The sequence below is a fragment of the Hymenobacter setariae genome (genome assembly GCF_007713685.1).
GTDB lineage: Bacteria > Bacteroidota > Bacteroidia > Cytophagales > Hymenobacteraceae > Hymenobacter > Hymenobacter setariae.
Map to the genome: position 1 here is coordinate 286660 of NZ_VMRJ01000006.1, position 115343 is coordinate 402002.

Annotated in this window: 87 protein-coding genes, 1 tRNA gene and 1 pseudogene (1 of these 89 running past the window's edge); 42 read left to right on the forward strand and 47 right to left on the reverse strand. The window is 56.9% G+C overall.

Annotation, left to right across the window (positions count from 1 at the left end; all coding sequences use genetic code 11):
* Nucleotides 1-1434 (reverse strand): right-handed parallel beta-helix repeat-containing protein (locus tag FNT36_RS25710; protein WP_233636145.1); only part of this gene is annotated, 1434 nt, incomplete at its 3' end.
* Nucleotides 1435-1968: 534 nt separating this feature from the next.
* On the opposite strand from FNT36_RS25710, the gene FNT36_RS21930 reads away from it, so the two are divergent.
* Entirely contained in the window at nucleotides 1969-2835 is an 867-nt protein-coding gene (locus FNT36_RS21930) for a polysaccharide deacetylase family protein (protein ID WP_233636146.1), read from the forward strand.
* 54 nt (nucleotides 2836-2889) lie between these two features.
* A complete protein-coding gene (locus FNT36_RS21935; RefSeq protein ID WP_144852178.1) occupies nucleotides 2890-4059 on the forward strand; it encodes a glycosyltransferase family 4 protein in 1170 nt (389 codons plus the stop codon).
* Nucleotides 4060-4106: 47 nt separating this feature from the next.
* Here the strand turns inward: FNT36_RS21935 and FNT36_RS21940 are convergent, their stop codons facing one another.
* From FNT36_RS21940 to FNT36_RS21990, 11 genes are all read right to left on the reverse strand, one after another.
* Nucleotides 4107-5294 carry a glycosyltransferase family 4 protein gene (locus FNT36_RS21940; protein WP_144852181.1) on the reverse strand — a complete coding sequence of 396 codons (1188 nt, stop codon included), beginning with the start codon at nucleotides 5292-5294 and terminating at the stop codon, nucleotides 4107-4109.
* 9 nt (nucleotides 5295-5303) lie between these two features.
* Entirely contained in the window at nucleotides 5304-6503 is a 1200-nt protein-coding gene (locus FNT36_RS21945; protein ID WP_144852184.1) for a right-handed parallel beta-helix repeat-containing protein, read from the reverse strand.
* A gap of 3 nt (nucleotides 6504-6506) precedes the next feature.
* Nucleotides 6507-7346, reverse strand: a complete 840-nt coding sequence (locus tag FNT36_RS21950; protein WP_144852187.1) for a glycosyltransferase family 2 protein — start codon at nucleotides 7344-7346, stop codon at nucleotides 6507-6509.
* Nucleotides 7347-7378: 32 nt separating this feature from the next.
* Nucleotides 7379-8668: a glycosyltransferase family 4 protein gene (locus tag FNT36_RS21955; RefSeq protein ID WP_144852190.1), complete on the reverse strand. Its 1290-nt coding sequence runs from the start codon at nucleotides 8666-8668 to the stop codon at nucleotides 7379-7381.
* A complete protein-coding gene (locus FNT36_RS21960; RefSeq protein ID WP_144852193.1) occupies nucleotides 8665-9948 on the reverse strand; it encodes a glycosyltransferase family 4 protein in 1284 nt (427 codons plus the stop codon). Before FNT36_RS21960 ends, FNT36_RS21955 begins: the two co-directional genes overlap by 4 nt.
* Complete coding sequence (locus FNT36_RS21965; protein ID WP_233636147.1) at nucleotides 9945-10967, reverse strand: nucleotide-diphospho-sugar transferase; 1023 nt, start codon at nucleotides 10965-10967, stop codon at nucleotides 9945-9947. Before FNT36_RS21965 ends, FNT36_RS21960 begins: the two co-directional genes overlap by 4 nt.
* A 69-nt stretch (nucleotides 10968-11036) precedes the next feature.
* Nucleotides 11037-12326 (reverse strand): O-antigen ligase family protein, encoded by a 1290-nt coding sequence (locus FNT36_RS21970; RefSeq protein WP_144852196.1) that lies wholly within the window; start codon nucleotides 12324-12326, stop codon nucleotides 11037-11039.
* 65 nt (nucleotides 12327-12391) lie between these two features.
* Nucleotides 12392-13606 carry a glycosyltransferase family 4 protein gene (locus FNT36_RS21975; RefSeq protein WP_144852199.1) on the reverse strand — a complete coding sequence of 405 codons (1215 nt, stop codon included), beginning with the start codon at nucleotides 13604-13606 and terminating at the stop codon, nucleotides 12392-12394.
* Nucleotides 13603-15183, reverse strand: coding sequence for a lipopolysaccharide biosynthesis protein (locus FNT36_RS21980; protein ID WP_144852202.1), 1581 nt, complete (start codon nucleotides 15181-15183; stop codon nucleotides 13603-13605). Before FNT36_RS21980 ends, FNT36_RS21975 begins: the two co-directional genes overlap by 4 nt.
* Nucleotides 15184-15215: 32 nt before the next feature.
* Nucleotides 15216-17603 carry a polysaccharide biosynthesis tyrosine autokinase gene (locus FNT36_RS21985; RefSeq protein WP_144852205.1) on the reverse strand — a complete coding sequence of 796 codons (2388 nt, stop codon included), beginning with the start codon at nucleotides 17601-17603 and terminating at the stop codon, nucleotides 15216-15218.
* Nucleotides 17604-17663: 60 nt separating this feature from the next.
* Nucleotides 17664-18446 carry a polysaccharide biosynthesis/export family protein gene (locus tag FNT36_RS21990; RefSeq protein ID WP_233636148.1) on the reverse strand — a complete coding sequence of 261 codons (783 nt, stop codon included), beginning with the start codon at nucleotides 18444-18446 and terminating at the stop codon, nucleotides 17664-17666.
* A gap of 510 nt (nucleotides 18447-18956) precedes the next feature.
* On the opposite strand from FNT36_RS21990, the gene FNT36_RS21995 reads away from it, so the two are divergent.
* The 3 genes from FNT36_RS21995 to FNT36_RS22005 all read left to right on the forward strand — a co-directional run bounded on the left by FNT36_RS21995 (nucleotide 18957) and on the right by FNT36_RS22005 (nucleotide 22632).
* Nucleotides 18957-19373, forward strand: coding sequence for a hypothetical protein (locus FNT36_RS21995; protein WP_144852208.1), 417 nt, complete (start codon nucleotides 18957-18959; stop codon nucleotides 19371-19373).
* Between the two features lie 267 nt (nucleotides 19374-19640).
* Nucleotides 19641-20861, forward strand: a complete 1221-nt coding sequence (locus FNT36_RS22000; RefSeq protein ID WP_144852210.1) for an OmpA family protein — start codon at nucleotides 19641-19643, stop codon at nucleotides 20859-20861.
* A 154-nt stretch (nucleotides 20862-21015) separates the two neighbouring features.
* Nucleotides 21016-22632, forward strand: coding sequence for a hypothetical protein (locus tag FNT36_RS22005; protein WP_144852213.1), 1617 nt, complete (start codon nucleotides 21016-21018; stop codon nucleotides 22630-22632).
* 200 nt (nucleotides 22633-22832) lie between these two features.
* Here the strand turns inward: FNT36_RS22005 and FNT36_RS22010 are convergent, their stop codons facing one another.
* The 5 genes from FNT36_RS22010 to FNT36_RS22030 all read right to left on the reverse strand — a co-directional run bounded on the left by FNT36_RS22010 (nucleotide 22833) and on the right by FNT36_RS22030 (nucleotide 32703).
* Complete coding sequence (locus FNT36_RS22010) at nucleotides 22833-23045, reverse strand: hypothetical protein (protein ID WP_144852216.1); 213 nt, start codon at nucleotides 23043-23045, stop codon at nucleotides 22833-22835.
* A 266-nt stretch (nucleotides 23046-23311) separates the two neighbouring features.
* A complete protein-coding gene (locus FNT36_RS22015) occupies nucleotides 23312-25681 on the reverse strand; it encodes a PAS domain-containing sensor histidine kinase (RefSeq protein WP_144852219.1) in 2370 nt (789 codons plus the stop codon).
* Between the two features lie 184 nt (nucleotides 25682-25865).
* Nucleotides 25866-26774: a glycosyltransferase family 2 protein gene (locus FNT36_RS22020; protein WP_144852222.1), complete on the reverse strand. Its 909-nt coding sequence runs from the start codon at nucleotides 26772-26774 to the stop codon at nucleotides 25866-25868.
* Between the two features lie 2 nt (nucleotides 26775-26776).
* Nucleotides 26777-28150: a flippase gene (locus FNT36_RS22025; protein WP_233636149.1), complete on the reverse strand. Its 1374-nt coding sequence runs from the start codon at nucleotides 28148-28150 to the stop codon at nucleotides 26777-26779.
* Nucleotides 28151-28581: 431 nt separating this feature from the next.
* A complete protein-coding gene (locus FNT36_RS22030) occupies nucleotides 28582-32703 on the reverse strand; it encodes a DUF7948 domain-containing protein (protein ID WP_144852225.1) in 4122 nt (1373 codons plus the stop codon).
* Nucleotides 32704-32859: 156 nt separating this feature from the next.
* On the opposite strand from FNT36_RS22030, the gene FNT36_RS22035 reads away from it, so the two are divergent.
* From FNT36_RS22035 to FNT36_RS22045, 3 genes are all read left to right on the forward strand, one after another.
* On the forward strand, nucleotides 32860-34023 hold the full coding sequence (locus FNT36_RS22035; RefSeq protein ID WP_233636150.1) for an endonuclease/exonuclease/phosphatase family protein: 1164 nt from the start codon (nucleotides 32860-32862) through the stop codon (nucleotides 34021-34023).
* A gap of 153 nt (nucleotides 34024-34176) precedes the next feature.
* Nucleotides 34177-35709, forward strand: a complete 1533-nt coding sequence (cysS, locus tag FNT36_RS22040) for a cysteine--tRNA ligase (RefSeq protein WP_144852231.1) — start codon at nucleotides 34177-34179, stop codon at nucleotides 35707-35709.
* A 52-nt stretch (nucleotides 35710-35761) separates the two neighbouring features.
* Nucleotides 35762-36790 (forward strand): M28 family peptidase, encoded by a 1029-nt coding sequence (locus tag FNT36_RS22045; RefSeq protein WP_233636151.1) that lies wholly within the window; start codon nucleotides 35762-35764, stop codon nucleotides 36788-36790.
* A 79-nt stretch (nucleotides 36791-36869) separates the two neighbouring features.
* Here the strand turns inward: FNT36_RS22045 and FNT36_RS22050 are convergent, their stop codons facing one another.
* Entirely contained in the window at nucleotides 36870-37457 is a 588-nt protein-coding gene (locus FNT36_RS22050) for a DinB family protein (protein ID WP_144852234.1), read from the reverse strand.
* Nucleotides 37458-37556: 99 nt separating this feature from the next.
* Here FNT36_RS22050 and FNT36_RS22055 point away from each other — a divergent pair, with 99 nt between their 5' ends.
* Nucleotides 37557-38555, forward strand: coding sequence for a hypothetical protein (locus FNT36_RS22055; protein WP_144852237.1), 999 nt, complete (start codon nucleotides 37557-37559; stop codon nucleotides 38553-38555).
* A 175-nt stretch (nucleotides 38556-38730) separates the two neighbouring features.
* On the opposite strand, the gene FNT36_RS22060 is transcribed toward FNT36_RS22055, so the two are convergent.
* Nucleotides 38731-40035, reverse strand: coding sequence for a hypothetical protein (locus FNT36_RS22060; RefSeq protein ID WP_144852240.1), 1305 nt, complete (start codon nucleotides 40033-40035; stop codon nucleotides 38731-38733).
* Nucleotides 40036-40207: 172 nt separating this feature from the next.
* On the opposite strand from FNT36_RS22060, the gene FNT36_RS22065 reads away from it, so the two are divergent.
* The 3 genes from FNT36_RS22065 to FNT36_RS22075 all read left to right on the forward strand — a co-directional run bounded on the left by FNT36_RS22065 (nucleotide 40208) and on the right by FNT36_RS22075 (nucleotide 43740).
* Complete coding sequence (locus FNT36_RS22065) at nucleotides 40208-41866, forward strand: amidase (protein ID WP_144852243.1); 1659 nt, start codon at nucleotides 40208-40210, stop codon at nucleotides 41864-41866.
* An 89-nt stretch (nucleotides 41867-41955) separates the two neighbouring features.
* Nucleotides 41956-42897, forward strand: coding sequence for a helix-turn-helix transcriptional regulator (locus tag FNT36_RS22070; RefSeq protein WP_144852246.1), 942 nt, complete (start codon nucleotides 41956-41958; stop codon nucleotides 42895-42897).
* 90 nt (nucleotides 42898-42987) lie between these two features.
* Nucleotides 42988-43740, forward strand: a complete 753-nt coding sequence (locus FNT36_RS22075; RefSeq protein ID WP_144852249.1) for an SDR family oxidoreductase — start codon at nucleotides 42988-42990, stop codon at nucleotides 43738-43740.
* Nucleotides 43741-43826: 86 nt separating this feature from the next.
* On the opposite strand, the gene FNT36_RS22080 is transcribed toward FNT36_RS22075, so the two are convergent.
* Nucleotides 43827-45236, reverse strand: coding sequence for an FAD-binding oxidoreductase (locus FNT36_RS22080; RefSeq protein WP_144852252.1), 1410 nt, complete (start codon nucleotides 45234-45236; stop codon nucleotides 43827-43829).
* A gap of 105 nt (nucleotides 45237-45341) precedes the next feature.
* Here FNT36_RS22080 and FNT36_RS22085 point away from each other — a divergent pair, with 105 nt between their 5' ends.
* The 17 genes from FNT36_RS22085 to FNT36_RS22165 all read left to right on the forward strand — a co-directional run bounded on the left by FNT36_RS22085 (nucleotide 45342) and on the right by FNT36_RS22165 (nucleotide 71491).
* The gene (locus FNT36_RS22085) at nucleotides 45342-46007 is read left to right on the forward strand and encodes a C40 family peptidase (protein WP_233636152.1); all 666 of its coding nucleotides are present in this window, start codon (nucleotides 45342-45344) and stop codon (nucleotides 46005-46007) included.
* Between the two features lie 135 nt (nucleotides 46008-46142).
* On the forward strand, nucleotides 46143-49736 hold the full coding sequence (locus FNT36_RS22090; protein ID WP_144852255.1) for a TonB-dependent receptor: 3594 nt from the start codon (nucleotides 46143-46145) through the stop codon (nucleotides 49734-49736).
* Between the two features lie 299 nt (nucleotides 49737-50035).
* Nucleotides 50036-53503: a TonB-dependent receptor gene (locus FNT36_RS22095; RefSeq protein WP_144852258.1), complete on the forward strand. Its 3468-nt coding sequence runs from the start codon at nucleotides 50036-50038 to the stop codon at nucleotides 53501-53503.
* Nucleotides 53504-53665: 162 nt separating this feature from the next.
* Nucleotides 53666-53739: transfer RNA gene (locus FNT36_RS22100), tRNA-Ala, on the forward strand.
* 108 nt (nucleotides 53740-53847) lie between these two features.
* The gene (locus FNT36_RS22105) at nucleotides 53848-54789 is read left to right on the forward strand and encodes a hypothetical protein (RefSeq protein WP_144852262.1); all 942 of its coding nucleotides are present in this window, start codon (nucleotides 53848-53850) and stop codon (nucleotides 54787-54789) included.
* A 102-nt stretch (nucleotides 54790-54891) separates the two neighbouring features.
* The gene (locus FNT36_RS22110) at nucleotides 54892-55233 is read left to right on the forward strand and encodes a MerR family transcriptional regulator (protein ID WP_144852265.1); all 342 of its coding nucleotides are present in this window, start codon (nucleotides 54892-54894) and stop codon (nucleotides 55231-55233) included.
* A complete protein-coding gene (locus FNT36_RS22115; protein ID WP_144852268.1) occupies nucleotides 55226-55666 on the forward strand; it encodes a hypothetical protein in 441 nt (146 codons plus the stop codon). Before FNT36_RS22110 ends, FNT36_RS22115 begins: the two co-directional genes overlap by 8 nt.
* Entirely contained in the window at nucleotides 55656-56855 is a 1200-nt protein-coding gene (locus FNT36_RS22120) for a virulence-associated E family protein (RefSeq protein WP_233636153.1), read from the forward strand. Before FNT36_RS22115 ends, FNT36_RS22120 begins: the two co-directional genes overlap by 11 nt.
* 207 nt (nucleotides 56856-57062) lie before the next feature.
* Nucleotides 57063-57776, forward strand: a complete 714-nt coding sequence (locus tag FNT36_RS22125) for a hypothetical protein (RefSeq protein ID WP_144852274.1) — start codon at nucleotides 57063-57065, stop codon at nucleotides 57774-57776.
* A gap of 254 nt (nucleotides 57777-58030) precedes the next feature.
* Nucleotides 58031-59704, forward strand: a complete 1674-nt coding sequence (locus FNT36_RS22130; RefSeq protein ID WP_144852277.1) for a class I SAM-dependent DNA methyltransferase — start codon at nucleotides 58031-58033, stop codon at nucleotides 59702-59704.
* On the forward strand, nucleotides 59697-61073 hold the full coding sequence (locus FNT36_RS22135; RefSeq protein ID WP_144852280.1) for a restriction endonuclease subunit S: 1377 nt from the start codon (nucleotides 59697-59699) through the stop codon (nucleotides 61071-61073). Before FNT36_RS22130 ends, FNT36_RS22135 begins: the two co-directional genes overlap by 8 nt.
* A 6-nt stretch (nucleotides 61074-61079) precedes the next feature.
* The gene (locus FNT36_RS22140) at nucleotides 61080-62135 is read left to right on the forward strand and encodes an SIR2 family NAD-dependent protein deacylase (protein WP_144852283.1); all 1056 of its coding nucleotides are present in this window, start codon (nucleotides 61080-61082) and stop codon (nucleotides 62133-62135) included.
* A gap of 9 nt (nucleotides 62136-62144) precedes the next feature.
* Nucleotides 62145-65384: a type I restriction endonuclease subunit R gene (locus FNT36_RS22145; protein ID WP_144852286.1), complete on the forward strand. Its 3240-nt coding sequence runs from the start codon at nucleotides 62145-62147 to the stop codon at nucleotides 65382-65384.
* 59 nt (nucleotides 65385-65443) lie between these two features.
* Nucleotides 65444-67291, forward strand: coding sequence for a hypothetical protein (locus tag FNT36_RS22150; RefSeq protein WP_144852289.1), 1848 nt, complete (start codon nucleotides 65444-65446; stop codon nucleotides 67289-67291).
* Entirely contained in the window at nucleotides 67272-68288 is a 1017-nt protein-coding gene (locus FNT36_RS22155; RefSeq protein WP_144852291.1) for a hypothetical protein, read from the forward strand. The genes FNT36_RS22150 and FNT36_RS22155 overlap by 20 nt, the downstream gene beginning before the upstream one ends.
* 81 nt (nucleotides 68289-68369) lie before the next feature.
* Nucleotides 68370-70256, forward strand: coding sequence for an McrB family protein (locus FNT36_RS22160; protein WP_144852294.1), 1887 nt, complete (start codon nucleotides 68370-68372; stop codon nucleotides 70254-70256).
* A complete protein-coding gene (locus FNT36_RS22165; protein WP_144852297.1) occupies nucleotides 70214-71491 on the forward strand; it encodes an McrC family protein in 1278 nt (425 codons plus the stop codon). The genes FNT36_RS22160 and FNT36_RS22165 overlap by 43 nt, the downstream gene beginning before the upstream one ends.
* A gap of 14 nt (nucleotides 71492-71505) precedes the next feature.
* Here the strand turns inward: FNT36_RS22165 and FNT36_RS22170 are convergent, their stop codons facing one another.
* Together FNT36_RS22170 and FNT36_RS22175 are read right to left on the reverse strand one after the other, a co-directional pair.
* Nucleotides 71506-72723 (reverse strand): site-specific integrase, encoded by a 1218-nt coding sequence (locus FNT36_RS22170; RefSeq protein ID WP_144852300.1) that lies wholly within the window; start codon nucleotides 72721-72723, stop codon nucleotides 71506-71508.
* A 252-nt stretch (nucleotides 72724-72975) separates the two neighbouring features.
* Nucleotides 72976-73434, reverse strand: a complete 459-nt coding sequence (locus FNT36_RS22175; RefSeq protein WP_144852303.1) for a Fur family transcriptional regulator — start codon at nucleotides 73432-73434, stop codon at nucleotides 72976-72978.
* A gap of 123 nt (nucleotides 73435-73557) precedes the next feature.
* On the opposite strand from FNT36_RS22175, the gene FNT36_RS22180 reads away from it, so the two are divergent.
* Complete coding sequence (locus tag FNT36_RS22180) at nucleotides 73558-75201, forward strand: ArnT family glycosyltransferase (RefSeq protein ID WP_144852306.1); 1644 nt, start codon at nucleotides 73558-73560, stop codon at nucleotides 75199-75201.
* A 16-nt stretch (nucleotides 75202-75217) separates the two neighbouring features.
* Nucleotides 75218-76165: a lysylphosphatidylglycerol synthase transmembrane domain-containing protein gene (locus FNT36_RS22185; protein ID WP_144852309.1), complete on the forward strand. Its 948-nt coding sequence runs from the start codon at nucleotides 75218-75220 to the stop codon at nucleotides 76163-76165.
* Between the two features lie 34 nt (nucleotides 76166-76199).
* Here the strand turns inward: FNT36_RS22185 and FNT36_RS22190 are convergent, their stop codons facing one another.
* Both FNT36_RS22190 and FNT36_RS22195 read right to left on the reverse strand, forming a co-directional pair.
* Nucleotides 76200-77003, reverse strand: coding sequence for a carbohydrate deacetylase (locus FNT36_RS22190; RefSeq protein WP_144852312.1), 804 nt, complete (start codon nucleotides 77001-77003; stop codon nucleotides 76200-76202).
* A 48-nt stretch (nucleotides 77004-77051) separates the two neighbouring features.
* Entirely contained in the window at nucleotides 77052-78047 is a 996-nt protein-coding gene (locus FNT36_RS22195; RefSeq protein ID WP_144852315.1) for a glycosyltransferase family 2 protein, read from the reverse strand.
* A 243-nt stretch (nucleotides 78048-78290) separates the two neighbouring features.
* On the opposite strand from FNT36_RS22195, the gene mrdA reads away from it, so the two are divergent.
* Nucleotides 78291-80132: a penicillin-binding protein 2 gene (gene mrdA, locus FNT36_RS22200; protein WP_144852319.1), complete on the forward strand. Its 1842-nt coding sequence runs from the start codon at nucleotides 78291-78293 to the stop codon at nucleotides 80130-80132.
* Between the two features lie 110 nt (nucleotides 80133-80242).
* Here the strand turns inward: mrdA and FNT36_RS22205 are convergent, their stop codons facing one another.
* Nucleotides 80243-81868: a RagB/SusD family nutrient uptake outer membrane protein gene (locus FNT36_RS22205; RefSeq protein ID WP_144852323.1), complete on the reverse strand. Its 1626-nt coding sequence runs from the start codon at nucleotides 81866-81868 to the stop codon at nucleotides 80243-80245.
* Nucleotides 81869-81880: 12 nt separating this feature from the next.
* Nucleotides 81881-84970, reverse strand: a complete 3090-nt coding sequence (locus tag FNT36_RS22210) for a SusC/RagA family TonB-linked outer membrane protein (RefSeq protein WP_317129628.1) — start codon at nucleotides 84968-84970, stop codon at nucleotides 81881-81883.
* 566 nt (nucleotides 84971-85536) lie between these two features.
* Between FNT36_RS22210 and rodA the strand changes: the two genes are divergently transcribed.
* The 4 genes from rodA to FNT36_RS22230 all read left to right on the forward strand — a co-directional run bounded on the left by rodA (nucleotide 85537) and on the right by FNT36_RS22230 (nucleotide 89125).
* Nucleotides 85537-86847 carry a rod shape-determining protein RodA gene (gene rodA / locus FNT36_RS22215; protein ID WP_144852329.1) on the forward strand — a complete coding sequence of 437 codons (1311 nt, stop codon included), beginning with the start codon at nucleotides 85537-85539 and terminating at the stop codon, nucleotides 86845-86847.
* A 206-nt stretch (nucleotides 86848-87053) separates the two neighbouring features.
* Nucleotides 87054-87779: a dioxygenase family protein gene (locus FNT36_RS22220; protein WP_144852332.1), complete on the forward strand. Its 726-nt coding sequence runs from the start codon at nucleotides 87054-87056 to the stop codon at nucleotides 87777-87779.
* Between the two features lie 96 nt (nucleotides 87780-87875).
* A complete protein-coding gene (locus FNT36_RS22225) occupies nucleotides 87876-88406 on the forward strand; it encodes a hypothetical protein (protein ID WP_144852335.1) in 531 nt (176 codons plus the stop codon).
* A complete protein-coding gene (locus tag FNT36_RS22230) occupies nucleotides 88403-89125 on the forward strand; it encodes a pirin family protein (protein WP_144852338.1) in 723 nt (240 codons plus the stop codon). Before FNT36_RS22225 ends, FNT36_RS22230 begins: the two co-directional genes overlap by 4 nt.
* Nucleotides 89126-89132: 7 nt before the next feature.
* On the opposite strand, the gene FNT36_RS22235 is transcribed toward FNT36_RS22230, so the two are convergent.
* Both FNT36_RS22235 and FNT36_RS22240 read right to left on the reverse strand, forming a co-directional pair.
* Nucleotides 89133-90188, reverse strand: a complete 1056-nt coding sequence (locus FNT36_RS22235; protein ID WP_144852341.1) for a hypothetical protein — start codon at nucleotides 90186-90188, stop codon at nucleotides 89133-89135.
* Between the two features lie 3 nt (nucleotides 90189-90191).
* Nucleotides 90192-91388 carry a hypothetical protein gene (locus FNT36_RS22240; RefSeq protein ID WP_144852345.1) on the reverse strand — a complete coding sequence of 399 codons (1197 nt, stop codon included), beginning with the start codon at nucleotides 91386-91388 and terminating at the stop codon, nucleotides 90192-90194.
* Between the two features lie 47 nt (nucleotides 91389-91435).
* Here FNT36_RS22240 and FNT36_RS22245 point away from each other — a divergent pair, with 47 nt between their 5' ends.
* The 4 genes from FNT36_RS22245 (at nucleotide 91436) to recO (ending at nucleotide 95917) form a co-directional block, all read left to right on the forward strand.
* Nucleotides 91436-91759 carry a 2Fe-2S iron-sulfur cluster-binding protein gene (locus tag FNT36_RS22245; protein ID WP_144852348.1) on the forward strand — a complete coding sequence of 108 codons (324 nt, stop codon included), beginning with the start codon at nucleotides 91436-91438 and terminating at the stop codon, nucleotides 91757-91759.
* Nucleotides 91760-91930: 171 nt separating this feature from the next.
* Nucleotides 91931-92560: a thymidine kinase gene (locus FNT36_RS22250; protein ID WP_233636155.1), complete on the forward strand. Its 630-nt coding sequence runs from the start codon at nucleotides 91931-91933 to the stop codon at nucleotides 92558-92560.
* A 115-nt stretch (nucleotides 92561-92675) separates the two neighbouring features.
* Entirely contained in the window at nucleotides 92676-95045 is a 2370-nt protein-coding gene (porZ, locus tag FNT36_RS22255) for a type IX secretion system anionic LPS delivery protein PorZ (protein ID WP_144852351.1), read from the forward strand.
* Nucleotides 95046-95194: 149 nt separating this feature from the next.
* Nucleotides 95195-95917: a DNA repair protein RecO gene (recO, locus tag FNT36_RS22260; RefSeq protein ID WP_144852353.1), complete on the forward strand. Its 723-nt coding sequence runs from the start codon at nucleotides 95195-95197 to the stop codon at nucleotides 95915-95917.
* Between the two features lie 108 nt (nucleotides 95918-96025).
* On the opposite strand, the gene FNT36_RS22265 is transcribed toward recO, so the two are convergent.
* The 3 genes from FNT36_RS22265 to FNT36_RS22275 form a co-directional block, all read right to left on the reverse strand.
* Nucleotides 96026-97102: an FKBP-type peptidyl-prolyl cis-trans isomerase gene (locus FNT36_RS22265; protein ID WP_233636156.1), complete on the reverse strand. Its 1077-nt coding sequence runs from the start codon at nucleotides 97100-97102 to the stop codon at nucleotides 96026-96028.
* A 151-nt stretch (nucleotides 97103-97253) separates the two neighbouring features.
* Complete coding sequence (locus FNT36_RS22270; RefSeq protein ID WP_144852356.1) at nucleotides 97254-98288, reverse strand: FKBP-type peptidyl-prolyl cis-trans isomerase; 1035 nt, start codon at nucleotides 98286-98288, stop codon at nucleotides 97254-97256.
* A gap of 45 nt (nucleotides 98289-98333) precedes the next feature.
* The gene (locus FNT36_RS22275) at nucleotides 98334-99389 is read right to left on the reverse strand and encodes a DHH family phosphoesterase (protein ID WP_144852358.1); all 1056 of its coding nucleotides are present in this window, start codon (nucleotides 99387-99389) and stop codon (nucleotides 98334-98336) included.
* 189 nt (nucleotides 99390-99578) lie between these two features.
* On the opposite strand from FNT36_RS22275, the gene FNT36_RS22280 reads away from it, so the two are divergent.
* On the forward strand, nucleotides 99579-99986 hold the full coding sequence (locus FNT36_RS22280) for a nucleoside-diphosphate kinase (RefSeq protein WP_144852360.1): 408 nt from the start codon (nucleotides 99579-99581) through the stop codon (nucleotides 99984-99986).
* 115 nt (nucleotides 99987-100101) lie between these two features.
* Here FNT36_RS22280 and FNT36_RS22285 read toward each other — a convergent pair whose 3' ends face one another.
* The 6 genes from FNT36_RS22285 to FNT36_RS22310 all read right to left on the reverse strand — a co-directional run bounded on the left by FNT36_RS22285 (nucleotide 100102) and on the right by FNT36_RS22310 (nucleotide 104935).
* Complete coding sequence (locus FNT36_RS22285; RefSeq protein WP_144852362.1) at nucleotides 100102-101214, reverse strand: AAA family ATPase; 1113 nt, start codon at nucleotides 101212-101214, stop codon at nucleotides 100102-100104.
* A 23-nt stretch (nucleotides 101215-101237) separates the two neighbouring features.
* Entirely contained in the window at nucleotides 101238-102512 is a 1275-nt protein-coding gene (locus FNT36_RS22290; RefSeq protein ID WP_144852364.1) for a nucleoside permease, read from the reverse strand.
* A 192-nt stretch (nucleotides 102513-102704) separates the two neighbouring features.
* Nucleotides 102705-103310: a superoxide dismutase gene (locus tag FNT36_RS22295; RefSeq protein ID WP_144852366.1), complete on the reverse strand. Its 606-nt coding sequence runs from the start codon at nucleotides 103308-103310 to the stop codon at nucleotides 102705-102707.
* Nucleotides 103311-103397: 87 nt separating this feature from the next.
* Complete coding sequence (locus FNT36_RS22300) at nucleotides 103398-103835, reverse strand: nucleoside deaminase (RefSeq protein WP_394348955.1); 438 nt, start codon at nucleotides 103833-103835, stop codon at nucleotides 103398-103400.
* Nucleotides 103835-104380 (reverse strand): hypothetical protein, encoded by a 546-nt coding sequence (locus tag FNT36_RS22305; protein WP_144852368.1) that lies wholly within the window; start codon nucleotides 104378-104380, stop codon nucleotides 103835-103837. The genes FNT36_RS22300 and FNT36_RS22305 overlap by 1 nt, the downstream gene beginning before the upstream one ends.
* A gap of 117 nt (nucleotides 104381-104497) precedes the next feature.
* Nucleotides 104498-104935 carry a T9SS type A sorting domain-containing protein gene (locus FNT36_RS22310; protein WP_144852370.1) on the reverse strand — a complete coding sequence of 146 codons (438 nt, stop codon included), beginning with the start codon at nucleotides 104933-104935 and terminating at the stop codon, nucleotides 104498-104500.
* A 212-nt stretch (nucleotides 104936-105147) separates the two neighbouring features.
* On the opposite strand from FNT36_RS22310, the gene aspS reads away from it, so the two are divergent.
* A complete protein-coding gene (gene aspS, locus FNT36_RS22315) occupies nucleotides 105148-106911 on the forward strand; it encodes an aspartate--tRNA ligase (RefSeq protein WP_144852372.1) in 1764 nt (587 codons plus the stop codon).
* 73 nt (nucleotides 106912-106984) lie between these two features.
* Here aspS and FNT36_RS22320 read toward each other — a convergent pair whose 3' ends face one another.
* From FNT36_RS22320 to FNT36_RS22365, 10 genes and pseudogenes are all read right to left on the reverse strand, one after another.
* On the reverse strand, nucleotides 106985-107491 hold the full coding sequence (locus tag FNT36_RS22320) for an NADH-quinone oxidoreductase subunit J family protein (protein WP_144852374.1): 507 nt from the start codon (nucleotides 107489-107491) through the stop codon (nucleotides 106985-106987).
* A gap of 122 nt (nucleotides 107492-107613) precedes the next feature.
* Nucleotides 107614-108198: a NuoI/complex I 23 kDa subunit family protein gene (locus FNT36_RS22325; RefSeq protein ID WP_144852376.1), complete on the reverse strand. Its 585-nt coding sequence runs from the start codon at nucleotides 108196-108198 to the stop codon at nucleotides 107614-107616.
* Between the two features lie 44 nt (nucleotides 108199-108242).
* On the reverse strand, nucleotides 108243-109340 hold the full coding sequence (gene nuoH / locus FNT36_RS22330) for an NADH-quinone oxidoreductase subunit NuoH (RefSeq protein WP_144852378.1): 1098 nt from the start codon (nucleotides 109338-109340) through the stop codon (nucleotides 108243-108245).
* Nucleotides 109341-109358: 18 nt separating this feature from the next.
* Nucleotides 109359-110384: a 2Fe-2S iron-sulfur cluster-binding protein gene (locus FNT36_RS22335; protein ID WP_144852380.1), complete on the reverse strand. Its 1026-nt coding sequence runs from the start codon at nucleotides 110382-110384 to the stop codon at nucleotides 109359-109361.
* A gap of 144 nt (nucleotides 110385-110528) precedes the next feature.
* Nucleotides 110529-111866: an NADH-quinone oxidoreductase subunit NuoF gene (gene nuoF / locus FNT36_RS22340; protein ID WP_144852382.1), complete on the reverse strand. Its 1338-nt coding sequence runs from the start codon at nucleotides 111864-111866 to the stop codon at nucleotides 110529-110531.
* A gap of 19 nt (nucleotides 111867-111885) precedes the next feature.
* A complete protein-coding gene (locus FNT36_RS22345; RefSeq protein WP_144852384.1) occupies nucleotides 111886-112458 on the reverse strand; it encodes an NADH-quinone oxidoreductase subunit NuoE family protein in 573 nt (190 codons plus the stop codon).
* Between the two features lie 23 nt (nucleotides 112459-112481).
* Entirely contained in the window at nucleotides 112482-113744 is a 1263-nt protein-coding gene (gene nuoD, locus FNT36_RS22350) for an NADH dehydrogenase (quinone) subunit D (RefSeq protein ID WP_144852386.1), read from the reverse strand.
* A 121-nt stretch (nucleotides 113745-113865) separates the two neighbouring features.
* Nucleotides 113866-114435, reverse strand: a complete 570-nt coding sequence (locus tag FNT36_RS22355) for an NADH-quinone oxidoreductase subunit C (protein ID WP_144852389.1) — start codon at nucleotides 114433-114435, stop codon at nucleotides 113866-113868.
* Nucleotides 114436-114528: 93 nt separating this feature from the next.
* A complete protein-coding gene (locus FNT36_RS22360; RefSeq protein WP_144852391.1) occupies nucleotides 114529-115086 on the reverse strand; it encodes an NADH-quinone oxidoreductase subunit B in 558 nt (185 codons plus the stop codon).
* 95 nt (nucleotides 115087-115181) lie between these two features.
* A pseudogene (locus FNT36_RS22365) lies at nucleotides 115182-115343 on the reverse strand (NADH-quinone oxidoreductase subunit A); its annotated part runs 216 nt beyond the window's last position; the annotation flags it as partial.

The window sequence follows — 115343 nt, forward strand, 5'->3', positions numbered from 1 at the left end:
GCTGCTCTTGACCCAGGCGCTGAGCGAGTAGGTGCCGTTGGCCAGGCCTGTCACGGTCTGGTAGGTGTAGACCTCGTAGGCGCCGGAGTTGCGCCAGTGCGTGCCGTGGTAGGTGCCGGAGTGGGCCCCGCCGTAGGCCTCGGTGTAGTCCACGCTGGTGGGGCTGCCGTTGCCCACCGACGTGAGCCAGCCCGTGGGCGCGTCCACCTCGGCCCCGTCTTGCTCGAAGCTCGGGTTTACTATCTGCCCTTTACCAGTGGCCGGTACCGTAACGACTGGCGGTGCCGGCGTGGTAGCGCTTATGGGGCCCACCGTCACGCCCGCCTGCTGCAGCTTGGTTTGCCACAGGGTTGCTTCGGCATCTTCCGTAGCCGTCGTGATAGGGTTAGGCAAGTGGATAGTACCTGTGCAAGGAGCGCAGGCACCCGGGCTCAGGTCTAGGCGGTCGGTATAAGGAAAGTTAGAGTTCCAGCTTACGTAGCCTATCGTATTATTCTGTATACGATTGTTGAAGTAAACGCTGGAAGGCTGGTTGTAGTAGTTGAAGACCCCTAGGGCGGCCCAGCCAGCATTGAGGCGCTGGCCATTGGGCAGGTAGCCGCTGGTTACAAGCCGGTTGTCGTGGTAATAGATGTCGTGGCCAGCAGCAATGTTCATGGCTGCGTTGGCCGTGCCTACAAACTGGTTGTGGTCGGCCTCGATATAGCCAGCTGCTTCGGCTAGGGTGCTAGCGTCGCCATCGGTAGTGAGGCCGGTGCCCGTAAACTTATTGGCAGTAGCTGGAAAGGGGTAGGCGCCGCGCACAAAGTTGTCGTGTATGCGGATGGCGCTCTGGCTCGTGCCTGACGAGTTGTAGAGGTTGATATTATCCTCTACCAGACTCTCGTTGGCGGTGTTGATTACCTCATTATACGATATGTCAACCCCCGGTATGTGCGTTACCGTATTCAGAATTAGGAAGCTGCTGCGAGTGCTGCCCCCGTTGCGCCAGCGGCCATCAATGTTGCGTACCCGGTTGTAGCGTACCGTTAGGGTTTGGCCGGGCTGGCCCGAGCCGCTCCAGCGGTTTACTACGATACCACTGGTTTGGGTAAAGGCATTGTGCTCGATGGTTAGCTGCTTGGCCCGGTACGTATCGAGAAAGCGGCCAGGGGCTTGGTCATTGACGGTAGGCGTTAGGCCCTGCCCAATGCAGTTGCGCACGGTTAGGTCGGCGCCTTCGCCTGCTTCAATCAAATTTCCTGCACCCGAAAAAGTACAACCTTCCAAAATGACGGGCTCGGAAGTGGCGATGCGCACGCAGGGCGTTCCAGAAGACAAGCTCTGATAGTTGCCCGTATACGTGCCCCCTTTAGTGATAACGATGGGCGCCGCGTAGCTCACGGCTTGGGCGTGGCTGAGGGTGGGCAGCCCTCCAGCTAGTAGCGTAAGCAAACTGGCCGATAGCAAAGACTTGCGTGTAGAATACAGTCGAGCTAATCCGGCGGGCTTAATAGCCATTGATGTCATAGAGCGATGCGGAGTTAATTAAAAATATTATAAAAGCAGAAAGTCTAATATGGCAAATATAATCACAGCTTTCAATTCGTAACCTATTGACTAAGTATGTAGTATAAATTAAAAATGGACGTTGGAGCTAAAGCCTTGTAAAATTCCATGATTGTTAAGTTGGAATATTACAAAATTCGGCCGTTTTATATATTCAGCTTTTTTTATAATTAAGGGTTGGTTTAACCGGCAAATAGTGCCTGAAAGCGACAGGTAACTATTCAAAAAGTATAACTTGATAACACATTGCATAACTGCCACATTTACTGTAATTTTGCTATTATTAGGGCTTTGCCCGTTAGCGAGTAGAATGGCCAGCTTATGCCCAGTATTTGGAGGCGCTTTTTCAATCAAATAGACCAACAGCTTGCCCTTGCCCACGCGGCGCTGGTACCCGAGCGGCCCGCAGTGTTAATTTTTATGTTTCACGTCCTTTTTGAGGACGAAGCCGCCATGACGCGGCAGTTGGTCGACCCGCAGCAGCACATTACCACCCAGATTTTTGCGGAGTTTATCGCTTACTATCAAACACACGGCTACACATTTGTGACGCCGGCCGAGGTGCTGCGCGGCCTAAACCCAGCAGGCCGCTTCGTACTCATTACTTTCGACGATGGGTACTACAATAACCACTTGGCCTTGCCGATTTTACGCCGCTTTGGGGTGCCTGCCACGTTCTTTATCTCCACGCATCACGTGCAGGCTAACCACGCCTTTTGGTGGGATGTAGTGTACCGCGAGCGGCTGCGGCAACCCTTGTCAGCTGCCGCTCAACAGGCCGAATATGCACTGCTGAAAGGGATGCGCCATGAGGAGGTCGATGAATATCTGCTCACGCACTTTGGGCCCGATGCACTGCGGCCGGTCAGTGACCTAGACCGGCCATTCACGCCCGACGAGCTTCAAGCCTTCGCCCGCGAGCCAGAAGTAGTGCTAGGCAACCACACTGCGCACCACGCGGTGCTCACCAACTACCAGCCTACCGCTGCCCAGCAGGAACTAGCTGAATGCCAACAGTACCTGGCTCATCTCACGGGCAGCGAGCCAGTGGCAGTGGCTTACCCAAATGGCAATTACTCGCCGGCGGTAGTAGCGGCGGCGGCCCATGTAGGCCTGCAGCTGGGCGCTACAGTAGAAGCTGGCAAAAACTACTTGCCCCTGCCACCAACCAGCAGCTTGCAACTCAAGCGGTTTCTGCTTTGGGGCGACCAGGATGTGCAAGCGCAGTGTGCCCTTTTTCGTACCGATTTCCACCTCAAGCAACTGTTGCGCCCTGCTCGAGCTTAATTTGGTGCCGTAGAGCTACTAGCAACTTTTAATTCTGCCTTTTCTGATTCAGTAGTGAGAATACTTTGGCTCGCCCCTTGGCCGCACCCACGTCAGGCCACGGCGCACCCCGTGCCTTGGGTAGGTGCCTTGGCCCAACTGCTGCGCCAGCAGCCTGGCCTCTCGCTGACCGTATTGCACTGGACCCCTAAGATTACAAGCGAGGTCGAAGAATTTGAGCGTGATGGTATTCGCTTTATTTATCTGAAAGCGCCCTCGGTACGAGTTGATATTTTGACGCTTCATCGGCGACGCGTCGCGCTAGTAAAGTCTTATTTACAGCACCACTACCAGCACTACGACCTGCTACACCTGCACGGGTCGGAGCTGCAAGCGCCAGCCATGGCGGCCGGCTTGCCAGTGCCAATGCTGCTATCGGTGCAAGGGCTGGTGTCGCAGTATCCGCCCTATGTACCTCGCTCGGAAAGATGGCTGAAAGCCCTGTGGACGCTGTCTGGCTACTACGAGCGGCGATACTTGCCTGCCGTGCAGCATTTTGTGTGTCGCACGCACTGGGACCAGGCCTTGATGCGGCAGCTTAGTCCCGGCTGCACTGTTCACCATAATTGGGAAGTTATTCGCCCCGCCTTCTTCCGGCCAATAAGCCCCCTAGCCGCCAGCCGCTTACAGGTAGTTTTCCTAGGTGGTATGCAGGTAATGAAAGGCTTCCGTGAGGTGCTGGCCGCGGTAGACCTCTTGCGGCAGCAAGTAGACGTCACGCTTGTTATCGCGGGCCAGGCTAGTGCCGAGCTAGTGCGGGTGGCGGTGCAAGCGGCCGGTTTGCGCCACCTAGGCCCGGCCGCTATCGAGTGCAGAGGGCAGTTATCTGCCGAAGAGCTAGCGCAGCTATTCAGCGAGTCGCTGTGTCTACTGCACCCATCTTACGTCGACAACAGCCCCAATAGCGTGTGCGAAGCGCAAGTGGCAGGCCTACCCGTGGTGGCCTCTAACGTAGGCGGTGTGCGCTCGCTCATCGAAGACGAGGTAACGGGCCTGCTCTGCACCCTGGCACCCGCCAGTATTGCTCAGCAAGCACTACGCCTGCACCAGGACCCAGCCCTGCGACAACGCCTCGCTACCCAAGCCGCTGCTGTGGCCCGCCAGCGCCACGACCCCGCCGTAATAGTAGCGCGTACCCTGGCCATTTACGAGGAGGTGGTAGCCGATTTCTGTGCTCGTAGCTAAGTTGACGCCTCTAGGTAGTTTGCTGTTAATTAGATTACAAAAAGACCTTATTTCTTAGCCAAGCACTGCTCATAGAGGGCCAGGTACTGGTCGGCTATCGTGGCCAGCGGAAACCGCTCGGCCACGATAGCTACTGCCCGCGCCGATAGCTGCGCATATAGTGCCGGGTCGGACAGCAGCCGGTTGACGGCGCCCGCAATGGCTTCTACGCTAGTGACATCAACCAGCAAGCCGCCGTCGGCCACTACCCACGGTACGGCGCCGCTGGCTTGGCCTGCCACCACGGGTACACCATAGGCCATGGCCTCTACGAGCACCATGCCAAATGATTCTTCGAGCGAAGTGTGTAGCACCAAGGTGCTGGCAGCTATCTTTTTCAGCACTTCGTCGTGGGGCGTGGGACCCAGGAAGACAACGTTCTGTATACGGTGCTCGCGGCAAAAGGCAGCGGCCTCCTCATCGGGCACAAAGGCGGTGCCCATGGCCCACAGCACCGCGGCCGGGTGCTGCTGCTGCACCGCTTTGAAAGCCAATAAGGCATTTTTACTGTTTTTGCGGTCGTCCCAGCCGTTCACCACCACACTGATAACAGGTTGGCTTAGTGGCGCCTTTACCAAGCTGGCGCGCTCCGGAATGACTACGGGGTTGGCTACTACTGCCACCTTGGCCTTGGTCCAAGGCTGCACCGAATCAGCCATGTAGGGCGATACGGCTGTGAACCAATGCCCCTTGCGAAACACGTAGCGCGCCATCAGTAGGTGAAACAGCCGGTTGAGCGTGCGCACGTACCGATAAATAACCAGCGCATTATCGTGCACCGTCACGATGGTTTGTGGGTCGTAGGCCAGGCCCGCTAGGGCAAATTCGTAGGTCCAGTGGGCGTGCACCACCTCGGGGCGGTAGCGCCGGAGTTGGGCCAGCATGCGGCGGCGTTCATACCAAAAGAAGTCGGCTGTGCGACCTAGGCGCCGGCCATTGAGCCGAAAGGTGCGGCTGCGGGCCGGCACTACCACGTAGGTTAGCTGGGGGCTTTCGTGCACGAAGGGTGGGTCATCATCGCCCATCTGGTCGTCGAGAGTGATGGCTACCACGCGGTGCCCACGGCGCAAATACTCCTTTATGAGGTTGCTAATCAGCGGTGCCCCTTCGCGCCCCCTAGGGTAGGGGCCAGCGTGCCGCTCGGCCAGGGGTAGCAAATCATTCGTGGCAATGGGGGCTACTACTCCAATATACATGCGTGCTACTTACGGCCGAGCCGTTTTTTTGAGGGGCAAAGGTCCGACGACGACGTCCTTTTGCCTAAGTTTTTGTTGCCAGCTCTGCCATTCCCGCGCTTCCGTGCCCGGCGTGATGGGACCTGGTAGGTGCACTGTGCACGTGCATGGCGCGCAGGCACCATCACTTAGGTCCTGGCGGTCGGGGCCGGGCGCGTGGCCGCCCCAGCTTACGTAGCCCACCGTATTTTGCTCTACTCGGTGGTTAAAAAATACGCTCGGCGGCTGGTGGTAGTAGTTAAATACCCCTAGGGCGGCGTGGCCCGCCCGAAAGCGCTGCCCGCCCGGTAAGGTGCCACTCGTCACGGCCCGGTTATGGTGGTAATAGATGTCGTGGCCGGCGGCTAGGTTCATGGCTGCATTACCGGTGGCCACAAACTGATTGTGGTCGGCCTCGATAAATGCGGCAGCTTCTTCCGCCGTCTTGGCATCGCCATCCGAGGTCAGGCCAGTGCCCGTAAACTTGTCGGCCGTGGCCGGAAAGGGGTAGGCGCCCTGCACAAAATTGTTGTGCACGTGCAGCGGACTCTGGGCCGTGCCTGACGAGTTGTAAAGATTGATGTTGTCCTCTACCAAGCTTTGGTCGGGCGCATTAATGACCTCATTGAACGCGATATCGACCCTAGGAAGGTGCTGCACTGTGTTTAGTATCAAGAAGCTGCTGCGCGTGCTGCCCTTGCCATCGCGCCAGCGCCCATCGATGTTGCGCACCCGGTTGTAGCGTACGACAAGGGTGGGGCCAGTGGGGCTGCTACCGCTCCAGCGATTGACCACAATGCCGCTGGTTTGGGTGAGGGCATTGTGCTCGACCACTAGGCGGCTGGGCCGGTACACGTCGAGAAAGCGGCCGGGCGCCAGTTGGTCGGCAGTGGGCGGTAGGCCCTGGCCGCGGCAGTTGCGCACCGTCAGGTCGGCGCCCTCGCCAGCTTCAATCAAATTGCCCGGCCCAGTAAGGGTGCAGCCTTCGAGCACTACGGGCTCGGTGGTGGCTACGCGCACGCAGGCCACACCCGAGAAAGCGCTACGATACGTGCCCGAGTAAGTACCGCCGTGTGTGATAACCAAGGCCGCCTCGCCACCTAGGTGGTGGTGGGTGCAGGCCGCCAGCCCATGCGCGGCGCTGGCCCACGCCAGCCAAAGCCAGCCCGTAATGCGCGTGGTGGCCGTCATCAGCTAGTGTAGAAAATAGCCTACTAGCCGCCGGGCGTACCCGTTCAGCAGGAAGTAGGGTAGGTACGGCTTGGGGCAGTTCTTGAGGGCAAAATGGGTGAAGTTCACCATATTGCCGCCGCCTCGAATACTGAATAGGTGCTGAAAATAACCCTTTAGGCTGCGCTGCTTGCGCGTGAGGGTCTGGCCGCTTTCCTCGGGGTACGTGCTCAGCTTGGCGTCGTAGTTGCAATATACCGGAAAGCCCGCCCGGCGCGCCACGCTGGTGTAGTCGAAATCGGCGAGGTAGTGTGGCAGGCGCTTTTCGTCAAACAAGCCAATCTTATCGGTAACGGCTTTGGGGATGAGTAGCCCGCGCCCCGGCAGGTAAGTGACTGGGTGCAGCCCGGTACGCTTATTAGCTGGCAGTTCCTCTAGTAGGTCGTAGCGCGTATTGGTGCGAAAATCCAGTCGCTCGCCACCGTAGATGGTTTCGCCGGTGTTTGCATCAAACTCCAGTGCGCCGAGCACGGCATTAGGGTGCTGGTCGGCGGCAAGTAGCATTTGGGCCACGAAGTCGGGCGCGGCCACTACGTCGTTGTTCAGCGTCATCACGCGGTCGGCACCTAGGGCCAGTGCCCGCCGGATGCCCGCGTTCACGCCAGCCGTCCAGAAGAGGTTGCCGTCGCCGGTCACTACTTCTACCTCAGGGTAGTCACGGGCCAGCGCGGCGGCGGTTTCGTCGGTCGAGCCATCGTCTACTACCACGGTGCGAAAGTCTTGGCTGGTTTGGCGGCGCAGCGACTCTAGGCACTCGCGGGTGTAGTGCCAGCGGTTGAAAACTGGGATAATAATGTACAGCATAACGTAAGCGAAAGTGAGCGGTAGTAGCGAGCCTAGACAGGAGTCGCAGCGGCTACTGGCTTAGCTTGGGGGGCCAGGCCGGCTAGCTCTGGGGCCAGCTCGGCAGCTTGTTGGTAGAGGCCCGCTACCAGCTTTTGCTGGGTGTATTGGGCGGCAAACACGATGCCGGCGCGGCCCATCTGAGCTAGCTCATCGGGGTGGTCGTAGAGGTGCTCCACGGCGCGCGCTAGAGCGGCCGTGGTGGCTTCGGCCGACTGCACGGGCACTTTGATGCCTGCCGCATCCGGAATAAAATCGGCTGCGCCGTGGTGGTCGAGCGTCAATATTGGCAGGCCCAGTGCCATCGACTCTAGGTACTGATTGGCGTAGGTATCGCGCAGGCTGCACAGCATAAAGAGGTCGTGCGAGAGGTAGGCCGCGCGGGTGGTGGCGTAGGGCACGCTACCGTGCCAGGTCACGCGGTCTTGCAAGCCGGCCTCGGCAATCCAACCGTGTACTAGATGCCCCGACGGCCCATCGCCCATAATATCGAGGTGAAACCGAACGCGCTTATCAACCTGCCCGAGGGCGGCCAGCGTGAGGTGCAGGCCTTTGCGCGGATAAATGCGAGCCAACCACAAAATGCGCAGCTCGCGGCCTGCCAGCGGCGCGCGCGGCTCGTAGGCAGCCGGAATAAAGCTGGCGGGCAGGGCGGCACTCATCGTCAGGGCTACTTTGTGGGCACCTAGGCGGCGGGCCAGCGCCGCGGTGTCGCTGTTAGCCGTCATCACCAGCGCGGCGTGGCGCATCGATTGCCGCACGTTAGGGTCGAAGGTGCTTAGCAGGCTGCTGATAAAGGTGCGGACGGTTTCGGTCTTAAACCAGTCGGGCAGGTAGCGGCGCAGTGCCTTGGGGGCCACCATGCCGCCCCCCAACGGACCTAGGAGGAGTGGTTTTTTGAGGCGCCACAGCCACGACGCCATTTGCAAGCTGTTATAGGTAACGTGGTGCACAGCACCAAAATCTTCCTGCGCATCGAGCTGGCGCGCGGCCCGCCACGCCCGGTACTGCCACACAATGTAGTGGAGGTACACGCCTGGCTGCCAGCGATAAGCAAACTCAGCAAACCTGGGCGCCGCCACATACACCGGGTGAATACGCCGGGCAATAGGGTCGGCGGCACGGTCGGCCAGTACTTTGGTAAGGTCGGCCTGACCGCGCGGCGTGGTCAGGCACCACACCTCGTGGCCCAGCGCCGCCGATTCCCAGAGCCAGTTAAAGCCGTTGCCCTCCTCACTACCGTGGTTGGGGTTGCAGGCATACGCAGAAAGAAGCAGCTTCATAAGCGGGAGTAACTAGCCTGCCTGGCGACTACGCCGGGCTGGCTAGGCGCCACAGTGGGCGACAGGTCAGTTAGCAATTGCTGGAGGCGTAGACTACGTAAATACCAAGTTTGGGTACAGGCGAAGGCATAGCCGACGCGGCCCATGGCCACGCGCTGCGCGGGGTTGTCGTAGCAAACCTCGACGGCGTGGGCCAGGGCGGCCACCGTTTCGGCGGGAGTGGTCACGGGAGCTTTGAGGGCCGCCGCGGTCGGAATAAAGTCGCGGGCGCCCTGGTGGTCGAGGGTGATGATGGGCAGGCCGGCGCCCATGGCCTCCAGCAGCTGCATAGCAAACGAGTCGCGCAAGCTAGCGAACATGAATACATCGTGGGTGAGGTACATCTCGCGCACTTCTAGCCAGGGCAGTGTGCCGGTCCAGGTCACGCGCCCTTCCAAGCCATAGTGCCGAATGAGGTCAGGCAACTGCGGCCCTAGGTAGCCGTCGCCCACGATGGTGAGGTGAAACGGTACCCGCGGGTTTACTTGCCCTAGGGCCTCCAGCACCAGCGGCAGCGCCTTGCGCGTCACGAGCCGCCCCAGCCACAAAATGCGTAGCACCTCGCCCTCGGCTCGCACCGGAAATTGCTCTGGTAGAAAGTTATCGGGCAAGCCGGAATCCACAAACATCTGTACTCGTTGCCCACCCAGCTGTTTTACTTTGGTGGCAGTTTCGGTATTAGTAGTAAGTACTAGTGTTGCATGCTGTAAGGATTTGCGGACGTTGGGGTCAAATGTGGTAAGGAGCCAAGCGATGGCATTGCGTAGTGTTTCGGTTTTAAACCAGTCGGGCACGTAGCGCTTAAACGCAGCCGGTGCGTGCTGCCCGCCGCCCAGCGGCCCGATAACCATGGGCCGGCCCAGCCGCCACAGCCACGACGCCATCTGGAGGCTGCCGTAGGACGCATGGTGCACCAAGTCAAAGTTTACTTGCTTGGTGAGGCGCTGGGCAGTGCGCCAGGCCAAAAACTGCCACACGATGTAGTGCAAGTACACCCCAAACTGCCAGCGGTAGAGGTAGTCAATAACCTTGGGCACCTGCACGTACTCGAAGTGCATACGTGCTTGTCCTTCGGAGCCTAGGTGGTCCACGTAGGCATCGAGCGCAGGGCGGCCGGCGGGGGTGGTGAGGCACCACACGGCGTGCCCCGTATGATGCCACTCGTGCATCCAGTTAAAACCGATACCCTCCTCGCCCCCGCGGGCGGGATTGCAAGCGTAAGCGGAAACTAAAACGTTCATGATGGTACTGCGTTAGCTAGTTTGGGCGCAGGCTGTTTTGGGCTCTGCAAACCCGAAGCTACGGGCTTCTGCCCAGCAAACAAGCGCCGCAGTATCGTAGAAACACGGCTCATCAAAAACTCGTTGAAGCGGCGGTTATCGCGCTTGCGGTCCTGGGCCACCGCGGCTGGGTGGCGCAGCGGGAAGGCAAGGTCGCGGGCGGGCACGGCGCTCATCACGTCGTCGCCGTCGTGGGTGTGCGTCGAGCCATTGCCAAAGCCGATGTTACCCACTAGGTTCACCGCGGGCACTATGTAGAGACCTTTGTGCCGGGCAATGGTGTATTCCCACTGGTAGTCCCACACGTCGGGCGGCTGGGGCAGGGCCAGCACACCGGCCATTTTACCCATGCGGTAGCGCTTTTCGAGCGGGCCCGTGAAGGTGCTGTCGAGTTCGCCCGAGGCTTTTACGCGTTCAAAATCAGTGAGGTGATAGTCGTAGAGCTGCCAGGCGCGGCGCCAGGTGGCCCAGCCCCAGCTGTTGCGCTGCGTCGAGAAGTGATACGACGGGTCATTGGGACCTAGGGGCTTGCTGGCCTCCGAGCCAAAGTTGTTGCCGCCGATGTGCATCACGCGGGCGTCGTCGCGGTAGCGGGCCAGCAGCTCGGCGCAAAACCGGAAAAAGCTCGGCGACGGCACGCAGTCGTCTTCCAGGATAATGCCCTCGGGCTCGTGCTCAAAAAACCAGTTCATGGCCGTCATCGGGGCCAATCCGCAGTTCAAATTTTCTTCTTGAAAGAGCGTAAATACTTCGCACGGCCAATCGACTTCTTGCACTACGGCGCGGGTTTCGGCGCAGCGCACGGCATCGGTGGGGTGGCCGGCACGCGGGCCATCGGCAGCCACGTAGAGCCGGGTGGGCCGGGCCTGCCGAATGGTGTCAAACACGCGCCGAGTAGTATCGGGGCGGCTAAAAATCAGGAGCAGCACCGGGGTAGTCAACGCTTCTGCAGAGGCAAGGGAAGGGGCAGCTTGGGCCATAACTAGCTTGGCTTTATAGAGATATAATTCTTGAACCTAGGGGTGGCGCAGCGCGCGGGCCACCTGGATTTACGAAGCCACTAGCGTGGCCGGTTCAGCGGCCCACTTCGGCGCCTCGTAGGCGGGTAGCGGTTCGGCTTGGGGCTCGGGCTCGGCCACGGCGGCCAGTAGTAGTCCCAGCAGCCCAAAGTGGTAGGTAGACCAGTCGTAAGACGTACCAAAAACCAGTAAGCAGCCAAAATAGGCAATCAGCAAAGCCGTATCGGCGCGCATGGGGCCGCGCTGAAAGAGGCGCTGCACTACCCTGATGATGGGAATTAGCACGACCATGAGGATACCTAGGACGCCAAAATAGAAGGCGCGGTCGAGGTAGAAATTGTGGAAGTGGTGGCCGGTGTGGTCAGGCCACATGGGTTGGTCATTGCTAGGGTCGTAGAACTGCATGGGTAGCTCAAAGCCTTCGAGCCGCCAGCCCGCGACGGGGCGGTCTTGCACATAAGGTATATATGATTCGAGCTGCTTGAGGCGCCAACTGCCGGTACCTTGCTTGTCGGCGTTGGCCATGTCCTCCACGTTGGTTTGCATGCGCGTCACCACCTCGGGGTTATTCAGCACCACCATCGTTACGCCCAGCGAACCTAGGATGGCGGGCAGGGCCACCAGCATCACCACTTTGGTGAAAGAAAACTTGGCGCCCGGCGTGCGCAATAGTAGCAGCAAGTCGAGCGGTACGGCGATGGCCGTGGCAATCCACACCGAGCGGTGCTGCAAGAAAATGATGAGCGGCAAACACACGAAGAAGCTCAACAGCATCAGGATGTTGCCGTGAGTGAGATAGCGGTTGAGGCAGTACAGCGTGACCGGCACAAATAAATAGGCCGCCGCCGAGCCGAAGCCACGCTCGTTTTCAGCAAAGGCCGACAAGCTCAAGGAATCGCGGTGGAAAACTAGCAGGTTGGCCAGCAGCACGAACACCAGCGCGCCAATCAGCTGGCTCAGCGACGGCAGCCCAAAGCGCCGGTGAAAAGCATACACCCCGAACATGATAAGCAGCACAAACAGCTTACTAAACACGTGCGGATAAGACATCCAAGAGCCTTGGTCGGCATACGATTCCAACATCAGCCCCCCGATGCAGGCTAGCACCACGTACATCCACTTGCGAATAAGGGGCTCCATGTAGCGCCCATAAAACACAATGGATGCCACCGACAGCGCAAATAGCAGGTAGGTATATAGCTTGATACCCTCCGGCTCTTGGTCGACCTGCGGCCCATAAATAAATTCCCAAAAAGCCGCATTGGTGGCCAGCACGGCCAGCAAGGGCAAAATCAGGATAAAGCGCAAGTTAATTTTCATGCGTTTGCGGGCTAACTACTGGATAACTAGCGGGAAAGGAATAGATAGAGCGAGGTAGTAAAGCGCTAGGCGTGCGCGGCCATGGGCTGCGGCTGGGGCGGGCTGAGCGGCGCCAGCCCCGCCGCCTCGCAGTAGAAGGCTAACGTATGCCGCACCATCGCGGCCACGTCGAAGCGAGTGTGGGCGTAGGCATACTGGCGCTGCTGTAAGTCGCGCAGCGCGGCCGGGTCGGCGAGCAGCGTGGCTAGCTGAGTGGCCAGCGCAGCGGGCGCCGTATTCTGGGGCACCGAGGCCTCGGGGGTAGCCGCCAGCAGCTCGGGGCTGCCCCCAGCGGCTAGGGCCACAGTGGGGCACCCCGCCGCCATGGCCTCGATAACGGCGTAAGGGCAGTTTTCGCGGGCGGCGGTGTGCACGTACACATCGGCGCCGTGCAGCAAGACTGGTATCTGGGTTTGGTAGCCGAGCAGCACTACATCGTTCTCTAGGTTCTGCGCCGCGATAAGAGTACGCAGCAGCGCCTCGTCTTCGCCTTTACCGACTAGCACTGTCACGCAGCAGGGGTGCAAATGCCGCAGTTCAGCCGCCACCGCCACGAGGTAGCGCTGGTTTTTGCGAGCTTCGAGCTGGCCAATATTGAGGATAATGGGCCGCCCTGGAAATAAGGCCCGTAGGTCGGGCGCAGTGCTTTGGGTTGACCTAGGCACAGGTGCAAAGGCCGCCATATCTACGCCATTGTGGGCTACCGCTGTGCGGGCTCCGGCCGGTAGAAACGGCAGCGTAAGCCGCAGCGCATACTCCGAGATACCTAGGAAAAACTTGGTGCGGCGCAGCAAGAAATTATACCAGCTTACTTCAAAGCGGGCGGCCCAGCTAGTAGGGGAGAGGTTGAGCTGCTTCACCACCTCTTCGCCGGGGTGGTCGTTGTAATGGCCGGTCACCACCACTGGCACCCGGTCGCTAAGGGCTAGGCGGGCGGCCCAGCCACTGCTCACGTCCTGCGCATTTACTACATCGTAGGGCTGGTTGCGGTCGATGGCGCAGAAGATTTCGGCCACGTTGCCGAGCTCGATGCCCACGCGCTCACCTAGGTGGCCGGGTAGCAGCCCCAGCGCCCGGCGCACTACCCCAATAGACCGCCGCACCCACGGGCGCAGGCTGTCCTGGGTCACCACCGTTACCTGGTGTCCCTGGGCGCGCAGTAACGCAGTCAGCCGCTCGTAGTGCACCCGCACCCCCGAGGCCGCGCCCGGCACCTGCAACGAAGTCAGCAAAATGTTCATGGTACGAGGGGTTGTTCGAAGGCGTCCCAGGCTGCTAATACGCCGGGCCGACGGTCCAAGAAGTCGGTGTAGCGCGCCAGGCTAGGCTGAACGGAGGCGGGCAAGGCCCGCATTCCACGCAGCTTGCCTAGGCCTTGCTGCAGTATAGGCCGCAGCTCGGTAGAAGGCCAGCGCAACACTACCACCCCAAGCACCACAGCGCCAGCTGCCATCAAGGCAAGCAGCGCCAGCAGTGGTGGCAGGTTTAGCGGGCGAATGGCCATAGCCACCACCAGCAGCCCGAGGCCCACTGCCGCGGCATTCAGCAGGCCGGGCTTGTAAATAGCCAGCAGCCGCAGATACGGAATGTCGATGTCGCGGTGCGTGATGCGCATGTAGAGAAAGGTGCGCACCACCTCGCCCGTGCCAATGGCCCCCGCTATGCCGGCTAGGCCGTAGCCCTTCAGCAGCCAAAACAAGCCACCTAGGAGCGCCATGAACTCAAGGTTGAGGATTATTTTCTGCTGCAGGTTGGCGCGCGCATCAGCTACTACGCCCGCAAACAGGGTGGTCATGCTGAGCGGAATAGACAGGCAGAGTACCCGCAGAATCGGCACCGAAGCTGCCCAGCGTGGCCCCAGCAACACCTGCACCAACTCGGGCGCCGCCACGGCCACGCCTGCGCACACGGGCAGCACCACGGTGGCTACGAGCGTGCTGCTAGTGAGGTACAGTGCCCGCACCCGGGGCAGGTCGTCCTGAATCTTGCTGAACGCCGGAAAAGCTACCCGCGCTAAGCTGTTGGTCAGGAAGTACATGGGCAGATACAGCAGCATGTAGGCCCGGTTATAAATGCCTAGCAGCACCGAACCCAGAAGCCGCCCAATGAGCAGCGTATCGAGGTTGCCGTTGATGAATTCGAGAAAGCCGACTACTGATACCCGGCTGCCATAGCCCAAGAGCTTAGCATAAGGCTCGCGGCGGAAGATGAACCGAAGCGAATGGCGGGCCACCGCGTAGTTCAGCGCCGCCGCAAAAAACTGCTGGGCCAAGCTGGCTACTACCAGGCTCCATACACCCGCCCCTAGCGTGGCTAGCGTGATGCCCACCCCGCCGTAGCCCAGTACGTAGGCTGCCACCTCAATCTTCGCGATGGCCTCGAAGCGCATTTCGCGGCGCAGCAGGCTAGTGGCCGTAGCGCCCAGGCCTACCAAGATGAACCCTAGGGCTTGTACCCGCACCAGGGGTATTACAGCCTTATTCTCCAGGAAAAGCACTGCCAGCGGGGCCGCCAGCCAAGCCACCGCCGCCACCGCCAAGCCGAGGCCCAGCGAGGCGGTGAAGGTGGCGCGCACGTCATCAGCGTCGATGTCGGTGCGCTGTACCAGCGCGTGGCCTAGGCCCATCTCGGCAAAGTAGCTGCCGAAGCGCAGTACCACGCCCGCCATAGCTACCAAGCCAAAAGCGGCAGGGTCGAGCAAGCGCGCCATCACGGCGGTGTAGCCGATTTGCATCACGGCCGTGAGCACAGTGGCGGCCGTAGTCCATTGCACGCCTCGCACCGCAGTGGAGGCGAGGTTTTGAGTTGTTACTGCCATAAAAATGCTAGCAAAATGGGAGCGCGCTCGCGCTACGCTCCGTATTTATAAGCATTGGCTTTATAGCGGTACTCGTAGGTGTTGGCAAAGTGCACATCGTTGATAACCATGTACAACTGCTTCACATTGTGCTCGCGGTGCATTTCGGCGATTTGCCCCACCAGCGCACGGTCGGTATAGTTCTGGCGCACCACGTAAATCTTGGCATCTAGGTACTGTAGCAGCACCAAGAACTCAGATACGTAGCCCAGCGGCGGAATATCAACCAGAATGTAGTCGTACTCTTCGCGCAGTTGCTGCATCAGCTCAGCCAAGCGCGGGCCTTCGATGAGGCGGGTAGGGTTCTGCGGAATTGGGCCGCAGCACATCACGTCGAGGCTAGCAATGCTAGTGGTGTGGCGCGCTTGGTCGAGCGTGCTGTCGCCGGCTAGGTAGGTGCTCAGGCCGTGCTCGCGGCGCGGGTCAATATCGAAATAGCTAGCTAGCGTGGGCCGCCGCATATCGCATTCCAGCACTATCACGCGGCGCCCGCTTTGGGCCAGTTCGGCGGCCAAGTTCACGGTGCAGAAGCTTTTGCCTTCGCCGGGTACCGACGAGGTCACGCCAATCACGCGCTTGTCGAGGCCAGCGGCTAAGTACTGCATGTTCACGCGCACTGCCCGGAACGCCTCCGCAATGGGGCTGCGGGGGTCGTGTAGCATGGTTTGCTTGTCTTGGCTCGTGCCGTGCGGAATAACCCCCAGCATCGGAATGTTGGTGAGGCGGGCCAGGTCTTCCTTGCTTTGCACGCGGCTATTTGTTTTCTCTTGCATCAGCACAATGCCAGCGGGCAGTACCAACCCCGCCAGCAGGGCCAGCAGGCCTACTAACAGCGGCTTAGGCGACGAAGGGCCAGTACCACTTTGTTTGGCTGCATCCACCACCTTTTTATCGGTTGTGTTAGTAGCCAAAGCAATGGCAGCTTCATTACGCTTTTCTACCAAGTAGCTGTAGTTCTTCTCGTTGAAGGTGCTAGTAGTCGTGAGGGTGCCTAGCTGCCGCTCATTTTCGGGTATGCGGCTGAGTTCACCGCGCACAGCACCTAGGCGCTGGTCGGCATCGCGCAGGGCACTGGCCGATGCATCTACTAGGCTAGTCAGGTTTTGAATGAGCAGTTCCTTAGTGGTTGCTATTTTCTCATCCACCACCCTCACAATGGGGTTGATGTCACTGGCATTCACTGTTAGTGCCGAGCGTTGGCTGTTTAGGTCAGACAGCTGCTGGATGAGGCCAGTCGTTGCTGGGTCCTCCACACCATTGCTGCTGAGGGCCACTGCATCATTGGCAGCACGGTGGGCCTTTAAGTAAGACAGCAGGTTCTGATACACGCGGCGGTTGGTCACTAGGCGTGCCCGGTCGGCGTTTAGAGCGCTTTGCTGTTGAATGCCCGCGCCCGACTGAGCATTTACATCCACAACGTTATTTGAAGCGCGAAAGGAGCTTAGGTTTTGCCCAGCTTTCGATTTAGACTCGGCTAGCTTAGCAATTTCATTATCCAAGAAAGCTACTGTTTTGCCACCTACCTGGTTTTTCTGCTTCAGGTCGTCCTGCACGTAGGTGGTCATCAGCGTGTTCAGAAACTGCGTTTCTTTGGTGGGCACCGTGCCTTGGGTCGTAAGCTCCAGAATGCGTGACTCGTGGTCGGTGGGCTTCACTTTCAGGCGCGACTGATATTCGCCCACTAAGCTGTTGATGTCATTAAGCTTAAAGAAATAGTGGCCCCCCTGGCCGTTGAGCTGGTCGGGCTCGGGACGGAAAACCAGCGTTAGCAGCGCGCTGCGCAATGTGTCGCCGGCTGCTACCACTTGGTCAAACTTCACATCTTGCACCTCGCGTATGAGGTCGCCGGTAGCAAGCTGGCGCAGCTCGCCACGCTTGGCGTCGGCGTGCACCCGAAATTTGTTATCGGCCAGCGGTTCTACGTAGATGGGCACGCCCGTGAGCTGGGGCCGGTTGGGCACGGCCACTACCCAGAAGGGCATATCGCCTGCCGCCCGCTCACGCACTTGCAGCGGCTTCACGAGGTTCAGCCACGAGTCGGGCTCCACAAAGTAGCTTACCGTAAAAGGCAACTGGGCTAGCGTGCGCCGCAGCATGTCCGACGAGGTAAGCAAGCCCACCTCATCTTCTAGCTTCAAGCCCTTAGGCTTGCTGTCAAGCAATTGTAGCAGCTCCTGAGCTTGCTTTGAGCCCGTCGACTGGTCGCCGATGAGTAACGTGGCCTTAAAATCGTAGGTAGGTGATTTCACCTTCAGGTAGGTCCAAGCCAGGGCAAGGGCTACCAGCAGCGATACCACAAACACTGGCCAGCGACGGCGCAGGTTGAAGAATAGCTCGTTCAGGTCTAATTCGGCAGAGAAAGGTGCAGGGCGTGTGTCCATACTTTATAGCAGAGTAAGTGGCGTCCCGGAAGGAGGGGCCAGTAGTAAAGAGCTGGTGTATTAGCGGTTGACGATGTAGCTAAGCAGCAACACCACCGCCGAAATGCCCGCGAATACGATACCTAGGTTAGTCGCATTGCCGCGGCTGGTGCGCGCCTTCATGGGCTCGACGTACAGCGCATCGTTGGGCAGCAGGTAGTAGTAAGGCGATTTCAGTAAGTTAGCGTCGGTCAGGTTGATGAGCACTACCTCCGAGCCTTTCGGCGTTTGGCGGATAAGCTTGATGTTCTCACGGTTGCCAAACTCGGTGAGGTCGCCCGCCATACCTAGGGCCTCAAATACCGTGGCCTGCGGGTTGTAGATGAAGTAGCGGCCCGGCGAGCGTACTTCGCCTAGCACCGTAATCTTGAAGCTCAATAGCTTCACTAGCACGTTGGCATCGCGCACATAGGCGGTTACTTTTTGCTGTAGGAAAGCTTGGGCTTCTTCCATGCTTAGGCCTTGCACCTTCACGCGACCCACGGTGGGCAGGTTGATGCTACCCGTGTCGTCTACTGCATAGCCAGTGAGGTAGAGGGTGCCGGGGTCGCTGGAGGTGATGGTCTGCGGACCGGGTACGTTAAAGATGTCGCTTAGTACGGGCTGCACACTTTGTACCCGAATGCTTAGTACATCGCCGGCCTGCAGCTTATACACGGGGCGAAGATTTTCGGTTTGAAGTGGCTTTTGCGTCGAGTAAGTGCCAGTTTGTAGATAAGGCAGCTTGCTCTGGGTAACGCAGCTGCCCAGGCCTAATAGTAACCCCCCTAGAATAAGTAAGTGCAGTCGGAAACGTGAAATCATACGGGAGCGTGTTGTGCCAAAGTGATGGAAATTAGGCTTGAGCACATTTGTAATATTCAAATACTAAATTACTACTTTATTTGTATGGAACAAAACAAGTAGGCTCTAAAGTAAAGGTGCAGGTACCAAGCTTCGGCGGCAGATACGGAACTCGGGGTGGGTAAGGTTGTGGGCCGCTACGTTGGGCAGCGCGCTAGGTTGAATAGGAAATAAGAATAAACAAAGTGCCTAGCCTGAGGCAACTCCTAGTCTTAGGTTGCCGTAAGCGGCTGCTGGCGGGCTAAGCAGCTGAGGCTATGCCGGCAGGGGGCGAGCTCCCATACCTAGCTGCACTGTTCCTAGTAACCGCATCAGTACAATTTAATTTTTATGAAACAAGCGATTGCGTTGGCTGGGCTGCTTATGGCTGGCAGTTGCAGCTCGCCGTCGGCTCCTACCACAGTTGCCCCGCCGGTCACTACCCCCGCTGCTACTCCTGCACAGCCTGCGGCCGACTCCGTGCAGCAGGCTGTGGCTAGTTATATAAAAGCTAATAGGGCGGCCTTTGTAGGCTATGAGCCCGTGCGCTGGGGGCAACCTGTAACTTACACCAAAGCAAACGAAGCTGCTATAAAAGGTGTGTTGGCCATGCAGCTTTTTGATGATGCATTAGTTCCTCGTAATAAGGCGCTTGCCGAGTATAAAGCTTCGCTGGCTCGCCACGATGCTCCAGCCAAAACGGAGGCTATAAAGGCCCGCTATGGCAAAGCCAATAAGTACAACGATTCACTGCTCGCCATTGCCAATAGCTTTATTGGTAGCAAGGACACTACGCGCTTAGGTACTCAAATTGCACATATCTATCGCACGAAGGCCAAGAGTGGCGTCATGGTGCTCGATAGCGCCACTTTTTTAGTTTATCGAACGGGTAAAGTGGAGCAAATGTAGCTAATACGGATACAGTGTAAAAATACAAAGTGATTCCTTACTTACTCATTGTGTGGTAAGTCGAGAAAACAACTCACTAGGTTATCCTAGGTAGATGGTGGTTCTCTATATCGAAAGCTTTTGCGCTGTCTTTGGTGTGTGAAGTTGACTTGCGGGTTTTGTATAATTAAAGGTTGTTAATCTATTGTACTAATTATTCACGTAACTAGTAAATATTATTTGAATTAAAAACGCCCCTTCCCCTCACTTCTGCTAATTGTTTGTCTTATGGTATCGCTACAAAAAGTACCGGATGAAATAACCAATTTCGTCTCGCGGCATAATTTGGTACGAGCCGACATACTAGCCACCGAGCAGCCAGCGCCGCTACAACAAGCCATAACACAAGTAGCTGCCTTAGCCATGCGCGGCTTTGCGGAGCTAGCAGGCCAGCCTAGCAGCCGTGAGCAGTTATGGAACGCCACCCGCGAAGCGGCAGCCGCCGGGCCAGGTGCCACTACTACAGCAACTGTAGGGGGCGACCTGCTACGGAAAGTGCTTGATGACCGCTACCACGGTACAGTAAGCACGACGGCAGCGGCAGCAGGTGTGTCGGCGGCCACGATAAGCCACTTACTCGAACTGGTGCCTGCCACTGCACTAGCCGTCATCGGCGACGCGGTAGCCGAGCAGCACTGGACGGCCAAGCAACTCGCCGACTGGCTACGGCCGCGCCAGCATGTTCCTGTAGTGCCCACGCCGGTGCCGGCCCCTACGCCTCGGCCAGTATCCGGCGTAGTGCCCAGCCCTTCTTCGTGGTTTGCAAAGCCCGCCAATGCGTTGCTAGTAGTAGTAAGCATCGTAGCCGTTGCCGAGTTTGGGTATATTCTCAATACTCGGTCGGGCGATGTAGTAGCTACTGCTCCCGTAACAACCACCAGTACCCCAGCTGCCACGCCAGTCGATGGCCCGGCCGCACCTGAAGGGCAGTACTTAGCTATCCCGGCCGTTAGTAGGTCGGCAGCTCGCCCTAAGGCAGCGGTGCCGGTAGTGCTCAAGCTCAAAAACGGAGTGCGACAAGTTATTGGGGCCAACTCGACCGAAAGCAAGCTTTACCAATTCTTGATTGACCCTAGTAAAGAAGTAGACCCCAACGACCCAACCAAAGACTGGATAGGATTTGACCGCATCTACTTCGATACCAATAAGGCGACGCTCACCAATGAGTCGCTTTGGCAGCTGTCCAACGTGGCCAGCATTCTGAAGCGCTTTCCGGACGCCAAGATTAAAATTGGCGGCTATACTGATAATTCGGGCAAACCTCTTGTCAACTTGTTGCTAAGTAAGCACCGGGCCGAGGCTGCTAAAGAAGCGCTAGTTAGCCTAGGGGTAGCTGCCGACCGCCTAACGGCTGCTGGCTACGGAACCATCGACAACATTGCCCCTAACGATACCGAAGAAGGCCGTGCTCTCAACCGCCGTGTTAGTCTGCAAGTGACCCAGAAATAATCAGTTATTACTACTGGGCTATCTTAATATTTTCTTCTTACGTCACAAAGAGCGACCCTTAGGTCGCTCTTTGTATGTGCGGATGGCTTCCGTCAGTGACTGTGCGCTTTCTCATGGCGCTCGGCCCAAATGCTTCCGCTTCTCTTTATACCATATGACCGTTCTCTCTACTCGTTGGCAAGCCAACCGGCTAAGCATTACAATCCTGATTATCCTGGCAGCGGGCCTGATAAGTTCGCTCTTCTTTAAGGAGCGGTGGCTGTGGATGGATGAAGTGAGCAGCTACGTGCTGCTCTCAGACCCTTCGCTCGGCCACGCTAACAAGGCCGTGGTGAGTGGCCTGGAGGCTAACCCGCCCCTCACCATGAATGCCTACTGGCTGTTGGGCCACGGCATCAGCATGAGCCCTATGTTTTTGCGCTCGTGCTCGGTGTTGTTTTTTGCGCTCACTGTGGCGCTGTTTTACCGCTACACCACGCGGCTCCTAGGTCGGCCGATTGCCAACTTCGTGGTGCTAACGGTCTTTGTGTGCCTCACCTATCTCAATTTTACCCTCGCCACCCAAGTGCGGAGCTACGCGCTGTTTTCGCTGCTCCACATGCTGTTTTTTCTCAACTCGCACCGCCTCGCTACCGCGCCCAAGCGCCTAGGAGTGCTGCTGACCGAAGTAGTGCTGGGTACGGCTGTGGTGTACGCCCACAATTTTGGCCTGCTTTACGTGGCCACAATGGCGGCCTTCTTCTTTGGTCTTTTGGTGTGGTCGCGTCGCCTAGAATACCTGCGCGTGCTGGGCGCGCTGGCGGCTGTGGGTGGCATCTGGTTTATAGGCTGGTTTGCCAACTTCCGCCTGCAATCGCAGATAGGCAAGCCGCACTCTTGGATTCCGCTGCCCACGTTTCAGTCGTTCTTCCACACCGTCGGCGACTTGCTGCCCACCGTGTCAGCTAGCCTTGAGGCTAAGCCCTATTTGCAGTTTTTGCCCATGCTGCGGGTGGTGGCCATTCTGGGTCTCATAGTATACCTAGGGCTGCCGCGCCTGCGCCAAGGCTACACCGACCTAGTAAAAGACCCGGCTGCGATGTTCTTTATCCAGGCCAGCTTTGTGGCTGTGGGTACTACGGTGCTCACACTGATAGCCTCGTTCACGGTAGCGTCGGTGTTCTTAAACCGCTACATGTGGCCCAACCACCTGCTGTTCGCGGCCGTGGTCATTTATGCTTACCACTACTTCTTTAGGGCAGGCACGGTGCCGGGGCGGCGCATTTGGCTGCCCGCGTATGCGGTGCTGCTGCTGCCGTTCATCTTCTACCAAAATCGCAAGGTGGTCATTTTCCCAAGTGTGATTTTGCCGCCACTAGCAGGGCTCAACCCGCAGTACCCCATGTTCTTCGAGTCGGCCGACTACTTCTTGCCGGTGTGGTACCAGCACCTACGCCCCAACAGCTACTTCCTGCTCGACTGGCCGGCGGCCCTAAAATCACCTACGCTTAGCTCCACCATCGACTACGGCATTATTGTCTCGCTGCGCGATATCTACCACGTGCCGCAGGTAGTCCGCCTCAACGAGTTCAATGCCAAGCGCTTCCCGCACTTCTACGTGATGGACCAGCATAGCCATTACCAGATTGAGGAGTTTTTGGAGGCGGGCCGTGTGCGCGTGGTGCGCACCATTCCCACCAGCATTGCCGGGCACCAAATTCTTGAATGCACGTTTGCCGAGCCGGCGATGGCGGGCGGAGCAGGCCAGCCCGCTACCGCTGGGATTTACTAGCTTAGCTGTCACTCTCGACAGAGCTAGTCTGCGCCCCCTAGACGCAGGCGCCTAGGGGGCGAACATCTGCAAGGCGGGAGCGAAAGGCTTATCGCTTGCTACGGCTTGCAAGTGGTGCTAGGTGCCGACCTAGGGGCCGGCGCTGGGCTTTGAAGTGAGTATAGGTAGTAGTTGCTGCTACGGCAACGGTGGCGGGTGCTTTAGCGAGCTAGGCCTTTCGCCGTTTGCTCATCAGCTCGGGCCTGGCTTACCTGGGTCCAGCTAAGCTCACCAGCCACGTAGCGGGCGTAAAGCTGCTGAATGTACGGGCTAGCCTTTTTGAGCACAGGTATGATGCGCTGCATCTGCTCTAGCACCCAGGCGCGCTGCTCGGGGGTTTGCGCGGCTGGGCCAAACTTTGGGTTGTGAGACATAAAGGATAGCCAATAGAGTACACTGCAAAAGTCTGAAGTGCCAGGCAACCCTAAAAGAGAATTAGTGCTGATTTATATTAATATAAACACTTAATTATACTACCCGCTACGTAGGTATTTATTCCTAGGTGGCTGCTGGCGGCAGTTAGCACCTGCTGGCGTGGCTGATAGCTATTGCCGCACGCTAGTAATTGTCTGCCAACATGTTGGGGAGAATGTTTCTATAATGCATTGATTGGACGCCTGGGGCACAGCTAGCGCCAGCATCAGGAGGATGGAGGCAGGGGCAACCGAATAAAGCACTGAGCGCCTTGGCCCGGCGCACTGGTCACGTGCACTTCGCCCCCAAGCAGGGCCACCCGGCTGCGTAGGGTGCGCAGGCCCAGCCCATCGCTAGTGCGCGTGGGGTCGAAGCCACGGCCGTTGTCTTCGACGCGCAGCACTATCCAGGAAGCCAGCACCTCTACCTCGAGCGTGGCCTCAGTGGCATGGGCGTGCTTGAGCACATTCTGGGCTAGCTCCTGGGCCAGCCGGTACACGGCCAGCTGCAGCAAACCAGATAAGGGCGGCTCTTCGCCAATGACTAGGTGGCAGTGCCAGCGCAGGGTAGGGGTATTAAGCGATTGGCCAATGCTCTGCAGGGTGGCCTCCAGGCCAAACTCCTCCAGCAGCGCCGGAGTTAGCTCGTGCGAGAGCTCACGCGTTTGCCGGATGGCCTCGCTCAGCAAGCGTGCCGCCTCCTGGCGCGGTGCCAGCTCGGGGCTGCTGGGCAGGCGGTCGAGTTGCAGCTTAGTGGCGTAAAGCAGCTGCCCGATGCCGTTGTGCAGGCTTTCGGAAATGCGGCGACGCTCTTCTTCCTGCGCCTCCTGCACAGCTTCAAATAGTGCTTGCTGCTGGCGCAGGCGCAAACGCAGATTGTCGGCCTCGAGCTGCTGCACCCGGCTGATATCGAGGTCGACGCCCAGCAGGCGCAGGGGCTGGCCCGTCTCATCGCGCACTAGTACCGCTTTGAGGCGCAGGGTGCGCACCTGGTTGCCCACCCACAGGCGCAGGGTTTCTTCAAAGTCGGCAGGGGCAGCGGCTAAGGCCTGCACTATGCGTTTGGCCACGGGCCGGTCTTCGGCTACCACGTGGTCGAGATAGATGGTGGGCCGCAGCGCGACGCCTGGCGCCAGGCAGAAGAGGCGGTACATGCCTGCCGACCACTGCAACTCGCCAGTGGCTAGCTCATACACCCAGCTGCCTAGCCCGGCCACTTGCTCCGATTGCTCTAGCAGCCGCAGGTTTTGCAGCAGCTCTTGCTCGGCGTGCTTGCGCTCGGTGATGTCGACCGTGGTAGTGGCTATGCCGTCGCGCAGCTTCACCACAGACTGATGAAACCAGCCATGAAACTGCTCGCCGGTATACTGCCGCTCTCGTTGGTCGGGCTGCCCGGTTTCAACTACTCGCTTGAACGTATCAAAAATACCAGCCTCGACCACGCCGGGGTTGCACACCAGCAAGCGCTGGCCGATGACATCGCCGTAGCTATCTTCTGAAATCTTGTTATTCAGAATCCAGATAAAATCGACTATCTCGCCCTGGGCATCGCGCACGGCCTTGAACACCTGCACCATATTGGGCGAGCTGTCGAGCGTGGCTCGCAGTAGCTCGCGGCTAGTTTGCAGCGCCTGCTCGGCTTTCTTGCGGGCGCTGATGTCCTCGGTGTGCATCACGAAGCCATCGCCCATTTTCACCAGTGTTTGGTGAAACCAGCCGTTGAACTGCTCGTGCGGGTAATAGTACTCGTGGTCGACGGGCACGCCGGTCTGGGTCACCTGCACAAACTTCTCAAACAGCCCACTGGTCACCACGCCAGGGTTTTCCGTCAGTACGCGTTTGCCCACTGGCTCGCCATACTGGTCGGTCCAGGCTTTATTGGCAAATATCCAAATGAAGTCTATGATGCGCCCGCTCTCGTCGCGCACTGCTTCGAAGGCCTGCACCACGTACAGCGTGCTGTCTAGGGTCACTTGTAGGCGCTCTTTAGCCAGCAGCAACTCTTGCGCCGCTTCGTGCTCCTTGGTTTTGTCTTCCACCACGCCCTCCAGCTTGATGGCCACCCCGGCCTCATTGCACACCACGCGGCCGTGCGACTCGATAAGGCGCCATTGCCCATCGGCCCGCAGGATGCGGCGGGTGTAGTGGTAAGGCTGCCGGTCGGCCAGCGCTTGGTCGAGGATGTGCCGCACGGCGGCCACATCCTGCGGGTTCGTGCGGGCATCGAGCCATTCTAGCGAGGGCCGGAAGGCGTGCGGCGTTTCGCCAAACAGTCGGTATAAGCCCTCCGAAAAGTGAAAGGCGCCGCTCACTAAATCCAGTTCGTAGCTGCCGATGTTGGCCACCGCTTCAGCCGCTTTTAGGCGGGCTTCGCTGGCAGCCAGCTCTTGCCGGGCCATTTGCAGCTCCTGGTTTTCAAGCAGCAAGGCTTGCTGCTGAGCGCGGGCTTCCGCCAGTGCGGCCTGGGCCTCGGCCAGCGTGGTAACAGGGGCACCCGTGTAGGCCGGGGGGGCAGTGCGGGCTAGGGGCGGGGCGTCTTTCATCGTGTCGTCTAGGCTACGGCCGGCACCGCCGCTGTTAAGTACCGCTTGCGGCATTCTGCAAGCCAGGGGCCTTACTACTGTAAGCCGGCATTAAAAATAATAGCTGCGGCAAGATTGATGCGCCCGCGCGGCTACCAACTGCCGAACCCACTATGCCAGCAACATAAAAAACCGGCCAGGCTGCGCTGTGCGCGACCCAACCGGTTTTGAATTCAAAAGGCTTAGACGTCGCCCTAGGTTACTTATGATTACGCTTGTACAGCTGCAAGGTGCGGATGGTATCGGGGCGCTTGCGGAAGTTATTGGTGAGGCTGTCCAGCGTAGCCTCGCCATAAAGCAAGAAGTTGTAGAAGCGATTGGTGCGCTTCGACATGGCTTGCTGCAAAGTGGCTTTGGTGGCCCAGCTGGCAAAAAGCACGCGCCCTAGGGTGTTGCCAAACTGGTTTTGAAGCACGCGGCGCTGGTTGCGCACGGCATAGTACTGCTTCCAGGCGGCTGGCCACGGAATACCGTCGCGGTCGAAGGAAGCGGGGTGGTAGAAAACGCTGCTAGGCACCGTCACCACCGGAAAGCCCATCTTTTGAGCCCTGGTCATGTACTCGACCTCATCGCCCCAAATGAACAACTCCTTGTCGGGAATGCCAATGACCTTCACGACATCCGTGTGTACCAGCGTGCCATTGAAGAACGAGGCCACACCATATATTAGGTCGAGGCCCGCCATGTCGCTCACCTTGCGGTATGAAACGTTGGGGCGGTCTACGAAGAACGCTAGCTCGTCGCGGCTGTTCACGCTCACCGACATCGAGTTCTTGATGCACGGCCCTAGGTTGGGCGAGTTCAGCAGGTTGGCTAGCGCGTCGGGCGCGGCCAGGCAGTCGTCGTCCATGCACCACAGCCAAGTATAGCCCGCCTTATAGGCCGTGTCGATGCCCGTGGCGAAGCCGCCCGCCCCGCCTAGGTTAGCCTGGGTGGTCACGCGCAGGTCGGGCTGGGTAGCCAGCCACTCCTCGGTGCCGTCGGTGCTTCCGTTGTTGATAACGAAGATGGTATCGAGCGAGCGGGTTTGCTCGCGTAGCGTATCGAGACACTTCTTGAGGTCGGCGAGGCGGTTGTAGGTAACTACTACAGCAGCAACAGTTTCCATGGTTATAAAGAACTTGATTTGCGATTTAATAAGGTTTGAGCACGGGCCTTGGCAAACGCCAGGCCTTCGCGCAAGTGCGAAAGCTGCATCAGGTCGATGCCGCGCCAGCGCAAGTACAGGTACATGGCGGCGGTGATGTAGAGCTCGGTGAGAACTAGCGCGTAGGCCGCGCCTAGGTGGGCATAGGGCCGAATAAGCAGCCAGTTGAGGCCTAGGCCCACTACCGAGCCCCCGGCCGTAATCCAGAAGAAAGCACGGTCGAGGCGCAGGTTGAGCATGGTATGCAGGCCCAGCAAGCTGCTCAGCCCAATCAGCAGCGGCAGCACCGACACCACCCGCAGCACCGACCCTGCTTCCTGGAACTTGGCGCCGTACAGGATATTCAGCGCCAGCGGCCCCACCAGCCACAGCCCAATGGCCACTAGCACCAGTAGGATGGCCAGCGGGAAGAAGACCTGCCGCACCATGCGCAGCCCCTGCTCGCGCCCCTGCCCGAAGGCCTGCGCCACAATGGGGAAAAAGGCCTGATTGAGCGCCAGCCCCACAAAGGAGTCAGCCATGCTTTCGAGCCGAGTGCCAGCGGCGTAGATGCCCACATTGTAAGGCAGGCTCAACAGCCCCAGAATGAAGGTGTTGGAGCTGGCATAAATGGTGATAGAGACGTTGGAGAAAAACAACGTGCGGTCTTCGCGGAAGCGCCCGCGTAGCTCGGCCCAGCTTGGCCAGCGCAGGTGCACGCCAAAGCGCCGCAAAGCCACACCTAGGGCCACCATGCTCACCAAAATTTGCGCTACGCTAATGGCTAAATTCTGGTAGATGTAGTCGTCGGCCTTGCGAATGAGCAGCAGCACCGACATCGAGAACAGCAGCTTGACGGCCAAATTGAAGATGGAGACCCGCCCTAGGTCCTCCATGGCCTGGTACAACCACAGCGGCGACAGCACCGTGCCGATGCACACCAAGTAGGTGCACACGTGCAGCCACAAGTGCGCTCGAAACTCAGGAGCACTCAGCGAAAGACTCACAAAAATGACCGTTGAAAGCCCCCATAAGAGCGTTTTGCCGGCCAGCACCTGGCTCACAATGCGGCTGGTAGCTTCCTTATCATCGCGGTTGGCCGCGATAGAGCGCACGGCGGCCATGTCGAAGCCGTAGTTAATCAGCAAGCTGAAATACGTGACGTAGGCTTGCGAAAAATTCAGCAAGCCCAGCTTGTCGGGGCCGATGATGCGCACCACGTAGGGTACCGTCAGCAGCGGTAGTAAGAAGTTGGCAATCTGAACGCTAAAGAGCGATGCCACATTAACGGCAAAGCGCTTCATGGTGGGCTTGGCCACGCCCGCCTCGTTTTTTACAATGGTAACGTCGTTGCTCACTAAGCAGCAGAAATCAGGGGTGAAATAGTAGAATAGCTGAGGTGGTGGGCGGGATTGAATATATAATTATTCATATTAAAATAATTATTAATCAAGCACATATACGGTAAGTTGTAGGGTCTGGTAACCCAATCGGTATGTTAAGTAATTGTTAACACATCCGTCCCGCGCTATATTAACGAGGAGCTTATCTCATTAGTTGGCAGCGCTAGGAAGTTGATAGCCTTAGGCTGTGCCTCATGCCAAGTAGGGCTTGGGTGGCAGCTGACGCCAGCAAATTGGCAGCTGTTTTTTAGCGGTAGCTCAGCGGTATAGACCTAGCTTACTTTAGGGTAAGCGTGGCACCGCAAGTAGGCAATGGCCAAAAAACAAAAGCGGGCGGCCCCTAGGGAGCCGCCCGCTGTGCTAGCCGTAGCCGCGCGCTAATCGCGTTATCGAATCAATTCGACCCAGCCCTTAATAGCGGGGCGGCCATCGGTAGGGGTGAGCAGGAAGTAGTATATGCCGGCTGCTTGGCCCCCGCCATCCCAGTTATTGAAGTAAGCCGGGCTTTCGTACACCTTTTGGCCCCAGCGCGTAAACACTTGCAGCTTGGGTTGGCAGCCACCTAAGCGGGGCGCAAAGAAATCGTTCTGGTTGTCGCCATTGGGCGTGAAAACATTGGGAATGAGCGGTTCCTGCACTTGCACGGGCGCCAAAGAAACCTGAATTGAGCAGATGCTGCCACTGTAGCGCAGGGTAGCTATGGGCTGGAAGCTGCCGGCTGCAGTGTAGGTATGTGTCACGTTGAGGCCGGTAACCGGCGCGCTGCCATCGCCAAAGTCCCAGGTCATTACCGCATCGGCTAGTAGGGTAGCAATGGGCTGGCTGAAGCGCACCGTGTAGGGCGCCACGGCTGGGGCTGACGAGCTAGCCCGCGACGAATCGAGGCGGCATACCAGCGGCTGCTCGGCTGGGGCTAGCGTGGGCGCGGCCAGCAGCGTGATGCGCCTCGTGGCCGAGGTGGCGCAGGGCGTGTTGCCACCCATGGTGTAGAGCATGGCCACGGTGCCCGGCGTAGCTGGCGGCGTAAATAGACCGCTGGCCGTGACACCCGGGCCGCTCCAGACGCCCCCCGCTGGCAGGGCATGCAGCTGAATGGTGCGGGTGCTGCCGGGGCACAGTGCCGTGTCAGCGGGCATGGTTACTCGCACGGCAGCCGGCGATACCTCCACGGTCATCGTGGCTTGGCCCGTGCAGCCTTGCAGCGATGCTACGTTGTAGGTCAGTGTTTGAATACCAATAAGGCTAGCGCTAGGCGTGAAAAAGTAGCCGCCCGCGGCCGACCCACTGACGCCAGGGCCCGACCACGTGCCGCCCGCCGGCTGGCCTGCCGTGAGGGCTACCGCGGCGCTGCCCACGCACATGCCTGGCAAGTTCGGCACACTCACTTGGGGCCGGGCCAGCACCGTTACGGCCTGGGTGGTAGTGGCGGCGCACGAGCCATCGGGCGCGGGCACGCTGTAGGTTAGGGTCTGGGTGGTGCCGCTCATGGCAGCGGTGGGCGTGAAGAAGTAGCCGCCCGTGGCCGAGCCGCTTACGCCGGTGCCCGACCAAGTGCCGCCCACTGGCTGCCCGCTAGTGAGGGCTACCGCTCCGCTGCTAGCGCACACCGTAAGTGCCGTCCCGGCTGTGGCTTGCACCACCGTTACCACACGGGTAGCAACACTGGCGCAGGGCGTGCCTGCGCTGATGGTATAAGTGATAGTATGCCGGCCTGGCCCGGCCGCAGCGGGCGAAAACTGACTGCCCGTAACCCCTGGACCACTAAAAACGCCGCCCGCTGGGCTGCCTACCAGCGCAACCGGGGCGATGGTGCTGCCCGGTTGCAAGCAGTACGCCGCTTGGGGCAGCGCGCTGAGCGCTGCTGGCCCCACCGGCGCCACCGTAATGCGCTGCTGGCCCGTGGCCGTGCACACTGGAATAACTCCGGCCAAGGTATAAGTCAACGTTTGCACGCCGATGAGTGCCGCGCTGGGCGTAAACACGTAGCCCCCGGTTACGGAGCCTGTGACGCCGGGGCCCGTCCAGACGCCGCCGCTGGGCGTGCCCACCAGCGCTACGGCCGCCGCATTGGAGCATACCGTCTGGTCGAGGCCCACGGTGGCCGATTGCGGCTCAAAGTTCAGCTTAAACGCCGCGTTGTTGCAGTTCGAGCTGTTGTTGGTGGATGAGTAAGTGTAAGCGCCCGCTGGCACTGGAAAAGCAGAATAATTGGCGCACGAGCACACCGCCGAATAAGCCACCCCGCGTGGGTCGAAGCGCGACGTGCCGCCGTCCACGTGGTCGCCAGTCGAGTTGGTGGTCGCATTGCCGTAGAAAGTGCCGTAGAGCAGACGGGTAAGGCCGGGCGCAAACTGGGCCAGGTAAAAATCAGAGCCCGCACCTGGTGTATCGGGCGTGCCGCGCACGGCATTAGAAGTCACTGGCAGGCCGTGCGTGTAGCCATTAAAATTGAGCGTGCTGGAGCTGTACACCCCTAGGTTGTTGTTGCCGCCCCAGCCGCATACGTACACCCGGTCGCACTGGTCAACCAGGAAAGCGGTAGGGGAGATGTCGATGGTGTTGCGGCCGCTGCCAAATACTGTGCTCAGCAGGCGTTGGTCGAGGTCGGCATTGAGCTTCTGGATAAATTGCCGGCTGCCCGCGTTGCTGTACGCGCCCGCCGTCACGGGCCAGGCGCCCATTGTTTGGCCCAGCAGATACACGCCACCATCGGCCCCGAGCTGCAAGAAGTAAGACTGGTCGTAGCTGCTAGTACCTAAGTAAGTAGCTTTTTGGATGGTGGCGCCGTTGGCGGCAATACGCGCCACAAAGCCATCAACATTGCCCTGGGCCGTGGTGAGCAGCGCGCCGCTGGTCACCGGAAAGTTCGGGCTGAGGGTGCCACCGGTCACGTACACGTTGCTGTTGGCATCGAGCTGCAGCGAGTAGGCGGCATCGGCCGCATTGCCGCCTAGGTAGCCGCCCCAGGTCATGGTATTGAGCGCGGCGGGGAGCTTCAGCACAACAGCGTCGCTGCTGCCCCCCCGGTTGCTGCTGCCAAAGCTGCCCGCCGTTATTGGAAAATTGGCTGAGCTGGTCACCGAGGCCACGTAGATATTACCGGCTGCGTCGGTCAGGATATCACCTCGGAAAGCATCGCCATAATTTTGAGGTAATTGACGCACAGCCGAAGTTTTAGCGTAAGGCACTAGTCCATCGGTGCCGCTGCCGCCTAGGTAAGTGGAGGCCGCCAGGCCGCCACTGCTGGTGAGGCGAGTCACTACGATGTCGGTGCCGCGCGAGATGAGGTAAAAATCATCGCTAGCGGCGTCGCCAAACGGGTCGGCCGATGTGCCGCCGTTGAAGCTGCGCTGCAAAGCGTCGCGGCTAACGGGGTAATTAGTAGAAGAAGTAGTTCCGAGCATTACCAGCTCGTTTTGGTTGTTCACCACTAGGCTGCTCGGGTAGTCGTGCGAATTGCCGCCTAGGTACGTGGCCCACACCCGCGAAGCCGCCCCGTTTACTGAGGTATTGTACTTAATAATGGCGATGTCAATAACCCCACCAAACGTGGTTTGAAATGCGCCAACGGTGGTCGGAAAGTTGGTGACCGACGAGCCAAATTGATTAAGCACAATGCCGCCCGAATACATGTTGCCCGCCGCGTCGTAGGTAGCTGTAAAGCCCCAGTTATCACTCAGCGCCCCGGTATAGGTCGAAAACTGCACCGTAGGGTCAATGACCAGTGGCCGGCTGTGGTCGTACTGCCCTAGGGAAAAGGTCACCGTGGAGTCGGCCAGGTTTAGGCGGTAGCGGCAGGCCACGGGCTGTGGCTGCCCGGTAGCAGGGTTGGTTTGGTAGGCCTGCGGCGCTAGCTCGGTGAGGTCGCCCACGGTAGTGCCCACGTGCAAGCGGCCATCGGCACCTAGGCGCAGGCTGCTGGCACCTTGATACTTGAGCTTTACCAGGGCCGGGTTGGCGCCAGCGGCTAGCTCGAAATCATATTCCAACTGCTGCTGCTTGTTCTCATAAAACCGCGCCCCAATGCCCGGCCACGGCGCTTGGTAGCGCACCTGCTGGTAGCTGGGTACGCCCTTAGCCCAACGGGCCGGGTCGTTGCCCTGCAAGTAGTTGAAAACTTCGCCTGTAGCCTCGGCTGGCACCAGCGGCGTAGCCACGTCGGCTCCCACAAAGCGCACGCGCAGTTGGTGGCCTCGCACGGGGCTTTCGGGCGCCGGTAGGTGCGGCGCGGCCGAGGCCGTGCGCGAAAGCTGGGTGGTTTTGGGGGCGTGGCCGCCGTGCTCGTGCGGGTGCCGAATACTCTCTAGTAATACGTAATGCAGTCCGGTGGGCTCTAGGTAGAGGTGGCCGCCTGGCACCGCGCTAGAGTAGCGCACCGCCGCTGGCCATTGGCCCTGGTTCGGGATAAACCGCAGTGTCCGTCCGTCGGAAGCAGGCGTGGTTTGGGCCATCGCCAAGCGGCTTGCGAACAGTAGGATGCAGGAGAGAAAGTAAAGAATTTTTTGCATAAAAATCAACTAGCCAAACCACTGGTAAAACTACGCCAAGCCTGCCAACGCCTCACCACCAAATGAAAATTAAGTTAGCACCGCCGCCGGGGCACGGCGTAGTTTTGCAGCTCCGGTGGCTACTCGGCCGGCGGCCTGATTGCGTTGGTGCGCCGCTTGTTTCGTTATCGTTTTACCTGGGTAGTGCTCATTGGCTTGGCCTTGAGCGTGCTGTTGGGCGAGCGGGTACCCGCCGGAAGTTGGTCGCTGGCGCCGCTGCTGGCCCTCACGGTGCCCTTCTGGCTGGTGCTGGCAGCGCTGCTCACGTTCTATTGGCTGCGCCGAAGCTGGCGCGTGGCGCTGCTGCCACTGGCCGCGCTGGTACTGGCGTGGCCGCAGGTGCAGCGCGGCCTGCCCTTGCACCTAAGCAGTACTGCGCAAGATGGACTGGCCGAAAAGGCGCCCAACGGTCCCCACGCACTAAGCCCCAAACCCCAAGCCCCGACACTGCGCCTGCTGTCTTACAACGTGCGCATATTCAACGTGTACCCGCAGCTGCGGCGGCTCGACCCGGCTGCGCCGGCTAAGGCCATTAAGTGGCTGGCGGCCAGTCCGGCCGATGTGCTGTGTTTGCAAGAATACTACCAGGAGCCGCCCGGCGCGCATTCGCCCGATGGGAAGCTGTTTCAAGTAGGCGAGCGGCTAGGGCATGGTAGCGGCCGGCAGGTTTTTGTATCCAAAACTCTCACCAACAGCATTGGGGCCGAGTTTGGGCTAGCTATTTTTTCGCGGCTGCCCATTGTGGGGCGGGGCGAAATCTCGTTTGGCCGCCTCACTCAAAACCACGCTATGTGGGTCGATGTGGTAGGGCCCGGCCGCGGCGACACGGTGCGCATTTTTAATACCCACTTGCAAAGCATGAGCCTCGATGAAGGCGACATCGTGGCGGCGGGCTCGTCGCGGGCGGGCTTCAAAAGCAAAGGCCGCAGCCTCCTAGGGCGCTTTGTGCGCGGCGCAGCGGCCCGTGCCTGGCAGGCCGATACGCTGCTCGCCCACGTGCGCCGCTCGCCCTACCCGGTGCTGCTGGCCGGCGACCTCAACGACCTGCCGTATTCCTACGCCTACTCGCAGCTGGCCAGTGAGTTGCAAAATGCCTGGGCCACCGTCGGCTTTGGGCCCGGCAACACCTACCACGGGCGCCTGCCGCCGCTGCTGCGCATCGACCAGCAGTTTGCCGGCCTGCAGTGGCGAGTGCTAGGCTGTCGTATTCATTCCGAAATTCCGTATGCCGACCATTTTCCCGTGGAGGGACTGTATCAGTTAGGCCAGGAACACAAGTAGCAAGCAGAGTAACCTACGCTAGCTAATTAATCCTGAACTTTGCGGCCCGTTCGGCGTTGGGTACTACTTGGTTTTGCCAGCAAATTTCTGGTTTTTCTCCCGACCTCCGAAAGCAAGGGCGCTTTGCTACTTGCTCATTGTTAATAATTTGTCATGCCGCTGACGCTCTATAATACGCTTACCCGCCAAAAGGAAACCTTCGAGCCGCTGCACCCGCCGCAAGTGGGCCTCTACCTCTGCGGACCCACCGTGTACAACGACGCCCACCTGGGCAATGCCCGCGGGCCCATCGTGTTCGACGTGCTCACGCGCTACCTGCGCCACCTAGGCTACCAGGTGCGCTACGTGCGCAACATCACCGATGTGGGCCACCTCGAAAGCGATGCCGATACTGGTGAGGATAAGCTCGAAAAAGCGGCCAAAGCAAAGAAGCTGGAGCCTATGCAAGTGGCTCAACATTATACCAATAGCTATCGCCAGGCAATGGCCGCCCTAGGGTGCTTGCCGCCCGACATCGAGCCCCAAGCCAGCGGGCACATCACCGAGCAGATTGCGCTGACTGCCGAAATTTTGGAGCGCGGCCTAGCTTACGAATCCAACGGCTCGGTGTACTTCGACGTGCCCAAGTACAACGCTGAAGGGGGGCAGTACGGCCGCCTGTCGGGCCGCGTGGTGGAGGAGCTGCTGGCCGGCACCCGCACCGAACTGGCCGGGCAAGAAGAAAAGCGCTCGCCCGCCGACTTTGCGCTCTGGAAAAAGGCTTCGCCGCAGCATATTATGCGCTGGCCCTCGCCCTGGGGCGAAGGGTTTCCGGGCTGGCACCTGGAGTGCTCGGCCATGAGCCGCAAGTACCTAGGCGCCGAGTTTGACATTCACGGCGGCGGGCTCGACCTCATGTTTCCGCACCACGAGTGCGAGATTGCGCAAAACGAAGGCTCGCACACGCCCAGCCCAGGCGCTCGTTTCTGGCTGCACAACAATATGTTGACCGTGAACGGGGCCAAGATGAGCAAGTCGCTGGGCAACTTTATCACCCTGCCCCAGATGTTCAGCGGCCAAACGAGTGCCTTATCGCAGGCCTACTCGCCCATGACATTGCGGTTTTTCTTCCTGCAAGCACACTACCGCTCGCCTATCGACCTCAGCGATGATGCCCTGCAAGCCGCCCGCAAAGGCTACCGCAAGCTGATGAATGGCCTGCGCCTGCTTGATAAGCTGACAAGTGACCTAGGTGAAGCGACTAGCGAGGAGTCGAAAGCAGAGGAAGCGCCCACCCAGCCTGGCCCACCCAGCCCGGCCCAACAGCTGCTAAACCAAGCGGCCAAGCCCTTCGCTTTCCTCGACGACGACCTGAACACGCCCCGCGCAGTGGCTGCGGTGTTTGACTTGCTCAAGCGCTTCAATACCTTGGCTACCAACCCGGCCGCGCTGGCCGAAGTAGGCCCCGCCGCCCTGCGAGAAGCCGCCGCTGCCTACCGCACACTGGTGCAAGACGTGCTGGGCCTGCGCGACGAGCCCCGCGCCAGCACCGAGGACCTACTGGGCCTCACCCTAGGTTTCTACCAAGAAGCCAAGGAGGCCAAAGCCTACGATAAAGTAGACCAGATTCGGGCGGCCCTCAAGAGCCAGGGCATCGTTATTAAAGACACTAAAACTGGGGTGGAGTGGGCCTATAGCGAAGAGTAAGCTGTCTTAAGCTCCCCCGAACTACCTTGCCTCTCATCCTGTTAGACCCCGCGTGAAAAACCTTCTGCCCCGGCTCGCGCTCCTCGGCGCTGCCACCGTTTTGCTCACCGCCTGCCCTTCCGAAAAGCCGGCCGAAACCGCTAGCCAGCCCGAGCGCGCCGACGCCACGCCCAAGGCCCCGGCCTTCAATGCTGATTCGGCCTACGCCTTCACGGCCAAGCAGGTAGCCTTCGGGCCCCGCGTGCCCAACACGGCCGCGCACGTGGCCTGCGGCAACTACTTGGTGGCTAAGCTCAAGCAGTTTGGCCTGTCGGTGCGCGAGCAGCCGTTCACGGCCATGACCTTCGATGGTACGCAGATTAAGGGGCGCAACATCATTGCCCAGTACCAGCCGCAGGCGGCGCGGCGGGTGGCCATTTTTGCCCACTGGGATACTCGCCCCTTTGCCGACGCCGAGCAGGACAAAGCCAAGCGCAAGCTGCCCATGGACGGGGCCAGTGATGGCGCCAGCGCCGTAGCCGTGGCCATGGAAATGGCCCGCACCCTCAGCCAGCAGTCCGAAAAGCTGGCGCCCAATGTGGGCGTAGACGTTATTTTGGTTGATGCCGAGGACTGGGGCTACGAGGCTGGCGCCATCGAAGGCCAGAAAAACATGCTCGAAGGCAACGGCGATGGCTGGTGCCTAGGCTCGCAATACTGGGCCAAAAACATGGTGCCGCCCAACTACAAGGCTGAGTACGGCATCTTGCTCGACATGGTGGGCGCCAAAGATGGCCACTTCACCCGCGAAGGCACGTCGCTGGAAAAAGCCCGCAGCGTGGTCGATAAAATCTGGAACACCGCCGCTAAGATTGGCTATTCCGATTATTTCCTCTTCAAGGATACGGGTGCCATTACCGACGACCACGTGTACATCAACCAAGCCGGCATTCCGACGGTGGACATTTACGACCACCCTGCCTACGGCGAAGACTACTTCCCGGCCTACCACCACACTACGGCCGACAACATGAGCATTATCGACCGCAAAACGATGAAGGCAGTGGGGCAGACGGTGCTGCAAGTTATTTATAACGAGTAAACTACAAGGAACTACTTAAAAAAAGGCCTGCCATTGCTTCAGCAATGGCAGGCCTTTTTTTAAGTAGTTCCGCTTAGCCCTAGGTCGGCTTTGTAGCATTAGTAGCCAAGGCTTGCTCGGCCTGCTGCACGTAGCGCTTGTAGTGGGCCACGAGGGTTTCGAGCACGTCGGTGAGGCGCAGCTTGAGCCAGGGATGCAGCGGGTTGGGCACGCGCACGGCGCCAGCATCAATTTGGCGGGCTAGCAGCAGCAGGCGCAGCAGCTCGTCGAGCTGGCGGGTGAATGCCTCCACCACCGTGCCCGTGAGCCGAACACCGGTGGGCGCGTATTGCTTGGGCACCCGAAAAACGGCATCCGAGTCATTGTCTTGCCGGGCGGCACTGGTGAAGCGCCGGCCCAGCCAGCCGCTGCGCACCGATTGGCGGGCTGCCGAGCCGCGGGCCTGCGCCAGCTTCAGGCGGTTTTTAACCAGGGGTAAATAGTAGCCGCTGAGAATGTTGAGGTGCTCTAGGCACTGGCCCACGCTCCACTTGTCGTAGCCGGGGCGGCGGTTGAGCTGCTCGTTGTTGAGCGGGCGCAGCCGCTGGTGAGAAGCCACGCGCAGGGCCAGCACCTGGTTGGTCAACTGGTCGAAAAAGTCGTTGGTATCGCGCGAAGAAGCACTCATGCAGTAGGCAGCAGTCCAGCTTGAGAAAACATTAGGGTTGTAATATTACGGCGCGGGCTGTAATCCGGTCGGCTGCTATTTACTATCCAGTGTCCACTTATGTTGTCAACTTTATTCTCTAGGTGCCCCATGCAGCGGCTGATGGCTTGGCTGCCGTGGCTGCTAGCTACGGCCTTAGGGGCCCAGGCCCAGGCCGTGCCCAACCCCGGCGAAAACATCGAATACCTCATTACGTTTGGCGCCAAAGCCGACCCTGCTTGGGGCGATGACGACTTCACGCAGACGTTCTTCTTCTTGGTGCCGCAAGGCCAGCGCCAGCCAGTGTACCTGCGCGTGTATGACCCCGACTGCGGCGGCAAGCTCGACTCGCAGAAAGGGGGTTACGATACACGCACCAGCTTTAGTATATATGGCGGGCCGGGGGCCCACTCGGGGGCCGGTGCCCGCGACCCGCGCCCAGCCCTCAAGCCCCTGCCCGTGACGGGCCGCTTGCTGCAAGAGAAGACCTTTGGCAGCGAGCCACAGTACGACGAGAAGTACTACACCTTCGGTCCGCTCAACCCGCTAGAGGGCGAGTTGGTGGAGGAGTTTAAAGGCTACGTATTCAAGGTAATAGTGCGGGGGCTAAGCGGCAACGACGGCAACGTGTATCGCTTTTTCTTCAGCACCGAGCGTGCTGCCAATAATGCGGTGCCCGGCGGCAATGCCTTCACCTACGAGTATTGCTTCCGGTTGCCGCCCGCGCTGCGTAAAGCCACGGTGCATCTCTATCCTTTTGTTAATGACAAGGTGGTGAGCATGAAACAGAGCAACTACGATGTCGATAAATCGGCTACGCTCACAGTGTTCAGCGTTTCTAAAAACGGCCACCCTGGCGTGGTGAGTGGTGACAAAGAGTGGAGCAGCAACGTCATTCCGATTACCGATAAGGAGCGTGGCTTGTCACTGGATTTTCGCCTGACTAGCACGACCAAAACGCCCAATGATATGGTCTTCTACGTCACCGACCAGTACGATACGGCACTACCTTTCTTCGCCGTGCCTATCGGCGGGCCACCGCGCTACAAGTACGATATCGACATGAAAATACACCGCTAAGTAGGCTAGAAGCTTAGCGTATTTAATAAAAAAGGCTGCCTAGTGAGGCAGCCTTTTTATATTGGTCATGCAGAGGGCAGCGAAGCATCTCGTGTACGAACGTCTGCTTGCGGTAGAGATTACTGTGCCACGCGAGATGCTTCGCTGCGCTCTGCACGACAGACGAAATAGCTTCTTAATTGCTAGGCTCGTCACGGCCGGCGTTTCGGCGAGGCTCGGGGCCGTAGTCACCTTCCTCCGGCTTGTCGTTGCCTTCGGGCCGATAGTTATCGCGCTGACCTTGGCCGTAGTTTTTGGCTTTGTCTTGCTGCGTAAACTCGTCGTACTCGGGGCCGCGGGCACCAGGATTTTCGTCGTCGTAAGAGCCGCCGCGCGAGCCGTGGCCCTGGCTGGCATCGCCCTCCTTGGAGCCGCCCGGCCCGAAGCCACTGCGCGAGTCACCGGTTTTGGGGTTGCCGGGCTGTTCTTGCTCGCTGCGCTCGTGGCCATAGCCGTAGCCCTCGGTTTGGGGCGCGTCGGGCGAGTTGACGGGGGCCGGGGCTGCGCCATCGCCTGCGGGGGCACCGCCGGGCTGCTGGCCGTGACTGCGGCCACCTTGGCTGCCCTGGTTGTCGTAGCCGCCGCGCGACGAGTGCTGGTCCTCTACTTCGCCGTGGCCGTTGGGGCCTAGGGGCAAGTGGCGGTCGGGGGTGCCGGCCGGTAGCCCGGCGCCACTGGTGTGGCCATAGTCGGCGGCGTAGGCCGGGCCCACGGTGGGGGCACCGTTATCGTTTTGGAAGGCGGCATCGGGACCCGTTTTATCGGGCAGGTTGCGGGTGTCTTGGGCGTTGCCACGGCCATCGGTAGGCGTAGCATTGGGCTGGCCCATAGTAGCAGCTTGAGAGGTGGGCGTGTCGTGCACCGCATGGCCCTGCTGGTCAGGCACTAGGTCGCGGCCATCATAGGCGCGGTAAGCATTGTGCTGCAGGCCGGGCTGAGCCGCGCCTTCGCCGTAGTATTTCTCCTCGGTAGCCTCGGCCCTAGGGTGTTCCACAGCCGGGTTGGTTTCTCGGTATTGGTTGCCGTAGCCGCCGTGGGTGGCGCCCTGGTTGTATTCCTGCTGTCCTAGCTCGCCGCGGTTGGCATCGGCGCGCTGGTTGCTGGCGCGGTCGTGGTCATGGTAGCTGGGCTGCACGTCGTTGCCGAAGTTGCCGCCATACACGTTGGCTTGGGTGCTATTGGAGGGTGGCGCGGCCGTGAGGTCGTCGGGATTGGCCTCTTTATTCTCTTGCTGGCCACCAGCTTCTACAGCGCCTTGGCCAGCATCCATCTCGCTGTCTACTAGCTCTTGGCTGGAGGGCGGCGTGTCGGTGGTCGATTTGTTAGGGTTGTTAGCCAGCGTGTTCTGCACGTCAATACCCATTTTGGTATTGGCCGTGGGCTCAGGGCCGCGGTTGCCCGCAATAGAGTTGGTGCCGGGGTTGGCTTCGTCGTTAGTCATAAGAGGGAGGGCCAGAGGCGGTGGGAAAGGCGAAAGTGCTCTGGGCTATACGCCGCCGCCTAAATAGGGGTTGACGCCTAGGCGGCTTAGCGCCCGCTGCGCCACCGGTAGTTCAGCTTTTGGCAACTAAGCGCTTGGCTTACATTTGAAATTCTGAACCTGCCCTCGATTTATGAAGCGCCGCCAATTTCTACGCCAAAGCACCCAAGCTACTCTTGCCTCCAGCCTGTTGCCACTCGCAGCCAGCGCGTTGCCTGCCGCCTTGCCCACCACCGCACCTAGGAGCCCCGCCGCTCAGCCGCAGGACAAAGACCTGGACCTAAGCGAGCGCACCATCGCCGACCTGCAAACCTATCTGCAAAGCAGCCAGGGTAGTAGCCGCCGCCTGTGCCAGCTCTACCTCGACCGCATAGAAGCGCTCAATGCCAAAGGCCCGGCTATTAATGCCATAATCGAGCTGAACCCCGATGCGCTGAGTATTGCTGATGCTTTGGATAAGGAGCGCAAAGCCGGCAAGCTACGCGGGCCGCTGCACGGCATTCCGGTGCTGCTAAAAGACAATATTGACACTGGCGACAAGATGCAAACCACAGCCGGCGCGCTGGCGCTAGCTGGGCACCGCGCCGCCAAAGATTCTTTTGTGGCTAAGCAGCTGCGGGCTGCGGGCGCCGTGATATTGGGCAAAACCAACCTGAGTGAGTGGGCCAACTTCCGCTCGACGCACTCGGCCAGCGGCTGGAGCAGCCGCGGCGGCCAAACCCACAACCCCTATGTGCTTGACCGCACGCCCAGCGGCAGCAGCGCCGGCTCGGGTTCGGCGGTGGCGGCCAGCCTGTGTGCGGTAGCTGTGGGCACCGAAACCAATGGCTCCATTGTGTCGCCCTCGTCGGTAAATGGCCTCGTGGGCCTCAAGCCGACCGTGGGCTTGGTGAGCCGCACCGGCATCATACCCATCTCGGCCACCCAGGACACAGCCGGCCCCATGGCCCGCACCGTACGCGACGCCGCTATTTTGCTCGGCGGTATGGTAGGGATGGACACTGCTGACGCGCTTCACGCCGTCGGGCAGCCTAATCGAATGATAACAAGTACTATCAAAACAAACGATTACTATGTTAATAAACTGCGCCCCGACGCACTAAAAGGTCAGAAGCTCGGCGTCGAAAAAAGCCACCTCGCCAGCCAAACTGCTGCCGGCGAGCTGCTGCGCCAGGCCGTGGCCGTGCTCAAGGCGCAGGGCGCCACAGTGGTCGAGGTAGACGTGCGCAGCGCCGTGGCGCCCGTGGGCGAAGCCGAGTTTGACGTGCTGCTGTATGAGTTCAAAGATGGCGTAAATAACTACCTAGGTCAGACCAACGCGCCGGTTAAGACGCTCGCCGATGTTATTACCTTCAACAAGGCCAATGCTACCAAGGCAATGCCTTTCTTCCAGCAGGAAATCTTGGAGCAAGCCGAAAAAACTGAAGGCCTAGGTGCCGAAAAGTATAAGACGGCCCTACGCAAAGTAGTAGATACCTCGCGCCAAGCTTTGGACGCAGCTCTCAAAACCGATGGCGGGCTAGCTGCTATCGTGGGTATCACGACTGGCCCGGCCGCCTGCATCGACCTCGTGAATGGTGAGTATGGCACAGGCCCCGGCTTTGCTGGCCCGGCCGCGATGGCCGGCTACCCGCACCTCACCGTGCCAATGGGTAATATTCATGGCCTGCCGGTAGGCATCTCCTTCGTAGGTGGCCCTTACAAAGAAGCAGAGTTGCTAGGCCTTGGCTACGCCTACGAGCAGACTACCAAGCATCGCAAGGCCCCGACCTTCCGGGCGGTGATAGGGTAAGGTTGCCGCAAGGCGAAGCACTGGCTCCTGAAGCCAACGCTTCGCCTTGTGGTGAGTGTACCTTTGAATTTCACAAAGCCGCCTTTGCTATGACTGCCGCCCCGCTCACCGAATTTTACCAGGAAGTAACGGCCTGTACCGGGGCTGAGCTGAGTACCCTGCTGCCGAGTGGCATCCAGCAAGAGGTAGGGCACTTCAACGTGTTCGATGTGGCCGAAATTTGGCAGGCTACGCTGAAAAAGCCAACTGTGGCCTTGCCTTGCCGGGGCTTCTATAAAATCAGCTTGCTTCATGGTCGCAACCGGATTGAGTATCGCGACACGGCCATTGAGTTGGAAGGACCGGTTCTGATTTTTTCCTCGCCCAAGCTACTACATGCCTGGCTGCCCCAGCAACCGATGCAAGCCGGGCATTTTTGCGTTTTCACGGCCGAGTTTTTGCGCGCTACAAGTAGCGGAGTGGTGCTCGATGAATTGCCCATTTTTAAGTCGGAAAGCTTCCCGATGTTTCAGTTGTCGGCGGCGGAAGGTGCCCGCGCTGAAACCGTTTTTCAGCGAATGCAGGAGGAAATGGCCTCCGACTACGCCTACAAGTACGACCTGTTGCGCACCTACGCGCTTGAGCTCATTCACCTAGGGCAGAAGCGGCAGCCCGCCGCCGGGTTGCACCCGGCGCACAGCGCGCCGGCGCGGCTCACGTCACGGTTTATTGAGTTGCTAGAGCAGCAGTTTCCGCTCGAAAACCCCCGCCAGCAGCTGCGCCTGCGCACCGCCATCGCCTACGCCGACCGGCTGGCCGTGCACGTCAACCACCTCAATAAGGTGTTGAAGGAAACAACTGGCCGCACGACCACCGACCTTATTATGGGCCGGATGGGGCAGGAGGCAGAGGCGCTGCTGCGCCAAACCCACTGGACCATGGCCGAAATTGCCGACAGCCTGGGCTTTACCGATGTGGCGCACTTCTCGCACTTCTTCAAGCGCCACGCAGCGGTAGCGCCGGGCGCGTTCCGTGCCCATGCGTTAGTTTGAATTCTACATAAAACAGATTGGTAGGCGCAAGTGCTGCCCTAGGTGGCCGGGGGACCTTTGTCATGTTCTTAAACGCAACCGTTTACCCACATGACAACTTCCAAAATCGCCCTGGTTACCGGCGGCAGCCGTGGCCTGGGCAAAAACATGGCCCTCAGCCTAGCCCAAAAAGGCATCGACGTAATTCTGACCTACCACAGCCAGCAGGGTGAAGCGCAAGCCACGGTGGTCGAAATAGAAGCCCTAGGTCGCAAGGCGCTAGCTGTGCAGCTCAATGCGGCTGACCTCAGCAGCTTCGACGCTTTCTACGAGCAGCTAACTACGGCGCTGCCCGCCACTTTTGGCGCCAGCCGCTTCGATTTCTTAATCAACAATGCGGGCACGAGCCTCACTGCGCCTATCACTGACACGACGGAGGCACAGTTCGACGACATGCTGAACATTCACTTCAAGGGGGTGTATTTTCTAACTCAAAAGGCGTTGCCGCTGCTCAATGATGGCGGACGCATCATTAATATCTCGTCGGCAACTACGCGCAGCTCCTTTGCGGGTGCCTCGGCCTATGCTTCTATGAAAGGCGCGGTAGAGGTTTTCACGCGGTACTTGGCAGTGGAGCTCGGCGCGCGAGGCATTGCAGCCAATGTGGTGGCGCCCGGAGCCATCTTCGGCGGCGGGGCCATGACGGATACACCCGAAATACGGGCCTACGTAGCCCAGCTAACTGCCCTAGGTCGGGTGGGGCTGCCCGACGACGTGGGCGGCATAGTAGCCTTCCTCTGCACCGAAGACGCCAAGTGGCTCAATGGCCAGCGCATCGAAGCAACGGGCGGCATGAGCTTGTAGCGCTCATCTTAGCAAACCAAAACGGCGCCGCTAGCCAGGAGTTACCTCCGGCTAGCGGCGCCGTTTTAGCGTGGACAAGCTGCTGCCTAGAATATCTTGCCGGGGTTTAGGATACCGTGCGGGTCAAATACTTGCTTGATGCCGCGCATCAGGTTGAGGTTGGCTTCGGCTAGGGCAATGTGCATGAAAGGCTTTTGCACCAGCCCGATGCCGTGCTCGCCCGAGATGGTGCCGCCGAGCTTCACACAAAGCTGGAAAATCTCGGAGATGGGCTGGCGCAGACCTACGTTCCACTGCTCGTCGGTGAGCTCGCCGCGGATGATGTTGACGTGCAGGTTGCCATCGCCAGCGTGGCCGTAGCACACGCTCTTGAAGCCGTAGCGCTGGCCGATTTCCTTCACGCCCTTGAGCAGCGTGGGCAGCTCGGCGCGGGGCACCACGGTATCTTCCTCCTTATACACCGAGTTGTAACGCACCGAATTACCGATGTTGCGGCGAATCTTCCACAGGTCGTCCTTTTGGCCGGCCGTGTCGGCCAGCAGGATTTCACCCACGTCGTACTTCTCCAGCACTCCGTACACCTGCTCGGCTTCCTTATAAAGCTGGTCTAGGTCCTGGCCATCGAGCTCGATGAGCAAGTGCGCCGTGATGTCCTCAGGCAGCGTGAGCGGAATCTTGAGGTAATCCGACGACCAAGCAATGGCCTCGCGCTCCATAAACTCCATGCCCGACGGAATAATGCCCGCCCGGAACACTGCCGATACTGCCTCAGCAGCCTGCGCCTCCTGGCGGAAGGGCACTAGCATCAGAATGTTGTGCTGGGGGTAGTGGAGGAGGCGGAACACTACGCGGGTAATAATCCCTAGGGTACCCTCCGAGCCTACCATGAGCTGCGTGAGGTTGTAGCCGGTGGCATACTTAAGGGTGTTGGCACCAGTCCAAATGATGTCGCCGTTGGGCAGTACTACTTGTAGGTTCAGCACGTAGTCGCGGGTGGTGCCGTATTTCACGGCCTTGGGTCCGCCGCTGCTCTGGCTCAAGTTGCCTCCTAGAAAGCACGAGCCCTTGCTGGCTGGGTCGGGCGGGTAAAACAAGCCCACTTCTTTCACCGCATTTTGCAGGGCCTCGGTCACCACGCCAGGCTCGGTGGTCACTTGCAGGTTGCGCTCGTCGATGTTGAGAATCTTGTTGAAGCGCTCCATGCTCAGCACCACGCCGTTGTGGATGGGCAGCGCGCCCCCGCTTAGGCCCGTGCCTGCGCCCCGCGCCGTCACGGGTACGCGGTGCTCGTGGCACAGCCGCATAATGGCGCTCACTTCCTCCGTGGTGCCGGGGCGCAGCACTACATCGGGCGCGAAGTGAAAGTCCTCGGTGTGGTCGCGGCCGTAGGTTTCGTACTGAAGCGCCTCGGTGCGCTGGGCGGTGAGCACGTGCGCCGGGCCTACAATGCCCTCGAAGGCAACTACAAGCTCAGGGGTAAGCGGGGAGAAGGTCATGGGAGAAAAATGCCGGTGTAAAGACCCAAAAGTATATTTGTTCTAATGCACAGTGAAGTAACGAAGGTACAGCGGATGATTTTAGGGCACCTAGCCACACGGCGTTTGCCAGCCACCACGGGGCTTTATTTCCTAGGTATAGTGCTGTTGCTGCTGAGTGCCAGCTGCCAACGCCAGCTCAATCAGCGCAACGGCCGCTACTACTCGGCCCGCGATATGGTGCGCATCAAGCGCGGCGAGCGCGTGACGACCCGCCCCGGCAGCCGGCCCGCCAGCCGCCCAGCTTTGGCCAAGAGCAAAGTAAAAACGAGCGTGCCCAGCGGCAGCGGCACGGTAGTAGCCAAAAGTGTGACGAAGCGCCCTGCGCGCATGGGCAATGCCACTGGCGCCTTAGCCAGCGTCATCGAAAACGCCCGTGCCTACTATGGCGTGCCCTATCTATTTGGCGGCACCACCCGCCTAGGTATGGACTGCTCGGCCCTGCTCCAGCTGTCCTTTGCTGATGCGGGCATCGACATTCCGCGCTCGTCCAACGAGCAAGCGGCCTGGGGCGAGCCGGTGAAGCCAACTGAGCTGCGGCCCGGCGATTTTTTATTTTTTGGCGCCTCACCGGGCTCGCCTATCATCACGCACGTGGGCATGGTGACGGTAGTTGACAGCGAAGGCGTCGAATTCATCCATGCCTCGACCTCGCTGGGCGTCACCGAAAACAGCTTTGAGCTAGACTATTACCTCAGTCGCTTCATTCGGGCCGTACGCCCTAGACTGTGAAGTTCTGATGAACTATAGAAGTGGTAAGCTGTTGTTTAGTAGATTCTTAACACTAGGATAATACTTGGGGGTAGGAGGTGCTGGTAACTTTGCGGTGCTATTTTTTCCGCTTTTTTTACCTTTTGTCAACCCCCTATGAAGTTATTATACCTACGGCAAACGTTGTTGCTGCTGCTGCTCCTCACGGCCCACCTAGGCTGGAGCCAGGGCGCCACTACGGCTGCCATGAGTGGCACCATCACTGATAGCAAAGGCGAGAAGCTGCCGGGTGCCACGGTTGTGGCCGTGCACACGCCCACTAACACGCAGTACGCCGCCCCAACCAACGCCGACGGCCGCTTCAATATCCAGAACATGCGTGTGGGCGGCCCTTACACTGTGAAGGTCACCTTTGTGGGGTTCCAGGACTACACCCGCACTGGCATCAACCTCACACTGGCCGAAAACTTCCGCCTCGATGCCAAACTAGGTGAAGCCACGACCCAACTGACCGAGCTCACCGTGACCGGCCGCCGCGACGTGGTGATGAACGCCGACCACACCGGCGCCGCCACTACGGTGCAGCGCGAGGCTATCGAGCGCCTGCCCACGCTGAACCGCTCGTTCAACGACTTCACGCGCCTCACGCCGCAGGCCAGCGGCCAGAGCTTTGGGGGCCGCAACACGGGCTTCAACAACATCACTATCGATGGGGCCATTTTCAACAACTCGTTTGGCCTTTCTTCTACCGTAGGTGGCCAGGCCAGCGCGCAGCCCATCTCGATTGATGCTATCGACCAGATTCAAGTAAGCATCGCGCCCTTCGACGTGCGCCAGGGCTCCTTCACTGGTGCCGGCATCAACGCCGTGACGCGTAGTGGTAGCAACCGTGTATCGGCCTCGGTTTATGGCTTCTACCGCAACCAAGACCTAGTTGGCCGCAAAGTCGGCAATGTGTCGTCGGTATATCCTGATTTTAATCTCAAGAACTTCGGCTTTCGTGTGGGCGGTCCTATTGTTAAGGACAAACTTTTCTTCTTCGTGAACGCCGAGCGTGAGCTACGCAACGCGCCGCCCGCCGGCAACTTCCGCGCCTCTAACGTAGGCGAAGCCCTGTCACCCACCTCTTCGGCCGCTACTAACCAAGACCTTACGGCTTTGTCGCGCTTCTTGCAGGAGCGCTATGGCTACACCACTGGTGCTTACCAAGACTTTCAACTGCGCCAGAACAGCGACAAGATTACGGCGCGCCTCGACTGGAACATTAGCACCAACAACCGCTTCAACATCAAGTACAACTACCTTAAGTCGTACGCTGATATTGTACCCAGCGCCAGTGGCGCGGTGGGCGTGCGTGCCCCAAGCCAGTTTGGCCTGCCCTTCCAGTCGGCTTACTACACGATTAACAACAACCTGAATTCGATTATCGCCGAGTTGAATTCGACCCTAGGGGGCGGTAAGTTTTCGAATAACCTTACGGCTGGCTACTCAGCCTTCCGCGACTTCCGCAGCACCACCTCGTCGGAGTTTCCGCTCGTGGATATCGGTACCAACGTGGGTCTAACGGCCTTCCCCACAGCGACCAATCCTAACCCGGCTTATTCGGCACCCACGGCCACGCTCACGGCGTTTGGCTACGAGCCCTTTACGGCCGGCAACTTGCTGGACACCGATGTGTATCAGGTGGGTGACAACTTCACGGCCTACCTAGGTAAGCACAACGTGACGGTAGGTACCTACAACGAGTTTTACAAGTTCAAGAACGGCTTCGCGCCCAACTACAACGGCTTGTACCGCTACAATTCGCTCGAAGACTTCTACAACGCCAACGGCTACGCCTACGACCGCAGCACTGGCCAATACACGGCCTACTCGGCTAGCAACCCTAGCCCTGGCCGCGAAAACCCGTCAGTATACCGCTTGCAGTACTCGGCCGATGGCAGCGGCCAGATTCCGTTTGCCTACGTGAATGCGCAACAGTACGGCCTCTACCTGCAGGATGAATATTCGCCGATTCCGAACCTGAAAGTGACGGTTGGCATTCGGGGCGACTTGCCCGTGATTAGCAATAACCTGCCGCAGAACCCCTACGTGGGTGGCCCCGAGGCCGGCGGCACATCGGCAGCCCTTACGTTCCGCAACGGCTTGCAACTCAATACCGGTCAGATTCCGAAGCGCACCGTGCTGTACTCGCCCCGCATTGGCTTTAACTGGGACGTGAAGGACGACCGCAAAACGCAAGTGCGCGGTGGTACGGGCATCTTCACGGGCCGCGTGCCCTACGTGTTGATTTCCAACCAAGCCAGCAACAATGGCATCCTATTCGGAGCCGTCGACGCCTCCCCCAGCGGCAACCCTAACCTAGCCAATAGCCCTACGGTAGCCTACCCCTTCAGCCCCAATGTGAACCAGTACCGACCTGCCACGGCCGCGGCGGCCCCCACCGGCTACAACCTAGCCGTGACCGACCGCAACTTCCAATTTCCGCAGGTGTGGCGCTCGAACCTGGCGGTGGATAAGGAACTGTTTGGTGGCTTAATTGCAACTGTAGAGGCCTTGTACACCAAGGATATGAACGCCTTGATGTTTGAAAATGTGAACCTGCCCAACCCCGTGCGCAATTCGGTGGGCACCGCTCAAGGCGGCGATACCCGCCCGATTTTTTACAACTTCAGCGGCACGCCCAACGCCAGCGGGCTTGTAACGAGCACGCCCTACAACCGCATCTACGGCCTCCTAGGTACAGCCGCGGCCCCCACCAACACCGCGACCAGCCCCAACATCACGGATGCCATCCTGATGCGCAACACCAATAAAGGCTATTCATACTCGCTCACCGGCCAACTCCAGAAGAGCTTCAGCAACGGTCTATTTGCTAGCCTTGCCTATACCTACACCGATTCGCGCTCGGTAAACGACGGCGGCTCTACCCCGACCAACATCTGGCGCGACCGCTACGTGAGCGGCGACCCCAACGGCGAAGCGCTTAGCTATTCGAGCTACCTGCAGCAGCACCGCATCGTTGCGGCTCTTTCCTACCGCCGCGAGTACCTAGGGCACCTAGGTACCACGCTATCTGCCTTCTACGTAGGCGCGCCGGCCTTTGCCGGTCTCTCAAGCCGCTTTAGCTACACCTATGCTGGTGACATGAATGGCGATGGCCAGACGGTAAATGACCTCGTGTACATTCCGCGCAATGCCAGTGATATCAACCTGATTGATATCGCCATCAACGATACCCGTGCGCCGGGTGGTGGCACGGCTGCTCGCATTGGCACTTACACTGCCGCACAGCAATACGCCGACCTCGACGCTTACATCAACCAGGACCCTTACCTCAGCAAGCACCGTGGCGAGTACATGCAGCGCAACGGCGCCCAGAACCCCTGGCAGCACCAAGTTGATATCAAGCTGTTGCAAGATATCTTCACCAACATAGGCAAGGACCGCAATACCCTGCAGCTAACGGTAGATATCTTCAACGTCGGCAACTTGATTAACAAAAACTGGGGCCGCGCGCAGTTTGCTAACCGCACCGCCCTGCTCTCTTACCAGGGCTATAACGCGGCGGGCCAGCCCGTATTCACGTTCCCCTACCTAGTAGCCCCCACCGTGACGCGGGGCAGCGGCTCGACTCCTGGCGTAATTACAGCCGCCGGTACGCCCCTCTCTACTACCTTCCGCGACGATGTAACAGGCCTAGCTTCGCGCTGGCAAATGCAACTAGGGATTCGCTATATATTCAACTAATAATTCAATTTCAACAGCTGGTCTAATCTGACCTAGCTAATAGAGCCAGCGGAATAAAATTCTGCTGGCTCTCTTTTTATATCCTTCAAGCACGCTAGGTAACAAAGGCGTAACATTGTACGCGGGCTTTGCTAACGCATACGTTATCTGATGAATAACGCTTATAAGGAAGGCTGTCATCTTTGAAACAAAACTTTTTTTTGCTTTTGTGAAAGCCCTCTTAAGCCAGCGGCTTGCGAGCAGCATGTACCTTTGTAAGTGTATTGCCAATACGCGCTTTTTACCTTTTTACCTATTTTATGAAAAAACTACATCTACGACACTTTGCTTGTCTGCTGATGTTGTTGTTCACCGCCCACTGGAGTTGGGGGCAAGGGACGACTACTTCATCCATGAGCGGCATTATTACCGACCAGAAGGGAGAAGGTCTGCCGGGGGCAACTGTTATTGCCATTCACACGCCGACTAATACGCAGTACGTAGGGCCTACGAACTCGCAAGGTCGTTTCAACCTTCAGAATATGCGTGTAGGTGGCCCTTACACTGTGCGCGTTTCCTTTGTTGGTTTCCAGGAAGTTAGCCGTAATAATATCCAGCTGACAATTGGCCAAGACTACCGCCTCGATGTAAAGATGCTAGAGGCTACTACTGAGCTTGGCGCTGTAACCATTACCGCAGTTGACCCTCGCTCGACGCTCAACGCCGAGCGTTCAGGCCCGGTGAACAATATCAGCACCGAGCAACTGCAGCAATTGCCCACTATTCAGCGTAGCCTCAACGACTTCTTGCGTACTACGCCCCAATCTTCTCCAACCTCGCAAGGTGCTATTGGTGGTGGTAACTACCGTCAGAACAACATTACGATTGACGGCTCGGACTTCAACAACAACTTTGGTATCGGCGGCAACCTGCCAGCCAACGGCTACCCGGTTTCGCTCGACGCTATCGAAGCGCTGACGGTAAGCCTCTCGCCCTTCGACGTGCGTCAGTCGGGCTTCGTGGGCAGCGCCGTAAACGCCGTTACCCGTTCGGGCTCCAATCAGGTAACTGGTTCGGTGTATGGCTTCTACCGTAATCAAAACTATATCGGTCGTAAGGTTGGTAGCAACGAGCTTCCTCCCCTCAACAATACGTCGGTAAAGCAGTACGGCTTCCGCCTAGGTGGTCCTATTGTAAAGGATAAGCTCTTCTTTTTCGTAAACGCTGAGCGTAACACCGAAGACGTCCTAGGTCAGCAGAATATTGCCTCTACTGGTGGTGCCGCAGGCGCAGCTATCGGCGCGACGTACGGCTCGGCTGGTAATATCGCGCGGCCCAACGCTGAATATCTCAACGGTATTAGCAACTATTTGCAGAGCAAATATGGCTACGCTGCCGGCCCTTACCAAGGCTATAATTTCCAGAACGAGAGAACGCAAGTACTGGGCCGTATTGACTGGAACATCAACAGCAAGAACCACCTTTCGGTACGCTACAATCAGGTGACGAGCAAAACGCCTTCGTTTGTGAGCACCTCGCGTAGCCCCCTAACTAACTTCACCAACTCGCGAACCAGCCTGTTTGCGTTGCCATTCGCTAATGCGAACTATGCAACCAACTACAACTTCTACTCGGGCGCAATTGAATTGAACTCGACCATCGGCACGCGCTTCTTCAATACCCTGCGTGGCACGTACACGCACCAAAACGAGCCGCGTAGCTCGAATAGCTCGCCCTTCCCGTTCGTGGATATCCTGGATGGTTCGATAGGACGTAATACAACCACTGGCGGCTTTGGCTCTTACAGCACTCCTTTCACGTCGTTTGGCTACGAGCCCTTCTCACTGGGTAACCTGCGCGACGTAGAAACCTATTCGGCAGTAGACTTCATTTCGGCCACTTTCGGCAAGCACACTACTACCTTCGGTGGTCAGTTTGACCTGCAAAGCACGAAAAACGGCTTCCAACGCTTTGCTAGCAGCTACTACACCTACAACACCTGGGATGACTTTGTAAACGGCGCCAATCCGGTTGACTTTGCTATCACCTACTCGCTGCTCCCCAATTTTGAGCAGGCATATCCGCGCTTCAAAACGGCGCAGTACTCACTGTACGCGCAGGATGAGTTCAACATCAACGACAACTTCCGTTTGACTTACGGCTTGCGCGCCGAACTGAACAACTACTTGAACGTGCGTGAGGTACAAACCCACCCGCTGATTGCCCAGCGTACTTTCGTTGACAATCAGACTATCGACACGGGCGTACTACCTAAAAACCGCGTGTTGCTATCGCCGCGTATTGGCTTCAACTGGGACGTGAAAGGCGACCGCACCCTGCAACTACGCGGTGGCTCGGGCATCTTCACTGGCAAAGTGCCTACTGTATGGATTGTAGCCCAGTCGGGTGATGCTGGCTTGATTCAGATTACGCAAACCTACTCGACCGTTGGTAGCACTCGCACTTCTCCTACCACGACAATTCCCGGCGTGAACCCGACCAACGTGTATGGTAGCCTGCCTGGCTTTGCTAACGGCGTATTGCCCTTTAGCGCCGACCCCAGCGCTCACCGCCCAGCTACGCCACCGCCCGCGGGTACGGTAGTGCCCAGCACGATTAGCGCCACTAACCCTAACTTCCGCAATCCGCAAACGTGGAAAAGCAGCTTGGCACTTGATGCTAAACTGCCAGGTGGTGTCGTTGGTACTATCGAAGGTCTATACAATCGTGACCTCATCGTGGCCTACGGTCAGAACTACAACTTAAAAAACCCCACGAGCCTGAACGTTAATGGCTATAACGACAACCGTGACATCTACCCTGCTGCTGCCGCGGATAAGTTCGTTAATCCTGTTTACAACGGTTCGTTTAATCAGAGTGGCACCGCAACTGCACAATCTCTCAACGCTATTGTGCTCTCGAACGGCTACAAAGGTTATAACTGGTCGGTTACGGGCCAGTTGCGCAAGCAGTTCCGCAATGGCATGGAAGCCATGGTCGCTTATACCCGCAGCGATGCGCGTGTTATGTTTGACGGCACTGGCGACCAATTGCTGAACACGTGGTCGGGCAACTACATCGTAGGCAATGCCAACCACCCCCAGCTGAGCTATGCTAACTATGTAGTGCCTGACCGGGTAGTAGCTTCGCTGAACTACCGCAAGGAGTACCTCAAGCACCTAGGCACGCAGATTTCGCTCTTCTACTCGGGCTCTATCCAGGGCCGCTACTCGTACATCTACGGCAGTGATTTCAACGGCGACGGCCAGACCAACGACCTGATGTACATTCCAAAATCTACGTCGGAAATCAACTTCGCAGATATCACCACGGGTACCGGCACCAACCAGCGGGTACTGTTTACTGCGCAGCAGCAGAAGGACGCCTTCTTTGCTTATATCGCACAAGACCCTTACCTGAGCAAGCACCAAGGCGAGTATGCCCAGCGCAACGGTGCTACCCTACCTTGGCGCAACCAGATTGACGTGCGCTTTGCCCAAGACATTTTTGTGGCTGGTGCAACCCGCAACACGCTGCAGTTTACCTTGGACATCTTCAACTTTGGTAACCTAATTAACCGCAACTGGGGTATCTTCCAAACCAACCCCATCCTGAGCGGTGGTGGTGCAACTCTGATATCGCCAACAGCGGTAGCTAATAACAGCGGTGCTCCTGCTTTCCGTTTGAATACGTTTGGTGGCGCGCTCGTAAGCAACTCGCTTATCAACACGGTATCGACGTCGTCGACTTACTACATGCAAATTGGCCTGCGCTATTCGTTCAACTAGTAGCTGCTAGCAGTTAAAAAGGTGGAGATTACTCTCCACCTTTTTTTTATGTCTGATTTTCGGCTACTTACTAAAAAGATGAGCGCTGGTGCTTGCATGAATCAATAATCGACGTACTTTTGCACAACCAAAACGCAAATGGCGCCGCGGTTATCAAAAGAAGGGGGATTAGCTCAGCTGGCTAGAGCGCTTGCATGGCATGCAAGAGGTCATCGGTTCGACTCCGATATTCTCCACTCCGTTTAACAAGCTACAAAATAGGCAGTTATGACATCAGTCATGGCTGCCTATTTTGCTTTATGGAAGTTCCGGTGTAAACATGGTGTAAACAACGACTTTTTGCTATGACAGGTCAGTACCTAAACACTCGTAAGCCAATAAACACTAAGCAGCTTTCGTATGAGAAATTTTTAGCAACAACTGACCGATTTGCCCTTTCACTTATTTTAAAAGCCAAGCGGACCTATCCTTCTCCTGGCGACCCTGCTTTTGCGCGGGAGTTTCTTCTACGTGGGCTTAGATTCTACATCAATGAGCCTAAGGATGGAATCGGAAAAAGTGTGATAGATATGTTCGATATGAGCTTTAAGCTTGGAATATCATTAAGAGCAACTCTAATCCAGATACTCAGGTATGTTATCAAGGAGCAACAAAGAGTATTGACATACAAGCCACAAGTCACAAGAAAGGCTGTGCTGAAGAAGTGGGGTAGAATACCACTACCATGGTTTAGCCATGTGGAGCGTTACGAAGATGGAGTGCTGCACTCTAAGGTGTACCGTGTTAAAGGAGAAACCGTAGTCGAGTACGTCAAAGAAGGGGAAATACTAGGGCCTTATGAAAATCGCCTATTATCACATCCTTCCTTTTTAACGTTGTGGACATTCCTAATATCAGTTTATGCGTCACGTAAGCTGAACAAGCTCTATGATGAGTACGATACTGGCAAGCATCCTTTAGCTCTAGCTCACGCGACAATAAAGGAGATAGCACAAGAGGTGGAAGACACCTCACCTGTCGGCACTTCAAGTAAGGACACCAAAAAAATGGTCTGGCTTGGCACTCAGAAGCAGCTTGCTGAGCTATTCGCTCAGTTAGAAAGCAAGGGCTGGCTTAGAGCACCAGTTTCGAGTGCCATCAAAAGAGCATTCACGAAGTCAGATTCTATTCAGCAAATCTTAAAGCCAGGGGTAATTAAAGGAGGGACAAATCGACCATATCCCGAAATTTTTACTACAGAGTACACCGAATGCTTCGACGGCATTTCTAAAAATAAAAATCTGTAAGTTTTTGACAATCATAGGGGGAAGTCATTACCGTAATGACTTTGGTAATTGCCAAGGACAAAGAAATATTGCTAATAGGGGTCGTCAACAATCAACGACTCTATGCAACTCACTTTCATCAATCTCTCTCCCGACGACCTGCGACAACTACTTCGCGAAGAAGTTGAACGACTATTAAGGCAGGCACAGCCAAACCCAGTTGAAAAGCCTTATCTGTCTATAACCCAAGCTGAACAACAGCACGGTGTAAGCAAGTCATTTCTTTATCGCCTTTCGTCCAACCGCGAAGTCAGTACCCGCAGGGTAGGCAAGAGCATTCAGTTTGACGCGAAAGAATTAGAAAATTACTTCGACAAGACAGCGAAGCGTTCTCACGCAGCTATAGAAGCTGACCTGAAAAAAGGCGGTGTTTTTCCCACTTTGAAAGGAAAACGCTATGTCTAATTCGATAAAAGAACTGATAGTAGACACTTGTATCTCTATTCCTAATAAGGATACTAACTATAGAAGGAACCTAAGACGAGAAGCCTCTAACGGCCTAGAAAGCGGCAAAACTGGTTTCTTAACTAGAGAAGATGACCTTCAATCTAGTGTCGAGAATGTATTACTGGGCTTGTTTGAAGCGGAACGTGACAAGCCTGTTACTTCAGCGCTGTTTAAAAAGACCAAGTACATCTTATGTTGTGTGCTAGGCTTGGTCCCAGGGTATCGCGTGTTAATGCATCTCTGGAGTGCAGTAGTACAACTGCGCAGCCAAGCGCAGCATGATTCTCATATTGGAGCAGCTCACATTATCGTGCAGCTGCCTGGACGAGGAGAAACGGCTTTGGCATCTATACGCTTTGACATCTTAGATGATGCGCCCCATGGACACTAAGCCCAATGAAATGGCGTCATTATCAACAATGGTTGAAACGACGGCCAGTAGACGTCACAAGCTAAGAGCTATTGAGGACCACTTAGCCCAAGCCTATCGCTTCCGCTATAATGTCGTCAAGGACGTTGTAGAGTGGGGACGGCTGAGCGAATCGCAAACGTTCTGCGTGCTGGATTCTTATCATCTCAATAGTCTAGTCCGCGAGTTGGAGCATGCCGGGCATGTGATAGGTGCTGACAGATTGTTGCGCTTATTGCAATCTGACTTTGTTCCAAGGGTAGACCCAATTCAAATCTACTTCGAGAGCTTACCATCAATAGCAGGTTTAAAAGCAATTGCAGCGCTAGCTAATACTGTAACAGTAGAAGACCCAGAAGAGTGGGAAGCTTTCCTTACTAAGTGGCTTGTAGCCTGTGTAGCAAATGTGTTGGCACTAGATGGCTGTCAAAACCATACTTGCCTAGTACTAATTGGCGGACAAGGCCTGTATAAGACTACATGGCTGAATCTGCTTTGCCCGCCAAGCCTATCAGCACAATACTTGTTTACGGGCAAGATTGATCCAGATAACAAGGATACCTTAAGTCTATTGGCAGAGAACTTCTTGCTCAATATAGATGACCAATTGGCTGTACTCACTGGGCGTAGTAGTGATGCGTTGAAAACGCTTATTACTTTACCGGCTATCAAGGTGCGGCGGCCTTATGCTCCTTTATTTACTCATTTGCCAAGACGAGCCTCATTTATGGCTAGCGTTAATGAAAGCGGGTTTTTGACCGATTCTACGGGGTCAAGACGATTTCTGCCCGTTCACGCTCAGCAAATAGATATCAAAGCAGCTAAAAGTGCTGACATGGACAAAGTATGGGCCGAAGCTCACACGCTGTTTAGGCAAGGGTACCGGTACTGGTTCAATGCCGAGGAGATAGAGGTGCTGAATGCCCGTAATGATGCCTTTCGTCATACTACCATTGAGTATGAAGTGGTCGCGAAATATCTTACGCCAGGAAGTACACAGGTCACTTTGGCTGAGCTAAAAAGCGAGCTGCAAAGGCGTAGTGGACTGGCGGTGCTAGCAGATAGCAAGCTTGGTGCTGCTTTAAAGCAGCAGCAGTTCAGTATTGCACACCCTCGAACTGTAGGTACTGGCACTGCCCGCCCTCGCTTTTATGGTGTGCAATGGCGCTAGTCGCTTTGTGGCCTTCAGGTGATAGTTCTACCACTATCTGGCTGTGCCACTCGTGCCATCTCAAAAGATTGGACGAACTGTGGCACGAGTGGCACATGTGCTTTGCCTTGAAAGTAGCTCAAAACGTTTTCCCAATCGTTTCCTCAAGTTCGTTTTGAGCGTTTGTGAACGCTCAAAACGGTTAAAATCAACCTTTTTCTTATCACCATGGCTTATTTAGAACTACAGTGCATTCAGTGCGGCGAACAGATGGAAGGCCGCGCTAACAAGAAGTTTTGTTCAGCAGCTTGTCGAGCTCAACATTTCCGAGACAATCAAGATTCGGCAAACAACTATAATGATAGCGTTCAGCCATCCACGCCTGACATAGAACAGCCAGGATTGCCAGGAACACCAGCTTTCTTGAACGTTCAGCAAACGCAACCTTATGCAGAAGTTGTGCAGTGCCAAAGTCAGCAGTACCAAACTCCTCAATACCAAAGTCGGCAGTATCAAAGTGAAGTGGCTACTGGAAATTGGGATTGGGCTGTTCAGTTTATGCAAGAGCAGGATGCCAATAGGGAGCGCGAAAAAATTGCTGATATGCATAGGCTCTACAGCAATCTCGTTGTGAAATGTTTGAAAGTAGATGGCACTACTCTTGACGACAATAACATTCAGACTTGGATTAATGAACTTGACTATGTAAGCAGTAGATACCGTACTAATCCTGCTTTGAGCCAAGCTGGAAACCAAGCACACGAACGGCTAGAAGACTTATACTGGTTAATAGACAAGTTTCGTAGATTATTGGAACAATGGAAGGAGCAGCCAATCCTCTTACCCAGTAAATCTTATTATCCGCCTAACAAAGCTAAGCCGGTGCTATTCGAGCTATCCTCAAAGCGTAGAAATCGATTTCGTTCTCATCTGCTTCCATAAATTATAAGGTGGTAGCCAAGTAGTATTCTCAGCTAAGAGCAATATTACTTGGCTACCACCTTATAATTTATGGAAGTAGGTAGATAAAGTATGAAACAACTTATGCAGGGAGGGTTACTTAACAAATCGCACAGACTGTCAATCCCTTATAGCCTTCATTCTCTGTCTTTCTGACTCTTGTGCTGTGCTGTATCCTTGGTCGTTTTACCTTCGTGTTACTTCTATGGCTACGGCCTATTTTATTTCTGAGATTAATGCTCTTTCCTGTAGATAACCAACAATTTTTTCGGGAGCTGGACCGCCGGCTCTGGAATTCGGCCGACCAGCTGCGCTCTAACCTTGATGCGGCGGTGTACAAGCATATTGTGCTGGGGCTGGTGTTTCTCAAGTATGTATCGGACTCGTTTGAGGACCGCCGTAAGGAGTTGAAGCAACAGTTTCAGGACCCGGAGAATGACTACTACCTAGGTGGTGATGCCGACCTGCTGACTACTGAGTTGGAGGTGCGCGACTACTACACGGAGAAGAATATTTTCTGGGTGCCGGCGCGAGCACGCTGGAGGTTTCTGCGCGAGAATGCCAAGGTGGCACCGGGGGAGAAAATAACGCTGCCCGATGAGACGGTAGAGACGTTTAAGGGTCTGGATATTTTGTTGGACCGAGCGATGCAGGCGATTGAGGATGACAACCCGCGCTTGAAGAACGTGCTGACTAAGGACTTTGCCCGCTTGCAGCTGGATCCCGATAAGCTGGGGCGGTTGCTGGATTTGGTGGCGGGGATACCTTTTGACCACAACGAGCTGAAGGCTAAGGATATTCTGGGGCACGTATATGAGTTCTTCCTAGGTGAGTTTGCCAGCGCGGAGGGCAAGCAGGGCGGGCAATTTTATACGCCGCACTCGGTGGTGACGCTGATAGTGGAGCTACTAGAGCCGTACTCGGGGCGAGTTTATGACCCGTGCTGCGGCTCGGGAGGCTTCTTTGTGCAGAGCGAGAAGTTTATTGAGGAGCACTCGGACAACCAGACCTTCAACCACAAGGAGCGACATAAAGCGGTGGAGGCCCGCAAGCGGCAGATTTCGGTGTATGGACAGGAAAGCAACCCCACTACCTGGCGGCTGGCCCAGATGAACCTCGTGATTCGCAACATCGAGGCCGACATCAAGCTGGGGGATACACTGCTGCAAGACGGTTTCCCAGATTTAAAGGCCGACTTTGTGATGGCCAACCCGCCCTTCAATCTGAAGGACTGGGGGGGCGAGACCATCCGCGACGACCGGCGCTGGGAATACGCAGTGCCGCCGGCGGCCAATGCCAACTTTGCCTGGATGCAGCACATGCTGTATCACCTGGCCCCGACCGGACGCATGGGGTTGCTGCTTAGCAACGGCTCCATGTCGTCGAATACCAACACGGAGGGAGAGATTCGGCGGGCCATAGTAGAGGCTGACCAGGTGGAGTGCATGGTAGCGCTCCCCGGCCAGCTCTTTACTAATACACAGATACCAGCCTGCATCTGGGTGCTGAGCAAGAGCAAAGCGGCCCGCGACGGGCGCCGCGACCGGCGCGGCGAAACTTTATTTATTGATGCCCGTGAGGTGGGCTACATGAAGGACCGGGTGCTGCGCGACTTTACCAAGGCAGACATTGAGCGGTTGGCTGAGACCTTCCACAACTGGCAGCGTGGCACCGGCTACGAAGATTTGCCCGGCTTCTGTAAAAGCGCGACCCTGGCCGACATTGCCGCCCACGACTACGTGCTGACGCCCGGTCGCTACGTGGGGGCCGAAGCTAAGGAGCGCCAGGGTGAGGCGTATGAAGTGGTTATGCCGCAGCTAGTAGCCCGGCTGCGGGAGCAGTTTGCGGAGAGTGCACGGCTGCAAGGAGTTATTGAGGAAAACTTAGTTGGGTTAGGATATAATGAGTAAGTCACTATTTGTTCTTCAAAATGATTGGGAAGTCACCACACTTGCAGAAGCTTGTAATCGTGGTGGTGGAGAGATTCAGACTGGCCCTTTTGGCAGCCAACTACACGCGTCTGATTACGTTTTGGATGGTATTCCATCAATCATGCCTCAAAATATAGGCGACAACCGCATTAATGAACAAGGAATTGCTAGGATTACATCAGAGGATGCGTATCGTCTAAGCCGTTACTTAGTCCGAGAGGGCGATATAGTATATAGTCGCCGGGGTGATGTCGAACGAAAAGCTCTCGTAAGAAGCCATGAAGACGGCTGGCTATGCGGAACAGGTTGTTTGCGAGTTCGATTCGGCAACGAAACTTCTATAAATCCACTGTACGCCTCTTTCTATTTGTCGCATCCCGATGTACGGAAATGGATTGTACAGCACGCGCATGGAGCAACAATGCCCAACCTAAATACTTCAATCTTAGGTGCGCTTCCTTTTGTTATTCCTTCCGCTGACGAACAACACCACATTGCCCACATCCTAGGCACGCTAGACGACAAAATCGAGCTGAGCCGCCAGCTGAACGCCACGCTGGAACAGCTGGCGCGCGCGATTTTTCAGTCGTGGTTCGTGGATTTTGACCCGGTACGGGCCAAAGCCAGCGGCGAATCGGATGAAAGCATCTGTCGCCGCCTTGGCCTCACCCCGGAGCTACTGGCGCTGTTTCCGGCGGCGTTGGAGGATTCGGTGATGGGGGAAATTCCGGTGGGGTGGAAAATAAATGCTGTCGACGAATTAGCAAACCGGGTTGCAATGGGCCCTTTTGGCTCCTCAATAAAGGTTTCAACCTTTGTGCCGGAGGGAGTACCTGTAATTAGCGGCCAGCATCTTCGCACATTTATGCTCGAAGACAGTACTTTCAACTTTGTAACAGAGGAGCATGCTCAACAGCTTAATAAAGCAGCTGTACAAAGGGGTGATATTGTCTTTACTCATGCAGGGAATATTGGTCAGGTCGCGCTAATTCCGAATAATTCGCAATATGACCGATACATTCTCTCACAACGCCAATTTTTTCTTCGACCTAACCCCTTGCTAACGTCAGGCAACTACTTGACTTATCATTTTAGCTCAGCCTTAGGACAGCATCAATTATTAGCCAATGCCTCTTCATCGGGTGTTCCTTCAATTGCCCGTCCAGTCTCTTACCTGCGCTCAATCAAAGTGCTATCGCCCTCCAAAAGTATTCTTGACAAATTCGATAAGGTTATCGCGCCAATTCACTCCTCAATTGAAACTAGCCGTTCTGAAGCTAAAACCCTAGTCGCCCTACGCGACGAACTCCTACCCAAACTCTTATCCGGCGACCTCCGCCTGAAATAACACCGGATGAAGCGGCTGATACGCGAGTTTGAGGAGCAGGTGCGGGCTGATTTAACGGCCGATGGCGACGTGCAAATTGGCGGCGTAAAAATGAGCCCATTGGCTATTTTGGACCCTGGCTCCGAAACCTACGACGCAGAATACCTGCGCTGGCGCGACGAGGAGTGGTTGCCCAGCCGCTTTGAGCGGCGGGATAGCATCCTGGCGCTGGTGCCCGACAACCGGGCGCGCTTTACCGACCTGAGTAATGCCCTGAAACGGCAGGTGGTCCTGCCTTTTGTAGGCGCGGGCATGTCGTTATCGTCAGGGATGAAAACCTGGGGACGCTTTCTGCACGATTTGCGGGAAGCCGGCTCGTGCCCCGAGGCTGACCTCCACGCTCTGCTAACCGGCTCCACGCCCAACTACGAAGCTGCCGCAGACCTAGTGCATTCCAGCATGAGCCGTAAGTTGTTTTTGAATCGCATGAACACGCGCTTTCAAGTAGCGGCTGAGCAGGTAGCTGGCCCGGTGCGCTTGCTGCCCCACTTATTTGCCCAACGGGTATTTACCACCAACTTCGACCATGTGCTCGAGCACGTGTATACCGAGGAAGGAATGCCCTTTGAGTTTGTGTTGCGCGGCAACCAATATCTAGAACGAGCCGCCCAGACCTACGACCGCACCCGCCCGTCTCTGTTAAAGCTACACGGAGACGAGCAAGCCCCCAGCCAACGTGTGTTTACGCGGGAAGAATACGACCGTGCTTATGCTGATGAAAGCTTTTTGCGGCGTGAGTTGGGACGAGCAGTTAGTGGCACTGACAGCTTGTTGTTTCTAGGGTGTAGCTTGACTTCAGACCGGACAATGGCCGTGCTGCGCGCTGTGGCGCAGGCCGATGCGGGTGAGCCCGAACACTACGCCTTTTTGCCTTATGATGCCAATACCCATCAAGTCCGCGAAAACTTCCTGGCCGACCACGGCATCTACCCCATTTGGTATGACGCCCCTACCCCTGCTGACCACGACGAGGCCATAGAAGCCCTGTTGGTGGGCTTACTACGCGAACAGCGTAAATTATAATTCTCTGCCATGTCTCTCTTGTCCGAAGAAGCCCTCGAAAAACTCGCCGGCACCTGGTTTGAAGAAACCGGCTGGGAAGTAGTGTACGGTCCCGACGTAGCGCCCGACACGACCGAGGCTCTGCGTACTGCTTTTCGCCAAACTAGTCTACCCAGTCGGCTGCTGGCTGCCCTGCGCCGTCTCAACCCCACCCTGCCCGAGGCCGTGGTGCAGGAAGTAGCCGAGCGCGTAGTGCGGGCGCAGCACCCCAAGGCCGTGGAAAGCAACCAGCTGCTGCACGGCTGGCTGACCGACGGTGTGCCCGTAGACGTGCCCAGTGCCACAGGCGAGCTACGTGGCGACCGGGCCTGGCTGGTGGATTTTGACGAGGTAGCTAACAACGACTGGCTGGTAATAAGCCAGTTTACGGTGAAGGCCAGCCGCCGCAACCGCCGGCCCGACCTGGTGGCCTTCCTCAACGGGCTGCCGGTGGCTGTGCTGGAACTGAAGAACCCGCTGGACCGCGAGGCCGATGTGTGGGCCGCCTACGAGCAGCTGCAAACCTACCGGCAGGAGCTACCCGACTTATTTCTGGCCAACGTGGCGCTGGTAGTGTCGGATGGCAAATTTGCCCGCGTGGGGTCGCTCACGGCCGACCGGGAGCGGTTTATGCCCTGGCGCACCATCGAGGACGAGCGCGACCAGCCCAACCTGGAATTTGAGTTGGAAACAGTAGTGCGGGGCTTTTTTAACCGGGAGCTGTTTCTGGACTACCTGCGGCACTTCGTGCTGTACGAGCCGGGGTCGGACGGGGCGCTGATTAAGAAAATAGCCGCCTACCACCAGTTCCACGCCGTGCGTACGGCCGTGGCAGCCACCATTCTGGCCACCCAGAAGCCGGGCACGCTGCCGATGGTGCACGACGAGCCTGCACCATACGCCGGCCGGCTGCCGGGCCGAGGAGCAATAGAGCCGGGGTCGCGCAAGGGCGGCATCGTGTGGCACACCCAGGGCTCGGGCAAGAGCATTTCGATGGCTTGCTTCGCGGGAAAGCTGCGCCAGCAGCCCGAGATGCGCAACCCCACGCTGGTAATCGTAACCGACCGCAATGACCTGGACGGACAGCTGTTTCAGCAGTTTGTATATGCCCAGGGCGTATTGAAGGAAGTGCCGGTGCAGGCCAACGACCGGGAGCACCTGCGCGCGCTGCTAGCCGACCGGCCCTCGGGCGGCATCTTCTTTACAACCATTCAGAAGTTCAGTCCGCTGCCGGGGGAGCACGCGTTTCCGAAACTCTCGGACCGCACCAACGTGGTGGTAATAGTGGACGAAGCGCACCGCTCGCAATACGGGCTAAGCAGCCGACTGGATAAGAAGACGGGCAAGTACAAGACCGGCTTTGCTAAGCACCTACGCGACGCGCTGCCGCTGGCTACGTTCGTAGGCTTTACGGGCACCCCGCTCGAAACCGACGACGTGGACACGCGCCAGGTGTTTGGGCCGTACGTGAGCGTGTACGATATTGAAGATGCCGTGCGCGACGGGGCTACCGTTCCCATTTACTACGAAAGCAGGCTGGCCCAGCTGCACTTAGTGGAGAGCGAAGAAGAGATAGCCGAGATAAACGAGGAGGTAGAAGAAGTACTAAATGATGAAGCGGACGTGGCCCGCCGCGAAGCGGAGAAAGCTTACTGGACCAAGCTAGAAAAAGTGGTGGGGTCGCAGGCGCGGCTGGACCTGGTGGCGGCCGACATTGTGCAGCACTTCGAGGCCCGCTCGGCGGCCGGCAACATCGCGGGCGGCGGCAAGGCTATGATAGTGGGCATGAGCCGCGAAATCTGCGCCCGGCTCTACGAGGCCATTGTGAAGCTGAAGCCCGAGTGGGACAGCGACGACCCCAAGAAAGGCGCCATTAAGGTGGTGATGACCGGCTCGGCGGCCGACAAGGACTACCTTAAAAAGCACGTGTACGCCCCCGGCGTGCGCAAGCAGTTTGAGAAGCGCTTCAAGAATGCGGCCGACCCGCTGCGGCTGGTTATCGTGCGCGATATGTGGCTGACGGGCTTCGACGTGCTGAGTATGCACACGATGTACATCGACAAGCCCATGCAGGCCCACAACCTGATGCAGGCCATTGCACGGGTGAACCGGGTGTTTAAGAACAAGTCGGGGGGGCTAATCGTCGATTATATCGGCATCGCTACCGAGCTGAAACGGGCGCTAAAAACCTACACGGCCAACGGAGGCAAAGTGGGTGAAGATGGCAAGGGTGCACCCACTATCGACCTAGATAAGGCGCTACTGGAGCTACAGGAGGCCATGCGCGACGTGCGCTACCTGCTGCGCGACGTGGCCTATCGGAATACCTTCCTCACCCACCCGCTGCCGCTGCTGCCGACTGTGGGCAACCACATATTGGGGCTGCCGGAAGCAGAGCGAAAGGAGTTTTTTGATAAGGTGCTGGCTGCTACCAAAGCATTTGCGCTGTGCAGCACGCTGCTAGGAGCGCAGGAGCTGCGCGACGAATTGGCCTTTTACCAGGGTCTGCGCGGCTTCATTACAGAAAGCACCACACCCGACAAGCAGCTGGACCGCGACCAGAGCCGCTATCTGCTGAAGCAGCTGCTAGACCGGGCCGTGCAGCCAGCGGGGGTAGAAAGTATATTCGCGCTGGCGGGGCTGGACTCGCCCGACCTGAGCATCTTGTCGGATAAGTTTCTGGAGGAGATGCGCGACCTGCCGCAACGGCACCTAGCGGTGGAGCTGCTGCAAAAGCTGCTGCACGACCAGATACACGCCCGCACGCGAACCAACATTGTGCAGGAGCGGCTATTCACGGACCGGCTGGATATGACGCTGCTCAACTACCGAAACCGCTCGGTGCAGAGCGCGGATATTCTTAATGAGCTGGTGCAACTGGCCCAGGACTTACGCGAGGCTGATAACCGTGGCGAAGCGCTGGGACTGAACACGGCCGAGCTGGCGTTTTATGATGCCTTGGCCGATAATGGCAGCGCGGAAGCGGTGCTAGGCGATGAGATTTTGCGCAAGATTGCGGCTGAGCTGCTGGACAAAATCAGGCGCAACGCGGGTATTGACTGGCAGAAGCGAGAGAGTGTGCGGGCTCGGCTGCGCAATTTGGTACGCATTACGTTGCGCCGCTACCACTACCCGCCCGATAAGCAGGAGCACGCTATTGATTTGGTGCTGGAACAGGCCGAGCGGCTATCTGATGTGATAAGCGCAGAGGATGTAGTGGCTAATTCTTAGGTAGTAAAGCACTTTGCAATAGCAGAACTAATTAATTGAAATACCTTTAAAAATCGTGTATGCTACGGTATCTGTGGATAAAGGATTACAAGAACATACAGGAAACAGGCTTTCAATTTGACCCAGCGTTGGAAGTAATCTATGACCCAGTAACAGGAATATTAGAAGTCAACAGACGTCCAGAGAGGGCACTACCAACAGGATTCTTTGGACTTAATGTGCAGCTAGTAACAGGAGTGCTAGGTGAGAATGGTGCAGGCAAATCTGCTCTCATGGAGTTTCTTCGTTCTGTAGCTGGGTCATTTGGAAATGGAGAATCCAGAATGACACCGCCATGCTTATTTATTTTTGACAATACAATTATTAATCAGGCTTCAATACTAATAAGTAATATAGAATCACTGAGGGACGAGGGGTATTCAACGTATACCTTTAATGATTATATTAGCTACAACCAAATATATATTAGCTCCCGCAATGCCGGCGTTATAAATCCTATTAATCAGCATTTGTACATTTATTATTCTAATTTTTGGGAAAGTTCGTCACTTGACAGCTATCCAGCAGTAATTGATGTATCGACAACATATACTATTGAAGGTATTCACGGACGCAATCAATTTAGAGGAATTAAGCAAGACTCTTTGATAAGCTATTGGACACATAGCTTTATTTGGGAAATTCGCATGTTGCACTACCTGCGAAGCAACACATTAGAGCACATGCCTTTTTCCCTTCCTCGTTTGTTAAGCTTGAGAACTAAGGACCCCAGTGAAGTCTACCAAATCCGAGAGCTAAATGACGAGTTTTTTGAAGAAAATAAAGCAGAAAAGTTAAAGAGTTGGTTTCGTGAATTTGAAAGTCGCTTGGGCCGAAACAATCAGAGCCATGGTATTGAAGAATTTATAAATAGATTTATCTTGCCTAGATTGCTATTGCTAATGCAATCGTTTCCGCAAGATTTTGCGCGATTGAACGACGCCGAGCTCAGCAATCTATCTTCCCTTGAGCAGCGACCGCCTCGCATGAGGAAAACTAAGTTGCAAAAACAGCTGGATACCCTATACGAGTTCGTGACTTTCCTGAGGGAAGCAGCTGTTGCAGAGAAGGTTTTAACACTCCAAGAACGTATAGGATTTGATGAGCCGGTAGTTAGGACTGTACAATTAGATACAACTGCCCTGCCACAAGAACGGCTGGTGAGACTCTTAAGCCATCTTTCCTATATGTCTCAAACTTTTGATGCTCGTTGGTTTGGACTGAGTAGCGGGCAGGCTGCCTACTTGCGTCTGCATGCAAGAATGTATCAAGCTTTAACTGAAGTTAAGGAGCGAGCAAAAAGGTCTTTCGATGCGGTTAGTACAGTGACGATTTTGATAGATGAAGGAGAGACAGGCTTTCATCCGCAGTGGCAAAAGCAATATGTACAATTGTTACTAAGTATCGTTAGTAAGATGTTCGCAGCTTATCAAGTACAACTTATTATAGGCTCAAATTCTGCATTTATTGCTTCAGATATCCCTAAATCAAACCTATTGCTATTGCATCGTAGGAAGGCAGGTAATCGTAGCGAGGTGAGAAGCTATTCAGGCAAAGAGGAAACGTTTGCGGCAAATATTCACACATTGCTAACTGATTCATTTTTCCTACAGGATGGATTAATGGGGGACTTTGCTAGAGCTAAAGTGAATGCGCTTATTCAGTATTTACAACAAGAAGGCGCTACACAAGATGGCAGGCGAGGCGAAATGAAAGCCATTATGGAAATGATAGGAGAGCCTGTTATACGAATGAAATTGAGGGAGATGTGGAATTCTAAATTTGGGATTCAAGAAGAAATTGATGATTTGGAGCGACGATTAGAACAACTTAGAGGACAAAGAGGCAATGGTCAAGATAGAGCATAGTGAAGCCGACTTAAAGCAATTTGCATTAGAACACCATGATGCATTGTTGCTCGAGCCTTATAATATTTATAAAAAGCTGCGGACATTCGATTTTGTTGCTGCACGCGCTGCACCCTATAAACATAAATCTTTTGCAAGAATATTGAAAAGAAATTTCAGAAATATTATATTGGCTACCCCTGATAAACTAAATGATTTGGCAAATATTCTAAAGCCTAGGCTAGATGCAGCGGTAGCTGAATCAAAAAGGCTGAATCCGCCAGCAAAAGGCACTATTAGTAAATATGAAAAGCTGCTTTTGAAAGTTTTTGACTATGATTTATTTGTGCGTGAAAAAAAGCGGTATTATGCTTATGATTTTGCAGAAAAATTAGGTGTAAACGTTTGCCCTTATTGTAATCGACAATACACATTCACCATTCGTAGAAGAACTGGGAAAACAAGGCCAGAATTAGACCATTTTTATAATAAGGCAGCACACCCTTATTTTGGCTTGTCTTTTTTCAATTTGGTGCCTAGTTGCCACATATGCAATGCAAATTTAAAAAGAGATAAGTCCTTTACCACCATTTCTCATTTAAATCCTTATAGCACTTGTTTTCAAAATGTTCTTAATTTTACGATAAATGTAAAGACAGCTGACTTTATAAATGGAAAGCAAAAAAGCTTTGCAGTGAGCCAAAAAGCTGTGGATGGAGCTAATTCAGATATGGTAACAAAAGCACAAGCCAATTCAGCTGTTTTTCATTTGCAAGAATTGTATAATAAGCACCAAGATTTAGTGGTAGAATTGCTCCAAAAAGCATATTACTATACGCCTTCACGTCGAGAAGAGTTATTTAATTTTAAGGTAGGTGCTACTGGTAAATATCTATTTGATAGTCCAGCTGAAGTTAATCGATTTATTACGGGGGTATACACCGAAGTAAAAGAATATGGGAAACGGCCTATGTCGAAACTCATTACGGACATAGGTAAGGAGCTTGGGCTACTATGATATAGTAACCAAGATGTTTTCTGATAGTTCAAGCGCGTATTACCTGCCCTCTCTACAATAGACATAAGCAATCTTTTAACTATGGAATTTCAAAGTGTTCCCGGCTATTTCGCGCTGGGTACTATGCAGGCCCCCAATGGTAAGCTCCTTGACATGACAGCTGACTTCCTGGCTAAGGGCTATTGGAGCCACGACCATAGCGGCAAGGTTGATGTAGAGAAGCGGGTGCGTGGGATGCCAGTTGGAGCGAGGGTAGCGCTCAAGTCATCCTTTGTCAGCGGTAAGAAGGGGCAGAAAGTGGGCATGGTGCGCATTAAAGGCTTGGGCACCGTCACGCAGAACCCGAAAGACGGCATGCAAGTGCAGGTAAAATGGGACCCGGATTTCAAACCTTTTGAGCTACCCGTGGGCTACCGGCATACTATTTCCCAGGTGAATAAGCCAGAAAATTTGCAGGCTATTTTCTATGGGAAGCCGCTGCCTGAGAAGGCTGGCAACATAACCCCTAAAGCGGAGTCGGGAAGCGCTGAAAAGCAAATTGTTATTGTACACCCTTTAAACCAGATTTTGTATGGGCCGCCCGGTACGGGCAAGACTCATGCGACTATGGCTTGGGCCGTGGCATTGCTTGAGGGCCGAGAATTTCAAGAAGTGGCTGATGAGTACGACGACAAACGGTCGGAACTGCTGGCACTGGTCGACGACTACCGGCAGCGCGGCCAAGTAGAATTTGTTACGTTCCACCAATCGTTCAGCTACGAAGACTTTGTGGAAGGCATTAAGCCAGAGCCTGCCAAGAATGGACAGCTAAGCTACGCAGTAGTTGATGGAGTGTTTAAGCGCCTGACGCGAGAAGCCCGGCAAGTATGGCAGGCGACACAAGTGGGCCAGCCCGACGTAGCTCCGCTGGCAGTAGAGGCGTCTTTTGATGAATCATATGATGCTTTTCTCGAGGCCCTACGTCAGCAAGTGCAGCAGGGACAGCGCCCACGCCTGCACACCCGCCAGGGGCATCCGGCTGATGTGCTGAAGGTAGATGCAGATGGTACGTTGACGCTGGAACACGTGAACAGTGCCCAGATGAAGCATCGAATTGGCCGTGAATGGATTCGTGGCATTTATGCCAAGTATGACCGGGCCGAAGATATACAGCAGGTTTACCGAGAGCTACGGCTGCTCGGGGGGCCTAACGTGTCGCTGCAATGGGCTATTTTCAAAGGGCTAAAAGACTTTGAAGCTGCGCACCAGCCCGCAGTAGCCGACGTGGAAGCTGCCGAAGCTGCTCCGCTAAGCAAAGTGGCGCAAGAAGCGCCACGCTACGTGTTGATTGTGGATGAAATCAACCGTGGCAATGTGGCCAATATTTTTGGGGAGCTGATTACGCTGCTGGAAGAGGATAAGCGAGTGGACGGGGAGAATGAGCTGACACTTACACTGCCCTACTCGAAGGCTGGATTTAAAGTGCCGCCGAACCTTTACCTGCTCGGGACCATGAATACTGCTGACCGCAGCGTAGAGGCCTTGGACACTGCCTTACGGCGGCGCTTCGCCTTTGTGGAAACGATGCCGCAGCCTGAACTACTAGACCCACTAGGCGAGCCTACCGACGCTGAGCACGTCGACCTGAGCAGCTTGCTACGAGTGATAAACGAGCGGCTAGAATACCTGCTGGACCGGGATCACCAACTGGGCCACGCCTGGCTGCTGGACGTAGCCGACTTGGTCGACCTACGACGCATCTTCCGCAATAAAATCATTCCGCAATTACAGGAATATTTTCATGGTAACTGGGGCCGCATTGGGCAGGTGCTAGGACAAGCATTTGTGCAGGCGAAAACTAGTTCGGCGGGCCTAATGCCTGGTTTTGACGACGAAACGGGCAGCGCGGAGGACCGTACAGTGTACCATATTCCGCTGGATAAAGAATGGTCGGCGAAAGCCTTTCGGGATATTTATCAGACAGCTTAATCGACTTTACTATGAGTCGACCGGCCATGCACATAGTTGCCTACGAGCACCAGCGGGTGCGTGTCACGTCGGACCAGCAACGCCGTCTGCTGCAATTGCAGGAGCAGCATCGCGCCTCCTGGTTTACGGCTGGGTACCAGAGCTTACAGCTATCGAGCTACGTAGGCGTGATTCAACTACCCGGCCTCACACTGGAGATTTTACCGAAAGCAGACGACCCTGGCCGAACAGCCAATATGACGTTGCGGTGGCGCCAAGTGCTGCTACAGATGTTGCAAAGCGTGTATGAGCTGCCCGTCGCGGTACCTAACGCGGCGCAACTAGCTGACGCACCACACGCCATGCTAGACTTGTTCATTGCTGCTTTCGTGAAAGCTGCCGATAAGCTGCTACAACAAGGCTTAGTGAAGCGTTACCGCACGAATGAGAGTAACCGTACCGCGCTGAAAGGGCAATTACTATTTGCGCAGCAACTGCGTGTGAATCTGGTGCATGGCGAGCGGTTCTTCACCCGTTCCCAAGTCTACGACGTATTTCATCCACTGAATAGCCTACTTCGGATGGCCCTGGTGGTGGCCGCGGACGTAGCTCACGGGGCTGCCTTGGCTGCCCGAGCTCGAACACTGCTGCTGCACTGGCCCGAGTTGCCAACTGTATCTATCCCGGAGAGTATGCCAGTCTTGGGGCGTAAGACAGTGCCCTATCGACCAGCTCTTGAGTTAGCGCTATTATTGCTGCGACAACATAGTCCAGCCCTTCGGGGTGGCTCAACGGAAGCCGTTGCGCTACTATTCGATATGAACCGGCTGTTTGAAGGGTATGTAACCAAGCAATTGCGCAAGGCAGCCGGAACAAAGGCCACTGTAAAAGCTCAGAACCAACAACATTTTTGGGGGGCGGTGAAAGTGCGGCCGGACATTGTGGTCACAGTAGGCGAACGGAGCTATGTGCTAGATACCAAGTGGAAAATCCCGAAGAATAACCGCCCCGCTGCCGCTGACTTACAGCAGCTGTACGCCTATTGTCATTTGTGGAAGGCCCAGCAAGGGCTTCTAGTTTATCCTAATGCTGATGGCAAGAAAGCGCACCAAGGCCAGGATTATCAAGCTAGTCAACTGATGCCAAGCCTGCCCATTCATGGCACTGTTTATTTCGCCGGAATTTTATCGGATTCCCAAGGCATTAATAAGGAGTTTGGACAGCAACTGTTGAAGCATTTCTTGGATTTACCGTAAAATGATAGCTGCTACTATAATAAGGCATGGCTAGCGGCATCTAATACCTCATTATCAAAGCCTTTTAGGTAGATTCGTGTGGTAGCTTCGCTATCGTGTCCCATCATCTCACTAATCTGGGCAATTGGTACACCTGACTGCTTAAGAACTGTGGCAAATGAATGCCGGGCTACATAGGTGGTAAGCGGTGTTTCAACTTGTGCCAGCACGGCTAGCTCTTTAAGGCTACGGTTTGTTTGACGTAATACTTTCTGTACGCGGTGGTCGCGCTGCTGCTCAGTTTGGTGAAAATCGCTCAAAATGGGGAATATGTACAGAGAGGTAGCATTCCGAGCCAAGTTGCGATAGTAATCTAAAATTTCCTGTGCCGGGGCAAGAACGTTTACGTTGAAATTCTCTTTGGTTTTACGGCGTGTATAGAAGATACGCTCATCTCGGAAGTCCTTCCATCGCAGGTAAGCCATATCAACAAAATTGATACCGCGGCAGTAAAAGCTAAATAAGAAATATCGGCGAGCTTGTTCTTGAGCAGGATTGCCAGTTAAGTCTAAATCTTTGATGCGTTGTAACTCAGCTTTAGAAATAGCGCGGCGAGTTGTCTCAATACGCCTGAATTTGGCGAAGCTAACCCCTTTATATGGGTCATAATCATCTGCTACTACCTCTTCTTTGCGTGCGTTATTAATAAGCGTTTTAAACGTTCGCAGGTAAACGAAAAAGGCGTTTGGTTTGGTACCACGCTGCAAATGATACTCTTCCCAACGAGTAAGAAAGGCATGGTTTACCTCGGAAAAACCAAAATCCTTTTCATTGCGATAGGCCATAAGGCTTTTCTTCGTAGCGTAGAAGATGTCGGCATAGCCTAATCGGTCGGTGGCTCGCAAGCGAGCTACCCATTGGTCAAAGTAGCCGAATACAGTTTCACGAGTCTGAATTTTGCCTAGCTTAGCCTTAACGGTTTCAAGAGTGTAAGGCTTATTATTATTCTCAAAATCAAGTATAGCTTTTTCCGCCTCCTGTTCAGCTTTATCTATCGCTCTCTTGATTTCAAGGTAAAGTGGGTGCTTGCGTTTAGGACGATTTGCCTTCGTATCCCAGTCTTCAGCTTGGCAGTTGATACCTAAGCCAATTTTTAGCTGCTTGCGGTCGCGGGTGAGGCGCAACAAAATAGGATGCTCTCCGCTCTTGAGCGTTTTAGAGGTATATAGAACAGCCTTGACGGTGGTTTGCATAGCCCTTTGCTGGTGTAAACATGGTGTAAACAAAAGTAGCAAACGATAGCAAGTTTAAGCAGATAAAGCCAAGCATTATAAGTTAAAATTGCTGATATACAGGGTGAAACAAATTGAAATAATTAGAAGCAATTAATGTTTAATTGCATGGCATGCAAGAGGTCATCGGTTCGACTCCGATATTCTCCACTCTGTTTACAAAAAAGGCACCTCGCAGGAGGTGCCTTTTTTGTTTTTGGTCGCCTAGGCCCCTTAAACGGGCTGGCAGAATTGGCACACACCTGATAGTAGAAAATCGCGACGCTCGGCCTGAAAGCCGCCGGGTAGCTGAACTGCTGGGATGGCCACTTGGCTAAGGCAATAGGTGTGGTGGCAAGTGCCGCACTTGAAATGCACGTGATTGTCGAAGTGCGCCTGCGAGCTGCACTCGATAGAGCAGGCAGCGTAACGCAGTATATCAGTATCATCGATGACTCGGTGAATAAGGCCGTTTTGCTCGAAGCTTTTGAGCGTTCGATACAAGGTGATGCGGTCTACATCGGCCCCAATTTCTTGCTCAATCTCGGCGCCGGTGAGGGCGTAGCCTTTGCCCGATACGGCGGCCAGTACGGCCCGGCGCACGGGAGTCTGGCGCAGGCCGTGGCGCAGCAGCGTTTGGGTGAGGCGGTCGTTGGCGGCGGGCGGCGGAGTGGCGGGGACAGGAGCAATCATACGTCAAAAGTAGGAGCGATGCGACTTCTTTAAACAGCATAGGCCTGCCTAGGGTTCGCGGAGCCAGTACCTTTGCGGGGCTGCGCGCTTACCTAGGCGCCTCGTTTTACTTAAGCTTACCTAGTGATAGAATCTGTTGCCCACCGACTACTAGCGGCGCTGGGCCGGCGGCCGGGGCTGCTGGCAATACTAACGCTGGCGCTGGCCTTGCCTGTGTTGCTGCTCAACATCGGCCGGATGCCACTGCTGGTGGACGAGCCCATTCGGGCGCTGGTGGCACTGGAGATGCACTACTCGGGGCACTTCTTCCAGCCTACGCTACAAGGGCTGCCGTACTACAACAAGCCACCACTGTTCAATTGGCTGCTGATAGCGCTGTTTCGCCTCACTGGGCGGCAAGATGAGTTTATTTTGCGCCTGCCCACGGTGGCAGCGCTGTTGCTCTACACCACAGCTATCTGGCGGGTGCTGCGGCCACACCTAGGTAGCAAAACAGCGTTTACGGTGGCGCTGGCGTTTGCTACTACGGGGCGAGTATTGTTTTACGACTCGTTTTTTGGGTTGATTGACTTATGGCACGCGGGGCTTACGTGGCTGGGCTTCATGGCCATCTGGCACTACGGCGGGCGCGGGCAATGGACGCGGCTGTTTGTGGTCACTTACTTGCTCACTGCCGTGGGCTTTTTGCTGAAAGGGCTGCCATCGGTGGTCTTTCAGGGCATTGCGCTGTTGGTGTATTGCCTCGATACGCGGCAGTGGCGGCGGCTCTTTAGCTGGCAGCACGTGCTGGGGGGGCTGGTGTTGCTAGGAGTGCTAGGTACCTATTTTCTGATTTACAGCCGCCACAACTCGCTCGATGTAGCACTAAAAACGTTGTGGTCGCAGTCGAGCCAGCGCACGGTGGCCGCCCAGCCGCTGGCCGAATCAGTACGCTACGTGCTGCTGTTTCCGCTCGACTTTATTAAGCACTTTTTGCCCTGGACCTTGCTGGTACTGTGCCTAGCGCGGCCCGAACTGCGGGCAGCGGTATGGCGGCAGCCTTTTCTGCGCTACAATACACTGCTGTTTGTGGCCATTCTGCCGGTGTACTGGCTGTCGCCAGCTACTATTCCGCGCTACCTGTTTATGCTGGTGCCACTGCTGCTGACCGTAGTAATTCCGCTCTACTACCAACTGCAGCCTACCCGAGCTTGGCCTACTCGCCTGCTCGATGGCCTGCTGCTGGGCCTGCTATTGCTGAGTAGTCTGCTGGTGCTGGGTGCACCGCTGGCTCGTATTACCCCGGCGCTGGCCGGAGCGCCCCAACTCGCATTGGCCCGTTTGGTGCCTGGGGCCTGGGCCTGGAGCGTGGGGCTGGGCGTGGTGCTGCTGGGGATGGCGTATCTGTTCTGGAAGCTGACCGATTACCGGCTCCTGCTGCTGGGTTACTTTTTACTGGTGCTGCGGTTGGCGTTCGATGTATTTGTGTTTCCAGCCCGTCTCCAAACGTCGTCTGAAGTAGCGTACCGCACGGCGGCCTTGCGAGTGGGCCGCGAAACCCGGGGCCGACCGCTGATTCTGCTGCCGCATGCCAAGCTTGATGATGTGGAAGCCTTTTACATCACCCGCGAGCGGGGCCAGACCTTAGAAAGAGACTCGCTGCCGGCCCGGCCCGGCTACCTCTACCTAGGGCGAGTAAAACAGCTGCGCGGCCTGCGCTACCGCACGCTCGATGAGTTTGTCATCGACGGCAACCAGCGGTTTCGACTGGTCGAGATAGAGCACTAGCGCGTTTCGCCTCGCCATGACTAATGAGATAGAAGCAGCTAGCCTGCCCACCGAGAAAGCTCCCTTTCCTGCTTGGCGGCGCCACGCGCTGCTACTGGGCAAGCTGGCTTTTATGGCCGGCGCGCTCTGGCTAGTGGCGCGTCACCTTGACTTGCCGGCCCTCGGGCGCACACTGCGGGGGGCTCAGCCCGGTTGGCTAGCCGTGGCTACGGGGCTGTTTATCGTGTCGAAGTTGATTTCGTCCGTGCGCCTCAATCATTTTTTTCGAGCCGTCGGCATTCGCTTGCGCGAGGGTTACAACCTACGGTTGTACTGGCTGGGCATGTACTACAACCTGTTTTTGCCCGGCGGCATTGGGGGCGATGGCTACAAAGTGTACTTATTGGGGCGGCAGTTTCCGGGGCGGCGGGCCGTCATTTTTCGGGCGCTGCTACTCGATAGGCTTAGTGGGATGGTGGCGCTGCTGGTGCTGTTATTGCTCTTATTTGCTGGCACTACTTACCCTGGGTGGTGGCGCCTGGGAGCGCTGGTATTGGTGCCGCTCGGCTTGGGGCTCAGCTATGGGCTAGGTCGCTGGCTTTTTGGTGCTTTTCAAGCAGCTTTTGGGCGCACCTCGTGGCAGGCGCTGGGGGTGCAAGGAGCGCAGGTGCTGCAAGCCTGGGCGCTGCTGGCGGCCCTAGGTGCTGCCCACGGGCCAGTATTGCCCTATCTGCTGGTGTTTCTTGCTTCGTCGGTGGCGGCGGTGCTGCCGCTCACAGTAGGCGGCCTAGGGGCGCGCGAATTAACATTTCTCTACGGTGCCAAGCTGTTTGGTCTAGAGCCCGCCGTGGCGGTGAGTGTAAGCGTACTATTCTACGTCATTACGGCCATTGTGTCGCTAGGCGGCGCATTTGTGCGAGTGAGCGCCGATGAAGCTGCGCCTGCCATGCCGACCGATAGTGGGCTTGCCTCAAACGCACATTAAAGCAGTTAAATACCAGGCTTATGTTGTGAGCGCGCTACACAGCGGCATAGCTCACTAGCTCCACGCCCAGCTCGCGCAGCAAATTAGTTGCTTCTCCGCCGCGCCAGAAGTTGTATTCGGGCACGCGCATCAGTGGGGAGCCAGCGCGCTCGCTCAGGCCCGGATGGCTCATAAACTCGGCTACTTGCACGCCCGGCCGAAAGGCCGCCGCTACCCCCCGCCTAAACGCCGCCGCGCTAGCTGCCTCGGTCGAGAAGGTGGTTATCAGTGCTTCCGGCGTGCGAAAGGGACCTAGGGCCCGTTGGCTAGTCTTGGCAAAGGCTTGTAGTATTAGCCCGCGGCTATCAAATCGGCCTGCGGCCGTGAGGCGGCGCACCCGCCGCACACCTAGGCCAGCGAGTATTTGCAGCAGCGCTGGGCCCAGCAGTGGGTACTGGTGCAAGTGCTGGTGGCTGTCGGCGTGGGTTAGGCTGAGGCCAGCGGCACTTAGGCGTTTCAGTTGAGCGGCTATTTCTAGCTGTAGCTCGGTGCGCCGCACTTTGCCCCGCAAAAAACGCTGCCACAGCTGGCTAGAGCTGTAAAACTGCCCATCGGCATTTACCAGCGACGGCACCTGTGAGGCGGCACTCAGGGGCTGGCCGGCATTGAGCGTGAGGTGCAGGCCCACCGAGAGGGTAGGGGAGGCCAACTTGGCCAACTCGCGTAACTCGGCCGCGCTGGCAAAATTGGCCATGACAGTAGTACTGCTCACCTGCCCAGCCGCCCCCAACTCCAAAATAGCCTGGGTAGCGGGCGCATCCCAGCCAAAATCATCGCAGTTGATAACCAGCTTTTTCATTCAACAGGTCAAGGAGGGGCGCGCTAATGAACTGGTAACTACTAGCCGTTACTCACTAAATGATGACGCTACCTGCCGCACCACGTAGGGCGCGCGGGTGTGGCGCGAATAGTAGATATACATGCCGATTTCGGCCAGTACACCGAAGCAAAGCAGGAAAATGCCACCTAGGAGCAAGAAAAGGCTGAAAATGAATTCCAGCGGATAAGTGCCGAAAATATTGAGCCCAAAGAATATCGACCGTACCAAAAACTGCCCCGCCAGCCCGCCGCCCAGCAGCAGACTTAACAGCCCCGCCAGCCCGAACAACCGGAACGGCTTGCGCCCGTGCACGATGAAAAAGCGCAGGATGAACAAGTCGAGAATGACATAGAAGAGCTTGCTAATCTTGTAGTTGCTCTGGCCAAACTGCCGCTCGTGTATCTCTATTGGGAACTCGCAGTAGCGCAGGCCTTTGCGTGCCACCAGTGCCCCTAGGAAGCGGTGGGCATCGCCGAGCATCTCCACGTTCTTCACTAGGTAGCTGCGGTAGGCCTTGTAGGTGGCCCCAAAGTAGCGCAGTTGCACCCCCGACAGGCGCCGGATGATGCCGTGTGCTGTAGTAGCTAGCGCCGTGGCTACGGGACCCTCGGGGCGCTTGGCCTTGGCCCCGCCCACCATATCGTAGCCCTCATTGATGAGACTGATAAACTGCGGAATGTAGGCCGGGTCGTGCTGCAAGTCGCCGTCCATAGCAATGATAACCTCGCCGCGGGCACGCTCGAAGCCGGCACGCAGGCTCAGGGTTTGGCCGTAGTTGCCGGCCAAGTCAACGGCTACTAGGTGGCGGTCGTGGGCGGCCAGCTCCTGCATCAGCTTCCAGCTCTGGTCGCGGCTACCATCATTCACCAAGATGAGTTCGTAGTCGTAGCCGTGCTGGTTCATCACGGCGGCCACGCGGCTCACCAGCTGGCCTACGTTGGCAACTTCGTTGTAGAGCGGCGCCACCACGGAAATTAAACCGGCAAAAGCCGTGTTGGCAGTGGGCGTAGCGAGCGAGGGCATAGACATAAGTATCCGCAAAGGTACTAGGTGCCGGGGCGTCAGCTTTTAGGCGGCATGCAGCGTGTAGCGAAGCATCTGGCCGCCTTCATTGTTAGCATAAGGGAGCGCAGCGCCACACGCAATGTCTTGGCTGTGCGCACTGCGTGAAGGCCAGAGCCAATGGGCTTATTCGGCGTTCAGCTTGTAGAATTCTGGGCCTGGCCGCTTACCTAGGCCGTAACTTTGTAGACTATCCGATAAGCTATGCAATATCTAGAAGGCCGCCGCTATGTGGTGATGGCCATTTTTATAGTGGTGGGGTTGTTGTTTGCGGGGAGGCTGTTTTACCTCCAGGTGCTGGACGATTCTTATAAAGCTGCTGCCGACCGCAATACCCTGCAGCGACAGGTGCAGATACCCTACCGCGGCCTCATCTACGACCGGCACGACTCGCTACTGGTGCAAAACACGCCTGTGTACGACTTAGTGGTGGTGCCCCGCGAAGTGCGAGGCCTCGACTCGGCCAAGTTTTGCCGGGTGATGCAGCTTTCCATCGAAGACTTGCGTCTAGGGCTCCGCTTTGCTAAGAAGTACTCGCGGGTGAAGCCTTCGCCGCTGCTTCAAAACCTGAGCACGCCCGAGCTGGCCGCTATCAATGACCACCTCATCGACTTCCCAGGCTTTCGGGTGCAGGCGCGCATGGCGCGGGCCTACCGCACCCAAAACCTGGCCCACGCCCTAGGGTACGTAGGGGCCATCACGCCAGCCTTTCTCGAAAAGCCGAAGTACGCCAAGTACCAGCCTGGCGAAAACGTGGGCATTTCGGGCCTCGAAGCCTACTACGAATCAACCTTAATGGGCCAGCGCGGCGTGCAATACCGCTTGGTAAACGTGCGTGGCATCGACAAAGGGCCGTTCCGCAATGGACAGTTTGATACGCTCTCGGTGGCGGGGCAGGACTTACACCTCAGCATCGACGCCGAGCTGCAAGCCTACGGCGAAACGCTGCTGGCCGGGCGCCGGGGCTCCATCGTGGCCATCGACCCTAAGACGGGCGAGATACTATGCTTTGTGTCGGCGCCCCACTACGAGCCCCAGATGCTGACCGGCAAGGGCATGGGCAACCGCTACATGGACCTGCTCAAGAACCCAAACCGCCCGCTCTTCGACCGCCCCCTAATGGCGACCTACCCGCCCGGTTCGGTTTTTAAGATAGTGAATGAGTTGGTAGCCATGCAGCTAGGCGTGGTGGGGCCCAACACGGGCTTTCCGTGCAACCAGTCGCTTATCCACTGCACTCACCGCCACGAGTACCCGGCCAATCTCAATATTGCCATCAAGAACAGCTGCAACCCGTACTTCTACCAGGTGATGCGGGCGGCGGTGGTGCGTCACCAGTCGCCCAACGGCTTTGAAGATTCCCGCATAGGGCTCGGCCAGTGGCAAAAAATGGTGAAGTCCTTTGGCCTGGGTGAAAAGCTGGGCGTGGACATGGGCCAGGAAAAGCGCGGCCTCATTCCCTCGCCCGAGTACTACGACAAGCACCTAGGTTACCACAAGTGGAACTTCAAGACGGTGTACTCGCTCAGCATCGGGCAGGGCGAAATCGGTATCACGGGCTTGCAAACGGCCAATGTGATGGCCACCATCGCCAACCGAGGTTGGTATATCGCGCCGCACTTTGTGCGCAGCATCGGCAAAGAAGGGCAGCCGCTGCCTGAGTACCGCCAGCGCCACTACACGGCCGTCGATACTACGCTGTTTAAATACGTTATTCCCGGTATGTGCGAGGTGGTGGATGGGCGCGGCGGCACCGCACCACTGGCCTCGCTGCGGCAGTTTGGAATCTCGGTGGCCGGCAAAACCGGAACGGTACAGAACTCGCACGGCTTCGACCACTCGGCCTTCGCTGCCTTTGCCCCAGCCAACGACCCCAAAATTGCTATCGCCGTATTTATCGAAAATGGGGGTTTCGGGGGCAGCGCCGCCGCCCCAGCCGCCGGCCTGATGATGGAAAAATACCTGCGCGGCAAAGTGGCCAATTACCACCACCGCATGGAGGACTGGATTAAGTACGGCAACTTGACCATCAAAGCGCACCACTAGCAAACGGGCACCTAGGCCCGTGTTAAAACAGTGTATAGCCATTAAACAAAGAAAGGGACAGCCAATCGGCTGTCCCTTTCTTTGTTTAGGTACAAGCAGTAGCCATTACGCTACTTTGCTGGGTACCCTTCGTTTTGCTTCAGGTTCGGGTTTGCTGCCAGCTGGCGCTGCGGCACTGGGTACAGCGCTTTGGTTTTATCGCTGGGCCGGTGGTCCCACCACGAGGCGGTGGTGAAGGTGCCAAAGCGAATCTGGTCGGTGCGGCGCTTGCCTTCAAAAATGAATTCGCGGCCCCGCTCGGCCAGTAGCTCCGGCAGCGTGAGGGTGGCAGCGGTGTAGGTTTCTTGAGCTACATCGGATGCCTTGAAGGCCCGGCTGTGCACCTCATTAACCAACCGCAGCGCTTCGGGCACTGCTGTGCCGCCGTTTTTGCGCATCAACGCTTCGGCTTTGTAGAAGTAGATGTCGGTGAGGCGGTACATAATCCAGTCGTTGCTCCAGTACTTGGCCTCCGACTGCCGGCCGGGGGGGTACTTGTTGAAGCGGGCGCCACTGTTCTCCTCCCCGTCAATCATGGTCGAGCTGGTCTTGTTTTCGCTAGCCCGCCGAATTTCATTCACAAAAACCAGCGGTTTGCCGCGGTATTCTTCGGTGCCTTCCACCGGCTTAGTCGGGGCAGTGAGCTGGTACTGGGTGCCAATGAGCATCCAGGTGGACTTGCGCAAGTCGTTGTTTTTAAAGGCATCGTAGGCGGTCGGAATCACGACCATGCCGTTGTTGCCGTTGGCATCACCGTCATAAATCAGACGCTGGGCGAAATGGTAGAAGTCGCCGCTCCAGCCGCAACGCGTGGGCGTGGCCTGGTAATCGTAGGTGAGCTGGAAGAGCGCCTCCTTCGAGTTGTCGTTGGTGTTGTTGTAGGTAGCGGTCAGGTTCGGGTCTAGCGCCGGCGCCCCGTTGAGGCCACCGGTGGCACCCGAGCTGATTTTGTCGCAGGCGGCAATGCACTCGTCCCACTTGGCCGTGCCGGTCCATACCTCAGCATTGAGGTAAAGCTCGGCCAGCATGGCGTAGCCAGCGGCCTTCGTGATGCGCCCAATCAGCGCCTTGCTGAGGTTGGGCAGCAAGTCCACGTTATCCTTCAGCTCTTTTTCCACAAAGGCAAAGACCTCGGCCCGTGGCGCGGTGGGGGGGCTTACTGGCTCGCCTACCTTGGTTACGATGGGTACGTTGCCGTACAAGTCCATCAGCTTGAGGTAGTGAAAAGCTCGGAACACCTTGAGCTCAGCAATGAAGGCCGCCTTCTCTTGGTCCGAAACGCCGGCCCGGGTAAAGTCTACCCGCTCGAAGTCACCTAGGGTGCTGTTGCAGAAGCCAATGCCGGTGTAAATCAGCCGCCAGGGGTCCCACACAAAGTTTTCGGTGTACACCCAGCTGTGGCCGTGCTGCCGAATCCACTGGGCATCGTCGTAGCCGTGGCGGCCCTTCTGGGGCCAGGCCAGTTGGTCGGCCGACATCTCATTGAGCCGCCAGTAGCCGGTTTGGCCGGTGGGCGCCATCCAGGCGTTGGCGTGGGTATAGGGGCGCAGCACACCCGCCAGAATCTCCTGGCGGTTGTTATAAAACTTGGCGGCGTCAATCTGGCTGTAGAGCGTTTCATCCAGCTTGGTGCAGGAAGTGCCCAGTAGCAGGGTGAGCGCGCCGGTTAGCAAAAAGCTTTTAGATAATCGTTGCATAGGGGTGGGATATTAGAAACCAACGTAAAGACCGGCCGTGAAGGAGCGGGTGCGCGGGTAGAAGCCGCGCCCGTCGATGCCGGGGGCTAGGCCCGTGTCGTCCACTTCGGGGTCAAGGCCGCGGTACTTCGTGAACGTAAGCAGGTTGCGGCCCGTGAGGTAAACGCGCAGATTGCGGATATAGCTCGTGTTAAACTTGAAATTGTACCCTAGGGTCACGTTGTCGAGCTTGACAAAGCCGCCGGGCTCGAGGTAGTAGTCCGAGTACTGCAGTACGTCGTTGATTTGGTTGTTGCGCGAAATGGCATCCTGCAACACGTTGTTGGGCAGGTACACTTTGTTGCCGAAGAATACCTGCTGCAGGTTTAGGATGTCGTACTTGAACTTGCCCCGGAAGAAGAGCGTCAAATCAAAATTCTTGTACTGGAAGCGGTTATTCCAAGACATGTAGTACTTGGGCACCCCGTTGCCAATGTATGCATAGTCATCGTTGGGCGCGATTTTGTCGGCCGTCACGGCTTCGCCAGTGGCCTTGTAAAACAGCCACTTGCCTTCGGGCGTGAAGCCCGCAAAGCGCTTGCCGTAGAAGCTGCCCAGCGGCCCGCCCTCGATGGTGCGAATAGCGTTGCCGAGTGCCCCAAAGCCGCCGATGTCACCAAAGTTCAGGAACGTAGTTTTATACACGTCGTCCGAGAAAGACACCAGCTTGTTGCTCTGCGTGCTGCCCGTGAAGTCCATGCCCCAGCTGAAGTCCTTGGTCTTCATAACGGTACCGCTCAGGGTTACCTCTAGGCCTTTGTTCTCGATAACGCCCACGTTGGTGAATACCGTAGACTGCACAAAGGGTGGCAGCTGGGTGTTGAAGTTACCCAGCAGGTCCGACGTGCGCCGGCGATACACATCAATAGCACCGGTGAGGCGGTTGCCGAAGAGAGCAAAGTCAACCCCAACGTTTACCTCTTGCTTGCGCTCCCAGCGCAGGTTGGGGTTGGGGTTGTTGTTGGGGCCGTAGGTCTGGCGCCAGATGCCGTCGTCGTTCAGGTACTGGTTGCCGGTACCTAGGCGCACCACCGACTGGTAGTTCGGAATACCTTGGTTGCCGGTTACGCCGTAGCCAGCGCGCAGCTTCAGGTCATTCACGAAGGAAACTCCTTTCATGAAGGACTCTTGGCTGATGGCCCAGCCCACCGAAGCGGCCGGGAAGTCACCGTACTTATTATTAGCCCCGAAGCGCGACGAGCCTTCGTGGCGCAGAATGAACTGCGCGATGTACCTATCTTTAAACGAGTAGTTTACGCGGCCAAAGAAGGCAATGAGCTTATTATCTTCCTTGTTGCTGCCCAGCGACGCCTTACCTAGCTGCAGGAAGTTACCCGCCCCTAGGTTGTTTTCCTGAAACACGTCGTTCAAGAAGCCGCTGTTGCCCGCCTCAAACGATTCGAACACGCGGTACTGGTAGCTGTAGCCACCCAGCACCCGGAAGGTGTGGGCCTCGTTAAAGGTCCGGCCATATTCGAGTGTTGACTCGAAAGTATAGTTGTTTTCTAGGTAATTACGCTTGCGGGCGTAGGCCGTGCCACGCACCGGCGTACCGTTCAGGGTACCAATCTGCGAAAAGCGTGAGCCTGCCTGCCGGTACTCGTTGTCGTTTTGGGCATCGCGTACCACGGCGCCAAACGCCGTAGCCCGCAGGCCCTTGATGGGCTCGAGCGTAAACCGGATGTCGGCCGAAGTCGTGTTTTGGTCCCGTTGGTTGCTTTCCTGGGTGAGGCGGCCAATGGGGTTGGTCGTCGAGCCTTCCTCGTAGAACGTGCCGTCGGGGTTGTATACCGGCTGCGTGGGGTTGCGGCCCAGCGCGTTCTCAAAGTCGCCGCCGTTGCCGCCGAGTAGGTTGGCTTTGTTGAAGTTAGTAGCTAGGTCGAGCTGCGCGCTCAACATGTCGTGAAAGCCCCGCTGATTGAGACTCAGGCGCCCGCCGTACTGCTTGCGCCAGTTTTGAATCGTAATGGGGTCCGCGTTATTGTAATAGATAGAAGCCCGGTAGCTGCCCGTAGCGCTGCCTCCCGATAGTGCCAGATTGTGGTACTGGCTCAGGTTGCTCTTATTAATTAGCAGGTCGTAGAAGTCGGTCGAGGCGCCTAGGTCCTGCATTTGGCCCGACTTAGTATTGGTCGGGTCGGCGCGGTACGCCCGCCATTCGTCGGCCGTCAAGAAGCGGGGCCGCTTGGCCACCACTTCGCGCTGGATATAAGTCGAGTAGTCGAAGTGGGCCGGGCCGTTCTTGCCTTTCTTGGTCGTAATCAGAATAACCCCCGCGTTGCCGCGCGTGCCGTAGATAGCCGCCGCCGAGCCGTCCTTTAGTACGTTAAACGACTCAATATCATCTTGCTGCAGCAAGTCGAGGTTGCCGCCCGGAATACCGTCGATAACGATAAGCGGCGACAAATCACCGTTCACCGATACAATACCCCGCAGCTGAATGGCCGGGCTAGAGTTGGGGTTGTTGCCCTGGGTACGCGTCACCGACAGGCCCGCCACTTTTCCCTGAATCAGGTCTAGTGCGTTGCGCGTGCCGCCTTGGTTGAAGTCTTCCGACTTCACCGTGGCTACGGCAGAGGTCACTTCGGCCCGGCGCTGCGTGCCGTAGCCTACTACTACCACCTCGTTCAGCGACTTCACGTCCGTCTTCAAGGTCACGTCAACCGTGGTGCGGTTGCCGATAGCTACCTCCTGCGAGGTAAACCCAACGGCCGAAATCACGAGGGTGCCCGTCGCATCGGGTGCTTCCAGTGAGTAGGCCCCGTCGGCGTCGGCAGCCGCGCCGATAGAGGTGCCTTTGAGCAAGATGGTGGCACCCGGAATGGGTTTGCCTAGCTCGTCTTGCACGTGCCCACGTACTGTAAGAGCCGCTTTAATCGTTTTAGCAAATAAAGCCGATTTAATCGTTTTAGCACTTAAAGCAGGCTTTCGCTTTAATCCGGCTTGCGCCTCACTTCCGGTGGCAGAGCTAACTGTAGTAGAGAGCATGAGTAGCGCGCTCGGCAGCAACGCAACCCTTGTCGTTCTCCACCAACCAGTTGATTGGTGTAAGTGGTCAGTCATATATTAAAAAGTTGGGGTGGGAAAAATACTGCAGTTCTCTTATTGAGCTTTGCAGGCAACTACTTGTTAGTATATCGATTAGGCTAGTGAAAGCCTCTGATTTCAAACGGGCGCGGTGCTATACTTTTCTGCTTTCTTACTTACTCTATTAAGAAGTAGTAACTTTTTCTGAACTGCCAAACTTCTATTGACCAAACAGGTAATAATAGCTATGTATCTTGATAAATAGAATGATACTCTATTAATGTGCTGGAGCTTACACTAGTTTAAGCTAAGTGTAGGGCCGAAATGTACTACTAATTATTCATAGAATGTACACCTAACACCTAACTCAAGTGAAACTATTTATGCGTTTCTAACGTGAGGGCAGAAATAGCTGGACAGTAATTGGTTCGAGCTGGTCGCAAGTAGTGCTCAAATGCTTGCGGCGAGCCTCTTTAAAGCCTGTAGACCCGCTGTGCCCGCGCCTGGCTTGGTGCAGCGCTAGCTACTGCTATTGGCCGCTAACCTTAGGCGCAGCCTAGGACTTCAAACTTGGCGGCCCGACCTTTGCGGAAAATTTTCGCATGTATCCAACCGTCGCTATCCGTTCGTCGCGCAGCATCGACTGGCTCACGGTACTCCTGTACTTGGCGCTAGTGGGCCTAGGGTGGGTGGCCGTATACGCGGCGTCCTACGCACCGCCCGCCCCCGATGCACCCGCCGTGCACGCACTACGCGACCTCAGCTTCTCGGAGCTGATGGCTTTCAACTGGTTTAAGCAGCTGCTCTGGATGGGCACTGCCGTGGTGCTCATTGTAGTGCTGCTGGTGGTCGATTATAAGGCATACGATACCCTGGCTTATGTTCTCTACGGCGGTATGATACTGCTGCTAGTGCTCACCATCTTCATTGCCAGGCCCATTGCGGGGTCGCGCTCGTGGCTCGAGTTGGGGCCGGTGCGCTTGCAGCCGGCCGAGTTTGCTAAGTTTACCACTGCGCTAGCGGCCTCGCGCTTCATGGCCGGCATCAACCTACGGCAGCAAAACTGGCGTGACCAAGCCGTATTGGCCGGCCTCACGCTGCTGCCAGTGGCGCTTATTCTGGCTTCCAACGAGACGGGGCAGGCGCTCGTGTTTGCGGCCTTGCTGCTGGCGTTTTTCCGCGAGGGTATGTCGCCGCTTATCCTGCTGCTGCTGGCGGCGGGGGGCGTTATTCTGCTGCTGGCGCTGCTGGTGCCCAAGCTGTGGCTGGTCATTGCCTTTACGGTGCTGCTGCTGGCCGCTTTCGGGCTCAACTCGCGCTTGTGGCGCCACCACTTGCCTTTAAGCCTGAGCGTGTGGGCAGCGGTTATCGGCATGGTATTCGGGGTCGATTTTTTCTTCAACCACGTATTGCAGCCCCACCAGCGCCAGCGCATCGAGATGCTCATCGACCCCGGCAAAGACCCCCTAGGGAAGGGCTGGAACGTGACCCAAAGTAAAATTGCTCTCGGCTCGGGCGGCTGGCTGGGTAAGGGCTTTTTGAAGGGTACGCAAACCAAGTTCGACTTCGTGCCCGAGCAGAGTACCGACTTTATTTTCTGCACAGTAGGGGAGGAGTGGGGCTGGGTAGGCTGCTTGGTTGTGATAGGGCTATACCTCACGCTGCTCTGGCGCATTCTGCTGGTGGCCGAGCGCCAAAAATCGGTGTTTGGGCGTACCTATGGCTACTGCGTAGCTAGCATTCTATTTGTGCACTTCACCGTGAACCTAGGGATGACCATGGGCCTGATGCCGGTGGTGGGCATTCCGCTGCCGTTTTTCAGCTATGGCGGCTCGTCGCTGTGGTCGTTCACCATTCTGCTCTTTACGCTGCTGGCCCTCGATGCCCACCGCAAGCAGGACTTGCTGCGCTGAGAATGTGCAGTGCGAATAAGACTACAGGAGCAAGGACCGCCACTTGCTCACCTAGTTACCTGGCCTAGTCCCCAGCCTTATTTCCCTAAATAGTTGTCATCCGTCGAAGCAAAAGCCGGCTCCGTCGACTAGCTACTCAGAAGGAGAAGCGTGCAAATCACCTTTGTAATAGGTATCGCACTACATCTTCTCACCTTCTACTTAGCATGGAAAGAAAGCATTTTCTCAAGAGCCTCCTCATGGGGGCAGCATCGGCCCCGGTATTGCTCGCTGCCTGTGGCAAAGACGAGGTGACGCCGAGCACGATCACCACAACCACTACCGGTACGGGCACCACTACTACCGGCTCGAGCAGCTGCACCGTGGCGCCCACCGAAACCGAGGGGCCGTTTCCGACGCACACGCCTTCCTCTTACGTGCGTAGCGATATCACCGATGGCCGCACGGGCTATAAGCTGACTGTTAAAATCACGATAAACAGCAGCCCCAACAGCTGCGCAGCCCTAGCTGGGGCATTGGTTGACATTTGGCATTGCGACGCCCAAGGCAATTACTCGGAGTATGGCGGCACTGGTATGCAGAGCACTAACTATACAAGCGTACACTTCTTGCGCGGCCGCCAAACTACCGACGCGGCGGGCCTGGTCACGTTCACCAGCATCTTCCCGGGCTGGTACTCGGGCCGCGCCACTCACATCCACGTGCACGTGTACAACGCCAGCGGCACGTCGCTGAAAGTGACCCAGATAGCCTTTCCTGAAGGCACGGGCACGGCCCTAGCCGCCGTCAATGGCTACGCCAAGGGCCTGAGCGGCTACACGTATAATAAATCGGACAACGTATTCAGCGACGACACAGCGGGCGCGGAGATTGCCACCGTAACGGGCAACACCACCGATGGCTTCGTGCTCACGATGGCTATTGCCGTGTAAAAAATGGGTTATGGAAGTAAGAGGTAATAAGCTGTGAGTAATCTTCAGTCTGTCAGCTCTTAACAATCCATTGCTGCTTCCTACTAGCTAAAAACGATGCCGACCCGCACCATTACGCTTGCTTACCGCAAAGTGCTCGATGTTAACTCTCCCAAGCCATGGGACAAGCTGGTGCTGGCCGACAGCTACCGCGAGCTGCGGATGCAGGCGCAGTTGTATAACCCTGGCGGGCAGTACCGCACGTTTGGCGAGCTGCTGCACTACGTGCCCGGCGCCGAGAAGCTGCATTTTCTGGTAGGAGGCTCTATTGGCGGCTATGTGCAGCAGCTGAAGGGAGTAATGCCCGACATTGTGAACAACGTAGGGCGTTACTTTCTGAAGTTCACGCGCTATCAGTTCGAGCTGATTAACTCGGACCTGCACGACCCAAGCAAGCATCAGGTAGCCATTAACTTCTATACTGAGCCGCTGCACTGGCACGATACCATTGCGTCTTATTTGCTCGTGTCGGATGCTACCGCGCCGGCCGAAGCTAACGGCGAAGTCCTGACGCATCTCTTTCAGCTACAGCCCTACCTCACTATCCATTCCTTGCGCCCGGCCGAGCCCGCAGCTACTGTAGGATGATAACGCAAGTTCCAGGCAAAATCTATGTGGCCGACCAGCGCGGGGTAGTCGAAAACTCGCATTTTCGGCGCCAGAGCACATTCAGCTTTGGCGACTACCAGCACGCATATAAGGAGCCCGTTGGCCGCCTTTATGGGCTGAATGAGGAAACGCTGGCTAGGGGGCATGAGGTAGAACTGCCCGTAGCACAAGACTCCTATGTAGTTGTGTTACCTATTACGGGTACCGTCGCTTACAGCATAGGTGGCGCGCACGGCACGGTGGAGGTTGGCACGGTATTCACAATTTCGGCTCCCGCGGGCACGCTACTGCGGCTGCGAAACCCTTATGCCCACGAGTTGATTAGCTTTTTGCACCTCTGGGTGCGCGCTTCTACACCACTCACGGCGCCCGCCGTGGGCCTCGCAACGGTATTTGAGGAGCTCCCAGAAAACGAGTTGCTCGAACTGGTTGGGGAGCGCACGCAGGACCGGGCGCCAACGCAGTTCCAATTGCCTTTTAGTTTTAGCCTATGTCGGTTTATGGGGCGGCAAGAGGCTGTATACCAAGTGAAGCAGAAAGGCAGCCAACTAGTGGCCTTTGTACTGGCCGGGGCCTTTGAGCTAGAAAGCCGCTTGCTGCACGAGAAAGATGCCTTAGCACTCTGGGAGGTAGAAGCCATTGAACTGGAAGCCCTCAGTAACCACGCCATTGTCGTGCTGCTAGAGCTGTGGCCGTAGCCTAGGCCTACCTAGGAAGCGCCTGCCGAGCGAAGCGGTCCATGGCCGCCTGCGCTACCAACGCTAGCGCCGCTGTGAACACTGGCGCAAACAAATAGCCCATACGCCCGAGCTCGCTTGATAGCAGCATGTGCACGACTACCACGGCAAACAGCAGCGCCTCGGCCCAACCCAGTACCGGGGCTAAAGCCCGCCGCCCAGCGGGCCGCCCCAAAGCTAACAGCACGGGCAGCGTGAAAAGCCCAAAGATGCTCAGTAGCTCGCCTAGGCCCTTAGGCGAAGCTGCCCGTCGCAGCGAATACAGGATGTTCTCGCGGTGCGCCAGCGCGTTGGTAATGGTATCAGTATGCGCCGCCCCGGCGGCAGTATCAATAAAATAGTGCACTGCTCCGAGGGCAGCTACCCCCACCGCCAGCGCAGCTAGCTGCCCACGCCAGCCTAGGGCCCGCCGCCCATACCAGCCTAGCCAGGGCAGCAAAAACACAAATGATTCTTTAGCCAGTGGCCCCACCAGTAGCGCGGCGGCCACCGCCCAGCCTGCCCCTGGCCCGCGCCGCCAAGCGTAGTAGCTGAGCCCAAACACCAGTAGATACAGGCTATCGACTAGCGGCAGGCCAGCGATGTACTCGGCCCAACGGCTACTAAGTACCGCCAGCAGCGCCACGCCTACGGCCCCCGTGCTGGCACCCGCCAGCCGGGCCGCTCGCCACCAGGTAGCCCCCGCCGCACCTAGGAGGGCACAGTTTACCAAGAAGAAAGCAAAACGGCGGGGCCACTCGCCGGCCGGGCGCTGCGGCCATATCTTGCCGTATACCCGCGCAATGGGCTGGGCCAGAATACCCGCAGCGGCTGGCACCAGCACCCGGTAGCGGCGCGTCACGTTCACGCTGTCGAAGCGACCCGCCGCTAGGCGCAGGTAACTGCGGGTATCGAGCGAGTGCGAGAAATCGTAGTGCCGGTACATGGGATAGGCCAAGTTGAGCAGCATGCCTAGGCCCAATGCCCATGGCAGCAGCCAGCGCCGCCCGCGGCCGGGCTCTAGCAGCTTTGCCAGCCCGAGCATCCCCTAGGTGGTAGCAAACTTGCGCTCAATCAGCTTGAGCAGTTTGCCCACGTGCTCTTCCTTGCGGCTCCAGTCGTGGCTATTGGCTAGTTCTTGGCGCACATAGGCCATAGCAGCATCGGCCGTGGGCAGCGAGTCGAGGTGCTGAATAGCCGCATGATACTCCATGTTCTCCCCATTAAACAGCTCATTGATAAAGCTAAAGCGCTGGTTGATGGAAATAGCTTCGCGCAGGCTGCCAACTTTGGGGGCGCTCCGCTCGGCTAGTGGCGAGGCGCCGCCCTGGGCTGAGTGGCGCAGTGTGCTGGCCAAGGGTGAGGCAGCTGTTGGCTGCGTGGCCTTGAGCTTTTCATAGAGGGGCACCGCATTCGTGGGTGCTGGCTCTTCGGCGGGTGGTGCAGCAGGTGCCGGAGACTCGGGGGCGGGGGGCGTAGATGGCTCTGCTGACGCGGGTGCTGGAGGAGACGCTACTGGAGTCGGCGCCGGGGCAGGGGCTGGCGCTGGAGTAGCTACAGGTTCGCTAGCCGGGGTAGGAGCGGGCGTAGCTGGGCCATCATCCCACAGGTCGGCCTCGGTGAGCGGCAGCAGGGCGCTGAAGGCAGCTACTAGCCGTGGCATGGCATCGACGGCCTTGGTGTGCTTGGCTTGGTAAAGCGCGAAGCGCTGCACCAAGAAGTCGCGGCTCAGCGGGGCGTTGCTGCTGGGCAGGCTATCCACAAAGGCTTGGTAATACTCCTTGTCTTGGTCGAGGTAGCGGAGGGCGTCGCGCAGCTCAGTCACCGGCACCGGTTCGTCGGCATCGGCGCTGGCGGCGGGCAGCAGCAGGCGCTCGAAGGCCAGGGCTGGGTCGGCAGCCAGCAGCAGCGTATCGGCCGCGGCTTGGGCCAGCAGGGGCTCTAGCGCCGCCCGGTCGAGGCGAATGTGGCGCGAGAGCACGTTCATAAACTGCGTGAGTGCCGTGCGCACCGCCTCAGCCTCAAAATTGAAGTAGGGGCTCCGAAGCTGCTGCGCTTCATGCTGCCAGCGACCTAGCAACTGCCGCACCACCAATAAGTTGAGCTGCCGAATGGGCGTAAACTTGAGCAGCGCCGGGCCATCGAGCGTGGCATCGGGCTGAGGGCCAAAGTGCTGCTGGCACAGCCGGGACGCAAGCCGGCGGCCGTATTGCTCGCACTTGGCGAGGCTATAGTTATCTTGCATAAAACCGCCGGGTGGTTCCGGCCTTTTCGCCGCCAAGTTAGCCACAAATGCCCCTGCTGCACCTTACCAACCTGCCGGGCCCGCCCGTAGTGGTGCCCGCCGGCGCCACGCTGCTAGCAGCTATTCAGCGGGCTGGCCACGACTGGCGCCACGCCTGCGGGGCCAAGGGCCGCTGCACTACGTGCCGGTTGCAGGTGCAAGCTGGGGGCGAGCACCTCACGCCCCGCACCGAGCCCGAGTTGCGCTACCTGGCTGCTGGGCGGCTGCTGCCACACGAGCGCCTAGCCTGCCAAGTGCGCCTGCCCCAAGGCGAAGTAACTGGCCAGGTGCCCGAGGCCACCAAGCTGCCGCACGTCGAGTACATAGGGTGAGTAGGCGAGCTGCCGAAAGCCGTCTGGATTGGGTTCGTTTAGCGGCTGGGCTACCTTTGTTAGGCGGTTGTAAATTCGCTCTGTTGACTTTCGCCCTTGTTTCGTTTTTGCCGGTGAGCTAGCACCTAGGGCTTTCGCCCACCTGCTTTCTTTCCTCATTATTGCTTTATCTTGTTTACCGAGCCTCATCGCCCCGTTGATTTTTTGCGCCGCCGTGGGTGGCTGGAAGTAGTGTGCGGCTCTATGTTTTCGGGCAAGACCGAAGAGCTTATTCGCCGCCTTACCCGGGCCCGCATCGCGCGGCAGCGGGTCGAAATCTTCAAGCCGGCCCTCGATACGCGCTACCACGACCAAGATGTGGTGAGCCACAACCACAATAGCATCCGCTCGACGCCAGTGCAGTCGCCCTCCGAAATTTTGCTGCTGGCCGGTGGCGCCACCGACGTGGTGGGCATCGACGAGGCCCAGTTCTTCGACGACTCGCTGGTAGATGTATGCCGCCGGCTAGCCGACGCGGGCACCCGGGTCATAGTGGCGGGGCTCGATATGGACTACCTAGGGCGGCCTTTTGGTCCTATGCCCGCACTGTTGGCCACGGCCGAGTTTGTGACCAAGGTGCATGCTGTGTGCGTGTGCTGCGGCGAGCTGGCAGCGTATTCCTACCGTCTTTCGGCCAGCGAAAGCCAAGTGCTGCTGGGCGAAGCCGACGCCTACGAGGCGCGCTGCCGGCCCTGCTTTTTGGCAGGGCCTGCGGCCCGGCCGGCCATCGAGGCAGCGCGGGCGGCCCAAGCAGCGCGCTAGTATCGGTGCTGCGACTGACTTCTTCCTAGGGTGCCGCGGCGTAAGCTAGGCGCACTAAGGCCATCAGCCGGGCGTTAGGGTCAGGCATTTTGTTGCTTCTGCTTTTTTGCTGCTTATGCGCTACTTCTCCCCGTTGCTGTTGGTTTTATGGGTGCTTGCGCTGGCGGCCCGCGCGCAGGGCGTGGCCTACGGCGACTGGCAGCTGCACTTGCCAGCAGCCCGTCCCCTGATGCTGGCCGATGCCGGCAACCGTCTCTACGTAGCCGATGCGTCGTCGTTTTATTACTACGACAAGGTGCTGAATACTACGCAGGCGCTCTCGCGCCGCGAAGGCCTGAACGACGTGGGCGTGAATGCCGTGGCCTATGACTCGGCCAGTAGCCAAGTCATTGTGGCGTACCAAAATGGCAACATCGACCTGCTGCGGCCCGATGGCACGGTTAAGAACATAACCGACGTGCTACGCAAAGCGGGGCAAGCAACCAAGACCATCACCCAAATTCAGGTGTACAATGACCTGGCCTACCTAGCGAGCAACCTAGGGCTTATCGTGCTAGACCTGCGCAGGCTCGAAGTGCGCGATACGTACAGCGCTATCGGGCCCAACGGCCTGGCCGTGATAGTGTACGGTACGGCTATTGTGCATGACACCATTTTTGCCAGTACCACGCAGGGGGTACTGCGTGGCCGCCTTAGCGCAGCTGTCAATCTGCTCGACTACCGCAGCTGGACCAAGGAACTACCTAACTCTAGCTTGCCAGCCGATACGTATCGGCAGCTCGCCACCTACCGGGGGCACGTCTACGCGCAGTCGAGCTATCGGGGCGTCTACAGCTTGGCGGGCACGGGTGGCGCCCGCGCTTGGCGCCCGCTGCAAGGTAGCTACGGCACCAATGCCCGCCGCCTGCGCCCTAGCGCTACGGGCCTGCTAATAACCTTCGACGATACCGACCTGCGCAGCTTCAACCCCAAGACGGGGGTGCTGAGCACGGTGCTGCCCAAGGCCGCCCTAGGTACCTATCCGTTTGACGTGGTGCGCGACGCCGACGGGACTATTTATGTGGCCAGCTACGACCGTGGCTTGTTGCGCTTTGCGGCGGGCAGTAGCGCTCCTGAAGTAATCAGGCCCAACGCCCCCGCCACGGCCGAGGCTTATGGCCTGCTGGCCGATGCGGCTACTAATTCAGTTGTAATATTCAGCGGGGCCTACGATGGTAATAGCGGGCTGCAATTTGGGCGCCGCAATGGCTTCTACGAGTACCGGGCGGGCCAGTGGACTAATTATACCACAGCTAATTACCCGTCGGCCACCGACTTTCCGAACCTGCTCGATATGTCGCACGGCGCGCGCACGCCCGATGGCACGCTCTACGTGGCCAGCTATGGCAATGGCCTGCTGCAGTGGCAAGGGCCTGGGCAATTCAAGCAGTACACCTTTGGCACGCCGGGCGCACCGCTGCGCAGTACCCTCGACCCCGACCAGAGCTATCTTGACTATGTGCGCGTAACGGACGTGGCCGCCGACCCCAGCGGCAAGTACCTCTGGCTGGCCAACCGCCACGAGCGGATAGGAATACCGGGCCTCTACCGCTTCCGCCCCGGCCCCAATACCTGGCAGGTGGCCCCTTATTTTCCTGGTTCTCAAAACTTCGACCGGGTAGTGGTCGATGCCTATGGCAATCCCTGGGCCGCGCAGTCGCGCAAGGGCGGCGCGGGCTTAGCCGTATACGATACCCTTAGCCGTCAGGCTATTACTTTCAGTACGGGCACTACCGTCAACCAAGTGTATGGCATGGCCCGCGACCGCATTGGCAGCATCTGGATTGGCACCGGCGATGGCGTAGCGTACTTCAGCGACCCTAGCCAAGTAGTAAGCTTCCTGAGCGGTACCAGCAGCCTAGGTAGCGCAGGCACCTTTACTACGCCCATTGTGCAGCGTGGCACGGGTACCGGCTACCCGGCCCTCTTTAATACCATCGTGCGCTGCATTGCCGTAGATGCGGCCAATCGCAAGTGGATGGGCACACCTAGCGGCCTCTGGCTATTTAATGCCAACGCCGACGAAGCCCTGCTGCACTTCACCACCGCCAATAGCCCCCTGCCTAGTAACAGCATTGTGGACGTGGCCGTGAACGACAAAACCGGCGAGGTCTTCGTGGCCACCGATGGCGGCGTGGTCAGCTACCAGGGGTCGGCCACCTTTACCGACGAGGCGCCGAGCTGCGCCGAGGTGTTTCCTAACCCTGTGCAGCCCGATTTTGCTGGCCAAGTGGGTATCCGTGGCTTGGTCAATAACGCATACGTGAAAATAACCGACGTGGCGGGCCACCTCGTGTATAGCACCCGCGCCAACGGGGGCACTCTCACCTGGGACCTCAACGATGCCCAAGGCCGGCGCGTGCGCTCGGGTGTGTACCTAGTACTCACCTCTGACGCCGACGGCAAAAATAGCTGCGTCAGCAAAGTGGCCGTATTGAGCCGCTAGGGGGAGGAAATTCAGCAAATAGCAGTTGTTAGATGGAGGCAACGCAACGAAGCCATCACCCTAGGTGCGCCGCGCGGACGCGAGTGCTTTGCTGAATGCTGAGCCGCCTCACAATGACCCTTGTTTTATAACCGCCCACCTCGCTTCTCATGTTAATAAAAACCCGCGGCATCGTCCTGAGCTTTCTCAAGTACCGCGAAACCAGCATTATTGCCCGCATTTATACCGAGCGGCGCGGGGTGCAGAACTACATCGTGAACGGCGTGCGCAAGGCCAAGCCGCCGGGGCGTATCGCGCTGTTTCAACCTCTCACGCTGCTCGAGCTAGTGGCCTACGTGCCGCGCCAGGGCAACGACCTCACGCGCCTGTCCGAGTTTCGCTGCGCCGAGCCTTTCCGCACGCTGCCCTACGAGATGCGCAAGAGCAGCGTCGCGCTGTTTTTATCGGAGGTGCTGAGTAAATCGGTGCGGGAGGAAGAAGAAAACGAGCCGCTTTTCCGCTTCCTGCACGATTCTATCCTGGCCTTCGATGAGCAAACGATAGGCACCGAGAATTTTGCGTTACTCTTTTTGCTGCACTTATCGGGCTACCTAGGGTTTGGCGTAAACACTGGCGCCGAGCTCATGGACCAGATAGTGCTGGCTGGCACCGCTATGGGTCCTGGCCAGGGCAGCGGCATCGCCACTGTGCGTTTGCGCGAGTTTGAGAAGTACTTCGATGAGTTGCTGCACACACCGGCCGCTGTCAGCATTCCCAATGGTCAGGTGCGGCGCGAACTGCTTACGGTGCTTATTCGCTACTATCAGCTCCATGTTGAGGGGCTAGGCGAAGTCAAGTCGCTCGACATCTTGAGCGAGGTGCTGGGTGGCTAAAAACCAACAGTGCCTACCAATAAAAAAGCCGCTTCCAATTATAGGAAGCGGCTTTTTTTGTCCTAAGTACCTTGTGGAGCGCTGCTTAAAGCCAACCCCGCACTAGCGCTATTTCTTCTTCACGGGTGCTTTTTTAGCTGGGGCTTTTTTCGCACCGACAGCTGCCTTTTTCACTGGCGCCTTGGCTGCTGTCTTGGCTGGCGCGGCAGCTTGCGGTGTTGCTTCACCTTTGACATCGATGAGCTCCACGTCAAAGCTCAGATTAGCATTCGGCGGAATGTCGCCGCCCGCGCCGCGCTCGCCGTACCCTAGAGCCGATGGAATGTATAGCGTTGCCTTGCTGCCTTTAGGCAGCACCGCTAGGCCCTGGTCCCAGCCCGCAATGACCTGGCCCTGACCTAGTACGAAGTCAAACGGCGTGTCGCCGTGCTTAGCCGTGGAGTCAAACTCCTTGCCCGTTTCCAAGATGGTGCCGCGGTACTTCACACTCACCGTCTGGCCCGGCTTAGGCACCACACCCGTGCCGCGCTTAGTGATGACGTACCACGTGCCGCCCGGCGTTTTCTTAGCCTGCGAGGCGAGGTTTTTCTCCTTAAAATATGCCTGTATTTTAGCGTTGTCTGCCGCTACCTGCTTGGCAGCGCGGGCTTTGGCGGTGCGCTGCATTTCGGCCATCATGGCCTGCTGGCGAGCCTGCATCTGCTCCATTGTCACCAGCTCTTTGGCCGCCACCGTCAGGCGCAGGGCGTTGCCCGAGCGCTTGATGAAGGGTGGCACCGCCTGCCGCATCTGGGCAAAGGCCGTGTCGGCATTGAAGCGAAAGACGGCGCTGTCGCCGGGCAGCAATAAGCCCATAGCCTCCTCTATCGAGCCCGGCTTGGTGGTGGGGGCTAGGCCCACTGGCACGGGCTCGGGCCGCAGTCGGCGCGAGGCCATCAGTACTGAGTCGCGGTCGGTGCGGTACTCGATGTACACCAGCAGCACCTGCCCGGCGCGACTAGCGTAGGGCGCATCGCCGGCAGGTGCCAGCACCCTAGGGACATAGCGCCCCGCTGCATCGCGCCGAAATAGTTGGTACTGCGTAGTGCTGCCCGGAAGGGTCGCAAAGCCGGGCGCTGGCGTGGTTTGAGCTGCTGCCCCCTGGGCTAGTAGCAAAGTGCTCAGCAACAAAAAAATAAGTCGCATAAAACTTGTTGAAAAGAAAGTAGGGCAAGGCCGCAAAGCAAAAGTGGTGCCTTGGCGCAACGCCTAGGCACCACTCGCGGCCTCTCCTCGCAAGAGAGAAAACAAAACCGCCGCACCCCACAGGGCACGGCGGCAATGAGTACTTAAGTGCTTACTGAGCTGGGCCAGTAGGGCCGGCTGGCGCAGCCGGAGCATCCTTGATGCCTACTAGCTCCACGTCGAATCGCAGGGGCGAGTTAGGTGGGATAGCGGCGCCCGAGCCGCGCTCGCCATAGGCCAGCGACGACGGAATGAGCAGCGTAGCCTTAGCGCCCTTGTTGAGCAGCGCCACACCTTCGTCCCAGCCCGGAATAACCTGGCCCCGACCTAGGGGGTATTCGAAGGGCTTGCCGCCCATGCTCTTAGCCGACGAATCAAACTCTTTGCCATCGAGCAGCGTGCCGCGGTATTGCACGCTCACTAGCTGGCCGGGCTTGGCTACCGGGCCCGTACCGGGCTGCGTGATAACGTAGTACACCCCGCCTGCCGTTTTCTTGGCGCTGGTCAGGTTATTTTTCTTGAGGTAGTCTTGCAGCGTTACCTCGTCTTTTTTGTTCTGCGTCTCAGCGTAGGCTTGCATTTGCTTTTGCTGCTCAGCCATCATTTTCTGCTGCAGCGTCTGCTCGAGGGCCTGCTCTTCTTGCGCCGTGATGAGCTTGTCGGTCTTCACGTTGATAACAATCACGTTGCCGCTCTTCTTGAGGAAGCCGGGCACCGGGCGGCCCTGGGGCTTGAACAGCGAGTCGGCATTGAAGCGGAACACGGCGCTGTCGCCGGGCTGCAGCAGCGAGAAGGCCTCGTCGGGCATGCCTTTACGCTTCACTTCCATCATGGGCATGGGCACAGCCGTACCAGCAAATTTCTTGCGCGTGTCTTCCAATACCGAGTCTTTGCCGGTGCGGTAGTACAGATAGGCCGTCATAAACTTGCCTATCCGGTCCTTATAAGTAGGGTCTTCGCCGTTGGCCACCTCGCGGCGCTCGTACTTGCCGCCTACGTTCTTGAAAATCTTGTACTCAATCCCCGACTTGGTTTTGTCGAAGTCGCCCCCGCCTTTGTTACACGAGGCAAGGAAAGAGGCCAGGCTGAGCGCACCGGCCGCTAGGGCCAGCTGCCGGGCCCCGCGGGGCCGGAAAGAAAACTGCATGAAAACAGAAATTATTAGGAATACAGAACAGATACGAGGCCAAAGTTAGGCCACAGGCGGCGCAACCGCTACGGGCACGGCAGGTGTGCTCACTAGCTGCGCCTGGTAGGTGGGCAGCAGCCCCAAAAAGCGCTCTACCGTGGCATCTAGCGACTGGTAGCTGACGCCGCCCGAGGCGTTGTGGTGCCCGCCGCCCTCAAAGTGGCTACGCGAAAAGTCGCTCACCGAGAAGTCGCCCACCGAGCGGAAGGAAATCTTGACCGCCGAGCCGCGGTCGATGAAGATAGCCGCAAACACGATGCCCTCAATGCTAAGGGCGTAGTTGACGAGCCCTTCCGTATCACCGGTTTTGCTGTCGTAGTCGCGCAGCTCCTGCTGCGTCACAGCGATGTAGGCCGTATTAAACTCACGCTTTACCGTTAGCTTATCCTTCAAGATGTACCCTAGGAAGCGCAGTCGAATCTCGGAGTGCGAGTCGTAGATGCGCCGGTGCACCGAAGCCAAGTCGATGTGGGCATTCAGCAGCTCGGCAATGATGAGGTGCACGTTGCGCGACGTGCTAGGATGCCTAAACGAGCCCGTATCGGTCATAATGCCCGCGTAGAGCGCCTCGCCCATGCCTTGGTCTACAAGGTCTTGGTCGCCTAGGTCCCGGATTATCTCAAACACCTGCTCGGCCGTAGCCGCCGCCTGGGGGTTCGAAAAGCTCACGTCGGCGAAGCTTTCGGGGCGCTGGTGGTGGTCGATGAGCACTTTGGTGCCCGACGCCTGCCGCACATACTCGCCTAGCTCATTGATGCGGGCTAGGCAGTTGAAGTCGAGGCAGAAGATAAGCTCGGCGCGGTTCACGAGGTCGCGCACTTGGCGGTCGTTTTGGCGCGGTTCGTATACCACTACCTCATCGTTGCCCTGCATCCAGTTGAGAAAAGCTGGGTAGTCGGACGGCGTGACCACCGTTACCGAATGGCCTTTTTTCTTGAGATAGCTGGCCCAGGCCAAAGAGGAGCCTAGGGCATCCGCGTCAGGCTTGTGGTGGGTCGTAATGAACACCTGCTTGGGCTGAGCCAGCAAGGCCTGTAGTTCGGAAACTGAAGTGGACATCGACTAAGTGAATGGCCTGCAAATGCGAAAAAAAGCGGATTGGGCTAACTGAGAGCAAATAGGCCGGCAAAGGTCGGCATGAATTAGGTTTCAACAAGCGTAGTGCCTGGGAAGGTTCGCCCGGAAGTGAATAAGCGCCCGGCTCCGGCTACCTTTGCGCCCCCAACCCCATTTTACCCGAATAACCGAATGGCAACCAACCGCACCTTCACCATGATTAAGCCCGATGCCGTGGCTGAAAACCACATTGGCGGCATCCTGAGCATGATTGAGCAAGGCGGCTTCCGCATCGTGGAGCTTCAAAAAGTAAACCTGACGCCCGAGCGCGCCGGCGAATTTTACGCTGTGCACAAGGAGCGTCCCTTCTACAACGACCTCGTAAAATATATGTCGAGCGGCCCCATCGTAGCTGCTATTTTGGAAAAAGACAACGCCGTAGCTGACTTCCGCACCCTCATTGGCGCCACCAACCCGGCCAACGCCGAGGAGGGCACCATCCGGAAAAAATATGCCAAGAGCATCGAGGCAAACGCCGTACACGGCTCGGACTCGGACGAGAACGCACAAATCGAAGGCGAATTCTTCTTCGGCAAATAAGCCCGCTAGAAACGCTGCTTAAAGCCAAAAAAGCCGCTCTGCACAATGCAGAGCGGCTTTTTTATTATGCCGAAATTAGACTTTTTTTGTGCTGATTTTGTGCTAAGTGAGTTCCCTAAGTACGGTTGAAGCCAATGCGGCTATGTCCTTTAGGTTCGCTCACGAAAGTAGCATCTTCACGGTTGTAAATGTCGGCCAGCGTCATAGCCTCGGTTACGGGCGTGGTTTGGCCTAGAAGACTCGCCAATGCCTGGGCTTTAGGTTGTGCCAGCGCCTCAAAGGCATAAGACGCGATGAGCCGCCCTTTGCGCAGTAGCGCCTTGTCGATGCGGGCTAGGTCGGCGTTAAAGGTGCAGATAATCTGAATGTGAAATCCGTCAGATAGCAGCCCATCGCTGAGGTTGAGCAGATTGCTCACCGCGTTGCTGCCGGTAGCGTCACGTTTGGTCAGCAACTCCTCGGCATCCTCGATGAGCAGGATAGAGTTAGTGTTATCGTGCAGCAGGTTAATAAATTCGGGGTCGGCGATACGAAGTGCCAGATTAGGCGGAATGAACAGCTTGGGTTTGTCGGTGAGGCTGCACAGGTGCCGAATGTAGCTGGTTTTGCCAGTACCGGGCGGGCCGTGCAAGATTACCAGGCCCTTGTCATCAGGCTTCTGTAGACGCTTCACGATGGCCTCGTGCACGGGTAGCAGGTCATCGTTGTAATTAACAGCGAGGTCGAGAGCCGGAATCTTGATGGGTAGGGGCGAAAATTCCAGGTCTTTAGTCATCAGCCGTAACACCTGAATGCGTTGGCGCTCTACCTGCCCACCGTGTAGCTGAGCAGTCAAAAGGTCCCGTATGCGAGCTAGGGCAGTAGCATCGGTATGGGCAGAAAAATACAGTTGGGCACCTTGGTCGCCATACGCTCCATTATCTTGGAAGGAGAGTAGGAGATAGGGCTCCAGCGCAAGCGCAAAATACTGCCATTCTGGAGCCTTATCTAGCTCCTCTATATAAACCGATTGAGTAACAGTAGCTTCCTGAATAGAATAAAACTCGGCCAAAGCTACTAAAATCGTTTCGCGGGCTTGAGCCGAAACTAGCTGATAAATCTCGCGACGCGGCAATTCGCCGAAGGAGGCGTAAAACCAATTATTAAGCTGCAAGCCGCCATTAGCGCCGAAGAAATTAGGGAGTGCAGCAGGGGCAGCGCTAGCCGCCGACGGCGGAGAAAGTGTCATATACAACTAAAACAGATGTACAGTTAAGCCGCCACGGCTGGCTCTGAATATTTGTTTTCTAGTTCTTGCGGCTCGTGCTTGTGTTTGAAAATGAACACAAATAGTACGGCAATCACTAGTGCATAAGCTGCGAAGGCCAGCCAGATGCCGTGCCAATCCTTGTTGCCAGCAGCATCGGTGAAGTAGTTCTGAATGACTAAGCCACTTATCGAGCTACCTAGGACGGCCCCAAAGCCGTTGGTCATCATCATAAACAAGCCTTGGGCACTGGCCCGAATGCTAGGTTGCGTCTGGGTCTCGACAAATAGCGAGCCCGAGATATTGAAGAAGTCGAAGGCCATGCCATACACGATGCAGGACATGATAATCATCCAGAGGCCGCTGCCGGGATTGCCGTAGGCTAATAGACCAAAGCGCAGCACCCAGGCTATCATACTAAATAGCATCACCTGCTTGATGCCGAAGCGCCGCAAAAAGAAGGGAATAGCCAAGATAAACAGCGTTTCGGAAATCTGCGAAATAGACATGATAAAGGCCGGGTGCTGCACCGAAAGCGTATCGCGGTAGGCAGGCACTTTATCAAAGTCGTGCAGGAAAGTATCACCGTAAGCATTGGTGAGCTGCAACGCGGCACCTAGGAGCAGCGCAAAAACAAAAAAGGTAGCCAGCTTGCGGTCGCGCAGCAAGGCAAACGACTTCAGGCCCAAGGCATCAACCAGCGAGCGGCCCGAGGCGCCCTTAGAAGGCGGAGGGCAAGCGGGCAGCGTAAAGGAATAGAAACCCAGCAACAGCGCCGCCCCGGCGGCTACATAAAACTGGTTAGCCGACTTCTCGAAGCCTAGGAACGTAACGGCCCACATAGCCGCAATGAAGCCAATGGTGCCCCAAACCCGAATGGGCGGGTAATCCTTCACCACATCGAGGCCTTGGCTTTTCAGTGCCGAGTACGACACGGCAATGGACAGGGCCAGCGTGGGCATGTAGAAAATCATGTTCAGCAGGATAACCCAGAAGAACACGCCAGGGTCCGTGACAAACGGAATGCAGCAGAGGGTGACACCACCTAGCAGGTGTAGCACACCGTAGAGCTTTTCGGCATTCACCCACTTATCGGCCACGATGCCCATGAGCGAGGGCATGAAAATGGACGCGATGCCCATGGTCGAGAAGATGGCGCCAAACTGCGCCCCCGACCACTGCTTAGTCTGAAACCAGTACGCACCAATCGTAATCAGCCACGCGCCCCAGATAAAAAACTGGAGGAAGCTCAGAATAGTAAGACGCAGCTTGATGCTCATGCAGGCACAAGTAAAAATGTTGAAAGTAGCTTTTGTTGTTAAAGATACAAGTTAACCTACCAGAAACACAGTGGCCCTACTTCCGATTAAAGCTGTTTGGGTCTCATTATTAAGCGATTTTGGTACCTAGAAACCAACAAAAAGCCCACCGGCGCGGGGCCGGTGGGCTTTTTGTTAGCTAAGCGAGTGGGCCTAGGCGGCAGCGTAGCGCTTGTTCACCTCTTCCCAGTTGATGAGGTTGAAGAAAGCGGCGATGTAGTCGGGGCGCTTATTCTGGTACTTGAGGTAGTAGGCGTGCTCCCACACGTCGAGGCCCAAAATGGGCGTGCCTTTGCAGCCCGAGTCGGGCATTAGCGGGTTGTCTTGGTTCGGGGTCGAGCAAATTTGCAGCGAGCCACCGGCTTGCTTGCACAGCCACGCCCAGCCTGAGCCAAAGCGCGTGGTAGCAGCTTTGGTGAACTCTTCCTTAAACTTATCGAACGAGCCGAACGACTCGTTGATTTTAGTAGCCACCTCGCCGGTGGGCTGGCCACCACCGTTGGGGCTTAGGATGGTCCACCACAGCGAGTGGTTCCAGTGACCGCCGCCGTTGTTGCGGATAGCTGGGGTAGCCTTGGCAATGTTTTGTAGGATATCCTCTAGGCTCTGGTTTTCAAACTCAGTGCCCGCGATGGCGGCATTGAGGTTGGTAACGTAGGCCTGGTGGTGCTTGGTGTGGTGAATTTCTTGGGTCTGGGCGTCGAAAGTAGGTTCGAGCGCGTCGTAGCCGTAAGGCAATTTGGGCAGTTCAAAAGCCATGGTGCGAGAACGTTTTAGGGGTGAAAACGGGGTGTTCCGTATATAACCCGCAACCCGCTGTTGGGGTTGCGGCGCTTCAAAAGTAGTTTACCTCCGCTTGCCCCGAAAAAAATCTTGCATAAGAGCGGCGCACTCCACCGCCAGCACTCCGCTGCGCACTTGGGTGCGTGGGTGTAGCAGGCTAGGGCTGTGCCGCCGGTAGCCCACCTTGGGCTCCTCGGCCCCGTACACGACCTGCCGCAGCTGAGCCCAAGCGCTGGCTCCGGCGCACATTACGCACGGCTCAATAGTGACGTAAAGCGCGCAGGCACCTAGGTACTTATTACCCACAAAATTGGCAGCTGCTGATAAGGCCAGCATTTCGGCGTGGGCCGTTACGTCGCGCAAGCGCTCAGTTTGGTTGTGCCCGCGTCCAATTATGGTATTGTCTAGCACCACTACTGCGCCAATGGGTATTTCACCTTCGGCTAAGGCTTGTTGAGCTTCGGCCAGCGCTTGGCGCATGAAGTACTCGTCGGTGAGCACTATTTCAGGCTGATAGCACTCTGCACAGCCTGGGCCACCGGCCGCCACTGCGCCTGCTCCTCGGCCGGGGCCGAAAAGGAGAAGATATACAACTGCTCGCCCTGCACCGAATATTGGATGTATTCGTATTTCTTGAGCGTAGCCAGTGCGTTACTACGGCGGCTATCGCTGAGCGTTGAGACAAACTCTAGGGCCACAAACTCGCGGCCGTTCACCTTGCGCACTTCCTGAGTTAGAAATTCTACCTTCGTGTACAAACGCTGAATGCTGGCTTTGTACATGGGCAGTAGCACGTTGTAGTCGGGCCCAAACATCGTCGGCCGCACGGCCACACTATAGTCTACTTTGCCATTGGGGCTAGTATACACGGCCAGCGGCTTGCGCGGTGACGGAAACTTGACCGCAATGCCTTCATCGGGTAGCGGCGTAAAACCCTGCGGCACCCCTACCGAGAGGCCCGGCGCTACCTTCACCGACGTGAGCTTGGGCTTGGGAGCAAAGCTGGTAAGCGCAAGCAACGAGCAAAGGAGGACGAGAATTTTCATAAGTAGGGCAAAAATAGAATACACCCGTCAATGCGCGTGTAGCGAAGCAATCGCACCTAAGTGGGTTACTTGGGTGCGATGATTTCGCTACACGCGCATCGATGGTGCTTTTAGTAGCTAGGACTTACGGGTCGGGTACTTAATCCGAACCTTCTTCCAATACACGTAATTGCCTGTTTTAGCTTCTACCAAATACGTGCCCGCCGAAATATGCCCTAGGTCCACTGGCTCGCCGGTATTGTTTTGCGGGTCTAGCTCTTGCTGGTACACCACTTTGTTTTTGTAATCCGTCATCACCAGCGTGCCGGGCTTAGTGAATTGCTGCGTGAAGCTTAGCATCACGCTGTTAGAGTTTGGCTTAGGGAAAATATCGATGCCCGAGAGCGTCTCTACACGCCGGATGGGACCATCTAGCGTCACGGCTGGTGCCTGGCCTTTGGTTTTGACCTCAGCGCCGCTCTCGTACTTGTTTTTAGTCTTGACTTTCGTTTGGGCCTGGGCCACGCCGGCCGTGAGCAAAGCGGCCGCCAGGGCCAGCGAAGAAAGAGATTTCATATCGAAATAGAAGAAAAAGGATGCGGCGCATATGCAGCTTCTAGCTTCCTTTTACATACTTCATACCAAACTAAGCAGTTGCTGCTCGTCAACTCGAACTAACTTTGCCCCAATTTGGCCCGCCTTCCAAAGGGCGGCCCCATCCGAGCACAAGCAGCCTGCGCAACAGGCGTATCTGCGCAATCCGTTTAATCCGTTATAATCTGCGGTCCATGTTGAGAAGTCACACCAACGGCGAGCTTCGCCAAGAAAATGTCGGTCAAACCGTTACGCTAGTGGGCTGGGTACAGCGCACCCGCGACAAAGGCGGCATCCTTTGGATAGACCTGCGCGACCGCTACGGCATCACCCAGCTGGCCCTCGAAGAAGGCGTAGAGAGCGAAGAAGTGCGTGAAAAAGCGCGTACCCTAGGTCGCGAATTTGTGGTTAGTGTGACTGGCAAAGTGGCCGAGCGCTACTCCAAGAATGCGCACATTCCGACAGGCGACATTGAGGTACGCGTCGAGCAAATCGAGGTGCTGAACCCCGCCAAGCTGCCGCCCTTCCTCATCGAAGACGAAACCGACGGTGGCGACGAGTTGCGCATGAAGTACCGCTACCTCGACCTGCGCCGCACGCCCGTGCGCAACAACCTGATGCTGCGCCACAAGATGGCCCAGGCCGTGCGCCGCTACCTCGACGGCCAGGATTTTATTGAAGTAGAAACGCCCGTGCTCATCAAGAGCACGCCCGAAGGTGCCCGCGACTTTGTGGTGCCCTCACGCATGAACCCCGGCGAGTTTTACGCCTTGCCGCAGTCACCCCAGACATTTAAGCAGCTGCTCATGGTGTCGGGCTTCGACCGTTACTTCCAGATTGTGAAGTGCTTCCGTGACGAAGACCTGCGCGCCGACCGCCAGCCCGAATTCACGCAGATTGACTGTGAAATGGCTTTTGTGGAGCAGGAAGATATCCTCAATACCTTCGAGGGCCTGGTACGCTACCTGTTCAAGGAAATCAAAAACCTCGATTTCCCGACCGTGCCCCGCATGGAGTACGCCGATGCCATGCGCTGGTATGGCAACGACAAGCCTGACGTGCGCTTCGACATGAAATTTGTGGAGCTGAACGACGTAGTAAAAGGCCAGGGCTTCCCAGTCTTCGATAGCGCCGAGCTGGTGGTAGGCATCAACGCTGCGACCTGCGCCGCCTACACCCGCAAGCAGCTCGACGAGCTGACCAATTTTGTGAAGCGCCCGCAGCTTGGCGCTACGGGCCTTGTGTATGCCCGCGTAGAAGCCGGCGGCGTGGTAAAATCGTCGGTCGATAAGTTCTATCCGCAGGAGGAATTGCAGAAGTGGAAAGCCGCCTTCAATGCTAATGAGGGCGACCTGCTGCTCATCTTGGCTGGCCCAGCCGACAAAACTCGCAAGGCCCTGAGTGAACTGCGCCTCGAAATGGGCCAGCGCCTAGGTCTGCGCGACAAGGACACGTTTGCTCCGCTGTGGGTTGTCAATTTCCCGTTGCTCGAGTACATTGAGGAGGAAGGCCGCTACTTCGCCATGCACCACCCCTTCACTTCGCCCAAGCCCGACGACCTGCACCTGCTCGATAATCCTGAGACCATCGGTCAGGCTCGCGCCAATGCCTATGACTTGGTTATCAATGGAGTGGAAGTGGGCGGCGGCTCCATTCGTATTCACGACCGCGCTGTGCAGGCGCGTATGTTTTCGCTGCTCGGTTTCTCGCCTGAGGAGGCGCAAGCCCAGTTTGGCTTCCTGCTCGACGCCTTCGAGTACGGCGCACCACCCCACGGTGGCATTGCCTTCGGCTTCGACCGCCTGTGCTCGCTCTTCGGCGGCGCCGATAGCATTCGCGACTTTATTGCCTTCCCCAAAAACAACTCGGGCCGCGACGTGATGATTGACTCGCCCTCGCCGATTTCGGACAAGCAGCTAACCGAACTGAGCATCAAAACGGCCGTGGTTGCGAAATAAGACCTAGGTGCCATAAAAAAGAGAGCGGCCACTGATGCATCAGTGGCCGCTCTCTTTTTTATATAATGCTGTGTTAGAAGTTCCGCTCGCCCGTCTCGCGCTTGCCTAGCATAACCGAGCCAACCATAGCGGCCAGAAGTAGGATAGAAGCCAATTCAAAGGGTAGCGAATACTCCTTGAACAATACCATACCTAGGCGGTCTACCATGCCTATCTGCGAATCGAAAGTGGCGGCATTGTAGCCAGTAGGCTCTACGCCGCGGAGCGCCGCAACCATTACCAGCAGTAGTAGGCCACCCGAAACCGTAGCGGCTACCTTAGCCAGCATGGGCTTTTGCGGCTCGGTTTCCTCGTTCAGATTTAAGAACATAATCACGAACAGGAACAATACCATGATAGCTCCGGCATATACGATGATGTTTACGGCGGCTAGAAACTGCGCGTTAAGCAGCAGGTAGTGAGCCGACAGTGTGAAGAACGTGAGGATAAGAAACAGTACGCTATGCACGGGATTCTTAGCCAGCACTACACCTAGGGCACTCAGCAGCGCAACGAACGATAAGAAGAGAAAGAGAGACATAAAGGAGTGTCATGCTGAGCTTGCGAAGCATCTTATCAGACTTGCAGCGCTCGGGTAGGTACTAATTCTGAGGAAGGCAGCCGTGATAAGATGCTTCGTTCCTCAGCATGACAGGCTAGAAATTAGGCGGACTGCATTTGCGTGCGCAGTTTATCGGCTTGCTCGGGTGTAAGCTGGATGCCGCGCTTCGAGCGATTATCAGGAGATACGGGCTCTACCAGACGGTCTTTGCCGTAGATAAATTCGTCGCGTTCGTAGCGCGGCGGCGCCATTTTGTCAGCTTGCAGATAGATGGCAGCTTTCGGGCAAGCCTCTTCACAGAGACCGCAGAAGATGCAGCGCAGCATGTTGATTTCATAGCTGACGGCGTATTTCTCTTCGCGGTAGAGATTTTGCTCGCCCTTCTTACGCTCGCCAGCTACCATCGTGATAGCTTCAGCAGGGCAGGCTACGGCACATAGGCCACAGGCCGTGCAACGCTCGCGGCCCGCTTCATCGCGTTTGAGCACGTGCAAGCCGCGGAAAACAGGCGAGAACGGACGCGTCTCCTCAGGGTAGCGAACAGTGATTTGCTTTTTGGTTGCAGCCCGAAAAAAGTGCTGCATGGTAATAGACAAGCCCTGGAAAATCGCCGGAAGGTAGGCCCGCTCGGCGAGCGTCATCGGCTTCTTTTCTAGTTTCTTGGCGCGGTTGCTTAGCGATTCCATATAGGTCGGTAGGGTAAGAGGGGAGGGCTAGCCGAGTGGACTGCCTACCACCACTGCTTGATTTCGGGGATGATGCCGGTCGTGATGAGGCCACCCGTCAGCAAGATATTGAAGATGGCCAGCGGGATAAGGATGGTCCAGCCGAGGCGCATCAATTGGTCGTAGCGGAAGCGCGGCAAAGTCCAGCGCACCCACATGAAGAAGAAGATGAAGGCGAAAATCTTGGCAAATACTGCTACCACGCCTAGGATGGCAATGATATTCTGCGCAGCATCAATAGATAAGCCTTGCGAAGAGGATAACCAGCTGCGTAGCTCGTATTGGAAAGGGAAGTTGAAGCCACCGAAATAGATAACGCTCATCACGGCCGAGGCCACAAATACGTTGACATACTCGGCAAAGAGGTAGAGGCCCATTTTCATCGAGCTGTACTCGGTGTGGTAGCCGCCTACAAGCTCCGTTTCGCACTCAGGAAGGTCAAACGGGGTGCGGTTGGTTTCAGCAAAAGCGCAGACAATGAAGATAATAAAGCCTAGGGGCTGCTTCACCACATTCCAGAAGTGCCACTCGCCAGGCACCGACTGCTGCAGTGTAATGTCGCGTAGCGAGAGCGAGCCCGACATCATCAGCACCGCAATTAAGGCTAGGCCCATCGCCAGTTCGTAGCTAATGTTTTGCGAAGCCGCGCGGATGGCACCTAGGAGCGAAAACTTATTATTTGATGCCCAGCCGCCAATCATGATACCATATACACCAAGCGACACGATGCCAAACACGTAGAGCATGCCTACGTTAATTTCGATACCTTGCAGGTGCACGACGGTTTCGCCAAACTTTAGGAAATTGCCGAACGGAATAACGGCAGACGACATCAGCGCCGTTATCATCGCCAGGCAGGGGCCGAAAATAAACAGCGCTTTGTTGGCGCCGCTCGGGAAGAATTCTTCTTTTGTGAAAAGCTTCACGGCGTCAGCCAGCGGCTGTACAATGCCGAAAGGTCCAGCGCGGTCAGGACCAACCCTGTCTTGTAGAAACGCAGCAATTACGCGCTCGGCGTAGGTGCAGTAAGTGGCAATGAGCAGCGAAATGCCGAACACTACCAGAATAACGAGGCCTTGCCAGCCTAAAGATTCGAGAGACATACGGTAGAGACTATCAGCTTAGAAGGAGGTGCCGTTGGGACCACCTAGTTTCAGCGGCGGGTTTTTCTCCAGCTCGCGCACGGTGCTTTCGGGCAAGTCTGCAATCACTTGCGGGTTGATTACCGGCAGCTCGTAGTGGTTGGCCGAAATAACCGACGAGCGGTCGATGTGCGCCGGGCCTTCGATAACCCAATCCGAAGTTTCCTTCTTCTCGAAGCGGCACTCGTTGCAAATCCACTCCTTCACCTCGCCGTATTCATCCTTGCGAGCGGTTACGCGCAGCACGTCCTTTCCTTTGTACCAAAGCGTTACGCGGCCGGCGCATTTCTCGTGGCCACAGTCGCGGTGCGCGTTCACGGGCTTGGTAAACCACACGCGCTGCTTAAAGCGGAAAGTTTTGTCGGTAAGCGCGCCCACCGGGCACACGTCAATTACGTTGCCGCTGAAATCTTTGTCAATCGAGTTCTCGATGTAGGTGCCAATCTCGGCAGCATCGCCCCGACCTAGAACGCCATGCACGCGGCCTTCGGTGAGTTGGTCGGCAGTGTACACGCAGCGGTAGCACAGGATGCAGCGCGTCATGTGCAGCTGCACGTAGGGGCCAATATCGATTTTCTCGAACGTGCGGCGCTCTTCCTCGTAGCGCGTGGTGCTCACGCCGTGCTCGTAGGCAAAGTTTTGCAGGTCGCACTCGCCAGCCTGGTCACACACTGGGCAATCGAGCGGGTGGTTGATGAGTAGCATCTCCACAATGCCTTTGCGCACGTCGAGCACTTGCTGGCTGGTCGTGTTTTCCACCACCATGCCATCTTGTACCGGGGTAATGCACGAAGCCACAAGCTTCGGCATCGGACGTGGGTCCTTAGTCGAGCCGGCCGCTACACGCACCAGGCAAGCACGGCATTTACCGCCGCTGCCTTTGAGTGGGGTGTAGTAGCACATGGCGGGCGGTACTACGCCACCCCCAATTTTGCGGGCTGCGTTGAGGATAGTGGTGCCGTCTGGCACTTCTACCTCTATTCCGTCAAAAGTTATTTTAGCCATTAGAATAGCTGCTGATATACGTTTGTCATCCTGAGCTTGCGAAAGACCTTATCACGCGCGCATCGTTGGACTTATTATAGGTGCGACGAAAGCAGCCGTGATAAGATGCTTCTTTCGGTACGCCAGATGAGGCATGACAGATAGTTAGGCCATTACTAGGTTGCCGCGGTACACGGCCCCAGGCTGCGTAGCCTCCTTCGGGTGGGTCACGTGCCACTCAAACTCATCGCGGAAGTGGCGCACGGCGGCCGCCACGGGCCACGCGGCGGCTTCACCGAGTGGGCAAATAGTATTGCCCTCAATCTGCTTGGCTACGCTCACAATCAGGTCGATGTCGTGCATCGAACCGTGGCCGTGCTCGAGGCGGTGCAATACTTTTTCGAGCCAGCCCGTGCCTTCGCGGCAGGGCGAGCACTGCCCGCAGCTTTCGTGATGGTAGAAGCGCGAGAAGTTCCAAGTATTCTTCACAATGCACGTGGTTTCGTCCATCGCAATAAAGCCACCTGAACCAAGCATGGTGCCTGTCACAAAGCCCCCATCACTTAGTGACTCGTAAGTCATCAAGCGCGGTTCGCCCGCCGCAGTTTTTAGAATCAGCTCCTTAGGCAGAATGGGCACTGACGAGCCCCCAGCCACTACGGCCTTCAACTCACGACCTTTCCAGATACCGCCACAGTACTCATCCGAGTAGATGAATTCTTCGACTGGTACGCCTAGCTCTAACTCGTAGATGCCGGGCTTATTAAGGTGACCGCAGGCCGAAAACAGCTTGGTGCCAGTGCTGCGGCCTACGCCGATTTTAGCGTACTCATCGCCACCCATGTTCAAGATGGGCACGACGGTAGCAATACTCTCCACGTTATTAACTACTGTGGGGCGGGCATACAGGCCTTGCACAGCTGGGAATGGCGGCTTATTGCGCGGATTGCCGCGCTTGCCTTCCAGTGATTCCAGCAGCGCGGTTTCTTCGCCGCAGATGTAAGCGCCCCCGCCCGGATGCACGTGCAAATCAAGCGAATAACCCGAACCTAGGATGTTCTCACCCAAAAAGCCAGCGGCATAAGCCTCTGCAATGGCCTTCTCCAGGATGCGCAGTACATACAATAGCTCGCCGCGGATGTAGATGTAGCTTGTGCGGGCCCCTAGGGCGTAGCTACCCGCAATCATGCCCTCAATGAGCAAGTGCGGTAGCTTCGACATGAGGTAGCGGTCCTTGAAAGTGCCTGGCTCCGACTCGTCGGCGTTGCATACTAAGTAGCGCGGCACACCCTCGGGCTTAGCCAGGAAGCTCCATTTCATACCCGTAGGGAAGCCAGCGCCGCCACGCCCGCGTAGGCCTGACTTCTTTACTTCTTCTACTACCTCTTCGGGCGTCATTTTCAGCGCCTTCTCTACAGCGCGGTAGCCGCCGTGCTTACGGTACACCGCGAAGGTTTCAATGCCTTCGACGTTGACGTGTTCGGTTAATAGCTTGCGTCCCATAGTATTAACTTATTAGCTATTAGTTATTTTGGAGTGAGGTTGGCAAGCCATTTTCCTCCCAAGGCAAGATAGGCCGGTGCACCAAGCTTTTCAGCTCGTTCAGCATAGCGTTCACATTTTCCTCGGTGTCGAGCGACTCGTAATATTTCTCGCGCACTTGCACCACCGGCGCGAAGCCGCAGGCCGCCAGGCACTCTACCTCTTTCAGCGTAAACAAGCCATCGGGCGAGTTGCCGCCGACTTTAGCACCCGTAATGCGCTCTAAGTGAGCCGTAAGCTCATCAGAGCCGCGCAGCATGCAGGGGCCCGTGCGGCAGATTTCCAACACGTGCTTGCCCACTGGCTTGAGATTGAACATCGTGTAAAACGTGCTTACCTCATACACCTCAATGGGGCGCAGCCCTAGGGTCTCGGCCACCAAGTCTTGCACCTCGGGGCTTACCCAACCACCAAACTCAGCCTGTGCAATGTGTAGCACGGGCAACAAAGTCGATTTCTTGCGGTCGTCGGGGTAATGCGTGAGCAAGCGCTTAATTTCGGCCTGAGCGGCAGGCGAAAACTGGGGTTTAGCGGCGGTGGTGGTCGGCTCCATATCGGGTACTTTCAACTTAAAAACTAGGCGTCTAGCTCGCCGGCAATCACGTTCATCGACGACAGAATAACAATGGCGTCAGAAAGGCTCGTGCCCACTACCATCTCCGAATAAGCTTGGTAGTAGATAAAGCACGGCCGGCGGAAGTGCAAGCGATAAGGCGTGCGGCCCCCATCCGAAATCAGGTAGAACCCAAGTTCGCCGTTGCCGCCTTCTACCGAGTGGTACACCTCACCAACCGGCGCTTCAATCTCACCCATGATGATTTTGAAGTGGTAAATCAACGCCTCCATGTTTTTGTACACGGCCTGCTTGGGAGGCAAGTAGTAGTGCGGCGCATCGGCGTGGAACGGACCATCGGGCAACCGGTCAAGCGCTTGGTTGATGATGCGTAAGCTCTGCCAAATCTCTTCGTTGCGCACCAAGAAACGGTCGTATGTATCGCCGTTGGTACCCACCGGAATGTCAAACTCGAAGTCTTCGTAGCTCGAGTAGGGGTTCATTACCCGCACGTCATAGTCTACCCCTGCCGCCCGCAGGTTAGGGCCGGTAAAGCCGTAGTTTAATGCCTTTTCCGCCGTGATAGGGCCCACGTTTACCACGCGGTCCATAAAGATGCGGTTGCGGTTGAACATAGATTCAAACTCCTTCATCACAGCCGGAAACTCCTTGAGCCACTTGCGCAGCTTTTCGATGGCTACCGGCGAGAAGTCGCGCTCCATACCGCCGACGCGGCCCATATTGGTGGTCAGACGCGAACCGCAGACTTCTTCGTAAATCTCGTAAATCTTCTCACGCTCCTGAAACACGTAGAGGAAGCCAGTGAAGGCACCCGTATCTACCCCTAGGATGGAGTTACAAATGAGGTGGTCAGCGATACGCGCCAACTCCATCATTATCACACGCATATACTGCGCGCGCTTGGGTACTTGCACCCCTAGGAGCTTCTCTACCGTCATGTGCCAGCCCATGTTGTTGATGGGCGACGAACAGTAGTTCATGCGGTCGGTGAGCGGCGTAATCTGATAGAACGGCCGCCGCTCGGCAATTTTCTCAAACGCCCGGTGGATGTAGCCGATAGTCGGCACCCCCGAAATGATGCGCTCGCCATCCATTTGCAGGATGTTCTGGAAAATGCCGTGCGTAGCCGGGTGCGTCGGGCCCAGGTTCAGGGTCGTCAGCTCCTGTGAGAAGTCATTGAGCGTAGGCACCAACTGGCCGCCTTGCTGCTCCTGAGCTTCCTGAATAATCTTGTGAGTGCCAGCGAGGGCGTCGTTTACTGCCATTGTGCGTTATGTCATCCTGAGCGCAGCGAAGGACCTTATCACGTCCAAGCCGCTAGGGTAATAATTCTGGCGAGGGCCATCGTGATAAGATGCTTCCTTCGTCAGCATGACAAGCCTGAAATTAGCGACCGAAGAAAAGGTCGGTTTTGTCTTCGCGGGTGCCATCTTCGAGCGGGTATTGCCGGCGCATGGGATGGTAGTCCATGTCCTCCACATTTAGAATGCGGCGCAGGTTGGGGTGGCCCATGAAGATGATACCAAAGAAATCGTAGGCTTCACGTTCCATCCAGTTTGCCGTAGCGTAGAGGTCCGTGAGGGTAGGCACTACCGGGTCGGCCAACGGGAAGAAAATTTTGATGCGCAGGCGAACATTGTGCACTAGGCTGTGCAAATGGTATATCATTCCAAGTTCCTGGTTCAGGTTCTCGGGATAGTTAATACCACACATTGTAGTCAAGAAGTGGAATTTTAGCTCCGTATCCTGCTGCAAGCCTGCAATAATGTTGTGGATATGCTCGCGCTTCGTCGTAACGGTCAGCAACCCGTAAGGCTCCTCCACATCCGTAAACGTAGACTCGCCAAACAGGCGGTGCAGTAGGGCTAGTACCTGTGCATTTTGCTGAGCGGTAGGGTCTTGGGCAGCGGCCGTTTCCTGAGCAGCGGTAGATTCTTCTTTAGTTGGGTCAGCCATTACGTGTAAGCTGTTAGCTTCTGACTGTTAGCTATTGGCTGTTAGCTGAGCCTCTATAAAGAAGCTGATAGCTAACAGCCAGCAGCTAACAGCTTATTTAATGTTATAGGAGGCCAGCAGCGCTTGGTACTCGGGCGAGTTGCGGCGACGGATGCTCTCGTTTTTGGCGAGGTCCTGCACGCGCATCAGGCCGTCAAGCACTTGCTCGGGGCGGGGCGGGCAGCCGGGGATGTACACATCGACCGGAATGATGCGGTCAATGCCTTGCAGCACCGAGTACGAGTCGAAGATGCCGCCCGAGCAAGCACAAGCACCCATAGCCAGTACCCAGCGGGGCTCAGCCATTTGCTCGTACACTTGCTTCACGATGGGGGCCATCTTCTTGGCGATGGTGCCCATCACCATGAGTAGGTCGGCCTGGCGGGGCGAGAAGCTAGGACGCTCCGAGCCAAAGCGCGAAATGTCGTAGTGGGCGCCCATAGTAGCCATGAACTCGATGCCGCAGCACGAAGTGGCAAAGGGCAGAGGCCAGAGCGAGTTAGCGCGGGCGATGCCGACTACTTTCTCGAGCGAGGTAGCAAAGAAGCCAGCGCCTTCGATGCCCTCGGGGGCTGGCACAGATTTAATTTCAGGAACGCGGGTATCAACCATGAGAATAAGTCACTTTAGGCAGCCTGGCCAATCTCGGCGGGCTGATTTTTCAACACCGGCTTTGCCGCGAAAGTTTGGCTAGGTACCGCTTCATTCCAGCGTAGAATACCTTTTTTGATAACGTAGCCAAAACCAGCCATTAGCAGGGCCATGAAGATAATCATCTCCACAAAGCCAGCCGTACCGAGCTGGCGGAAATTCACAGCCCAAGGGTACATGAAAATCACTTCCACATCGAAGAGCACAAATAGAATGGC

Bases quoted from the DNA above. Each gene is read 5' to 3' on its own strand.
- FNT36_RS22060 (WP_144852240.1), bottom strand. From the start codon at position 40,035: ATGACTAACGACGAAGCCAACCCCGGCACCAACTCTATTGCGGGCAAC.
- nuoH (WP_144852378.1), bottom strand. From the start codon at position 109,340: ATGTCTCTCGAATCTTTAGGCTGGCAAGGCCTCGTTATTCTGGTAGTG.
- FNT36_RS22080 (WP_144852252.1), bottom strand. From the start codon at position 45,236: ATGACCTTCTCCCCGCTTACCCCTGAGCTTGTAGTTGCCTTCGAGGGC.
- FNT36_RS21985 (WP_144852205.1), bottom strand. From the start codon at position 17,603: ATGGACACACGCCCTGCACCTTTCTCTGCCGAATTAGACCTGAACGAG.
- FNT36_RS22245 (WP_144852348.1), top strand. From the start codon at position 91,436: ATGCCCCTGCTGCACCTTACCAACCTGCCGGGCCCGCCCGTAGTGGTG.
- FNT36_RS22290 (WP_144852364.1), bottom strand. From the start codon at position 102,512: ATGAGCATCAAGCTGCGTCTTACTATTCTGAGCTTCCTCCAGTTTTTT.
- FNT36_RS21940 (WP_144852181.1), bottom strand. From the start codon at position 5,294: ATGTATATTGGAGTAGTAGCCCCCATTGCCACGAATGATTTGCTACCC.
- FNT36_RS22145 (WP_144852286.1), top strand. From the start codon at position 62,145: ATGTCTCTCTTGTCCGAAGAAGCCCTCGAAAAACTCGCCGGCACCTGG.
- FNT36_RS22140 (WP_144852283.1), top strand. From the start codon at position 61,080: ATGAAGCGGCTGATACGCGAGTTTGAGGAGCAGGTGCGGGCTGATTTA.
- FNT36_RS22170 (WP_144852300.1), bottom strand. From the start codon at position 72,723: ATGCAAACCACCGTCAAGGCTGTTCTATATACCTCTAAAACGCTCAAG.
- FNT36_RS21975 (WP_144852199.1), bottom strand. From the start codon at position 13,606: ATGAACATTTTGCTGACTTCGTTGCAGGTGCCGGGCGCGGCCTCGGGG.
- FNT36_RS21965 (WP_233636147.1), bottom strand. From the start codon at position 10,967: ATGGCCCAAGCTGCCCCTTCCCTTGCCTCTGCAGAAGCGTTGACTACC.
- FNT36_RS21955 (WP_144852190.1), bottom strand. From the start codon at position 8,668: ATGAAGCTGCTTCTTTCTGCGTATGCCTGCAACCCCAACCACGGTAGT.
- FNT36_RS22305 (WP_144852368.1), bottom strand. From the start codon at position 104,380: ATGAAAATTCTCGTCCTCCTTTGCTCGTTGCTTGCGCTTACCAGCTTT.
- FNT36_RS22185 (WP_144852309.1), top strand. From the start codon at position 75,218: ATGACTAATGAGATAGAAGCAGCTAGCCTGCCCACCGAGAAAGCTCCC.
- FNT36_RS22135 (WP_144852280.1), top strand. From the start codon at position 59,697: ATGAGTAAGTCACTATTTGTTCTTCAAAATGATTGGGAAGTCACCACA.
- FNT36_RS22205 (WP_144852323.1), bottom strand. From the start codon at position 81,868: ATGCAACGATTATCTAAAAGCTTTTTGCTAACCGGCGCGCTCACCCTG.
- FNT36_RS22165 (WP_144852297.1), top strand. From the start codon at position 70,214: ATGGTCGGCGAAAGCCTTTCGGGATATTTATCAGACAGCTTAATCGAC.
- nuoD (WP_144852386.1), bottom strand. From the start codon at position 113,744: ATGGCAGTAAACGACGCCCTCGCTGGCACTCACAAGATTATTCAGGAA.
- FNT36_RS22005 (WP_144852213.1), top strand. From the start codon at position 21,016: ATGACCGTTCTCTCTACTCGTTGGCAAGCCAACCGGCTAAGCATTACA.
- FNT36_RS22115 (WP_144852268.1), top strand. From the start codon at position 55,226: ATGTCTAATTCGATAAAAGAACTGATAGTAGACACTTGTATCTCTATT.
- FNT36_RS22095 (WP_144852258.1), top strand. From the start codon at position 50,036: ATGAAAAAACTACATCTACGACACTTTGCTTGTCTGCTGATGTTGTTG.
- FNT36_RS22225 (WP_144852335.1), top strand. From the start codon at position 87,876: ATGCCGACCCGCACCATTACGCTTGCTTACCGCAAAGTGCTCGATGTT.
- FNT36_RS22220 (WP_144852332.1), top strand. From the start codon at position 87,054: ATGGAAAGAAAGCATTTTCTCAAGAGCCTCCTCATGGGGGCAGCATCG.
- FNT36_RS22160 (WP_144852294.1), top strand. From the start codon at position 68,370: ATGGAATTTCAAAGTGTTCCCGGCTATTTCGCGCTGGGTACTATGCAG.
- mrdA (WP_144852319.1), top strand. From the start codon at position 78,291: ATGCAATATCTAGAAGGCCGCCGCTATGTGGTGATGGCCATTTTTATA.
- FNT36_RS22075 (WP_144852249.1), top strand. From the start codon at position 42,988: ATGACAACTTCCAAAATCGCCCTGGTTACCGGCGGCAGCCGTGGCCTG.
- FNT36_RS22310 (WP_144852370.1), bottom strand. From the start codon at position 104,935: ATGAAATCTCTTTCTTCGCTGGCCCTGGCGGCCGCTTTGCTCACGGCC.
- FNT36_RS22360 (WP_144852391.1), bottom strand. From the start codon at position 115,086: ATGGTTGATACCCGCGTTCCTGAAATTAAATCTGTGCCAGCCCCCGAG.
- FNT36_RS21930 (WP_233636146.1), top strand. From the start codon at position 1,969: ATGTTTCACGTCCTTTTTGAGGACGAAGCCGCCATGACGCGGCAGTTG.
- FNT36_RS22285 (WP_144852362.1), bottom strand. From the start codon at position 101,214: ATGACACTTTCTCCGCCGTCGGCGGCTAGCGCTGCCCCTGCTGCACTC.
- FNT36_RS22065 (WP_144852243.1), top strand. From the start codon at position 40,208: ATGAAGCGCCGCCAATTTCTACGCCAAAGCACCCAAGCTACTCTTGCC.
- porZ (WP_144852351.1), top strand. From the start codon at position 92,676: ATGCGCTACTTCTCCCCGTTGCTGTTGGTTTTATGGGTGCTTGCGCTG.
- FNT36_RS22030 (WP_144852225.1), bottom strand. From the start codon at position 32,703: ATGCAAAAAATTCTTTACTTTCTCTCCTGCATCCTACTGTTCGCAAGC.
- FNT36_RS22150 (WP_144852289.1), top strand. From the start codon at position 65,444: ATGCTACGGTATCTGTGGATAAAGGATTACAAGAACATACAGGAAACA.
- FNT36_RS22125 (WP_144852274.1), top strand. From the start codon at position 57,063: ATGGCTTATTTAGAACTACAGTGCATTCAGTGCGGCGAACAGATGGAA.
- FNT36_RS21945 (WP_144852184.1), bottom strand. From the start codon at position 6,503: ATGACGGCCACCACGCGCATTACGGGCTGGCTTTGGCTGGCGTGGGCC.
- FNT36_RS22210 (WP_317129628.1), bottom strand. From the start codon at position 84,970: ATGACTGACCACTTACACCAATCAACTGGTTGGTGGAGAACGACAAGG.
- cysS (WP_144852231.1), top strand. From the start codon at position 34,177: ATGCCGCTGACGCTCTATAATACGCTTACCCGCCAAAAGGAAACCTTC.
- FNT36_RS22325 (WP_144852376.1), bottom strand. From the start codon at position 108,198: ATGGAATCGCTAAGCAACCGCGCCAAGAAACTAGAAAAGAAGCCGATG.
- FNT36_RS22240 (WP_144852345.1), bottom strand. From the start codon at position 91,388: ATGCAAGATAACTATAGCCTCGCCAAGTGCGAGCAATACGGCCGCCGG.
- FNT36_RS22120 (WP_233636153.1), top strand. From the start codon at position 55,656: ATGGACACTAAGCCCAATGAAATGGCGTCATTATCAACAATGGTTGAA.
- FNT36_RS22195 (WP_144852315.1), bottom strand. From the start codon at position 78,047: ATGCCCTCGCTCGCTACGCCCACTGCCAACACGGCTTTTGCCGGTTTA.
- FNT36_RS22235 (WP_144852341.1), bottom strand. From the start codon at position 90,188: ATGCTCGGGCTGGCAAAGCTGCTAGAGCCCGGCCGCGGGCGGCGCTGG.
- FNT36_RS22345 (WP_144852384.1), bottom strand. From the start codon at position 112,458: ATGGAGCCGACCACCACCGCCGCTAAACCCCAGTTTTCGCCTGCCGCT.
- FNT36_RS22275 (WP_144852358.1), bottom strand. From the start codon at position 99,389: ATGTCCACTTCAGTTTCCGAACTACAGGCCTTGCTGGCTCAGCCCAAG.
- FNT36_RS22270 (WP_144852356.1), bottom strand. From the start codon at position 98,288: ATGCAGTTTTCTTTCCGGCCCCGCGGGGCCCGGCAGCTGGCCCTAGCG.
- FNT36_RS22130 (WP_144852277.1), top strand. From the start codon at position 58,031: ATGCTCTTTCCTGTAGATAACCAACAATTTTTTCGGGAGCTGGACCGC.
- FNT36_RS22105 (WP_144852262.1), top strand. From the start codon at position 53,848: ATGACAGGTCAGTACCTAAACACTCGTAAGCCAATAAACACTAAGCAG.
- FNT36_RS22090 (WP_144852255.1), top strand. From the start codon at position 46,143: ATGAAGTTATTATACCTACGGCAAACGTTGTTGCTGCTGCTGCTCCTC.
- FNT36_RS22320 (WP_144852374.1), bottom strand. From the start codon at position 107,491: ATGTCTCTCTTTCTCTTCTTATCGTTCGTTGCGCTGCTGAGTGCCCTA.
- FNT36_RS22010 (WP_144852216.1), bottom strand. From the start codon at position 23,045: ATGTCTCACAACCCAAAGTTTGGCCCAGCCGCGCAAACCCCCGAGCAG.
- FNT36_RS22015 (WP_144852219.1), bottom strand. From the start codon at position 25,681: ATGCCGCAAGCGGTACTTAACAGCGGCGGTGCCGGCCGTAGCCTAGAC.
- FNT36_RS21950 (WP_144852187.1), bottom strand. From the start codon at position 7,346: ATGCTGTACATTATTATCCCAGTTTTCAACCGCTGGCACTACACCCGC.
- recO (WP_144852353.1), top strand. From the start codon at position 95,195: ATGTTAATAAAAACCCGCGGCATCGTCCTGAGCTTTCTCAAGTACCGC.
- nuoF (WP_144852382.1), bottom strand. From the start codon at position 111,866: ATGGGACGCAAGCTATTAACCGAACACGTCAACGTCGAAGGCATTGAA.
- FNT36_RS21970 (WP_144852196.1), bottom strand. From the start codon at position 12,326: ATGAAAATTAACTTGCGCTTTATCCTGATTTTGCCCTTGCTGGCCGTG.
- FNT36_RS22230 (WP_144852338.1), top strand. From the start codon at position 88,403: ATGATAACGCAAGTTCCAGGCAAAATCTATGTGGCCGACCAGCGCGGG.
- FNT36_RS21990 (WP_233636148.1), bottom strand. From the start codon at position 18,446: ATGATTTCACGTTTCCGACTGCACTTACTTATTCTAGGGGGGTTACTA.
- FNT36_RS22265 (WP_233636156.1), bottom strand. From the start codon at position 97,102: ATGCGACTTATTTTTTTGTTGCTGAGCACTTTGCTACTAGCCCAGGGG.
- FNT36_RS22020 (WP_144852222.1), bottom strand. From the start codon at position 26,774: ATGGAAACTGTTGCTGCTGTAGTAGTTACCTACAACCGCCTCGCCGAC.
- FNT36_RS22355 (WP_144852389.1), bottom strand. From the start codon at position 114,435: ATGGCTGACCCAACTAAAGAAGAATCTACCGCTGCTCAGGAAACGGCC.
- FNT36_RS22190 (WP_144852312.1), bottom strand. From the start codon at position 77,003: ATGAAAAAGCTGGTTATCAACTGCGATGATTTTGGCTGGGATGCGCCC.
- FNT36_RS22155 (WP_144852291.1), top strand. From the start codon at position 67,272: ATGGTCAAGATAGAGCATAGTGAAGCCGACTTAAAGCAATTTGCATTA.
- FNT36_RS22295 (WP_144852366.1), bottom strand. From the start codon at position 103,310: ATGGCTTTTGAACTGCCCAAATTGCCTTACGGCTACGACGCGCTCGAA.
- FNT36_RS22175 (WP_144852303.1), bottom strand. From the start codon at position 73,434: ATGATTGCTCCTGTCCCCGCCACTCCGCCGCCCGCCGCCAACGACCGC.
- FNT36_RS22055 (WP_144852237.1), top strand. From the start codon at position 37,557: ATGTTGTCAACTTTATTCTCTAGGTGCCCCATGCAGCGGCTGATGGCT.
- FNT36_RS21980 (WP_144852202.1), bottom strand. From the start codon at position 15,183: ATGGCAGTAACAACTCAAAACCTCGCCTCCACTGCGGTGCGAGGCGTG.
- FNT36_RS22280 (WP_144852360.1), top strand. From the start codon at position 99,579: ATGGCAACCAACCGCACCTTCACCATGATTAAGCCCGATGCCGTGGCT.
- FNT36_RS22050 (WP_144852234.1), bottom strand. From the start codon at position 37,457: ATGAGTGCTTCTTCGCGCGATACCAACGACTTTTTCGACCAGTTGACC.
- FNT36_RS22110 (WP_144852265.1), top strand. From the start codon at position 54,892: ATGCAACTCACTTTCATCAATCTCTCTCCCGACGACCTGCGACAACTA.
- FNT36_RS22070 (WP_144852246.1), top strand. From the start codon at position 41,956: ATGACTGCCGCCCCGCTCACCGAATTTTACCAGGAAGTAACGGCCTGT.
- FNT36_RS21960 (WP_144852193.1), bottom strand. From the start codon at position 9,948: ATGAACGTTTTAGTTTCCGCTTACGCTTGCAATCCCGCCCGCGGGGGC.
- aspS (WP_144852372.1), top strand. From the start codon at position 105,148: ATGTTGAGAAGTCACACCAACGGCGAGCTTCGCCAAGAAAATGTCGGT.
- FNT36_RS22000 (WP_144852210.1), top strand. From the start codon at position 19,641: ATGGTATCGCTACAAAAAGTACCGGATGAAATAACCAATTTCGTCTCG.
- FNT36_RS22335 (WP_144852380.1), bottom strand. From the start codon at position 110,384: ATGGCTAAAATAACTTTTGACGGAATAGAGGTAGAAGTGCCAGACGGC.
- rodA (WP_144852329.1), top strand. From the start codon at position 85,537: ATGTATCCAACCGTCGCTATCCGTTCGTCGCGCAGCATCGACTGGCTC.